Genomic DNA, 108,580 nt, shown 5'->3' with positions numbered 1-108,580 from the left:
GCCAGGCATTCGGACACCGTGAGGCCGCCGGGCTTGGTCACCACCAGGTCGGACGCGGCCATCATCTTGTGCATTTCGTTGGTGAAGCCGATGGCCACCACGCGGCCCGGATAGCGCCTGGCCAGCGCTTCGAGCTTGCCGTGCGCTTCCACGTTGCGGCCCGCCACGGAAATCACCTGGAAGTTGCCTTCCTTGCCGTCATGGCCACCCAGGCCGAGCACGCGCTCGACCATGCTCGGCAGGTCGCCGACGCCGGCACCGCCCGACGCCATCAGCAGCACGGGGCGCGAAGGATCGAGGCCTAGTTCCGCCGCACAGGTATTGCGCGCCAGCGCCGGCACATCGGGCTCGGAAAAAGCCGGCATCACCGGAATGCCGGTGACGTGGATCCGCTCCGCCGGAATGCCCCGCGCCCGCAGGCGGAAAGCCACCTCTTCCGTCGCAGCAAGGTAGCCCGCCATGCCCGGCACCAGCCACATGTTGTGCAGGTCGTAGTCGGTGATCTGCAGCCACACGGGATATTCGATGCGGCCGCGATTGCGTTCGCGCATCAGCAGTTCGGCCGGCAGGAAGTGCGTGCAGACCACGGCATCGGGTTTTTCGCGGCGGATTTCGCGCACCAGTGCGCCGGTGCTCAGCCGCTCGATGCCGCGGCGCAGGCGCTGCGAGGGCGCGTGGTGCGGCGTGGTGTCGGTGCGCTGATGCAGGTACGACCACAGCTCGGGGGCGCGGTTCACGAGCTGGATGTACCAGTCGGTGTAGACCTTGCGGAAGCCGCTGGCCACGTGGGCCATCGCGTCGATGTGGACCGCCGTGCAGGGCGGGACTAGGTTCTGGGCGGTGGCGGCAAGCGCCTGTGCTGCACGCACGTGGCCGTTGCCGGCGCTCACGCTGAGGATCAGGAGTTTGGTCATGGATTCGGCGGTCTGGGCGGATTATGGCTATGCCATGTGGCACAGGCCCTTGGGGAGCCTGAGGCGCGATCACGCCGACGGTGTGCTCGTTCAGCACAGCGGTTGATCGGCCGGCACAAGCGCTGCGCTCATGTGCGAATGGCACCGGGTGCTCCCCGCAGCGAAATAAAGGAGGAGGCCGCAGGCCGGGGGACATTCGCGGAGGGGAGTACCCGGTGTCATTCGCACGCCCCCCGAAGGAGCGATTGGCACGTCAGAGCGGCGCGCGCGAGGTAACGAACTGGTTCACCCCGATGGCAGCCCGCTCGCGTATTGCATCGAACGTGGTGCTCTCGACAATGCGCCCGTTCTCGAACACCGTCTGCAGCAGGTCGGCCTGGCCTGCCGCAAGCGTCTCCTCACGCACGGTGTTCTCGACGCCGTTCGCATCGCGCACCAGCGCAAGCCGACCCTTCTTCGAGGCCTTGCTCACATCGCCCACCGGCGACTTGTACACGTCACGCCATTCGCCGTTCACCTGCATGGCCGAGCACTTCATCGCCCACTGCATCGTGTCGCGATTGACCTGCTGCAGCAGCCCGCCACCCATGCCGAAGGAGATGTTCTCCGTCGAGAAACCGTTGTGGAAGAAGTTCGACAGGCACAGCCGCAGCGAGTCGAGGTTCACGCCGTCGCCCTGGATGATGCGTACGTTGTTCAGCACCCGAAAGCCCTTGGCATTCGTCGTGGTGCCGAAGCGATCGGCCAGGATCTGCGCCACCTTCAGCGTGGTCTCGGCCGGGTCGCCCGAGTCGGGCCGCACCACCAGCGTCGCGCCCGAGGCCACCACCTTCGCCTTCAGCTCGCCGCCCCAGATGCGCGCGCAGGCATTGAAGATGTCGTAGCTGTCGCTCACCACCGCGAAGGTCGCGCCGGGCTTGCCGAACTGCTCGACCATGTTGCTGTACGCGTCGGCTTCATGCTCGCGGCCCCAGCCCGTGATGGTGCTGTGCTCGGCCGCGGGAATCGAGAAGCCCGCCACGTCGCAGTCGTAGTACCGGCGCGCGGCCACCAGCGCGGCCAGCGTGTCGGTGCCCATGAAGTTCACCAGGTGGGCCATGCCGCCGAGCGCGGCCGATTCGAGACTCGACACCCCACGCGCGCCGAAGTCGTGCAGCCTGAAGGCGATCTGCCCTTGCGGGTCGTCGCAGGTCGCTTCGAGGTACCGCAGCAGCGTTGTGCGCGCGGCAGCCGAGAGCGTGGCGACCGTGGTGGGGTACCAGATCGCGCGCAGCAACTCGGTTTCGAGAAAACTCGTAACCCAGAAGAACTCGGGGTCCGTGTTCTCGATGGTGGCCAGCACGTTGTGCACCGGCAGCACGCTGCCTTCAGGCACCGCGCGGATGCGCACCGGCATCAGCCCGCCATGCTTCTCGATCAGGCGCAGCCAGCCTTCGCGGTTGAAGGGCTCGCCGTGCGCGGCCATGAGCAGGGCGGCTTCTTCCACGTCGTCGCGCGTCACCGGCGTCTGCAGGTATTCGCGCAGATAGGCCTGCAGGCCGAAGAACAGCGAGTGGCTGAAGATGCCGCCGCGCGACTCGATGTAGCTGTACACCGTCTGCGTGCCGGGTGGATATTGCATCCAGTGCGACACCTTGTAGGAGTCGGTGCGAAGCAGCAGGTTGTTGCCCAGGGGCGAGGAGGTGAGATTGCGGTTCATGTGAAAGCTCCTTTCACGATGGCACCCGTCAACCAGGTGCCGTTCTTGCTGACAAAGCCTGGTCGTTCAGTTCTTGCCCAGGCCACCCAAAAAATGATTCGCGATGAAGAAGTGGTCTTCGTAGACGTGGTCCTGCATGTCGAGGAACTCGGCGATCGGCACCCATCGCACCTCGGCCGCATCGTCGTCGGCACGCACGTCTGAAAGGCCCGTCCACTGGTTGTGCGCCAGCTCGAAGAAGAAGCCGTGCGTGATCGTGCGGCCGCGCTGCGAGCGGTCGGGCGCGTCGAACACGTGGCTGGCCTTCATGCTGCCGTTGAGCACGGGCACGGGCACCTTGAGGCGGGTTTCTTCCTTCAGCTCGCGGATGGCCGCGTCCTGCAGGCGCTCGTGCTGACCGACGAAGCCGCCGGGCAGCGCCCAGGTGCCCTTGCCGGGATGGAACTTGCGCTGCACCAGCAGGATGTGGCCGGCCTCGACCACGATGGCGTCGACGGTGGTGTAGATCGGCGGAAAGTCGCTGCCCGCATAGCGGTACTTGTCGCGGTAGTCGACGAGGAAGGCACGCTCTTCGCAGAGATCGGCGTAGTCGGCGGTGGTGGTGAACTGCTCGAGAAAGGCGGCGGTGCCGTCAGGCAGGTCGGCGCGTGCGAGCTGGCCGCGGTTCTCGGGGTCGAAGTAGAGGCCGCGCACGTCGGTGGCGTTGAGGCTTTCCACGCTGTTCTGGCCGACGAACTCCCAGTGCGGGAAGAGCTTGAGGTAGTAGCTCGATGCGTCCTTCAGGTGCCCCACCAGCGCGACCTTGGCCTTGGCGGGTGCATGGCCGTCCTGCACGATGAGCCGTTCGACCGCCGACTGGATCGACGCGATCCAGATCTGGTCGTTGTAGGGCGAGTCGCCCACGCCGACCACGCTCACGCGCATCTGCTCGGTGCCGCGCAGGCAGGCGCGCACCATGCGTTCGCGTTCGTCGAAGGTAAAGGGGTTCTTGACGCTGCGTGGCTTGCGGTCGGAGCCGACCACCACGATGACCCGATCGGCGGCGCGAAGGCCTTCTTCGATGAGTCGTTGATGTCCGAAATGAACGGGCTGGAAACGCCCGATGACGATGGCGTATTGAAACTTGCGTGTGCTCACTTGGGAATCCCCCAAAAAGGGCGCGATCAACTCGCGCTTGCGTTCAGGATAGCATCGGTGCCGCACATTGATCAAGCCTCCGATGACCGAGCCCTCTTCTTCCCCTACCGATGCCGTTCGCCTCAACAAGCGCATGGCCGAGCTCAAGATGTGCTCGCGCCGCGAGGCCGACGAGTGGATCGCCAACGGCTGGGTGAAGGTCAACGGCAAGCCGGCCGAGATGGGCGTGAAGGTCACGCCGTCCGACCGCATCGAGATCGACAAGGCCGCCAAGGGCCAGCAGGCGAACCAGGTCACCATCCTCATCAACAAGCCCATCGGCTACGTGAGCGGGCAGGCCGAGGACGGCCACGAGCCGGCGGTCACGCTCTTCACACCGCAGAACCGCTGGGCGGAAGACAACGCGCGCTTCTTCTTCAGTCCCCAGCAGCTGCGCGGCCTGGCGCCGTGCGGGCGGCTCGACATCGACTCCATCGGCCTGCTGGTCATGACGCAGGACGGCCGCATCGCGCGCCAGCTCATCGGCGAAGACTCCGTGATGGAGAAGGAATACCTGGTGCGCGTGGCCTACCACGGCCTGGGCCAGCCCGCGCCTACCGGCCAGCTGGTGCGCATGGACGACGACGACCCCGTCACCACCAACGTGCAGGCGGTCTTTCCGCCGGCCATGCTGGCCAGGCTGCGACACGGCCTGAGCCTCGATGGCCAGCCGCTCAAGCCGGCGCGCGTCGAATGGCAGAACCCCGAGCAACTGCGCTTCGTGCTCACCGAGGGCAAGAAGCGGCAGATCCGCCGCATGTGCGAGCTGGTCGGCCTGAAGGTGGTGGGCCTGAAGCGCGTGCGCATCGGCAAGGTGATGCTCGGCAACCTGCCGGTGGGCCAATGGCGCTACCTCGGGCCGCACGAGAAGTTCTGAGCCTGCGCGCGCTGAACCGCGCCACGCTGGCGCGGCAGATGCTGCTGGCACGGCGCAGGCTGACGGTGACGCAGGCCGTCGAACGCCTGGCCGGCCTGCAGGCGCAGGCGCCCAACCCACCCTACATCGGCCTCTGGAGCCGGCTCGAAGGTTTCCGGCGCGAGCAGCTGACCGAAGCACTGCAGAAGCGCCGCATCGTGCGCATGTCGACGATGCGCGCGACCCTGCACCTGATGACCGCGAGCGATGCGCTGGCGTGGCGTCCGCTGCTGGAGCCCGTGCACCAGCGAGGCCTGCTGGGCAATCACAAGAAGGCGCTCGACGGCATTGACCGCGCGGCGGTGGTCGAGGCGGGGCGTGCGCTGCTCGCCGAACGGCCGCACACCAGTGCCGAACTCGGGCAGGCCCTCGGTCTGCGATGGAGGGGCCGCGAGACGGCCTCACTGGCCGGCCTGATCCGCAACAACGTACCGCTGGTGCACCTGCCGCCGGCCGGCACCTGGAACTCGCACCAGAGTGCGCTGCTGCAGCCCCTCGGCGATTGGCTGGGGGAGGCCGTCGACGCAACCCCGGCCACGCAAGACGACCTGCTGCTGCGCTACCTTGCCGCCTTCGGCCCCGCCACGCTGGCCGACGCCGGCGCCTGGTCGGACCTCACCGGCTGGAAGGCCGTGGCCGAGCGCCTGCGGCCGCAGTTGCGCGTGTTCACGGGCGAAGACGGCCAGGAACTGTTCGACCTGCCCCGCGCGCCGCGCCCTGACGCCGACACGCCCGCGCCGCCGCGCCTCGTGGCCGAGTGGGACAACCTGCTGCTCTCGCACGCCGACCGCAGCCGCGTGCTGAGCGAGGCGCACCGTGCCCGCGTGTTCACCGTCAACGGCATCGTGCGTGGCACGGTGCTGCTCGACGGCTTCGTGGCGGGCGTCTGGAAGATCGAGCGTGCGAAGAACACCGCCACCGTGGTGCTGGAACCGCTCACGCGATGGTCGAAGGCCGATCGCATCGGCGTCGAGCAAGAAGCCCTCGACCTGCTGGCCTTCACTTCGGACGGCGAAGGCGAACGCCATGCCGTGCATCTGCCTTGAACGGGCCATGACCCCGTGGCGCACCCGCCGTCTAAGCGTGCCCTAAGTATTCGTTTCTACGCTGCGCCACGGCGCAGACACTTCCGATCATCCCGGTCGCGTGCTACCTTGCGGCCGAAGGAGTCGCCGCGATGCGCGTTCTACTGGTGGAAGACGATGAAATGATCGGGCGCAGCCTGAAGCAGGCGCTCGAGGGCGCGGGCTGGTCCGCGGACTGGGTGCGCGACGGCGAACTGGCGCAAAGCGCGCTGGGTGACGGTGGCTACACCTGCGTGCTGCTCGACCTTGGCCTGCCCAGGCAGGACGGCACCGAAGTGCTGCGCCGCGCGCGCGAGCGCGGCGATGCCACCCCGGTGCTGGTACTCACCGCGCGCGACGGCCTCGACGACCGCATCCACAGCCTCGACCTCGGCGCCGACGACTACCTGCTCAAGCCTTTCGAATTCCGCGAGCTGCTCGCGCGCATGCGCGCCGTGGTGCGCCGCCGCGACGGCGCCGCGCATTCGCTGGTCGGCAGCGGCTCGTTGCAGCTCGACCTCACCACGCGCGAAGTGGTGGTCAACGGCGCGCGCGAGGCGCTCACCGCGCGCGAGTTCGCGCTGCTGCATGCGCTGCTGGAGCGGCCCGGCGCCATTCTTTCGCGCGAGCAGCTCGAAAACCGCATCTACGGCTGGGGCGAGGAAGTCACCAGCAACGCAATCGACGTGCTGATCCACGGCATGCGCCGCAAGCTCGGTGCGGACGCGATCCGCAACGTACGCGGCCTGGGCTGGCGCGTAGCTGCATGACCGGAGTTCCGCGCAGCGGCGGCCGCTGGTGGCGGCCACGTTCGCTGCGCACGCAACTGCTGCTGTGGCTCATCACGCTGCACCTGGGCGCGGCCGTGCTCACGGCGTGGTTCTCCTTCGAGGCCTACGGCAACCTCGTGCACAACGCGCTGGACGACCAGATGCGCCTGGTGGCCGAGTCGTACGAAGGCAGCGATCCGCAGAAGCTGCCGCACCCGATGGACGGCGAGGCCGCCTTCTCGCGCGGCGCTTTCATCGTGCAGATCTGGAGTGCCGACGGCCAGACGCTGCGCGCCACCTCGTGGCCCGTGCTGACGGTGCCCTTGCAACCCCAGCCCGGCTTCAGCGACGTGAACACGGGCGCGCATGCGGGCTCCGACTGGCGCGTGTTCACCGCCAAGCCCGGCACGCGCGCCGACCAGCCGCGCGTGCAGGTGCTGCAGAACGAGGACTACCGCCGCCGCCGCGCCCTGCGCCGCGCAATGTTCGAAGGCCTGCCGATCGCGCTGCTGCTGCCGCTGGCGCTGCTGATCCTGTGGATCATCGTGTCGGCGGCTTCGCGCTCGCTGCGCGCGGTGGCGCGCGACGTGGCCTCGCAGGACGAGCGCAGCCCCACCGAGCTGTCGCTCGCGCGCGTGCCCGACGAGATCGCGCCGCTGGTGGGCGCCTTCAACAACCTGCTGACACGCGTGCGCAATGCCTTCGCCACGCAGCGGCGCTTCGTGCAGGACGCGGCCCACGAGCTGCGCACGCCGATGGCCGCCATCGGCCTGCAGATCGAGAACCTGCGCGCGCACGTGCCGGCAGGCGAGGCCACCGAGCGCTTCAACCAGCTCGAGGCCGGCGTCACGCGCGCGCAGCATCTGATCGAGCAATTGCTGCATCTCTCGCGGCAGGACGCGCCGCAGAGCGTCGGCAATGCGCGCGAGCGCGTCGACATCGAAGTGCTGCTGCGCGAGAGCGTGAGCCAGCTGATGGTGCTGGCCGATGCGCGGCGCGTGGACATCGGCTTTGAGGGCAGCATTGCCGCGGTGGTGTTCGCGCCCGCGGCCGAACTGCGCAGCGTGTTCGACAACCTGATCGACAACGCGCTGCGCTACGCGCCCGAAGGCGGCGTGGTCGACGTGAAGCTGCACGAGGTCGATGGCCACGCGGTGGTCGATGTGCTCGACAACGGCCCCGGCATTCCGCAGGCCGTCATCGGCCGCGTGTTCGATCGCTTCTTCCGCGTGCCCGGCGCTGTGGCGGGCGGCAGCGGGCTGGGGCTGGCGATTGCGCGTACGGCGGCCGAGCGGCACGGCCTGCGCATCGAGCTGCGCAATCGCACCGGTGGGCCGGGGCTGATGGCGCGCGTGCATCTGCCCGTGCTGCCGGTGTAGCGAAGGCCTGCCGGCACGCGAGGCACCTGCGGTCCAAAGTTTCAGGAAAAAGCGTGCTGCTCACGCGTGCGTAACTCTTCCCTCACATTCACCTCAGTCTGCGTGCCTAGAGTGCACTCAGGTCCTGCCACGCGCAGTTCGCGCGATGGCACGTGACCGGGGACAACCTGCAATCAGGAGAACACGTCATGCGCACTTCCTTCAAGCTTCTCGCCGTCGGTTCCTTTGCTGCGCTGGCAGCCATGGGCGCCGTCACCGCATCGGCCGAAACCACCGATGGTTCGGATTTCCATCCGCTGCAGATGAATTCGCCCGCGAACCCGGACGTCCAGGCCGGCGCGATGGCCGCGGCCCGTCCGAGCGGCACCGAGCCAATGGGCCAGTCGACCAGCGCACCCGCGATGAGCTCGACGATGCCGGTGGCCGACATCCAGGCCGGCGCCTATGGGGCGTCGCACCCGACCGGCACCGAGCCGATCGGGCAATCGACTTCGCTGCCGATGGTGAAGTCGGGCAGCGGCAGCTGAACTGAAGCTGCGCTGCCGGTGATGACGACGATCAGCGATCAGTCGTCGTTGCCGTTGCTGAGTAGCGCGCGGTAGATCACCGCGCCGATGATGGCCCCCGCAATGGGCGCCGCCCAGAACAGCCACAGTTCCGACACCGCATAGGACGGCCCGAACAGGGCCGGGCCCGTGCTGCGCGCGGGGTTCACCGAAGTGTTGGTCACAGGGATCGAGATCAGGTGGATCAGCGTGAGGCACAGGCCGATCGCAAGACCCGCGAAGCCGCCGGCCGCGCGCTTGGCGGTGGAGCCGAGGATCACGATCAGGAACACGGCAGTCATCACCACTTCGCACAGCAATGCGGCCGTCATGCCGTACTTGCCGGGTGAGTGCTCGCCGTAGCCGTTGGTGGCGAAGCCGCCGATGTCAGCGCCCGGCTTGCCCGTGGCGATGAGGTACAGCACACCGGCCGCTGCGATGGCGCCGAGCACCTGCGCCACGATGTAGCCCGCGAGCTGCGAGGCCTTGAAGCGGCCCGCGGCCGCAAGGCCGATCGACACGGCCGGGTTGAAGTGCCCGCCCGAGATCGGGCCCAGTGCATAGGCGCCCGTCACCACCGTGAGACCGAAGGCCAGCGAGACCCCGAGCAGGCCGATGCCGACACCCGGAAAGGCCGCTGCCAGAACTGCGCTTCCGCAGCCTCCGAGCGTGAGCCAGAAAGTACCAATGAACTCGGCCGACCATTTTTTGTAGGTACTGTGTTCCATAACTCTCCATCCTGAAGTTGAGAAAGCGCGCAATGCACGAGGCTGTGCGCGGGCGGATTCTAGGAACGCCAGGAGGGGGCGTCGAGCGTGTAATTCGTACTAACGGAACCTGTTCACGGATGGCGCGGCTTTTGTGCAGCGCCGCAACTGCGTTGCGTCTTCGTTCAGAGCGTCACGACGATCTTTCCGAACGCACCGCGCTCGAGATGATCGAGCGCGGCGGGCAGCGCATCGAAGCCGTACTGCGCGGCAATCACCGGCTTGAGCGCATTCGCATCGACGGCGCGCACCAGGTCTTCGAGCGCGCGACGGTGGCCCACGCCGATGCCCTGCACCGTCACGCGGCCCAGCACCATCGCGTAGAACGACGCGCTCAGCGTCTCGCCGCCGAGCATGCCGATGATCGACACGCGCCCGCCCTGCTTCACGGCCTGCAGTGAGCGATCGAGGTTGGGGCCGCTCGCGAGTTCGAGCACGTGGTCGGCGCCGCGGCCTTGCGTGAGCCTGCGCACTTCGGCGGGCCAGTCGCCGTCGCGCGCCAGCACGTGCGTGGCGCCGAGTGCGAGCGCCTGTGCGCGCTTGTCTTCGCTGCCCGTGACGACGATGGCCTGCGCGCCATGCAGCCGCGCGATCTGCAGGCCGAACAGCGCGACGCCGCCGGTGCCGTGGATCAGCACCGTCCCGCCCGCGCGCAGCGCACCGGTCTCGGCGAGCGCGAACCACGCGGTGAGGCCTGCGCACGGCAGCGTGCTGGCTTCGGCCAGGCTCAGCGTCGTGGCCGCCGCCACGGCCCAGGCGGCGTCGAGCAGCACATGCGAGGCGAGCATGCCGGGGCCGGGTCCGCCGAGCAGCGTGGCCTCCGCGTGCCAGTGGCTGTCGATCCAGCCGCCCCAGAAGGTGTTGACGACCCGGTCGCCGACGGCGAAGCGCGTCACGCCGGGGCCGATGGCCGCCACGGTGCCCGCCATGTCGGAGCCGGGTGTGAAGGGCAGGTCGAGCGCCATGCCCATGCCGTCGCGAATCATCAGCAGGTCGCGGTAGTTGAGCGACACCGCGCCGACCTTCACGAGGATCTGGTTGGCGCCCGGCACGGGCAGCGGCACTTCGGCCTGTTCGAGGTGGGCGCGGCCGAGCGTGGGGAGCTGCCAGCGGCGCAGCGTTCGAGGTTCCTGCATGAAAAGACTCCGCGGAAGGAAAAAGAAAAAAGAGGAGCCTTCATGCTATTGACGATGTCAGGTACCCGGTGGCGGATAATTTTCCTTTCACTGGTGCTTGAAAGTCTCCAATGGGTCAACGTCTGCAAGGCATCGAGGAATTCGTCGCGGCGGCGGAGGCGGGCAGCTTCGCGCTGGCCGCGCAGCGCCTGCATGTCACGCGCTCGGCCGTCGCCAAGAGCATCGCGCGGCTCGAAGCGCGCCTGAACACGCGGCTCTTTTTGCGCACCACGCGCAGCCAGAGCCTCACCGAGGAAGGCCACGGCTACTACGAGCGCTGCCGTCGCGTGCTGGCCGAACTCGAGGCGGCCGAAGCCGTGACCGACGCCGCGCGCAGCACCGCCTCGGGCCTCGTGCGCCTGAGCATGCCGGCGATGCTGGGCCGGCTGAAGGTCGGGCCGCTGCTGCTGGCGCTGGCGCGCCGGCATCCGCAGCTGTCGCTCGAACTCTCGTTCAACGACCGGCGCGTGGATCTCGTGGAAGAGGGGCTCGACCTGGCCATCCGCAGCGGCGAACTCGCCGACAGCGCGGAACTGGCTGCCCGGCCGGTCGGCATGCAGTGGATGGCGCTGTGCGCCTCGCCCGCCTACCTGGCCGAACATGGGCATCCCGCGAACATCGACGACCTGAAGGAGCCGCACGAGGCCGTGCTCTATGCGCGCGACGGCCAGATCTCGTCCTGGCGCTTCCACGACACCGAAGGCCGTCTTGTCGACGTGACGCTGCCTTCAAGGCTGCGCTGCGACAGCGCCGAGGTGCTGCTCGAAGCAGCCATCGGCGGCATGGGCCTCGCGCGCCTGCCGGCCTGGCTCGCGGCCGATGCGCTCGCGGCAGGCACACTGGTGCGCGTGTTCGACGAGCCGCGGCCCTTCGGCTTCGCGCTGCACGTGATCCGCCCGCGCAGCCGCTACCTGCCGCTGAAGACGCGGGTGGTGATCGACTGGCTCGCCGAGCACCTGCCGCCGCTGCTGGCCGCGCGCTGAAGCGGACGCTATCCTGCGCATTCAAACAACGAACGAGGAGATCCGCGCATGCATCCTTTTGCCGTCCGACACATCGCCACCGCCGCATGCATTGCCACGGCGGCCCTGCTGGGGGTGTCGAACACCGCGGCGCAGGGCACCGTCAACGCGCTGTGCAGCACCGACGCGGGCTGGTGCGAGGCGGCGGCCACCGCATTCACGCGCGAGACCGGCATCAAGGTGCAGCAGGCCCACAAGGGCACAGGTGAAATCGGCGCGCAGCTGCGCGCGGAAGCCGCCAACCCCAAGACCGACATCTGGTGGGGTGGCACCGGCGACCCGTTCCTGCAGGCCGCCGAGCAGGGCCTGCTCGAACCCTACCGCCCGGCCTACATCAACGACCTGCACGACTGGGCGGTGCGCCAGTACGCGCTGTCGCAGAACATGGTGGGCGGCTTCTACACCAGTGCCATCGGCTTCGGCTTCAACACCGACCTGCTCAAGAAAAAGAAGCTGCACGAGCCCAGGTGCTGGGCCGATCTCGTCAAGCCTGAATACAAGGGCGAGATCGAGATCTCGCACCCGGCATCCAGCGGCACGGCCTACACCATCATCGCGGGCCTGGTGCAGCAGATGGGTGAAGAAGCGGCCTTCGAGTACCTGAAGAAGCTGCACCGGAACGTCACCAGCTACACCCGCAGCGGCCAGGCCCAGGCGCCCAACGTGGCCAAGGGCGAAGTGGCCATCGGCGTGAGCTTCATCTTCGGCTTCGAGCGCTGGCGCTACGACAAATTTCCCGTGAAGACGGCCGCGCCTTGCGAAGGCACGGGCTACGAGATCGGCGGCATCGCCCTCGTGAAAGGCGCGCGCAACAAGGAGAACGCCAGGCGCTACTACGACTGGCTCATGAGCCCCGCGGGCCAGACCATCGGCGGGCAGTCGGGCAGCCTGCAGTCGCCGGCCAACAAGACCTTCAAACCCGACCCGCGCATCCCGTCGATGGCCGACGTGAAGCTCATCAAGTACGACTTCGAGAAGTACGGCAAGGCGGCCGAGCGCAAGCGCCTGATCGACCGCTGGACGCGAGAAGTGGAGTCACAGCCGAGGTAGGGCTCGCCCCCAGGCTTCGCGCACGCCTTCAGGACGTGCAGGCCTTGTTGTGAGACGCGTGCATGCCCTTGGCCTTGGCATCGGCCTCGCTCAGGTACTCGCCCTTCTTGGTCTTGCCGTAGTAGCGGTCGCCCATGCAGTGATAGACCTTGGTCTCGTCGTTCGCCCACACCTTGCCTGCGCCGCCACCGGGCGCGGCCGCCATCTTCGTGAGGTCGGGCGAGCCCGGCGTCCTGGTGGCCGTGCCGGTGCTCGGCGCCACACCGGTCTTGTCGACCTTCGCCGACTGGGTCTCGACCGCGGGTGCGGGTGTGGGCGCAGCCGCTGCGGCCGGCGCAGTTGCCGCCGCAGCACCGGCAGCAGCCGGCGCGGCCTTGCCGAACCAGGTCTTGATGCCCTTGTGACCACGGCAGGCGCCGGACTTGGTGTCGGGCGATGCGTAGCTGCCGTCCTTGCATTGCACGGTGGTGCCGGCGGGCGCATCGGCCGGAACCTGTGCCTGCGCGCCGAGCGAGGCGAGCCCGAGGAAGGCTGCGACGCACAGCACGCGGGATTTCTTGTTGTTCATGCAAAGCTCCTGGAGGGGTGAAGGAAAAGATCCACCGCGCAGCTTTGGCGAGCGATCCCAGCGCCAGCTGACTTGCACGCCGGAAAGAGCCAATCAGGGCGAACTGGCCGTGAAGGTGACTTGCCCGGTGTAGGTGCCGGCGGTGCGGCTGGCCAGGTTTGCGTACGAGAAGGTCCAGGTCGCGGTGCGCTGGGTGACGAGGTTGGCGAAGCTGGTGCCCACGACATTGACCGTGGTGCCCGTGCCCGAGTTGGGAATCGGCGGCGCGGGCAGGTTGCTGTCGCTGCTGGCGATCGTGATCTCCGACAGCGGGATCGTGTTTGCCCCGCTCGTGAGCGGCGCGGTCGCGGCCGCCCGCAGCGTGACCTGCCCCGCATTGCTGCGCACCTCGACCGGCAGCGCGTTGCCGCTCGGCGTGACGCTGAAGGTCGGCGCCGCGCCGCTCCAGTTCACGGGCGTGTTGTTGCCCGCGACCGGCGTGGTGGGCCCGCCCGGGATCGACGGCGTCAGCACGAAGCTCACCGTGCTCGTGGTGCCGCCCGGCGTGGGCCACGCGCCGTCGCCGATGCGAAAGAAGATGAACTTGTCGATGGCGATCGTGAAGTCGAGGTTCACCAACCCGGTGGTCAGCGGCACCGAGGCGCTCGGGCCGACGGTGCTCGATGCGGCGTGCGTGGCCCCCATCGGCGCCATGCCGACGGCCGTGGCGAGCAGGCCCGAGAACGTGCCTGCCAGGGGGCCTATACGGTGCGTCACTTGAGCTCCATGTCCACCTTGAAGCTGCCCTTGTCCCAGTCCAGCGTACCGCTGGCCTTGACCGGGTAGGCAGGCTGCGGCGCGGGCTGCCCGCTCTCGCCCTTGGGCACCAGTGCCAGCGTGCGCGTCTGGCCCGGCAGGATGGGGGTGCCCTCGGGCACCAGTTCGAACGCGCGGCCCTTGCTGTCGGTGGCGTCCAGGCTGCCTTCGAGCCGGCCGTGCGCGTCGCCCGTGTTGCTCACGGTCACCAGCGTGCGGCGTGCGCCGTTTGTTTCTCCGCTGGCGATCTGCTTGATTTCGAGCTTGGGCTCGGCGCCGTTGAGCATGACGTACACCGCCACCGCGATGCGGCCCGTGACCGGCAGGCTCAGGCTGGCGCCGCCGCTCTGGATGACGGTCTGCTGCGCGGGCTCCGTGCCCTCGATGGCGATCATGAAGCGGCACTCGCCGCGTGGCGCGTCGGCTGGCGGATCGACCTGGAAGCGGAACGCCTTCTTGCTGCGCGCCGGCACCGAAACGCTGCGCCGCTCCAGCACCACCCACGGCCTGCAGCTGCCGGGCAGCAGCTCGTCGTGGTAGCCGATGTTGCCTTCGGCCGAATAGCTCCAGTCGATGGTGCGCATCGTCACCTCGGTGGCGGTCGGCGCCAGGTTGTGGATGTCGAGCGACTGCCCCAGGCGCGCGCCGGCCTTGCCCGAGAGTTCGAAGCGCGACGGCGTGACGGCCAGCTCGAAGGGCGCGGCTGTTGCGGCGCCGGCCACTGCCAGCAGCAGGAGGACGAGAGAAGAGGGAGAGAGAAAAACGTTCATGGCAGGGTTTCGATTTCGAAGAACGATTCGAAGCTCAGCGCCGAGCCCGAAGGCATGCGCAGCTCGCGGGGGTCGACGCGCAGCGTCAACTCGAAGGTCTCGTTCATCCAGGGCGCCTGGACCACGCCGTTCCACACCTGCACCCGGTCGCCGGGCCGGCCGCTGCCGCTTGCGAAGGCGCCGTTGCCGCGCCATTGCACCTGCATTCCGGCCGGCGAGCGCAGGCCCGCGACCATCGACGGAATCACATAGAAGATGCGCGCGCGCCGGCCCACATGGGGGGCGGTGGCCAGCCGGTACTCGATGCGCCCGAGGGGCAGCACGACCATGTTGCCGTCCATCCCCTGGGCGTTGCTGAAATCGCTGCGCACCTGCGCGCGCGGGGAGGCCGAATCGTCGAGCCGGGCGACCGCCGCCCACGCGGGGGCGAGCGCTGCACCGCAGAGCAGCAGTGCAGCGGCTGGCCATCGGCGAAGGCGCGGGGAGGTCATTCCATCGAGGCCGTGAAGCGCACGGTGCCCTTGTAGTTGCCGCCCGGGTACACCACGTCGTTGTCGTAGGAGAACTGCAGCCGCGTGGCAGTCACGTTGCGCGACAGGTAGGTCCAGGTGCCGACGCCCAGGACGCAGGGCAGGCCGAGCGGGCCGACGCAGAAGGTGGCGTTCGCGTCGTAGCTCGCGATCGACTGGTTGGCGGCGGCGGTGAAGCGGCCGTTCTGGATGTCGCCCGAGGCGGCGTTGCTGTTGTTCGTGGCCACCCAGCTGATCTTGCTGAAGGGAATGGTCGTGGCGCCGCAGCCGCCCGACTGGCAGGTCAGCGCGATGGAGGAATCGACGCGCAGCGTCACCGGCCGTGCCACCGTGGTGTTGGCTATGGGGCGCACCGGCATCACCCAGACGTCGATGGTCGGCGTGCCGGTCACTGCCGTGGGGGTCAGCCCGGCGTTGGCGCCGGTCACGCTGAAGGCCACCGTGTCGATGGTCGCGCCGGGCGATCCCACGCGCAGGGTCAGGCCGTAGCTGCTGCCCGTGTCGGTCACCGTGGTGATGACGGCGTGGGCGGGCGGGGCGAGGCTCGCCGCCGCCACGAGCGCCGTCGTGGCGATCGCCTGGCATCGGCGGCTGCGCGTCATCAGATGCCCTGGGCTGTGTACGTGATGGTGTTCGTGTACGTGTTCGCAGCCCAGCCGGCGGGCGTGCCACCCAGCGAGTAGGCCCAGGTGCCGGTGGCGACCGCGTTCGAGGGGAACGAGGTCGAGGCGCAGGCGCCGAGGTTGGCGCCCGGATGAGGCAGCGTGCCCGTTGCGGTGACGGTGAAGTCCGCGTTCGTCGGGCCGCCCGTGAGGGGCGCCCAGGCGCCCATGGCGCAGTTGATGGTGCCGGCGCCGGCGTTGGTCCAGGCGTACACGGTGAGCGTGCTCGCGGCGGACGTAGTCGTGACGGTGGGCGCCGCGCCGTTCCAGTCCACGTTGGTGTTGTTGCCCACCACCGGCGTGGTGGGCACGCCCGGAATGCTGAGGGCTGAAGTCCAGGTCACCGTGTCGACCGTGGTGTTGGTCGAGCCGACGCGCAGCAGGATCAGCTTGGGCACCGTCACGCTCAGGTTCACCTTGGCCTGCGCCGTGATCGTGCCCGTGCCGGAGCCGTACTGGCTCTCGGCCATGGCGGGTCCTCCGGCAAGGGCGAGGCCTGTGAGCGAGGCGGCCAGCGCGAGGCGGGCAATGGGTTTTCGGGTCATGAAGTCTCCTTGGGGTTGTGTATGCGGGGAAAAAAAGAAATCGAAAGGTCGGTGTCGTGGCTCATTCGCCCACCTTGACCACGGGAATCGCAGCAGTGGCCTGGCCACGCAGCGGCACGTTCACGCTCGTTCCGGTGTCGCCGGCCGCGCCCCAGGGCAGCGGCACGCTTTCGAGCGTGAGCGTCAGTTGATGCCGGCCGGTGGTCACCAGCGGAAATTCGAAGCGCCCGTCGCGGTCGGTGATGGCGCGGTAGCGGCCGTCGAGCAGCACCTCGACGCCGGCCACGCCGCCTTCGCCCGACTGCTGCTCGCCGTCGCGGTTGGCGTCATAGAACACGCGGCCCGACACGCTGCCGCCGCCCGCACCCTCGCCGCGCATGCCCGCCGCCCGGTGGGCCGTGCCGGCGCTGCCCTCCCAGCGCAGGTAGACGTAGGCGGTCTTCTCATTGCTGCGATAGAGATTGGGTGCGGAGTAAGAGGTCGGCAGCAGCGAGGCGCGCGCCTGGTTGAAGTTGGCCATGAAGCCCACGCGCCAGCCCGCGCCCAGCTCCTTCTCGGCCATGAGCGAGCCCGACAGGCCGCGGCTGGTGTAGAGCCCGCCGCTTTGCGAGGTGTAGCGCAGGTTGCCGCCGACGTTGAAGCCGCTGTCGATCCAGTAGCGGAATTGCAGGCCCGCCGTCGGGTAGCTGCGGGTGGTGCCGCCGCTGCTGTCGCGCGCATGGCCGAGGGTGGTGGTGAGCTCGGGGCGCATCGTCTCGTAGCGCCCGCCGATCCAGTCCTGCTCCCACTGCACTTCCTGGCCGGTGGCGGCGCTGTCGCCGAGCACGATCAGCTCGTTGCGCCGCACCGTCAGCGTGAAGCGGCTGCGCGGCCAGTCGAAGAAGCGGGTCTGGTAGAAGGCGCTGCCGTAGAGGCTGCGCCCGTCGCCGCTCGCTATGGCGTTGGCGGTGCCGCCGTCCGGCAGCCCGTCGTAGCGCGTGCGGTACGCGCTCAGGCTGCCGCCGACGGAGTTGTAGCGGTCGAACAGGTACTGGAAATTGCCGCTCGCGCCGAAGCGCCGGTAGCCCGAGAGATGGAAGTTGGTGTCCGGCGCCGCGCGCTCGTAGTCCAGGCCGGCGCCCCAGCTCATGCGGCTGGTGTTGCGGTCCACGCGCCAGTACGCGCCGCGCGTGCCGGTCGCCAGTGCGTAGTCGCCGAAGTACAGGTTGGGCCGCGCGGTGTAGATGCCGAATTCATGGCGGTACAGGCCGGTGCGCGCGCTCGCCTCGATGAAGAGGCCCTGCGAATTGCCGGTTGCCACGCCCGGCGTGGGCGAGTTCACGCGGCTGCCCACCAGCGTGGCGCGCGCCTTGAAGTCGCCGTCTCGCACCACCTCGCGGCCGTAGCCGATCGACGTTGCCCAGCTCGTGACGTCCTTGCGGCCGATTCCTATCGCCGTGATGGGGTCGATGTAATAGGCCGGAATGTCGCGCGCCTGGTCGAGCTGGAACGAGGCGAACCATGGATCGCCCAGACGCAGCGTGGCCCCGAGCCAGCCGAGCGTGCCCTGGCTCTTCTCGAAGCCGGGGTACGGCCCGCCAGTGAGGTTGCCGCGCTGGCCGATGCCGGCGCGCACGTCGAGATCCGTGCTGAAGATGCGCGTCGAAGCGCCGCGCACCGTGGACGAGCCCAGCGTGAGCCTGTAGTTGCGCGCCAGGCCATCGGTGACTTCGCTGTAGATGTCGCCCACGGCGGTGTCGGCGAAGGTCTGCGTGGTCAGCGGAAAGCCGAGGTTGCGCAGCGTGAAGCGGCCGCTGGTGGCCTCGCGCGCGTAGCCCAGCGAGCCGATGCCGATGCCGCTCGCGCTGTTGTCGCCGCCCAGGTGGCGGCCGTCGGCCTGCAGCACGAACTCGCCGTAGTTGAGGGTCTCGCGCCGGTACTCGAAGCGCTGGCCGAACTCGGTCGCGCGCTGGCGGCCGTAACCGGTGGTCGTGGCGTCGCCGAAGCCGATGCGGCTTTCCACCAGCCAGGCGCGGTAGCCTTGCGGCTGCTCGGCTTCGGGCGTTGCGTCGGCCGCCGCGGTATCGGCATCGAGAGTCTCGAAGCGATCTTCGTAGGCCTTGGGCGCGGAGTCGACGAGCGCCTTCAGCCGCGCCTGCTCTGCCTGTGCACGGTCGAGGGTCTCGATGCGTGCGTCAGCCACGGCCTGGGGTTTCTGGGGCTCGGCCTGCGCCTGCGCGCAGGACAGCCATGCCAGGGCGGTCGTGCATTCGAGCCACGCGAGCACGCCCCTCGGATGCCACAGGGCTCCGACGGGACCAGGTACGGTCCACGGCGTTGTTCGAATCATCTGGCGACATCCCTGTTTTGTCTCCCGGGTGTTGCGGCCCTGTTCCGGATCAGCGCAGGATATTTCAGAAGTGCTGACGACCGTTAATATTTCGTGACCCGGAAGGCTTCCCCGGGCGAGAACGTTGGTCTTACGTCTTCAGGGGTGCGCAAAATGGAGCCTTTCGACCCCATTTGCCTCTTGATGAGGTCGAAAGACCACCCATTTGAAGAAGTTGGCACAGCGTCACCGCATGGACGCCGTGCCCGGCATAGAATTTTTTGGCTTCGATATTTCTCTTTCCATGGCTGATTCCTCCAAAACCAAACTCCCCTTCCAGGCTGAAGTCGCGCAACTGCTGCACCTCGTCACGCATGCGCTGTATTCGAACAAGGAAATCTTCCTGCGCGAGCTGATCTCGAACGCATCGGACGCGTGCGACAAGCTGCGCTTCGAGGCGCTCGACCACCCCGAGCTGTATGAAGACCAGCCAGAGCTCGACGTGCGCCTGAGCTTCGACAAGGCCGCGCGCACCATCACCATCACCGACAAGGGCATCGGCCTGTCGCGCCAGGAGGCCATCGACAACCTCGGCACCATCGCCAAGAGCGGCACAAAAGACTTCATGAGCAAGCTCAGCGGCGACCAGAAGGCCGACGCACAGCTCATCGGCCAGTTCGGCGTTGGCTTCTATTCGGGCTTCATCGTGGCCGACAAGATCACCGTCGAATCGCGCCGCGCGGGCCTGCCTGCCGACCAAGGCGTGCGCTGGGCCAGCGGCGGCGCCGGCGACTTCGAGGTGGCCGACATCACGCGCGCAGAGCGCGGCACCAGCATCACGCTGCACCTGCGCGACGACGCTGACGAATACCTCAACGCCTGGAAGATCAAGCAGATCGTCGGCAAGTACTCCGACCACATCTCCCTGCCCATCCTGATGGAAAAGGAAGAGTGGAAGGACGGCGAGAACGACCAGCCCGGCGACATGGTGAAGACCGGCGAGTGGGAAACCGTCAACAAGGCCAACGCCCTATGGAGCCGCCCCAAGAAGGACATCACCACCGATCAGTACGAAGAGTTCTACAAGAGCATCAGCCACGACTATGAGGCCCCGCTCGCCTGGAGCCACAACCGCGTGGAAGGCAGCACCGAGTACACGCAGCTGCTGTACATCCCGGCCAAGGCCCCGTTCGACCTGTGGAACCGCGACAAGAGCGCGGGCGTGAAGCTCTACGTGAAGCGCGTCTTCATCATGGACGATGCCGAGGCGCTGATGCCCAGCTACCTGCGCTTCGTCAAGGGCGTGATCGACTCGGCCGACCTGCCGCTGAACGTGAGCCGCGAGCTGCTGCAGGAAAGCCGCGACGTGAAGGCGATCCGCGAAGGCAGCACCAAGCGCGTGCTCGGCATGCTGGAAGACCTGGCGAAGAAGCAGAAGACCGCGCCCGAGAGCGGCGAAGGCAAGATCGACGTGGGCTCGGGCGAATCGGTGCCTGCACCCGATCCGACCGAAGGCGTGACCGATGTCGTCGACAAGAACACGCCCACTGCGGCCGAAACTGCTGCCGCGGCTGCCGATGAATCCGGCAAGTACGCCAAGTTCTACGCCGAGTTCGGCGCGGTGCTGAAAGAAGGCCTGGGCGAAGACATGGGCAACCGTGACCGCATCGCCAAGCTGCTGCGCTATGCCTCCACCACCACCGACGCGGTGGGCGTGAGCTTTGCCGATTACAAGGCGCGCATGAAGGAAGGCCAGGACGCGATCTACTACATCACGGCCGACACGCTCGCCGCCGCCAAGAACAGCCCGCAGCTCGAAGTCTTCAAGAAGAAGGGCATCGAGGTGCTGCTCATGACCGACCGTGTCGACGAGTGGGCGCTGAACTACCTGAACGAGTTCGACGGCACCCCGCTGCAGAGCGTGGCCAAGGGCGCAGTCGATCTCGGCAAGCTGCAGGACGAGTCCGAGAAGAAGGCCGCCGAGGAAGCCGCCGAGTCGTTCAAGCCCATGCTCGAGAAGCTCAAGGAAGCCCTGAAGGACAAGGCCGAAGACGTGCGCGTGACCACCCGCCTGGTCGACTCGCCCGCCTGCCTCGTGGTGCAGGACGGCGGCATGAGCACGCAGCTCGCGCGCATGCTCAAGCAGGCCGGCCAGCCCGCGCCCGAACTGAAGCCGGTGCTCGAAGTGAACGCCGAGCATCCGCTGGTGAAGAAGCTCGAAGGCTCGTCGCATTTCGACGATCTCGCGAACATCCTGTTCGACCAGGCGCTGCTCGCCGAAGGCGGGCTGCCGGCCGACCCGGCCGCCTACGTGAGGCGCGTCAACGCGCTGCTGGTGTGAACGACCGGCCGCGCGTCCCTCGTGCAGCAGCCGTCGTTCCGGCGGCGCTGCTGTTGCTTCTGACGGGCGGCTGTTCTCACTATCACGTCGGTATTCCGCTGGTGCCTGGACTCTCGCTGGGGCTGGGCGCCACCAAGGACGGCAATTTCTCGGTGGGGCTCAACACCGGCTTCGGTCCGCTCGGCGCGGGCGTGGCCGTGAACAACGGCGGGCAGGTGTCGGGCTCGGCCGGCGTGGGTGTCGGCGTAGGGCCGGTGGCCACGGGGGTCAGCAAGGGCGCTGTGCTCTACGACCCGAAGGCCGCGCCTGCGGCTCCCGCTGCTGCGGCGGTCGCTCCGGCCGGTGCGGTGGCATCGGCGACACCCGCTGCACCTGTGGCACCAGCAACGTCGGCATCGACCGCTGCGGGAACGCCGGCGACGGTTGTCCCCGTGCGCTATTCGACACCTGCCGATCCGTTCACGCCCATCGCCACTCCTGCTGCTGCGGCCCAGGCACCCGCCGCCTCTTCGGTGGCACGCACCGCGGCACCGGCCCGGCCGCCCCTCGTCAAGATCACGCGTCCGCCACCGGAGCCTCCGGCGCCCGCCGTGAACATCAAGTACCGCACCCCGGCCGTGGCTGCCGCTGCGGCCTCGGCCCGCGAAACCGGCACGCCCGGAAACCCCGTCGCGCCCTGATCGACGCGCCTTTCACACGAACACGCGACCCGGCCTAACATCGCGGCTGGTATCTCCTCCGGAGACAGTCGTCCATGACCCGTCGACCGCTGCTGCTGCACCTCCTGGACCTCCTGGCCATAGCCGCCCTTGCGGCCACGGGACTGCCCCGCGCAGCGAAGGCGCAGGCCGCGTACCCCGCCAAACCCATCCGCTGGATCGTGCCGTACCCGGCCGGAGCCGGCGCCGACATCGTCGCGCGAACCATCGGCACGCAACTCGCCATCGACGCGGGGCAGCCGGTGATCATCGAGAACCGCGCAGGCGGCAACACCGCGCTCGGCGCCATCGAGGCCGCGCGCGCCCCGGCCGACGGCTACACGCTGCTGTCGGCCGACAACGGCACGCTGGTGTTCAACCCCGCGCTGTATCGCAACCTCAGCTACAACCCCTCGCGCGACTTCGCGCCCGTCACCCTGCTGGGCCGGCTGCCTATGGTGCTGCTGGTAGGCCCTTCCAGCGGTGTGAGGGACGCGCGCGCCTTCATCGACGATGCGCGCGCCTTTCCCGGCAAGGTCAGCTTTGCCTCGGCCGGCACCGGCAGCCCGCAGCACCTGGCGATGGAGCTGCTCGAACGCGAAGCCGGGCTGGAGATGGTGCACGTGCCCTACCGCGGCGCCGCGCCCGCGCTGGCCGACGTGGCGGGTGGCCAGTTGCCGGTGCTGATGTGCGACCTGGCCGCGTCGCGCCGCTTCATCCAGGGTGGCAAGCTGCGCGCGCTGGCGGTGGCGCACCCGCAGCGGCTGAAGGAACTGCCCAACGTACCCACCTTTGCCGAGCTAGGCATGCCGCGCGTCGAAGCTGCCGCGTTCATGGGCCTGGTGGTGCCCGCCAACACCCCGGGCGAGATCGTGACGCGGCTGCAGCAGTCGGTGGCCAGCGCCATCCACAACCCCGCCGTGCTGCGCAAGCTTGCCGAGTTCGGTGTCGAGCCGGTGGGCGATGCGCCTTCGCAGTTCGCGGCGCTGCTGCAGGGCGAGTCGGCGCGCTGGCATCCGCTGATCCGCGATCTCAATCTCTCGCTCGACTGAGCCGGTCCTTTACGGCAACTTTGCGCATGTGCCGAGCCTTCCTCACTTTGAACTAAGAGTCGCTGCCTAGATTGGCGCATCGCACAGAAAAGGTCGGCGAGGCGGGTTGCAAGGGGCAGGCCGGTCCTCCCGAGACCCATGACCACGAGCCGGTTCCACCACGTCATTTTTGCGGACGACTTCTTCCGCTCTCCAGCCAACGGGCTGCTGTATCACGCCGCCAACCGGCGCTTCCTCCGGGGCTTCTTCGACACCGCGCTGGGACGCCTGGGCCTGCCGGTGCGCGAGATCACGCCGCTGTCGGAAGGCGGCCGCATCGACGTCGAGCGCCTGATGGTCCGGCTGGAGCTGCCCTGCACCCCGGCCGGCTGGGCACGCGCCTGCATCGCCAACCTGTTGCCGCTGGCCGGGCGCGAGGGCCTGCCAATGTTCGACCCCGGCTGCCTCGTGATCGGCTGGGGCCTCACGCCCGCGCTGCAACAGTGCATAGACCGCAGCGGCGCGAGCTACCTCGACATCGAGATCGATCCGCGCCGCTTCACCGAGCATCTGCACTTCTGCGCGCGCACCAATGACCCCGTGATCGAAGCCGCGCTGCTGGCGCGCCGCGTGGACGAAGAGCTGTTCTGGAACCACGCGAGCGCGCTCAAGGGCCGCTTCGCGCGCCACGGCGCGGCCTCGCTGTTCGATCCGCGGCTGCGCGTAGGCCTGTTCTTCGGGCAGAGCCTGGTCGACCTGTCGCTGGTCAGCGGTGGGCGCACCATGCACCCGGCCAGCGTGATCGCGCCACTTCGCGAGCTGGCCAACAGCGTCGACTTGCTGGTCATCAAGCCGCACCCCTATGAGAGCGCGCTGCACGACCTGGCGCCCATCGCGCGCGCCATTCCCAATGTGGCGTGGACGGGGGAGAACACGTACGCGCTGCTGTCGGCGGCCAACGTGCATTTCGCTGCCAGCCTGTCGTCGAGTGTGCTGACCGAGGCGCGCTACTTTCGCAAGCCCGCGCACGCGCTGATCCGTGCCGACCGCAATGCGGCCGGGTTGCTGCCCGAGACCTGCTCAGACTGGATCCCAGTGGGCGCCGCGCTGGGCGCGATGGATTTCATGGCCGCGGCCTGCGGCGCCGACGACAACAACAATGCCAGGCCGAGCCTCACGGCCTGGCCCGAAGCGGCGATCGACCGCGCCTTCCTCACGCGCTGGGGCCTCGACGATCAGACGCAGGGCCTGCCCGAGGTGGCCGAGCTGCAGATGGGGCGCTCCTACCTGTTCCATCCCGGCAGCCCCGCGATGAGCTGGCTCAGCCATGGCTGGGCAGGCTTCGACGGCGATGGCGCGCGCAGTGAGGGCGAACTGGCCTGCCTTGTCATTCCCTTGCCTTCGCTGGCGCAGTCACCTGTGCTGTCGCACCAGCGGCCGTACCGGCTCGAGGTGAGCATCGACTACCGCAGCAACGCCAAGGCCACCAGCGTGCTCGCCATATTCGACGGCACGGTGCTGCCGGGTCAGCGCGGCACCGGCGCACGGCGGCGCAGCCTGGTGTTCGAGATCGAACCGACGGCGGGACGCAAGTGCCTGGTGCTGCAGTTCGTCGTGGCCGCCGGCACGGGGCGCCGCATGGCCCAACCGGCCTTCACCATCAGGAAGCTGCAGGTGTCACTGCGCATGGGCCGGGGAGTGATCTCCGCGCCGCCGAAGACGACAGCGAAGCAGTGGTCCGAGATGCATCCGGTGCGTGCGATGACGCGGGCGTTTCGCGCGTTGATCGATACGGCGCGTGGGGTTATCGGGTAGCTGTCGAGGCAAGGGCGTACAGCAGCGTAGTCCAGTGCCGGAGCCGTTCGATGGCCCCCTGTCGCCCCGCAGTGGCATCCGCCGCGCTAGCCGGCAACGCAAGCAATTCGCCGGCCGCGGCGGCAACCGCCCGCGCAAACTTCGGCGCATCATCGCGCCACACCACCACGCGGTGCGCCAGACCAAGCTGTGCCGCGCGCCCCGCGTTGATCGCCTGCTCCGGCTGGTCGGTCAGCAGCAGCAGGATCGGTTTGCGATAGACCGCTGCGATAGACAGCGCTGCCATGCCCGGCGCTGAAACGATGAACGCGCTGTGCGCCGCGGCCTCTATCCAGTGCTCGTCGCGCGCATGCCAATGCGGCCGATGGGCATAGCCCTCGCCGACGAGATGTACCGGCACGCCCGCGTCGGCAAGACCCTGTTCGAGGCCGTCCGCAAGCGCCGGCTCCTGGAAATGCGGGTTGAGGTACACGGCAGCCGCGCGCTGTGCCGCATCGCTGTGGTCCACCGCGTCGACTACCGCGACCGGCGTGGCCAGCCGGTGGCGGCCGTGGCCGTCGTGCTGCGGCTCGCCATAAGCGAAGTCGTGCTCGATGCGCGCGAGGCTGCGGTCGATCTGCCACGCCACGATGCCGCCGAACAGCTTTGCAATCGCGCCGGGCATCCGTCCCTTGAAATTGGTTTCGAGCGCGCGGCGCAGGCTGGCGCCGTACACGTGCACGACCTTGCGCCGCCAGAACGGCAGCCAGCCCATCAGCAGCAGCGCGGGGTGGAACGAGTCGTTCACCACCAGGTCGGCTTCACGAAAGCGTGCGCGCAGCCGCCACACGTCGCGCAGCATGCGTTCGGGGCGGAACATGTAGTGCGCCACGTTGCGGTCGGTCTCGCGGCGCAGCATGTTCTGCTGCGTGTCGAACTGCACGGCGTAATGGCGCGAGAGCACTGGCGCATCGATGCCGAAGCCGGCGAGAAAGCGCGCGCCTTCGTCCGAGGTGGTAAGCACCTGCACCTGCGCGCCGGCTGCGCGCAGCGCGTGCGCGAGCAGCTGTGCGCGCATCAGGTGGCCGCGCGCGTCCGCGGTCGCGAGGTAGAGGATGCGCGGCGGCATCGCTCAGGCGTGGTGCTGCTGAACCGGCCGCGCTGCGCCGGGGCGCAGCCGCAGCGCCACGCCGGCGATCCACATGCCTAGCGCGCCTGTGACGCCGAAGCCGCGCTCGGTGTCGCGCACCTCGCGCATCAGCTGTGCGAGCCGCGCCTGTTCGTGCGTCGCCACGCAGCGCTGCAAGGTGTGGCTGCACAGACGGATGTGGCGGTCTTCATCAATCAGCACGCGCGACAGCAGCGGGTGCAGCGCATGTTGCGGGCCGATCAGCGCGCAATGGCGCTGCAGGATGCGCGAGGCCATCTGCTCCGCCGAGAGGCCGATGGCATAGGCCGGCACCAGCCCGCCGTGCGCGAAGTGCGGCGCATGGCGGCGAATGAGCGCCTGCCAGCGCGCGAGCTTGCGGCGGCTGAACCAGTCGGGCTGCGGCGCCTCTTCGGGTGAAGCTGCCGCCTGCGCGTTGCCGCCGCGCTCGACGATGGCCTGCGCGAACAGCCGCGCATGGTGTTGCTCGTCGGCCAGGTGCTGGTCGAGCTGGCGCGCCAGCCACTCGGGCGGGGCAATGCGCAGTTCGCGCTGCAGCGCCTGCTCGGATGATTCCTCGCCCACCAGATAGAAGCGCAGCAACAGCATCTCGCCCGCATTGCTCGCATGCAGCTGGCGCAGTGCGGCGCGCTTGACGTGGTGCACGAGGCGGGCCTGCAGGGCCGGCCAGCCGCGCAAGGTGGGCGCAGAGAGGCAGTCGAAACCGGCTGCGATGTCGTCGGCTGGCTCAGCGGCCATCGGCCTTGGCCTTCGTGGTCTGTGGTGTCTGCTGCTGCCAGCCCAGCACCAGCCCGATGAAGCTGTCCTGCAGGAATGCGCGCGCGGCGGCATCGGCACCCGCGAATTCGCGTTGCTGGCCGTCGTAGCGCACATAGCCCTTGCCGTTGGCGGCGCCGAGCACGAGCTTCTCGTTCTTGCGGAAGCCGCGCTGCAGCAACGGCTGCAGCAGCGACTGCGATTCGAGCCCGTACAGGAACATGTCGCGCTGCACCACCTGGTGCGGGATCTGGCCGCTCAGCGCCTGCAGCTCCAGCGTCCAGTTGCCCTGCTGCATGGCCTCGGCCAGTTGCATCCCCCTGGCGGCCGGCGCATGAAAGCGCGCGCGCGCCACCGACTTCGAGGCCTTGCTCAGGCCGAGGCCGATGGTGATGTCGGCGTCCCTTGCGCCATTCGTGCGGTTGTCTTCCACCTGCACCAGCACGTTGGCCAGGCGCGCGGTCAGCGAAGGCTTGGCCAGCGCCTCGACGACCTGGTCGGCTGTGAGCAGCACATGGTCGGTGGTCGCCTCGTTCACCGCCACGATCTGGTACGGGTCGATGCGGATGTCGCTGAACTCGCCGCCCATGGGCGAGTGGGCGTGGCTGCTCACCGACCATTCGCTGCCCGAACGGCTCACCAGCGCATGAAAGGTCAGCGGCACGCGCTGGCCGCTGCGCGCCCGGCCGGAACCTTGCAACAGCACGTCGCCGACGATGGTTTTCTCGTTGTAGCTGCGCGTGTTGACGAAGCGGATGGTGTGCGCGGCGCTGTCGAGTGCGGCGCGCGTGTCGGGGTCGTCGAGGGCGAGGCGGTTGCAGTCGTTGCCGGGGCCCGCGAGCGCGGCGAAGGGGCAGCCGGCGTCGGACTTGAAGTTGAAGACGCCGCGGCCGACAAAGTCGGCTGCACTCGCCAGCGTGAAGGCGCCTGCGAGCGCGAGGCCGAGCGTCAGCTGGCGAGCGATGAATGAAGAGCGAATTGGCATGTTCTTGTCTTGTTGTTCTTCTGGAAGAGAAGGAAGGCGCGAAAGGCGTTCAGGGCCGGTGATACGAAAGCGCCTGCGCGTCGGCGTTGGTGCTGCCCGTGGTGTGCCACCCGATGCCGCGCGCGAACGCACCCAGCATGTCGACCGCCGAGAAGCCGAGGATCAGCGCCACGCCCGCGAGCCAGCGCAGCCCGCGCAGCGGCGGCAGGTCTTGATGATTGAGCGCCTTCACGCTGAACCCCAGCCGGGTGAACAGCACGGCCAGCGGCCCGATCGGCCCGCTCTTCGCGAGCCACTGCCAGCGCGGCGATACGTAGCTGCGCAGCAGGTGCGGCGTGAGCGAGTACGTGTCCTGCCCGCGCATCCAGCGCAGCTTGAGCGCCTCGGCGCGCGTGTCGGGCAGGCGGTGTTCGGTGTGGGCCCGTGCCGCGTAGTGGATCGGCACGCCCGCCGCCTTCAGCCGCATGCCCAGCACCTGGCAGTGCGCGCGGTACACGCCGTCGAGCGCCTGGTAGCTGTGCTGCTCGAACACGTCGCGGCGGAAGGCCACGTTGTTCGCGTAGAAGTTGCTCGTGGCGCCGGCATGGTCGGCGTTGGGGAAGTACATGAAGTCGATGGTCGTGAGCGCTGTGCCGACCACGTTGGCCGCGTAGCTGGTGCGGCCAGCCACCACGGCGGGCGCGTCGCTCCACGTGAACGGCAGCAGCATCTGCAGCAGCCAGTCGTCGTCGGGCAGGCAGTCGGCGTCGGCGAACACCACGTGCGTGCAGCGTTGCGCATCGGTGGCCTCGAAGCCGACATTCTTGGCGTCGTAGTAGCCGGTGGCGGCGTCGATGCGCACGAAGTCGACCGGGCGGCCTGCAAGCTTGCTCACGGCCTCGCAGGTGGCCGGGCTCAGCCCGTCGTGCGTGACGACCACCTGTGCGAGCGCGGTGAGCGGCAGTTTCTGCTTCGCCAGCAGGGCGACGAGGCGCTGCAGGCTGGTGCCCGCCTTGGCCTCGGCATCGGCTCCGCCGCGCAGGTTGTTGGTCTCCAGGACCAGCGCGCAACGCGCGGCAACTTGATCGGGCATCATCGAATTTTCCTGTCCGGACATTGTTTTGAAGGCTTGCATCCTGCTTTTATCGCACAACCGCGCCCGCCACCAGTGCCGTGCGCCATGAGTTCGCCCATGAAAGTCAGCATCTTCGGCGCCGGCTACGTGGGCCTGAGCTTTGCCGCCTGCCTGGCCGAAGCGGGCCACGAAGTGCTGTGCGCGGACGCGGATTTGGCGCGCATCGAAGGGCTGCAGCGCGGCCTGATGCCCTTGCATGAACCGGACCTGGAGGCGCTGGTGGCCGCTGGCCTGGCCGCCGGAACGCTGCAGTTCACCGCCGACGAGCGCACGGCCTGCCTGCATGGCGACGTGCTCTTCATCGTGGTGAACACGCCGGCCGATGCCGAAGGCCGCGTCGACCTGCGCCATGTGATGGCCGTGGCCGCCGGCATCGGGCGGCACCGCGACCGCGGGGCGGTGGTCGTGTGCAAGTCGACCGCGCCGGTGGGCACTGCTGACCAGGTCGAAGCAGTATTGAGCGGCGAGCTTTCGCAACGCGGCGCGCGGCTTCGCATCGCGGTGGCGGCGAACCCCGAGTTCCTGCGCGAAGGCTCGGCCGTGCGCGACTGCCGGCGGCCCGACCGCGTGGTGATCGGCAGCGAAAACCCGTGGGCCGTCGACCTGCTGACCCGGCTCTACGAACCCTTCATCGAGGACCCGACAAGGCAGTTGCTGGTGATGGACCGCCGCTCGGCCGAGCTCACCAAGTACGCGGCCAACGCCATGCTCGCCACCCGCATCAGCTTCATGAACGAGATGGCCCGCCTGGCCGAGCATGCGGGCGCCGACATCGAGATGGTGCGACGCGGCATCGGCGCTGACCGGCGCATCGGGCCCGACTTTCTGCAGGCGGGCGCGGGCTATGGCGGCTCGTGCCTCGCGAAGGATGTGCGGGCGCTGAGGTACGCGGCCGACCGCGACGGCCATGCGCTTCGCATCCTCTCGGCTGTCGAGGCCACGAACCACGAGCAGAAGAGCCGGCTGTTCGACCTGATGACGCACCACTTCGAAGGCCGCATCGCGGGCAAGACCATCGCCGTGTGGGGCCTGGCCTTCAAGCCAGATACCGACGACATGCGCGATGCGCCAAGCCTCGTGCTGCTGGGGCGGCTGTGGGCCGCCGGTGCGCGCATGCAGGTCTACGACCCGGCGGCAATGCCGAACGCGCGCAGCCTTGTCGGCGAGCGCGATGACGTGCGCTGGTGCGACACAGCGCAAGAGGCGCTGCAGGGCGCCGATGTTCTGGTACTCGTTACCGAGTGGGCGGAGTTCCGGCGGCCCGATTTCGCGGGCATCGCGAAGGCACTGCGCACGCCGGCGATCTTCGATGGCCGCAATGTCTACGACGCCGCGGAGGTCGAGTCCGCGGGCATCGCGTACTACGGCATCGGCCGCGGCCGATCATCACTGCTCCATTGAGTCGTCCAGCGGCAGGAAGGCATCGCCCGGCGTGAGTGGCGCATGCCGGTAGCTTGCTGGCGTGCGACTCAGCTTCACCGGCGCGCCGATGCCGCGATAGCCACCGGGCATCTCCACCACCATCTCGCGGTGCAGCGTGTGCGGATGCTGCAGCGCGGCATCGACCGGCAGCACTGGCGCGGCGGGCACGCCAGCCGCCATCAGTTGCTCGACCAGCGCGCGGCCATCGAAGGCCGCCATCGCCGCCTCGAGTTGCTGCTTGAGTCCGTCGCGATGCACCGAGCGCGCGCCGGCCGTGCGGTAGAGCGGATCGTCCACCAGATCGGGCAGCCCGATGCAGCGGCACAGGCTGGCGAACTGCCGGTCGTTGCCCACGGCCACGAACACCGGGTCGGTGCCGGTGGCCAGCGCGTCGTACGGATAGATGTTCGGATGCGCATTGCCGGTGCGGCGCGGCTCGGTGCCGTCCATGAACCAGTTGGCCGCGTGCGGATGCAGCAGCGACAGGCCGCTGTCGTACAGCGCTGCCTCCACGAACTGCCCACGCCCGCTGCGCTGGCGCTCCTGCAGAGCGAGCAGCACGCCGATGACCGCGTTCAGCCCGGTCACCATGTCGACCACCGGCAGGCCCACGCGCAGCGGTCCGCCGTCGGCTTCGCCGTTGATGCTCATGATGCCGGTCATGGCCTGCACGGCGGCGTCATAGCCCGGCAGTGCACCTAGCGGACCATCGGCGCCGAAGCCCGACACGCGGCACCACACCAGGCGCGGAAAGCGCTGCGACAGCGTCTCGTAGCCGATGCCCCAGCGTTCCATCGTGCCGGTCTTGAAGTTCTCGATCAGCACGTCGGCTTCGGCCACCAGCGCGAGCAGTGCAGTGCGGCCTTCTTCCGTCGAGAAGTCGAGGTGCTGCACGCGCTTGTTGCGGTTGAGCCCGTGGTAGTACGAGGCCACGCCTTCCCTGAAGGGCGGGCCCCATGTGCGCGTGTCGTCGCCCTGTGGCGGCTCGACCTTGAGCACGTCGGCTCCGTGATCGCCGAGGATCTGGCCGCAGTAGGGGCCGCCGAGGATGCGGGAGATGTCGAGGACGCGGATGCCTGCGAGGGCGCCTTGGGCTTGTGTCATTTCTGGTCCTTGGATTTGTTTTGTTCGTTCGTTCGGGGTGCGTGCGAATGACACCGGGTACTCCCCTCCGCGAATGTCCCCCGCCTTCGGCTCCTCCTTTATTTCGCTGCGGGGAGCACCCGGTGCCATTCGCACATGGACGCGGCTGTTGTGCTGGCCGATCAACCAGTGCGCTGAACGATCACGTCGATGGGGTGCCTTGCGCAGCGAAATAAAGGAGGAGGCCGCAGGCCGGGGGACATTCGCGGAGCAAGGTACCCCGTCGGCGTGAGCGCGCCCCGGACAACGCAGCTGCATCAATCCAGCTGCGCCCCCGACTTCTTCACCACGTCCTTCCACTTCACAGACTCGCTACCAATGAACTGCCCCAGCTTCTGCGGCGAAGTGTCGGCCGAAGCTTCGAGGCCTTGCGCCGCGAACATCTGCTTCACCTTGGGCGAGTTCAGCACTTCGGCGAAGGCATGGTTGAGCTTGCTCACGCGGTCGGCTGGCGTGCCGGCCGGCGCGACGATGCCGAAGAACACGCTCACGTCGTAGCCCTTGTAGCCCTGCTCCGAAATCGTCGGTACGTCGGGCAGCGCCTGCGAGCGCGCGACGGTGGCCACGCCCAGTGCGCGCAGCTTGCCGGCCTTGACGTAAGGCAGCGCGGTGAGGATGTCGGTGAAGGTCATGCTGACCTGGTTGCCCAGCAGGTCGTTGAGCGCGGGGCCGGTGCCCTTGTAGGGAATGTGCTGCAGGTCGGTGCCGGCCACCGAGTTGAAGAGCACGCCCGCGAGGTGCGACGACGCGCCGTTGCCCGACGATGCATAGCTGAGCTTGCCGGGGTTGGCCTTGGCGTAGGCCACGAACTCCGGCACGGTCTTCACGGGCAGGGCGGGGTTCACCACCAGGATGTTGGGCAGGTAGCCGACCTGGATCACCGGCGCGAAGCTCTTCACCGCGTCGTAGTTGATCTTGCGGTACAGGCTCGCGTTGATGGCCAGCGGCCCCGAAGTGCCGAACAGCAGCGTGTGGCCGTCGGCCTCGGCGCGCGCCACGTATTCGGCGCCGATGTTGCCGCCGGCGCCTGCGCGGTTCTCCACGATCATGGGCTGGCCGAGGCGGTCCTTCATCTCGGCGGCCAGCGTGCGGGCCATCGCGTCGGTGGGGCCGCCGGGCGGGAAGGGAACGACCAGCATCAGGGGCTTGGTGGGGAAGGCGTCGGCGGCTTGCGCTGCGGGCATTGCTGTCAGCAGCGTGGCGCAGGCGGCCAGCAGGAAGGGGAAGCGTTTCAAGGGATGTCTCCGTTTTTGTATGAGGGGAAAAGAAGCTCAGGCCGGCACTGTCGCGGATTGACCGGTGGCGGCATTCCAGTCCGCGGGCATGGCATCGGGCGAGAGCGGATCGCGCGGCAGCACGCGATGCAGCAGCACCAGTTGCGCCCAGCGCATGCGCGGTGCGGAGCCGCTGTGTGCGGCCTCCCAGGCCATCGCGATGGCGCTGGTGCAGTGATAAAGCGCCGATGCGGCCTGCCGCGCGAGCACGTCGCCGCCTTCGCGCGCGGCGGTTTCGGTCAGCGCGGCGGCGCGGTCGAGCGCATCGCGCAAGGCCTTCGCGAAGCCAGGAGCGAGCGCCGCATCGCCCAGCAGCTTCGCGCAGTGCGCGCGCAGCACCGGCAGCGAGCCTTCGCGCTTCACCGCGCGAATCACGTCCAGCGCCACGATGTTGCTCGTGCCTTCCCAGATCGAGCCCAGGTGCGCGTCGCGCACGAGGCGCGCGTCGCTCCATTCCTCGATGTAGCCGCAGCCGCCGCGCACTTCCATCGCGTCGCCCGTGACCTTGCGCGCATCGCGGCAGGCGCGGAACTTGATGAGCGGCGTGAGGATGCGCAGCAGCGCATACGCGTCGGGCTCGGCTGCGTCGGAGCGGGCCAGCGCCAGCGCCGTCTGGCACACCATCGTGCGCGCCTGTTCGGCCGGCAGGCGCAGCTTGTCTAGCTGGCGCTGCATCAGCGGCATCTGGTCGAGCGTGCGGCCGAAGGCGCGGCGCTCGGATGCGATGAACTCGGCCTCGGCCACCGCACGGCGCATCAGGCCGGCAGCGCGCACGCCGTTCGACAGGCGCGAGTTGTTGACCATGTCTGCCATCTGCACGAAGCCGCGGCCTGCTTCACCCACGAGGTACGCGACCGCGCCTTCGAGGCGGATCTCGCCGCTGGCCATCGAGCGCGTGCCCAGCTTGTCCTTCAGCCGGATGATTCGGTAGTGGTTGAGGCTGCCATCTTCGAGCCGGCGCGGCAGCAGGAACAGCGACACGCCCTTCATGCCGGGCAAGCCGTCGTCGGCGCGTGCCAGCACCATCGCGAAGTCGGCATCGGGGTTGGAGCAGAACCACTTGTCGCCGGCAAGGCGCCAGCTGCCGTCGGCTTCCTGGTGCGCCATCGTGGCGGTGGCGGCAATGTCGGAGCCGGCGGCTTGCTCGGTCATGAACATCGCACCTTGCGCCAGCTCGTCGAAGTCGAGCGAGCTCAGGCGCGGCAGGTACTTTGCGAGCAGCTCCGGGCTGCCGAACTTCTTCAGCGTGCGCGTGAGGGAGTCGGTCATGGACACCGGGCAGCACAGGCCGAACTCGGCCTGCACGAACAGGTAGGTCAGCACGTACTTGACCAGCGGCGGCATCTTGCCCTTCCAGCCCAGTGTGTCGTCGCGATGAGAGATGGCGGCCAGGCCGAATTCGCTGAGCGCGAGGCGTTCCATTTCGACGTAGGCGGGGTGCTTCACGACCTTCTGCTCGTCGAGGCCGGTGCGCGTGCGTTGCTTCAGCACGGGCGGGTTGCGGTCGGCGGTGCCAGCCAACTCGTCGAGCAGGCCGCCCGCGAGGCCGCCCAGGCGCTCGAAGTGCGGCTGCATGTGGTGGCGCAGGTCGTCGGGCAGGTAGAGCGCGAGCAGCGCGTGCAGCTCGGCGTCGGTGGTGAACAGGTTCTGGCCGTGGCGATCGGGGATCGGATGGGCGTGCTCTGCAGACATGCGCTTTGTCTCCATGGTTTCCTTGGTTTGGCGCATTGTTGAAGCCGCGACGATCCGTGTCTAATATCGATTTGGTCTTGTTCGATTCGATCTGACTATCCATGGAACTGCGGCACCTGCGCTACTTCTCCGTGCTCGCCGAAGAACTGCACTTCGGGCGGGCAGCGCGGCGCCTGTCGATCTCGCAGCCGCCGCTGTCGGTGGCGATCCGGCAGCTGGAAGACAACGTGGGCGCGCGGCTGTTCGAGCGCAACAGCAAGGAGGTGCGGCTCACGCCCGCCGGCGAGGCGCTGCGCATTTCGGCGCGGCGCGTGCTGCTGCAGGCGGAAGAAGCCGCCATCGAGGCGCGCGACGTGGCGCTGGGCTCGGCCGGGCGGCTGCGCATCGGCTTCGTGGGCGCGATGCTGTACCGGGGCCTGCCGCAGGCGCTGCGTGCCTTCCAGGCGAAGCACCCGGCGGTGCGCATCACGCTGAGCGAACTCAACTCCGGCGTGCAGATCACCGAGCTGCTGAACGACCGGCTGGACATCGGCTTTGCCCACACGCGCCGCGTGCCGCTCGAACTGCAGCACCGGCTGCTGCTGTCCGAACCCTTCGTGGCCTGCCTGCCTGCTGGGCATGCGCTGGCGCGCAAGCGGGTGCTGGCGCCGGCCGACCTGCGCGAGCAGCCCTTCGTGCTGTTCTCGCGCGAGGCTTCACCCGACTATCACGAGCGCATCCTGTCGATCTGCGCCGACGCGGGCTTTCTGCCCGAGGTGCGCCACGAGGTGCGCCATTGGCTGGCCGTGGTCTCGCTGGTGTCGCAGGGCATGGGCGTGGCGCTGGTGCCGCAGGCGATGCGGCATTCGGCCCTGCGCGGCGCGGTGTTCAGGCCGCTCGACCGGGTGGTGGCGCAGTCGGAGGCCTATGGCATCTGGCGCAACGGACCGGCCAATGTGCTGGTCGAGCGGCTGCTGCAGGGCGTGGTCGACGCGCAGCCGGCCGCCGCCGGGCCGCCCCAAGGCGGCCGGGCCTCCCCCTTGGGGGGTGGAGAATTACACGCAGCGAAGCGGAGTGAAAAGCCGGGGGGCCGACATTTCTAGGCGTAAAGGGGCTCTTCGGCCATCTGCTCGCACTGGTCTTCCAGCACGAGGATCTGCCCCTTCCAGTAGTCGCTGGAGCCGAACCACGGAAAGTTGATCGGGAAGATCGGGTCTTCCCAGCGCCGCGCCAGCCAGGCGCTGTAGTGGATGAGCCGCAGCGTGCGCAGCGGTTCGATCAGCGCCAGCTCGCGGCGGTCGAATTCGCGGAACTGCTCGTAGCCGTCGAGCAGGCCCGACAGTTGCGACGTGCGCTGTGCGCGGTCGCCCGACAGCAGCATCCACAGGTCTTGCACCGCGAAGCCGGTGCGCGCGTCGTCGAGGTCGACGAAGTGCGGGCCGCCGCCGGGGCGGTCGGTGGGCGTCCACAGGATGTTGCCGGGATGCACGTCGCCATGCAGGCGCAGCTTGCGCGGCTTGAAGTCGGAGTCCGGTGGCTGCAGCGCGAGGGCGGTCGCGCGAACCATGTCCAGCGCCTCGTTGCAGATCTTTTCCCAGTCGCGCTGCATGTCGAGCGGAATCTTGTCGTTCTCCAACAGCCAGTCGCGCGAGTCGAGGCCGAAGGTCTGCAGGTCGAGCGCGGGGCGGGCCTCGAAAGGCTTGGTGCTGCCCACGGTATGGATGCGCGCCAGAAAGCGGCCCACCCATTCGAGCACCTCGAAATTGTCGAGCTCTGGTGCGCGGCCGCCGCGGTAGGGGCTCACGCTGAAGGCGAAGCCGGCGTGGTGATGCAGCGTCTTGCCGTCGAAAGCCAGCGGCGGCACGGCCGGCACTTCGCCGGCGGCCAGTTCGAGCGAGAAGCCGTGCTCTTCGAGGATCTCTGCTTCGCTCCAGCGGCCGGGGCGGTAGAACTTGACCACCACGGCACTGCGATCCTCCAGGTAGACCTGGTAGACCCGGTTTTCATAGGAGTTCAGGCCTGTGAGCCGGCCGTCGCCGTACAGGCCGAGCGTCGCGAGCGCGTCGAGCACCACGTCTGGCGTGAGGCTCTCGTAAGGATGTGTGTTCGCGGGCGCCGCGGAAGAAAGGGTCATGCGGCGATTGTCGCCACACGGCGCCCCGCGGGCTCACGCGCTTGCAGGTTGTTTGTAAAGAGAAAGGATATGGCCCGTGCGCGGGTCGCCCTTGCCCGCGAGCACCTGCGCGTAGGCGGCCTGCACTGCCTCGCCGCCATCGTGGTGTTCGGCGTGCAGCCAGGGGGCCTTCGCATCGGTGACGGTGGCCAGGAAGTTGTGCCAGGCCGCGACCATGCGGCGCCCGAATTCGTCGGGGCCCCATTCGGTGGTGCGCTTCTTGATCTGCGCCGGCGCGAAGAACAGCGTGGCACGCGGGCCCGACAGGTCCTTGCCCGCGCCCTTGGTCGCAAGCTGCTCGACGTGCGTGCCGCCGATGGAGCTGCTGTACGCGAGGTTCGCGAAGCGCTCGTGGATGGCGTTGCGCAGCGCGCCGTTGCCGGCGAAGTCGACGTACACGCAGGGCGTGTCGGCCGCGATGGTGTCGAGTGCTTCGTAGGTCACCACGCGGTCGTAGCAGCCCAGGCTTTCGCAGAAGGCCACGTTGGAGGGCGAGGTCAGGCCGATCACCTCGATGCCCTCGCGCTGGTGCAGCTGGAAGGCGGTGCCGTAGGCCGTCTTGCTCGATGCGCTCGACAGCAGCATGGTCTTCGCGCCGAAGAAATCGTTGTCGGCCATGAAGTCGTCGATCAGCCACGAGGTGATGAACAGCGGGCGCAGCAGGGCCTGGGTGTCTTCGGTGTCGGCCGTATAGAGCGCATCGCTCGCGCAGCGGAAGTACTGGTTGTAGACGGCGGGCAGCTCTGCGCGGTGCGGCGCCACGTCGGTGAAGCGCTCGGGCGAAAGCCGCCCGGGGCTCAGCACCGCGGCTGAAGCCATCGGCCAGTAGCCGTAGAGCCGTTCGCCCACCGCCACGCCCGGGTGCAGCGACTGCACGACGCTCGCAAAGCCCCACACGGGAATGCTGCCCCAGCCCTCTTCGCCGCTCGGGAAGAACTGCCAGTAGCTCATCGCGTCACCGAAGGCGGCATACGTGATGTTGTTGGAAGTGAGCGCAAAGCTGTCGATGCGCACGCGCACCTGGCCGTCGGCGAGCGCTTCGTCGGTGGCGGTGTGCAGGCGCGTGGTGGCGAGCTGGTCTTTGCGGATGAGGAAGCTGGTGGTGCTCATGAGCGAGGCTCCTGGCAGTTGGTGTCCAGCTACGTTAGCCAAGCTTGATGAAAGGCGCTATCTCGCGCCGCGTTTTGGCGTCACCCGTGAGACATCGGCGGGCATGAAAAAAGCGGCCCGGCTTGTGGCCGGACCGCTTGTTCGCGCGCGCAACGAGCTTTTAGGCGATCGTCAGTTCGACGTCGATGTTGCCGCGGGTGGCGTTCGAGTAGGGGCAAACCTGGTGAGCGGTGTCGACCAGCTTCTGCTTGGCATCTGCATCCAGGCCGGGCAGCGTGATCGCCAGCTTCACGGCGATGCCGTAAGCCGCGCCGCCGTTCGTCGGGCCAAGGGAAACGCTGGAGTCGATGGCGACGTCTTCAGGCACCTTCACGCCGATCTTCGGGCCGACGGCCTTCATCGCGCCGATGAAGCAGGCGGCATAGCCGACCGCGAACAGCTGCTCGGGGTTGGTGCCGGGCTTGCCGGAACCGGGCGAGCTCAGCTTGACGTCGATGGCGCCATCGCTGGACTTGCCTGCGCCGTCACGGCCGCCGACGGTGTGAGCTTCTGCGGTGTAGAGAACTTTGTCGAGCTTGGTGGTCATGGTGATTCCTTTGGTGATGATGAAGTGGAGGGAGGGTGGTGAAACGCTTCGTTCTCTCTTGATGGGATCGACCGAAGCGGGAGAAAAATGTTGCGCTGCGTCAGGCTGCCTTCTTGATGCGGTCGCGCAGGGTCTGGATCTGCTGGGTGAGCGAAATCAGTTCGGGCACCGAGCATTCGGTGGCGGCCATCAGGCAGGCCGGCACGTTCGATGCGCGGCTCTTGAGCCTGCGGCCGGCGGCTGTCAGCGTGATGTGCACGCGGCGCTCGTCGGCCACGTCGCGCACACGGGCCACGTAGCCGTTGGCTTCCAGGCGCTTGAGCAGCGGCGTGAGCGTGCCCGAGTCGAGCGAGAGCTTCTCGCCGAGCTCGGAGACCATGAGGCCGTCTTGCTCCCAGAGGGCGAGCATCACGAGGTATTGGGGGTAGGTGAGCTGCAGCTTTTCCAGCACCGGCTTGTAGAGCCGCGTCATGGCCAGGGAGGCGGAGTACACGGCGAAACACAGCTGGTTGTCCAGCTTGAGCATTTCGTCGGCGGGGACTGGGGTGGAGCGCATGAGCTGAATTTTAGCGAGCAATTAGATTGTGTGCAATCTAATTTGCAAGCGTTGGTTTCAACGGAGGCTACAGTCTGCCGGGAACGGGCATTCTGAACCTGCAAGGCCAGTGAATCCAACTTTCATGTCCGCCTGTTGACCCGGCCCCTGGGGCAGCCCTTAAAAAGGGAAGAACGTCGAAAAAGGTTCTCTTCATGCAATCCACCGCTCGCTCTTTCAGTCCATCCGAAGCCGCGAGGCGGCTCGGTGTTTCGGCCAAGGCCTTGCGGCTCTATGAGCAGCGCGGGTTGGTGGAGCCTGGTCGTACTGCGGCAGGGTGGCGGGAGTATGGCCAGAAGGAGATGGCCCGGGCCGCCGAGATCGTCGCGCTTCGCGCGCTCGGCTTCAGCCTTGCGCAGGTGGAGCGGGCGCTGGAAGGCAATTCCCAGGGACTGGAGCCAACGCTGGCGGCGCACCAGACAGCGCTGGAAGCGCAGCTTCGCCAGCTTGCTCGCACGGTCGACAAGGTCCGTGGCTTGCGAAGCGAACTTGCGCAAGGCCGGACGCCGAGCATCGGCGAACTCACAGGCCTGCTGGCACCTGCTGCAGAGGTCCGCATCGCATTCGAACTGCCGTGGCCATGGGGCGGGGAGCTCTTCGAGCTTCGCGACATCCGCGCCCTGAACTACATCATTGGTCCGCTAGGCAGTGGCAAGACCCGGCTGGCGCAGTGCCTCGCCAATGCACTGCCCAACGCCGCCATGCTGGGCCTGGAGAGGCTTGAAGATGACGAGGTGGCAGCAGCAAAGTCGCGGCTGGATGGCGATCCCCTGCTGAAGTCCCGCGTCGACGAAGCCCTGGCCTGGCTCGTGGAAGACGGCGCCACGCCGTCGGATGCCTTGATCGCATTGCTCGCGGGGCTGCAGGCCGATGGGCCGGATGCTTTGGTCATCGACATGATCGAACAAGGCCTCGACCACGCAACCCAGGAGGCATTGATTGCCTGGCTGCGCCGCCGCGGGCCCGGCGTGCGGCCCCTCTTCATGCTCACCCGCTCCTGCGCCATCCTCGACCTGACTGCCGTCGGCCCGGACGAAACCATCCTCCTCTGCCCCGCCAACCACAGCCCGCCGACCCAGGTGGCGCCTTATCCCGGCGCGCCCGGCTACGAGGCGGTTGCCACTTGCCTGGCTTCGCCTGAAGTGCGGGCCCGGACCGCGGGAGTCATGCAGCTGCAGGTGATGAAGAGACCCAGCCTCACCCCTTGAACCGCTTGCGCGTCAACGCCAACGCAATCCAGAACGCCACCACCGCATACACAGCCAGCACCGCCGCATGCAGCCACCAGTCGGTCGGCCACTGGTCCATGAAAAGCGGCCGCACCAGTGCCACCGCATTCGTCAGCGGCAGCCACGCCGCCACGGCCTTGACGGCGGAGGGCAGTTGCTCGAGCGGAAAGAAGACTCCGCTCAGGAACATCATCGGCGTCATGAAGAGCGTGAAGTAGTACGTGAAGAAGTCATAGCCCTTCGCCAGCGCATTGAAGATCAGCGCGATCGACGAGAAGGTGATGCCCGCTCCGATCAGCACCATCCACGCAACGATGAGCTTCGGGCTGTGGCTGATGCCCAGCCCGAGCATCACGAACAAGATGGCCGTCACGGTGAAGATCGACTTGAACGCCGCCCACAGCATTTCGGCCATCACGATGTCGTCGAGCCCGACGGGCGCGTTCATGATGCCGTCCCAGGTCTTCTGCACGTGCATGCGCGAGAACGCCGAATACAGCGCCTCGAAGCTCGCCGCGTTCATCGCGCTCATGCAGATCGACCCGCTCGCCAGGAACAGGATGTAGGGCACCTTCACGCCGTCGACCGACACCTGCCCCACCAGCGCGCCCATGCCGTAGCCGAAGGCCACGAGCCAGATCAGCGGTTCGGCGATGTTTCCGATCAGGCTGGGGATGGCGAGCTTGCGCCACACCAGCAGGTTGCGCAAAAACACGGGCCACCAGCGCAGCGAGATTTCGGGCGGGCGCCACACTGAAGGCGAAGGAGGCGCGGTCGCCGCAATCGGTGCGGTCGTCGTTGTCGTCGTGTTCATGATCTAGCCGTCCTCGCGAATCTGGCGGCCGGTGAGCTTGAGGAAGAGGTCCTCCAGATTCGCCGGTCGATGAAAGGTGCGCAGGCCGCTGTGCTGCGTCAGCGCATCGAGCAGCCGCCGCGCGTCCTGCGTGTAGAAGAACACTGTCTCACCGCTGACTTCCACGCGTGCCGCCATCGCCTTCAGCTCGGGCGATTCCGCCAGCGACAGTGCGCCGTTGCCATACACCTCGACCACGTCGGGCTCCAGGTGCTCGGCGATCAGATCGCGCGGGCGGCCTTCGGCGATCTTGCGGCCATGGTCGAGCACCAGCAGGCGCGAGCACAGGCGCTCGGCCTCGTCCATGAAGTGCGTGGTCAGCAAGATCGACTTGCCCTGCTGCAGCAGCACCTGCAGCCGTTCCCACATCAGGTGCCGCGCCTGCGGGTCGAGCCCGGTGGTCGGTTCGTCGAGCAGCAGCAGCTTCGGGTCGTTGACCAGCGCACGCGCCAGCGACAGCCGCCGCCGCATGCCGCCCGAGAGCTCGCCCGGCTTCGCATCGGCCTTGTGCGACAGCGCCGCGAACTCCAGCAGCTGCGGCACGCGTGCGCGCACATGCGCCTTGCTGAAGCCGAAGTAGCGGCCGTACACCACGAGGTTCTCGGCGCAGCTGAAATCCGGGTCGAGCGTGTCGAACTGCGTGACCACGCCCAGCTGCGCCTTGATGGCCAGTGCATCGCGCGGCATCTGCAGCCCGAGTGCCGAGATGTCACCACCGTCGGGCGCGGTGAGGCCCAGGCACATGCGGATGGTGGTGGTCTTGCCTGCACCGTTCGGGCCGATCACGCCCAGGCATTCGCCGGGCGCGATCTCGAATGACAGGTCGTCGACGACCGTGGTGTCGCCATAGCGCTTGCGCAAGTGGCTGGCGTGAAAGAGAGGTGCGGGGGAAGGGGAAGAAGATGTGGGCGGCACACAACCATTCTGACGCAGTCACCTGAAAATCACGGGCGCTCCAAGCCCTCGATAACCCGAGTCGAACCACGCCCCGGCGGCCTCACAATCGACGCCCAGTTGCATTGCGCGGTGGGAGGCCCAAGGATGCTGCGTTTCTGGTTGGTGCTGTCGGCTGCGCTGCTGCTCGGCGCCTGCGCACCTTTTCATCGGCCCCTGGCGGCTGCGGACCGCAACAAGGTCCAGGAAGTCGACGTACGCGTCGTCGTCGCGCAGGAGAGCTTCATGTTCTCCGCGCAGCCCCCGGGCGTGAGCGCGGCCACCGGCGGCGGGCTGATCGGCGCGCTGATCGACTCGTCGGTGCAGCAAACGCGCCAGAAGGAGATGAGCGCCGAAGTGCAGGCCATCGTCGGCCCGCTGCTCGACTACGACTACCGCGTGGAGGCGGGCAAGGCGCTGACCACGCTGCTTGCCGAGCCGAGCTCGTTCCCGCTGAAGATCCGCTCCTCGCAGGTGCTCGCGGCGATGCCGCTGAAGGCCGAGCAGGAGGCCCGCATCGCTGCCACGAAAACTGGCCCCGCCTACATGGTGCTGTTGCTGCAATACGCGCTGGAGCCAGGCCTCGGTGCCTTCACCACGCGCACCTCGGCCCTGCTCTGGCAGGACGGCCGCAGCGAGCCGAGCTACCGCGCCTCGGCCATCTTCCAGACGCCCATCGGCGGCACCGCGCGCGCCGCCGTGCTGCGCAGGCTCACCGCGAACGACGGGCAGGTGCTGCGCGGCGTGATGCGCGAGTCGATGGCACAGACCCTGCATGCGGTCGCGCTGGACATTGCCGGCGCTCGTTCAGGTGGCGTTAAGACTGCGCGATTCAACGTCAACGGTTCGTGGGTGACACTGGCCGGCCAGAGCTTCGACGAGCAGCCCGGCCGCGTGCTGTTCCGCGACCAGGACGGCGCCATGTATTCGGTCAGGAACACCGCCCCATGAGGCCACGCCAAGGACTTGCCATCGCCACCACTCTGGCCGTACTCTGCGCCATGCCCACTCTCTCGCATGCCGTCACCGAGAGCGAGCCGCTCCCCATGGTTTTCGAGCCCGCGCCCGAGCCGGCCGAACGCCCCAACAGCGTGCCGGCCGTGTCGCTGCGACTCGCGCGCGGCTGCACGCTGTACCTGCCATCGATCGAAGATGCGCGCAGCAACAAGGCCAACGCCGGCAACCTCACCGTGATGCTGCCGACGGTGCATGCCACGCCCCGGTCCGTGCAGTCACTGCGCAGCGGCGATGCCACCGGGTGGACGCGCGGCGCGCTGCAGTCGACGAGCCGCTACGGGTTCCAGACAGTGCTGGGCGCACCGCCCGCGAGCGCCGGTGCCAGGCAGGTGACTGCGGACGTGGCCCTGCGCCTGGCCCACGCGTGGTCGGTCGATCTGAACCTGGTTTCGCACGTCGTGCTCAAGGTGAACTACCGCCTGCCCGGCGGCGAGACTGTCTTGCGCCAGTACCACGGCATGGGGACGCGCACCAACTGGGCCAGCGCCAATGGCGAGTTCATGTCGGTGCTGAATCTCGGCCTCGAAGAGGCGGTGCGCGGCATGGCGAGCGATGCCGCCGCGCTCTGCGATGGCCTGCCTTTGCCTGCGCCGGTGGTCGTGCCATGAAGAGCAGGCTGGAACTTCACCTGACCTGCGATGTGCCGCACGAATCGCAGATCCCGTTCTTCGTCGCGGTGTGCGAGCAGATCGGGCTGCGGCCGCTGCTGATCGACCATCACCGCGACAACGGCGGCGAGCGAAATCGGCAGCTCTCGGCTACCGCCTGGTTGCGCGCCGATCTCGAAGAAGCCAAGGCCGAAGCGATGGCGCTGGCGCAATGGCTGGCGCGGGCGGGCATGGCCGTGCTGGGCGTGAAGGTCGATGCGCCTGTGCAGGACGCCGACCAGCTCGACTGCGACGGCCAGTATTTCGAGTGGCGCGGCAAGCTGCGCCAGCAGCAGTGCGACATGTCTGCGCTGCAGCAGCTGTGCGAGGCGCACGGCGCGCAGTTGTCGCGAGACAGCCTGCGTGAGGAAGCCTGCACCTGCTTCGTGACGCTGCGCAGCTGCGAATCCCTGGAGGAATTCACGTCGCGCGTATCGGCCGTGACCGGACAGCTCGAGCGCGACGGCTGGCCGGTGCTGAAGCAGGACTCGGAAATCTGCCTGCTCGACAGTCGCGAATTGCCCCGCAACTGCAGCTGCAATGGCAACTGCACCTAGAGCCTGAGCCCGCTGAACTCCATCTTCATCCACTCGATGAACGCCCGCGTGCGCGCGGGCAGCAGCCGCGCATTGGGATAGATCACGCTCACCGGCCGCGGCGGTGGCTCGAAGTCTTCCAGCACCAGCTTCAGCCGTCCCTGCGCCACGTGCGGCATCACCTGGTACGAGAAGAAGGTGCCGAAGCCCATGCCCGCTGCGCACGACTCGATGGCCGGCGCGAGGTGATTGAACTCCAGGCGGTTGTTCGGCGTGACGCTGATCGTCTTGCCGCCTTCGTGGAACAGCCACTGCGCCGGCGCGTCGACGCGGCCTCGCACGCAGGGCGCGCCGTTCAGGTCGCGCGGATGCGTTGGCGTGCCGTGCCGCGCCAGGTAGTCGGGGCTCACGGCCACCACGCGGCGGATGGTGCCCAGCGTCTGCGCCACCAGCGACGAATCTTCCAGCGGGCTGATGCGAATGCCCACGTCGATGCCTTCTTCGAGCAGGTTCACGGTGCGGTCGTACAGCCGCACGCTGCAGCGCACTTTTTCGTAGCGCTGCATGAAGCGCACGATGGCGGGCGCCACGTACATGTGGCCGAAGAGCACCGGCGCGGTGATGGTGAGCTGGCCCGCCGGCTCGCGCGCCTCTGCCTTCAGCGCGAGGTCGGCGGCATCGGCCGCGAGCAGCACCTCGCGTGCGCTCGACAGGTAGTGGCGGCCTTCCTCGGTGAGCGAAAGGCGGCGCGTGGTGCGGTGGAACAGGCGCACGCCCAGGTGTGCCTCCAGCGCGGCGAGCGAGCGCACTACCGCGGGCAGCGAGGTGCCGAGCGCCTCGGCGGCGCGGGTCAGGCTGCCCTGGTCGGCAATCTGCACGAAGGTCTGCATGGCCTTGAAACGATCCATGGGGAGATTAAACCGGAAAACGCAGCAGTCAAATACAGGAATGGCTATTCATTCATTTGCCGCAAGAGAGAAGAATCGGGGCACTGTCCCAGCCATCTCGAAAAAGGAACGCCTCCATGAACGCCGCAGCCGCCAATCGCCCCGCCCAGCCCATCAAGCTCTACGGCACCACGCTCTCCGGCCACGTGCATCGCGTGCGGCTGTTCCTCACGATGCTCGGCCTGCCCTTCGAGAACGTCGAGATCGACATGCGCAAGCGCGACAACCGCGCGCCGGAGTTCCTGGCGCGCAACCCCTTCGGCCAGGTGCCGGTGATCGAGGACGGCGACCTTACGCTGGCCGACTCCAACGCCATCCTGGTCTACCTTAACGAGCGCTATGCGTCCGACCCCGCGCGCTGGATGCCGCGCGATGCCGTCGGTGCGGCGCGTGTGCAGCGCTGGTTCTCGGTGGCGGCGGGGCCGCTGGCGTACGGCCCGGCGGCCGCGCGGATCATGGCGCTGTTCGGCCACACCACCGACCCGACGGAGACCGTCAAGCGCTCGCATGCGTTGCTCTCGGTGATGGAGATGCACCTGCAGCAGCAGCCCTTCCTTGCCGGTCCCGCCGCCACGCTGGCCGACATCGCGAACTACGCCTATGTGGCGCATGCGCCCGAAGGCAGCGTGGCGCTCGATACCTACCCGAACGTGCGCGGCTGGCTTGAGCGCGTGGAAGCCTTGCCGGGCTTCGTACCAATGGTGCGCACGCCCATCGGGCTTGCGGCGGTCGCATGATCGCCGCGCCCTTCCACGCGGGCGAGCGGGCGTTGCAGGCCCTGGCGGGCTCGCGCGAGCAGATGGAGGTGGCCGGGCCTCGCGTCATTCGCGACTACATGCCCGATCAGCACCGCGAGTTCTTCGGGCTGCTGCCGTTCCTCGTGGTCGGCAGCCTCGATGCGGAGCTGCAGCCCTGGGCCAGCGTGCTCGCGGCACCTGCCGGCTTCGCGCATTCACCAGATGCCACGCACCTGCGCGTCGATGCGCTGCCCGCGTCGGGCGATCCGCTCGTTGGCCAGTTGAAGCAGGGCGCCACGCTGGGCCTGCTCGGCATCCAGCCGCATACGCGGCGGCGCAATCGCATGAACGGTACGGTCGAGGCGCTCGATGACGCGGGTTTCATGGTCGCTGTGCAGCAGAGCTTCGGCAACTGCCCGCGCTACATCCAGGCGCGCGAACCGGTGTTCGTTGCGCCGCGTGCCGATGCAGCGCCGCAGGCGCAATGGCTCGACAAGCTCGACCTTGCGGCGCATCGCCTTATCGGCAGTGCCGACACGTTGTTCATCGCTACCGCCTATCCGAACGAGGTTGCGGCGGGCGACCAGGCCGATGCGAGTTCGCACGGCGTCGATGTGTCGCACCGCGGCGGTCGCCCTGGCTTCGTGCGCCTCGACGGTGATGACGTGCTCACCGTGCCGGACTTCAACGGCAACCGCTTCTTCAACACGCTCGGCAACCTGGCGGCGCATCCGCGCGCGGGGCTGCTGTTCGTCGACTTCGACAGCGGCGATTTGCTGCACGTAGCAGTCACGGCAGAGATCGTTTGGGACGGGACCGAGGTGGCTGAATTCGAAGGCGCGGAGCGGCTGATGCGTTTCCATGTCACGCATGCACTGCGCCGTCCGGCGGCGTTGCCGCTGCGCTGGGGCGACGCGCAACTGTCGCCCCACCTGGCGGGCACGGGTCAGTGGAACACGGGAATGCGCCCGTTGACCGACGGCCGGTAGCTCCAGCCGCGCAGGCGCTGAGCATCGAGGTCGGGCGCGCGGCGCAGCAGGGCGTCGAGGCCGGCCGCGGCCAGCGTGCATGCCAATGCCTGGCCGGGACACGCATGCATGCCGTGGCCGAAGCCGAGCATGCGGCGACGGGCGCGCACGAGTATGAAGCTGTCGGGGTCGGGGTTGAACGCCGCGTCGCGATTGGCCGACGCCAGCAGCACCAGCACCGCATCGCCTGAGGCCAGCGGTGTGCCGGCGATGGTGACGGCTTCGGCAGCAAAGCGCCGTGTGTTGTGCACTGACGGATCATGCCGCGCGGTCTCCTCGACGATGGCCTGCAGGCCGTCGCGCGTGCGAGTCGACGTGCGCAGCGAAGGCTCGCGCATCAACGCGATCAGGCTGTTGCCGACCAGGCCTGCCGTTGCATCGCAGGTCTGGGACAGCAGGCCAGCCACGTTCGCCAGCAGCGAGCGTGACAGCGTTGCGTCGCCCGCACTTTCGGCGAGCACGGCGGCGAGCAGCGTGCCGTGCCGTGGCGGCTCGCCTGCCACCAGAACTTCAAAGCGCGTCATCAATTCGCCCGCCGCGGCGCTCGCACGCTGCAACTGCTCGGGCGTGGACAACGGCGACAGGCAGGCCACGAAGTCGCGCATCCACCGGTCCACCTGCGGCAGCGCGTTGTCGGCAAAACCGAGCAGGTGCGCGATTGCCTGCACGGGCATCGAGAACAGCGTGTCGGACAGCGGCTGCTGCTGCGGAACCCGCAGCGCTATCTGCAGGGCTGCCGCGTGCACCGCGTTCAGGTCGAGCCCGGCCAGTGCGCGTTGCAGAGCGGGCCGGTGCGCCTGGTGCGCCACGCCGTCGTTCATGCGCACCAGATGGCCGAAAACCTCGCCGGCCGCACTGCCCACGATGGCGCGGGGCACCGGCTCGGCGGTCGGCCGTACACGCAACGCACCGTGCGCGAGCAGCACCTCTTCGATCACGTCTGCGCGGCTCGCGACCCAGAGGCGCAGCTTCTCGTTCCAAGCGAGCGGTGGCCCGTCGCGAAGGGCGGCGTAGTACGGATAGGGATCGGCATGCGTGACGGCCGCGACCGGGTCGGCGGGCATGTCGGCAAGAGTGGGGCTGTTGCTTTCGTTCATGGCGTCAGTGTGCGATCGAAGCCGCCGCCACACTTCGTCCGCGAACGAAGTGTCGGATGCGGCGCCGTCTTACGATGGGCGCATGGACACCACCGCTTCATCCGCCGATTTCCAGCTGGCCCGCCTGGCCGGCGCCATCGCCGAACCGGCGCGCGCCCGCATGCTGAGCTGCCTGATGGACGGCCACGCGCGCACTGCCACCGAGCTCGCCACCGTCGCCGAGGTGGCCGCATCGACCGCCAGCGCGCACCTCGCGCGTCTGAAGGACGAACGGCTGGTTGATCTGCTGGTGCAGGGCAAGCACCGCTACTTCCGCCTCGCCAACGACGACGTCGCCGCCGCGCTCGAAAGCCTGATGGTGGTGGCCGGCGCGCCGCGCACGCCAGAGTTCAAGCCGAACACGCCGAGCCGCCTGCGCAGCGCGCGCACCTGCTACGACCACATGGCGGGCACGGCGGGTGTCGCGCTGCACGACAGGCTGCATGCGCAGGGCTGGCTCAGCGGCCTGCAGAGCGGCTCGTACGAACTCACGTCCGAAGGCGCGATCGCGCTGGAGAGCCTGGGCGTGGAGGTCGATGCGGTGCGGCGCTCGCGCCGCCGCTTCGCCTGCGCCTGCCTCGACTGGAGCGAGCGCCGTCCGCACCTGGGCGGTGCGCTGGGCGCTGCATGGCTGCAGCTGTCGTTGCGCCGCGGATGGGTGAGGCAGGAGCTCGACGGGCGGGCGCTCACGCTCACGCCGAAGGCGCAGCGCGAAATGCCCGAGCTTTTCGCGTGATGCTTCGAGCGATCAGGCCTTCAGCTTGAGCAGATAGATCAGCGGCCCGGCCATCGCCGTATCGAGATCGAGGAAGCTCTCGAAGTCCTTGCCCGCCATCCAGTACGCGTCCCAGTTGTTGCGCTTGATGGTCTTCTGCCAGACATCGGCCGTGGTGGCGCGGCGCACGGCTTCGAGCAGCACGGCCTTGCGCTCGGCCGGGACTTTCTTGCCGGTGAGCACGCCGCGCCAGTTGGCGAGGTCGGCGTCCACGCCCTGTTCACGCACCGACGGAATGCCCAGGAATGGCCGCTTCGATGACACGCCGATGGCGCGCAGCTTGCCGCTGGCGAGGTGATCGCTGAATTCGCTGTAGCCCGAGATGCCGGCGGCCGCCTTGCCCGTTTCGAGCGCCTCGACCACCTGTGCGCCGCCGGGGTGCGGCAGGTAGACCAGAGCCCCCGCGTTGCCGGCCACACGCGCCAGCATGCCGGCGTACATGTGATCCACGCCGCCGGCCGAGCCGCCGGCGATGACCGTCTTTGCAGCATCGGCGCGCAGCTGCGCAATCAGGTCCTTCGGGGTCTTGATGGGCGAGTCGGTCTTCACCGCCACCACTTCGTAGTCGCTGGTGAGCCGTGCCACCGGCGCGACCTGCGCCATCGTGACGGCGGGCTTCTGCAGCGCCACCGCGCCGACCATGACCATGCCGCTCATCAGCAGCGTGTCGGGGTCGGCGTCGTATTTCTCGACGTACTTCGCCAGGCCGATGGTGCCGCCCTTGCCGCCGATGTTCTCGTAGCTGATGTCGCCCACCGCGCCCGACGCGATCATCGCGGCGCCGAGCGCGCGGCCGGTCTGGTCCCAGCCGCCGCCTTCGTTGGCGGGAATGACGATGCGCAGCTTGGTGGCGAGCTGCGGTTCGGCCGCGCCGGCCATCGTGGGCCAGAGCGCTGCGGGCATTGCGCCCGCGGCAGCGGTCGATGCGATCCATGCCGCAAGGCTGCGGCGAGAGAGGCCGGTCGGCACGAAATGCGGCATTTTGTTTCCAGTTGTCTTTAGAAGTAACTGGATGATGTCCGAAAAACGTGTCAACCCCACGCTTCATGGGCCTAGGGAAAACCCGAGGAGGCGGGCCGCTCTCAAGCTTTCAGCTTGAGCAGATAGATCAGCGGGCCGGCCATTGCGGTGTCGGTTTCGAGGAAATTCTCGAAATCCTTGCCCTCCATCCAGAAGGGGTCCCAGTTGTTCTGTTTGATGGCTTTTTGCCACACATCGGTGGCGGTGGCGCGCCGCACCACCGTCAGCAGCGCCGCCTTGCGGTACGGCGGCACCTTGCGGCCGGTGAGCACGCCGCGCCAGTTGGCAAGGTCGGCTTCCACGCCCTGCTCACGCACCGAGGCGATGCCCTGGAACGGCCGCTTCGACGACACGCCGATGGCGCGCAGCTTGCCGCTGGCCAGGCCCTCGCTGAACTCGCTGTAGCCGGAGATGCCGGCTGCGGCCTTGCCGGTTGCCAGCGCCTCGACCACTTCGGCGCCGCCGGGGTGCGCCTGGTAGACCAGCGACTGCGAAGCGTCGGCCACGCGCGCCAGCATGCCTGCGTACATGTGGTCCACGCCGCCGGCCGAGCCGCCCGCGATGACGGTGTTGGCTGCATCGGCGCGCAGCTGTGCGATCAAATCCTTCGGCGTCTTGATGGGCGAATCGGCCTTCACCGCCACCACCTCGTAGTCGCTGGTGAGGCGTGCGATCGGCGCCATGTTGGCCATCGTCACGGCGGGCTTCTGCAGCGCGACCGCGCCGACCATGACCATGCCGCTCATCAGCAGGGTGTCGGGGTCCGCATCGTATTTCTCGACGTACTTCGCCAGTCCGATGGTGCCGCCCTTGCCGCCGATGTTCTCGTACACCACGCTGCCGACCGCGCCGGACGCCAGCATCGCGGCGCCGAGCGCGCGACCCGTCTGGTCCCAGCCGCCGCCTTCATTGGCGGGAATCACGATGCGCAGCTTGCTGCTCACGGGTGCGTCGGCGGCGGAGGCGGTGCGCGGCCACAGTGCGGCATGTCCTGCGCCAGCGGCTGCGGCCGAGGCCGCGATCCATGCAGAGAAGCTGCGGCGGGAGAGGGGAACGGAACGCGACTGGGTCATCTTCTTTCCGGTTGCTGTGGGGTAAACCGGATGATGTCCGCGAAACGGCGCAATCCCGCGCGATGGCGGGCAGGACAAACCCTGAGGGCCCGACCTCTGTCGGGGCCCTCCGGAAGCCCTTCTTCTTACTGGAACGCCACCTCGGCAAAGCTGCGCAGCTTGCGGCTGTGCAGCCGCGTCGAGCCCTCTTCGCGCAGGATCTCGATGGCCCGCATGCCGATGCGCAGGTGCTGCTCCACGCGCTCGCGGTAGAAGTGGTTGGCCATGCCGGGCAGCTTGATCTCGCCGTGCAGCGGCTTGTCGCTCACGCACAGCAGGGTGCCGTAGGGCACGCGAAACCGGAAGCCGTTGGCCGCGATGGTCGCGCTTTCCATGTCGAGCGCCACGGCGCGGCTCTGGCTGAAGCGGCGCTGCGGCTGGTTGCCGGGCAGCAGTTCCCAGTTGCGGTTGTCGGTGCTGGCCACGGTGCCTGTGCGCATGATCTTCTTCAGGTCGGGCCCCTCGTAGCGCGTGACGTCGGCCACGGCCTTCTCCAGCGCGAGCTGGATTTCCGACAGCGCCGGAATCGGCACCCACAGCGGCAGCTCTTCGTCGAGCACGTGGTCTTCGCGCACGTAGGCGTGGGCCAGCACGTAGTCGCCAAGCTGCTGCGTGTTGCGCAGGCCGGCGCAGTGGCCCAGCATCATCCACGCATGCGGGCGCAGCACCGCGACGTGGTCGGTGATGGTCTTGGCATTGGCCGGGCCGACGCCGATGTTGACCATGGTGGTGCCGCTGCAATCCTCGCGCACCAGGTGGTAGGCCGGCATCTGCGGCAGGCGCGGTGGAGCGGTGCCCTGGCTGCCGTCGAGCAGGTGGCCGTAGGTGGCGCTCGAACCTGCAGCAAGCCCGCGCCGGCGCGTGACCACGTTGCCGGGCTCGATGAAGGCGACGTACTCGCTGTTCTCGTCGGCCATGGCCTCGTGGCCCAGGCGCACGAACTCGTCGATGTAGAACTGGTAGTTGGTGAACAGCACGAAGTTCTGGAACCACTCGGGCGCGGTGCCCGAGTAGTGGCGCAGGCGGTGCAGCGAGTAGTCCACCCGCGCGGCCGTGAAGAGCGACAGCGGCTGCGCCTCGCCGTCGCGCGCCTCGTAGGTGCCGTTGGCGATGCCGTCGTCCATCACGCCCAGGTCGGGCAGGTCGAACACGTCGCGCATGAGGGCGCGGCGCTCGGCGCTCATGGTGCCTTCGATGTGGTCGTTCTCGGCAAAGGAGAAGTGGATCGGAATGGGCTGCGTGCTGGTGCCCACCTCGAGTTCGACCTGGTGGTTTTCGAGCAGCAGGCGGAACTGGTCGAGGTAATAGCGCGAGAACAGGTCGGGCCGCGTCAGCGTGGTCTCGTAGCGGCCCGGGCCGGCAACGAAGCCGTAGCTCAGGCCGGCGTTGGCCGGCGGCGTGTGGCGCGAGACGGTGTGCGTGTGCACCCGCACGAAGGGGTAGCAGGCCCGCACCCGGCCCGGCAGCGCCTCGCCGGCAACGAAGCGCAGCATCGATTCGCGCAGATGGGCGAGGCCGCCCTGGTAGATGGCCTTGACCTGTTCGAGTGCAGCGGCGGCATCGGTGAAGCGGGCGGGAGCGACAAAGGTGGGCATGTAGGGCATGACGGCATTGTGCAATGCGGCCGCCGCTTCAGCCGGGGGCAGTCATGCCAGCAGGCAGGCGAGCACTTTCGTGAGCATGTCTTCCACATCGGTGGCCTGCACCGCGCCGGGCAATGCCACATCGCCATGCATCACGAACACCGGCTTGCCCCACTTGAGCCCCAGCGCCATTTCCGACAGCGTGCCCATGTTGCCGCCGATGGCGACCAGGCACACGCCGCTGCGCGCGACGATGCCGTTGCGCATCTCGCCCATGCCCGTGGGGATGGCCACACTGAGCCATTCGTTGGCGTTGCGGTCGTCGTCCTCGGGCAGGATGCCCACGACGATGCCGCCGGCCTCCACGGCTCCGCGCGAGGCCGCGGCCATCACGCCGCCGCGCCCGCCGCAGACCACGGACATGCCCGCGCCGGCCAGCGCATGCGCCACCGCGTGGGCGGCCTCGCATTCGGCCGGGCCGCCGTCGCCCGGGCCGATGATGGCCACGGGCTGGCGGTAGCGCTCGGGCCCCCGCTGCTTTTGCGCGAGGCGCGTCAGCGCCTCAGTGACCGGCGCCGACAGCACCACGCTCGCGCCTTCGCGTAAAGACATCGCCCACTCCCATCACGATCACACACACAACCATCAGCACCAGCGACAAGGCCGCCGCCACCGCGAAATCGGAACCGCCGTCGCCCACCTGCGCGAGCAGCATCAGCGGCAGGATGTTGAGCTGAGTGCCCACCAATGCCAGCGCCGTGCCGTAGGTGCCCATCGCGATCGCGGCCACCATGCAGGCGTTCGACAGCACCGAGGGCATCACCTCGGGCACCACCGTGTCCCAGAAGGCACGCGCTTTCGAAGCGCCCAAGGTGCGCGCCGCCTGCGCCGGGCGCAGGTCGAGGTTGGCGAACACCGGGTACAGCGACAGCGCCACGCGCGGGATCAGGTAGTAGGCATAGGCAAAGCCCAGGCCCGACACGCTGTAGATCCAGCTGCCGATGGCGGCCGGGTCACCGCCGAGGCCCGCGAGCAGCTGCGTCACGAAGCCCGCGCGGCCGAAGGCCAGGATGAAGCCGTAGGCAATCACCAGCCCCGAGAAGGCCAGCGGCAAGCCCAGCAGGGTCATCATCCATTGGCGTCGGCCTTCGGGCTGGCGTGCCAGTTCGATGGCGATGCAGGTGCCCACCAGCGCCGAGATCGCGCCCGCCGCGAGGCCGAGGCCCAACGTATTGCGCAGCGCGCCCAGGAACAGCGGGTTGCCGAACAGCCGCCCGAAGGCGCTGCCGCCCTCGGCGAAGGCTTCGGGCAGCAGCGCCGCGAGCGGCACCGCGAAGAAAAGCGCCATGAAGGCCCACGCGGGCCAGGCGCCAAAGCGTCGCATCACGGCCTGCTTACTTGCCCAGCGCGGCCTGCGCCCAGAGCTTGTCGACTTCGGCCTTGCGCTCCGAGGCCTTCACCACGTCGAGCGGCTTGATCTGCGGCGCGGCCGGCATCTTGGCCGCCACGTCGGCACTCAGCGGCGTGCCCGGCACAGCCGGACGCACGAAGCCCTGCGCGAACAGCGACTGGCCTGCCTCGCTCATGATGAAGTTGAGCCACAGCTTGCCGGCGTTCGGGTTCGGGCCGTTCTTCACGAGGCTGATGGCGTACGGTGCGGCCACGCTGGCTTCCTTGGGAATCACGACTTCCACCGCGTCGCCCATGCCATCGACGTGCTTGGCCTTGAGGCCGTCGTTCTCGTAGCTGATCCACACCGGGATCTCGCCTTTCAGGAACTTGGCGTACGGCGTCGTGCCTTCCACGCGCAGCACATTGCCGGCCGAATGCAGCTTGCCGAGGTAGTCGGTGCCGGGCTGCACGTTGTCGACGCTGCCGCCGTTGGCGTAGGCCGCTGCAAAGGTCAGAACCTGGCCGATGCCGGTGGAGCGAGGGTCGAGGTAAACCACCGTGCTCTTGAATTCGGGCTTCAGCAGGTCGGCCCAGCCGGTGGGCACGGTCTTCACCAGCTTCTTGTTGACCAGGAAAGCGATGTTGAGCGTGTGGATGGTGAACCAGCGGCCCTCGGCCTCGCGGAACACGGGCGGCAGCTTGTCGAAGTTGACAGGCTTGAAGGGCGCGACCACGTCCTTCTTCGCGGCGTCGACGGCCGAGGCGGCGAAGTAGTAGGCGGTGTCGGCCTGCGGGCGGCGCTTGGTCTTTTCGAGTGCGACCACGGTGGCGGCGGAGCCGATGTCGTTGTAGGTCAGCTCGATCTCGGGGTAGCGCTTCTTGAAGTCGCGGAACAGCGATTTCCAGTTGGCCCATTCGGGGCCGGTGTCGAAGGAGACGCACAGGCCTTCCTTCTGCGCCTCGGCGTACAGCGCCTTCTCGCCTGCGTAGAGCTCGGGGCCGTCGAAGGCGAAGGCGGTGCGGGCCGCGAGGGTGGCCAATGACAGTGCGGGCAGTGCGCCGGCGGCCTGGATCAGATGTCTGCGTTGCATGGTGGCTCCTTGAAGGAAAGGGTCAGTGGTCAAGTAAACGAAGGTGTTCGGGCGCGATGGCGATGGCTTCTGCAGCCGGCGCTGCCGACTCGGCAAGGAATGGCTTGCCCGCACCCGGCACCTCGAAGTCGTAGCGCGTGAGCGCACCCAGGTAGCGCTGCGCGCCGGTGCGGCCCGCGAGGCGGTTCACGGCGTCGGGCGCCGGGTCGGCTCGGATGTGTTCGGGGCGCACCAGCACATGCAGCGCGGTGCCGAAGGGGCGGTGGCCGGTGTCGGCGAAGACTTCGGCAAAGCCCAGGTCCAGCCGGCCCGGCGACGCCACCTTCGCGGGCAGGATCGTCGAGAGCCCGACGAACTCGGCCACTGCGCGGCTCGCGGGGTTCTCGTAGATCTCGCGCGGCGTGGCGATCTGCAGCAGCCGGCCGTCTTTCAGCATGGCCACGCGGTCGGCCATCACCAGCGCTTCTTCCTGGTCGTGCGTGACCAGCAGCGTGGTGGCGTTGAAGCGTTGCTGTATCGAGCGGATCTGGTCGCGCAGATGGCCGCGCACGCTGGCGTCGAGGGCCGACAGGGGCTCGTCGAGCAGCAGGGCGCGCGGGTCGATGGCCAGCGCGCGGGCAAGGGCCACACGCTGCTGCTGCCCGCCCGAGAGCTGTGCCACGGCGCGCTGCGAGAAGTCGCCCAGCCCCACGATGTCGAGCAGCTCCTGCGCGCGCTTGCGCCGCTCGGCCGTTGCCAGCTTGCGCAGCTTGAGCCCGTAGGCCACGTTGTCGAGCACGCTCAGGTGCGGAAAGAGCGCATAGCTCTGGAACACCATGCCGATGTGGCGCTGGTGCACCGGCGTGCGCGACATGTCTTCGCCGCCGAGCATGATGCGGCCGGTGTGGCCCGTCTCCAGGCCCGCCACCAGCTTGAGCAGCGTCGACTTGCCCGAGCCGCTCGGCCCGATCACCGCCACGAGCTCGCCCGTGCGTACGTCGAGCGACACGTCGTGCAGGCCGTGCGTGCTGCCGGGGTAGTTGTAGCTGACGTTGTCGAACAGAAGACTCATGTGCGCTGCTTTACAAGGGAAGAAGAAAGAAGCGCCGACGCACTGGCCAGCACAAGAAGGATCACCGTGGCCGCGCAGGCAAAGCCCGTGGCGCCGTAGAAGGCCTGTAGCAGCACCACCGGGTAGGTGCGGTTCTGGAAACTCGTGAGCAGGTTCGACACGCCGAACTCGCCCACCGAAATGGCAGCGACCATCACCAGCCCGCTGATCAGGCTCTGCCGCAGGCTCGGCAGCACGATGCCGGTGAACTGCTGCCAGCCCGAGGCGCCGAGCGTGGCGGCCGCCTGTTCGAGCCGGCCGAGGTCGAGGTGGCGCAGGTCGGTGAGCAGCGTGTTGGTGAGGTAGGGCAGGGTGAGGATCGCGTGCGCCGCGATCAGCAGCGGCATCGAACCCAGCCAGGGCGCGAGGTCGGTGTTGAACACGATCATGTAGCCGAAGGCCAGCGTAATGGCCGGCACCGCCACCGGCGTGGCGCTCACGATGCGCGCCGCCAGGCTGCCGCCGCGCCGCGCGCCGTGATACAGCGCATAGGCCAGCGGCAGCGCCAGCACGGTGTTGATGGCGCAGGCAGCCATTGCCACCACGAGGCTGCTCACGAAGGCCTTGCGAAAGGAGGTGTCGAGCCAGAGGTCGACATACCACTGCCCCGTGATGCCCGTGGGCAGCAGCGTGTTGGTCCAGTTGCCGCCCACGCTGCCTACCAGCAGCAGGGCGATGGGCAGCAGCAGGTACAGGCCGTAGATGAGCGAGATGCCGCGGATCAAGGTTGTCTCCAATGTCATGGACACCCGGCATACTTTCCGGATGCGCTACTGTCCGCGCCGAGCATGCCGCCGCGTTGCCTCGAATTCTAGGAACCGCATGCGTACTTATGCATGCGTACTTATGGGTGAAAGTTGGATGACGACACTTGAGCAATCGGAAAGCGTTTTTCATGCAGCTTTCACGAAGCGGAGCCATGCATGAAGCGCGACTGCCCCACCATTCAGGAACTGCTGGCCTTCGACGCCGTGGCGCGCCACCAGAGCATCACGCTGGCGGCCGGCGCCCTGTGCATCACCGTGAGCGCTGTCAGCAAGCAGATCGCGGGGCTGGAGGCCTTCCTCGGCCGCGAGCTGCTGCAAAAGAATGGGCGTGGCGTGCAACTTACGCCGCAGGGGCGCGTGTACTGGCAGAAGATCTCGGGCGGCCTGCGCGCCATAGAAACCGCGACTTTCGAGGCGCGCTCGGGCGACGCGGGCGCCGGGCTGCTCACGCTGGCGAGCGTGCCCACCTTCCTTACCAAGTGGCTGATCCCGCGCCTGCCCGCCTTCAGCCAGAAGAGCCGCCACGTGATGCTGAGCTTCAGCCGTCACCTGGAGCCGAGCGACGGCATTCCGGCGGGCGTGGACGCCGCGATCCGATACGGCCCCGACGGCTGGCCCGGCGTGGTGTCCGAATACATCGCGGGGCGCGAGTTCGTGCTGATCGTGGCGCGCTCGCTGGTCGAGGGGCGGCACCGCATCGCGCAGCCCGCCGACATCGTCGGCCACACGCTGCTGCATCACGAGGGCGCGCCCAGCGCCTGGCGCCAATGGGCCGCGCAGCACGGCGTGCCCGAAGTGCAGATCGTGGCCGGCCCGCGCTTCGCGCAGTATTCGGCGCTGATACAGGCGGCACTCAACGGCTTGGGCATCGGCCTAGTGCCGAAGCTGCTGGTGCAGGAAGAACTCGCCGAAGGCTCGCTGCTGAGCCCCTGCGGCACGCCGGTGAGCGTGAACCAGGGGCACTACCTCTGCTACCGGCCCGACCGGCTCGACCTGCCGGCCTTCGCGGCGTTTCGCGAATGGCTGCTGGACGAAGGTCTGAAATCGCGCGGCGTGGAGACCGAGGCATGATCGCCGCGACAACCAAGGAATCGAACCGATGAAAGTCGCAGTCATGGGCGCCGGCGCAGTCGGCTGCTACTACGGAGCCATGCTGGCGCGTGCCGGGCATGAGGTGGTGCTGGTCGGTCGGCCTTCGCACGTAGAGGCCGTCAACGCCAAGGGGCTCCGGCTGGAGACCAAGGCCTTCGACGAATTCGTGAAGGTGGCTGCGAGCACCGAAGCCGATGCGGTGCAGGGCGCGGACCTCGTGCTGTTCTGCGTGAAGTCGACCGACAGCGAAGCGGCCGCCGCGCAGATCAAGCCGCATCTCGCGCCCGGCGCACTGGTGCTCACCTTGCAGAACGGCGTCGACAACGACGAGCGCGTGCGCTCGGTGCTGCCGGCGAACGAGGTTGCCGCGGCGGTCGTCTACGTGGCGACCGAGATGGCGGGGCCGGGTCATGTGAGGCACCACGGGCGCGGCGAACTGGTGATCGCGCCCTCGCGCATGAGCGAGCAGGTCGCGCAGCACCTCGTTGCCGCCGGCGTGCCTACGCAGATCTCGGGCAACGTGCGCGGCTCGCTGTGGGCCAAGCTGATCCTCAACTGCGCCTACAACGCGCTCTCGGCCATCACGCAGCTGCCCTACGGTGTGCTCGTGAAGGGCACAGGCGTGACCGACATGATTCGCGACGTGGTGGCCGAGTGCCTCGCGGTTGCAAAGGCCGAAGGCGTCGAAGTGCCCGGCGATACCGACGCCGCCGTGCGCGGCATCGCGCAGAGCATGCCCTCGCAATACTCGTCGACCGCGCAAGACCTCGCGCGCGGCAAGCTCAGCGAGATCGACCATCTCAACGGGCTGGTCGTGCGGCGCGGCGAGGCACTGGGCGTGCCCACGCCGGCCAATCGCGTGCTGTTCGTGATGGTGAAGCTGCTCGAGGGCAAGCAGCAGGCGGTGCGCGCCTAGCCGGGCATCGGTTCGCGCATCGTCACGAACTCTTCAGCGGCCGTCGGGTGAATGCCCACGGTGCTGTCGAAGATCGCTTTCGTCGCACCCGCACGCATCGCCACCGCAAAGCCCTGCACCACTTCGCCCGCGTCCGCGCCCACCATGTGCAGGCCCACCACGCGGTCGCTCGCCTTGTCCACGATCAGCTTCATGAATGTGCGCTCGCTGCGGCCCGACAGCGTGTGGCGCAGCGACTTGAATTCGCTCGAGAACACCGTCACCTCGCCGAACTTCGCACGCGCGTCGAGTTCGCTGTAGCCACAGGTGCCGATGTTCGGGTGCGTGAACACGGCAGTGGGAATGAATTCGTAGTCGAGCCGACGCTTGCCTTTGCCGAAGAGCTCGTCGACCACCACCATCGCCTCGGCCAGTGCCACCGGCGTGAGCTGCACGCGCGTGGACACGTCGCCCACCGCGTAGATCGACGGCACCGAGCTGCGGTAGTGCGCATCGACTGCGATCGCGCCACGCTCGTCGAGCTTCACGCCCGCTGCTTCGAGGCCGAGCCCCTGCGTGTTGGGCACGCGGCCGGTGGCAAAGAGCACCGTGTCGGCCTCGATCTGCTGGCCGCGCGCCAGCGTGACCGTGAGTCCGTGCGGCCCGCGCGTGACCGAGGCGGCTTCGCAGTTCAGCCGGATGTCGACGCCGGCCTTGCCCATCTCGTTCGCCAGGAACTGCCGCACGTCGTCGTCGAAGCCGGTGAGCAGGTGCGCGCGGCGGTGCAGCTGCGTGACCTTGGCGCCCAGCCCGTTGAAGATCGATGCGAATTCGCAGGCGATGTAGCCGCCGCCCACCACCAGCAGGCGCTTGGGGAACGGGTCGAGGTCGAACATTGCGTCGGAGGTCACGATGTGCTCGCGGCCTGGAATGTCGGGCACGAAGGGCGTGCCGCCGGTGGCCACCAGCAGGTGGCGCGCGGTGTGGCGCCGGCCGTCGATTTCCACCGTGTGGGCATCGACCAGCTGCGCCCATCCGGTGACGAGCGTGACGCCCGAGTTCTTCAGCAGCGAGGCATAGATGCCGTTGAGCCGCGTGATCTCTTTTGCGCGCTGCGCCTTCAGGTGCGCCCAGTCGAACTGCGGCGCCCCGTGCAGCTTCCAGCCGTAGCCCGCGGCTTCCTCGAAGGACTCGGCATAACCGGCCGCGTAGCTATAGAGCTTCTTGGGAATGCAGCCCACGTTGACGCAGGTGCCGCCGAGTTCGGCGGCCTCTGCGATGGCGATGCGGGCGCCGGTGTGCGCCGCCATGCGAGCGGCGCGAACGCCCCCGCTGCCGCCGCCGATGACGAAGAGATCGAAGTCGAATGTGGGCATGAAAGGCTTGCTCCTTGGCCGCCGACTGTAGCGGCGGGGCGAAGGCAGCGCTTTCAGCGGGGCTTGCGGTGGGGCGTTCTCAGCGCGAGTCCGGCGAGGTCCAGAGCTTGCGCGGATCGTCGCTGCGCTGGCCTTGCGGCTGCGGTTGGGGTGCGATGCCGCGCTGCTGCTGGAGCGCGCGCAGCTGGGCCTCCTGCGCCTGGCGCATCGCGTTCTGCTGGGCCTGCTGTTGGGCCTGCACCTGCTGCTGCGCCTGCGCGGCGCGCAACTGCATTTCCTGTTGCTGGCGGAGCATCTGTTGCTGGGCCAAGGCCTGCTGCTGGGCCGCGCGCTGTTGCTGGAGCTGCATCTGCTGCATTTGCTGTTGTTGAAGCAACTGTTGCTGCTGCTGGGCTTGGGCTTGTGCGGCGCGCTGCTGCATTTCCTGCTGTTGACGCAGCGCCTGTTGCTGCTGGACCTGCAGTTGTTGTTGCTGCTGTTGCTGTTGCCAGCGCTCCTGCTCGCCGCGCTGGCGCCAGTCTTGTTGCGCCCGCCAATCCTGCTGTTGGCGCCATTCCTGTTGCTGACGCCCGCCCTGCTGGCGCTGCCATTCCATCTGCTGTTGTTGCTGCAGTTGCTGCTGTTGTTGAATCTGTGCGGCCTGCGCCGCGCGCTGCTGCATCAACTGCTGCTGTTGCGCCTGCTGGAACTGGACCTGCTGCTGCTGCCGCGCCATCAGCGCCGCCGCCGGCGGCATCACCGCGGCGGGCCGGCCGAAGCCGCCGCCGAAGCCGTTGATGGCGATGCCCGGCGTGGGCGCCACCGGCCCGCGCGAGAAGCGGTCGTCCGGCAGCCGCACCAGGTCACGCCGCCCGAAGCTGCCGCGGCCGAAGCGGTCGGCGGGCAGCACGGTCACGGCGCCCGGCATCTGCTGGTTGGCATAGAAGTCGTTGCGGGCCTGCCGGTTGTAGATGGCCATGCGGTTCACCTGGTCCACATAGCGCTGGCTCGCATGGTAGCCAGGGCGCCATTGCTCGCCCGGGGCCAGCGGGAACCAGCCCACGCCGTTGCGGCCGTTGCCGATCTGCACGCCAGCATTGGCACCGCCACCCACGAAGCCCACCAGCGCGGGCGAATACACCGGCCGCCCGTTCGGACGCCCCGGCACCCAGCCCCAGCGCGGACCCACGCGCGCCCAACGGCCGTAGTGGAAGGGCGCGAAGCCCCACGGCGCGGCGTCGACCCAGGTCAGCCCCCAAGGCGCGACATTGACCCACTGGCCGTCGCGGTACGGCGCCCAGTCGGCATCGACATTGCGCGGGAACCAGACGTCGCCATACGTGGCGTCGCTTTGCCAGTCGCCGTAGTTGTCGAGCTGCTGGTAGCCGACCACCTCGCGCGACACATAGCGCGCGGAGACCGACTGGTCTTCGAGGCGGTTGCGCTCGGCCACCCAGGCTTCAAAACCGCCGGTCTGCTGCGGCGCCCCGCCCACGGCCGAAAGGTCGCGGCCCGACACGGTGAGCTGCTGCCGCGCGCCCAGCGATTGAGATTGGCCGTTGTCGCCGTAGAGCGTGACGCGGCCCGAGGCCACGGCCACCCAGGTGGTGCCGGCGGCTGGATCGGATGCGATGCGGTATTCGCCCGGCTCGTCGATCACCACCGCGAGATTGCCGGTGTCGACCTCGACGCGCTGGCCCGCCAGATCGTCGCGCACGCGCAGCTGGAGGTTGCCCTGGTTCGAGGTGATGCGCGCCGTGTCGTCGTCGAGTTCGGAGAACTCCACATGCGTCTGCCCGTCGAGCCGCAGCGCCGCCGAGCCGATGTACAGCTCGGCCCGCGCGTTGCGGTCGGTCCAGAGGCGGTCACCGGTGGTGATGGGGCGGTTGGGCTGCGCGTCGTACCAGCTGTCTTCGCCGGCAGGCGCGAAGCTCACCGTGCCCTGCTGGAAGTTGAGGCGGGCGACGCGGCCCGGCGGGTCTTGCTGCGCGCCGGCCGCGAGGCCGACGCACAGCAGCGCCAGGCCGAGCAGCCATCGGCGCGGGGCGGAAAGCATGGAAAGGGCGGGTTGGCTCATGGCGTTGTTCTCTGATCCTCGGGACGATGCGAAAGCGCTGTGTTTGTAACGCGCGAGAATCCGCTGCCGCTGTCACCGCCTGCCCACTGCTTGGTGAAGCGCGCGTGCAATCGGCAACCGGCTGTAAGGAGGGATACCCATGAAAAACCAGAAAAACGCATGCCCCACGGGCGTCGCGCGCTCCCGAAACAATAGCGTGACTGCGCTGTGCCTGGTGGCTGCGGCAACCCTTGCGGCCATTCCCGCGACCGCCATTGCCCAGCTGGCGCGCAAGCCGTCTTACTACCAGCAGCAGAACCAGCCGCAGCCCGAAGGCCCGGCCGCGCAGCTCGTGCCGCGCCCTTCAGTGCCGTCGTCGCTGCCCGTGCTGCGCAGCCAGGGCGACTTCGACCAGATGGCGCGCGTCTATGACGCCGGCACGCCCATGCAGCTCGCGCACGTTCTGTTCGCCATCGACCGGCAGTCTAGGCCGGCGCGCATGTACTACATCGACACGCCGCGCTACCAACTGCACGTGCGCTTCCTTCGCGATACCCGGCTGGTGCCGAGCACCGCCAAGCGCGAGATCGACCGCAACTACCTCGTGCCCGACCGCCGCTTCCTGTTCGGCACGCTGAGCTGGCAGCAGAACATCGGCACCTTCACCTACGAGTTCTGGGAAGGCGACCGGCTCACCGCGCCGCTGCTGCGGCAGGCCGACGAGCAGGTCAAGGCCAGCTTCTTCGCGCCGGTGAAGTTCAAGACCAACTCCACGCTGCACGAGCGCGTGGCGAAGGAAGCCGGCATCGACTCCGTGAGCCAGGAGGCGCTGATCCGCGAGCAGCCTTTTCTGCCGCTGAACCTGGGCACCGCCACCGGCCGCGTGCGCATCGTGGATGATGAATCCGGCATCAACGCGCTGCTGCCCGACGACATCGCCGTGCTGCGGCAGGTGCCTATCAGCCTGCCGCCGGTGGCGGGCGTGCTGACCGAACGGCCCTCGACTGCGCTCTCGCACGTCAACCTGCTGGCCAAGGGCTGGGGCATTCCGAACGCCTATGTGCGCGACGCCGCCACGGTGCTGAAGGCGCACGCGGGCCAATGGGTCGCGTTGAAGGTGGCTGCCTCGGGCTACCAGGTGCGCCGCCTCACGCCTGAAGAGATCGCGGCGCTGCCACCGCGCGCCGTGCGCACAGCGTCCACCGGCGCCACGCCCGGCAGCGCGCGCGCCGTCAAGCCCGACCTGCGCGAAACCCGCCTGCTGCCGCTGGCGTCACTGCGTGCGCGCAACAACGCGCAGTGCGGCACCAAGGCCGCGAACCTCGGCGCCATGCTGGCCGCGCACATTCCGGGCACCTCGGTGCCCGACGGCTTCTGCGTTCCGTTCGCGCACTACGACCGCTTCATGCGCGCCAACGGCCTGGCCGAGCGCATCGCGCGCATGCAGCGACAGCCCGGCTTCGCGAGCGATCCGAAGATTCGCCAGAAGGCGCTGGCGCAGTTGCGCGACGAGATCGTGCAATGGCCCGTCGATGCCGCCACCGCGGCGGCATGGCGTGCCGCGTGGCAGTCGCAGCTGGGCGGTAGTGGCGTGTTCGTGCGCAGCTCGTCCAACTCCGAAGACCTGCCCGGCTTCAGCGGAGCGGGGCTCTACACCACGGTGCCCAACGTCAAGACCGGCGACGCGCTCGAAGTTGCGGTGAAGAAGGTCTGGGCCTCGGTCTTCAACCCCGAAGCCTGGGAAGCCCGCAGCGCCGCGGGCTTCGGCGCAGAGTCGGTACTGATGGGCGTGTTCGTGCAGACCGCCATCGACTCGACCAACGCCGGCGTGATGATCACGCGCGACCCCTTCGACGCGGGGCATCCGCACGTCACCTACATCTCGGCCAAGCGCGGCATCGGCATCCGCGTGGTCGAGGGGCAGCGCGTGGCGGAGCAGGTGATGTATTCGAGCTGGTCGAAGGCCATCCAGGTGCTGAGCCGATCGGCCGAGGAAACCTCGTTGCAGCTCGACAAGGAAGGCGGCGTGAAGGAAGTGCCGGTGGAAGCTGGACGCAACGTGCTGACGGATGAGCTGGTGGTGCGCCTGGCGAACGTGGGCGCTGCGGTGAAGCGCACGTTCAACGCGGTCGATCAGGACATCGAGTGGGCCACCGTGGGCGATCGCATCGTGCTGCTGCAGGCGCGGCCGTATGTGGAGCGGCGGCGCTGAGCCAGCGTTGCGCAGGCTCTGGTCGCCGCCCACCGGCGTCGGCCTTCAACCGTACAGATACTGCGGCAGCCACAACGTCAACCCCGGCCAGATGTACATGAACACCATGCACAGGATCACGATCAGCATGTACGGCATCATCCCCGCGAAGATCTGGTTGATCGTCACGTGCGGTGGCGACACTCCTTTCAGGTAGAAGGCCGACATCGCCACCGGCGGCGAGAGGAATGCCGCCTGCAGGTTCACGAACACCAGCACGCCGAACAGCAGCGGGTCGATCTGGAAGTGCGCGAGCAGCGGCAGGAAGATGGGCACGAAGATCACGATGATCTCGGTCCACTCCAGCGGCCAGCCCAGCACGAAGATGATCGCCTGCGACAGCAGCAGAAACTGCAGCGGTGTGAGGTTCATGCCCATCACCCACTCTTCGATGATGCGCTGGCCGCCCAGCAGCGCGAACACCGCCGAGAACAGCGCCGAGCCCACGAACAGCCAGCAGACCATCGAGGTGGTCTTGAGCGTGAGGAACACGGCCTCCTTGGTCTTCTTGAAGTCGAGCGTGCCGGCTTGCCATGCCATGAGAAAGGCGCCGGCCGCACCGACCGCGGCCGACTCCGTGGCGGTGGTGATGCCGAACAAGATCACGCCCAGCACCACCAGCGTCAGCGTGGCCAGCGGCATGACCGACGACACCAGCATGCGCAGGATCTCGAATTGCTCCGCGTTCATGCGCCAGTAGTACCAGGAGAGCAGTGCGAGCGTGAAGAGACTGGCCAGCAGGAAGCCTGTGTAGAAGGCTTCGGGCACTGCGGCGGTCTTCGGTGCATCGACGGCTTCGCCTAGTTGTTGCAGGCCACCTTCCGCAGCAGGCGGCGCTGAAGGGGCCTCGCTGCCGGGTGGTTCCTCGACGCCGCCGGGAGGCTCCTGCAGGCCGCCTTCCGATGCGGACTCTTTCGGCTCGTCGGACGTGGGTGGTTCAGCGAGCCCGGTACCGGAGGCCTCGGGCGATGCAGCAGCGGCCGGGGCTTCGGCCTTCTGCGTCGCCTGTTGCTCCGCGACCGTCGGTGCGTTGTTGTCCTTCTGCGAGTAAATAGTCACGTACCACCACACCGAGCCCAGCGTCGCAACTGCGAGCGCCAGCGGCACCAGCGCATTCAGCAGGCTGCGCAGCAGCAGCCACCAGGTGATGCGCACGCCTTCCGCCGCACCGCGCATGGCGCGCGCGGGCGACACCACGGCCGCGAACAGCGCCGGCAGCATGCGCGGCGAATAGCTCGCCGCAATGTGCGCAACCCACGGCGTGACCGGCGCGCGCTGCTGGTCGGGCGGCAGCTTGGGCGCCACTTTCGGCTGCAGCACGGCCCAGCCGATCACGTAGAGCAGGTAGAGAAATGCGAGGAAGAAGCCGGGGAACATGGCAGCCGCATAGAGCTTGACCACCGACTGCCCGGCCACTGCCGCATACACGATGATCATCACCGAGGGCGGAATGAGAATGCCGAGCGTGCCGCCCGCGGTGATCACGCCAGCCGCGAGCCGCGTGTCGTAGCCCGCGTTGAGCATCGGCCGCATCGCGATCACGCCCATCAGCACCACCACCGCGCCGACCAGGCCGCTGGCGATGCCCCAGAAGGTGCAGACGATCAGCGTGGTCACCGCGAGAGAGCCGGGTACGCGACGGAATGCGAGCTGCACGCTGTGGAACATCTTGTCGACCAGCGCGCCGCGCTCCATCACGTAGCCCATCAGCACGAACAGAGGTATCGAGAGCAGCGTCTCGTTGGTCATGGCGCCGAAGGCGCGCTGCACCATCAGGTCGAAGACCTTGTTGTCGAGCCAGGGCGAGGCAGGGTCGTAGAAGGCGATGAAGCCGAAGAACATGCCTAGCCCCATCAGCGTGAACGCCGTGGGAAAGCCGAGCATGATCACGACCACGATCAGCCCAAGCATCAGGAGGCCGAGTGCGGGTTCGCTCATGCCGCACCTCCAGTCGTGTCGCTCTTGCGCTGCTGCGCGGCCTGCTCGATGGCCTTGGCCTTGTCGATCACCTCGCGCTTGTCGGCTTCATCGACGTAGCTGCTGCCGGCGAGCTGCTCGCCGACCACGTCCATTTCTTCCGCGTCCTTCAGGCGCGGCGTCCACACGCCGGTCTTCAGGCACAGCGCGCAGCGCACCATCTCCGCGATGCCCTGCAGCAGCAGCACCGCGCCGGCCACGGGGATCACGAACTTGAACGGGTACACCGGGATCGGGTCGGCGTTGAAGGTCTGCTCATGCATTGCCAGCGATTCGCCGAAGTAGGTCCAGCCCGACCATGTGAGCGCCACCACGCCGGGCAGGAAGAAGAGCGCGAACAGCACGAGATCGAGCGCGGCCTGCGTGCGCGGCTTCATGCTGCCGTAGAAGAAGTCGCCGCGCACATGGCCGGCCTGTGAGAGCGTGTAGGCGCCGCCCATCATGAAGAGCGTGCCGTAGAGCATGTTGTTGGCGTCGAAGATCCAGGCGGTGGGCGCGTTGAGCGCATAGCGCTTGAACACCTCGCCGCACACCAGCAGCATCAGCGCCACGATGAGCCACGAGAAGGTCTTGCCCACGACCATGCTGAACCGGTCGACGGTGTGGAGGAAGCGTTGGATGGTCATGAAGGCACGGGAAAACAGCAAAGCACGCATCGGAAAGCCAGCCATCCGGAGCGTTCCGTATGGCCGGCGCGAACTGTCACCGAGAGATTCTTCAGGCCTTCTTTTTACTGAAGTAGTGGTTGTAGGCCATCTTGAAATCGACGCCGTAGTCGTTCTGCCACTGCAGCGCACGCTCTGCGAACACGCGCTGCGACTCCAGCACCTTCTTGAACAGCGGGTTCTCCTCGGCCTTCTTCGCCACAGTCTTGTCCCAGGCCGCGAGCTGCGCGCGCAGCACCGCGTCGGGCGTCTTGTAGAACTTGATGCCGGCCTTCTTCATGTCGGCATAGTCCTGCGAGTTGCGCTGCACCGCCTTCCAGCTCATGTCGGCGCTCGCGGCCTGCACCGCGTAGTCGATGATCGAGCGCAGCTCCTGCGACAGCGCGCTGTACTTGCCCTTGTTGAACAGCACTTCGAACTGCTCGCCCGACTGGTGGAAGCTCTGCAGCATGCAGTTCTTCACCACGTCGGGGAAGCCCAGCGTGCGGTCGCTCGACGCGTTGTTGAACTCGGCCGCGTCGATCAGCCCGCGGTCCAGCGCGGGCACGATCTCGCCGCCGGGCAGCGGGTTCACCGCCGTGCCCATCTCGGTGAACATGTCGACCGCCAACCCGACGGTGCGGAACTTCAGGCCCTTCATGTCCTCGACCTTGGCCACCGGCTTCTTGAACCAGCCCAGGGGCTGCGTGGGCATCGGGCCGTAGAGGTACGACACCACTTCCATGTTCAGGCTCTTGTAGATCTCGTCGAGCAGCGCCTTGCCGCCGCCGTAGTTGTGCCAGGCCAGCACGGTGTTGGCATCCATGCCGAAGCCCGGGCCCGAGCCCCACAGCGCGAGCGCCGAGTTCTTGCCGTAGTGGTAGGCCACCACGCCATGGCCGCCGTCGAGCGTGCCCTTGTTCACCGCCTCCAGCAGCTGGAAGGCGGGCACCACGGCGCCCGAGGGCAGCACTTCGATCTTGAGGCGCCCGCCAGCCATGTCATTGACCTTCTTGGCGAAGTCGTTGGCGTACTCGTGGAAGATGTCCTTGGCGGGCCAGGTGCTCTGGAAGCGCAAGGATGTGGTCTGAGCCACGCTGACCATCGGCACCGACATGGCGCCTGCGGCCACGGCTGCACCCTTGAGGAGGTTGCGGCGGCGGGGTGATTTGCTGTCTGTCATGTTGTCTCTCTCCAAAACAAGTTCTGATGACGAAGAAACCCTGCCCGCCCCTTGGAGTTATGTTTGGCAGGTCCAAGCCGCATCTTTGGCGCGCAGGAAAACGTGACAAACAGGGTTTTCACGAACTGGTGAAAAATTCCACCATCCGGCGAGGGCATCGGGCAACGTAAAGACGGCCGCTGCCTGGGAAGTAACCCTATTCATTTGAAGGACGCAAAGAGATGACTGAACCAGTTGGGGGAAAAGGCTATGCCGGCGACGTGACGCCCGAGCAGGCCGCGCAGTGGATGGCCAGCGGCGAGGCCGTGCTGGTCGACGTGCGCACCGACGCCGAACGCGAATGGGTCGGCTACGTGCCCGGCGCCGTGCCTCTGGCCTGGAAGCAATGGCCGGGCATGGCGATGAACGCCGCGTTCGACGACGGCATCCGCGCCGCCGCCGAAGGCAAGAAGAAGCTGGTGCTGCTGTGCCGCAGCGGCGTGCGCTCCATCTCCGCCGCCAAGCGCGCGACGGAACTGGGTGTTGAGGCCTACAACATCCTCGAAGGCTTCGAGGGGAACCCGGACGAGCAGGGGCATCGTGGGCAGATTGGCGGCTGGCGCAAGCGTGGGCTGCCTTGGAAGCAGAACTAGGGATTCCTGTTCAGGGCGCGTTCACGCCGACGGGGGACATTCGCACAAGGGAGTACCCGGTGTCATTCGCACGCACCCCGGAAAGAAACAAAAAAGGCCCACCGAAATCGGTAGGCCTTTTGCCGATCGAAGAACGAAAGATCAGCTCAGCGCAGGAATGCGCAACTTCTGCCCCGGATAGATCTTGTCCGGGTGCGTCAGCATCGGCTTGTTGGCCTCGAAGATCGCGTTGTATTTGTTGGCATCGCCGTAGTACTTCTTCGAGATGGCCGACAGCGTGTCGCCCCTCACCACGTCGTGGTACTGCGCGGGTGGCGCGGCCGGGGCGACGAGGTTGTTCTCGACGCTGGTCACGTTCGCCACGTTGCCCGCGGCCAGCGAAGCTTTTTCGCTGGCTTCCTGCGAGGGCGCCTGGCCGGCGAGGGTGACCACGCCGCTGCTGGCCGTGTAGGTCACCTCGAGGCCCGTGAGGCCGAGGTTCTGCGTCTCGATGTAGGTCTTGATGGCTGCTGCTGCCGCAGCATTGGCGTCGGGCGTGGCGGCCTGCGCCGACGATCCGCCGAACAGTTTCTCGCCCGCCTCCTTGATGAAACTCAGCAATCCCATGGCTTTCTCCTTGTGCGGTGGTGGATGGAATTGGCGAATGTAGCGGCGGAACACCGAGGGCCGGCGTAGGCCCATGCCGCGTGTGTCAGCGACGCGCCAGCAGGAATAGACACAAAGTCGCAATAATCCCGCGCATGTCATCCCCCTTCCTCGCCATCGACATCGGCAACACCCGCCTCAAATGGGCGCTCTACGACTCGGCCCGCCCCGGCGCCGCGTTGCAGGCGCAGGGCGCCGAATTCCTCGACCACATCGAACGGCTGGCCGACGGCCCCTGGGCCGACCTGCCTTCGCCCGGCTCCATGCTGGGCTGCGTGGTGGCTGGCGACGCGGTGCGGCGGCGCGCCGAAGAACAGATCGTCGAGCGCTTCGACTGCACTCCCCGCTGGGTGATGCCCAGCGCTGGCGAGGCCGGCATCGTCAACGGCTACGACCATCCCACGCGCCTGGGCGCCGACCGCTTCGTGGCGATGATCGGCGCGCGCCACCGCATGCTGGCCGAGAGACCGGGGCAGCCGCCGCGGCCGATGGTGGTGGTGCTGATCGGCACGGCCGTGACCGTCGAGGCGATCGACACCGAAGGCAAGTTCCTCGGCGGCCTGATCCTGCCGGGCCACGGCATCATGCTGCGCGCGCTGGAGTCGGGCACGGCGGGGCTGCACGTGCCCACCGGCGAAGTGCGCGAATTTCCCACCAACACCAGCGATGCGCTCACCAGCGGCGGCACCTACGCCATTGCCGGCGCGGTCGAACGCATGGTGCAGCACGTGCGCTCGCACTGCGGCATGGAGCCGGCCTGCTACATGACCGGCGGTGCGGGCTGGAAGATGGCGCCCGTCATGAACGGGCACTTCGAGCTGGTCGAGAGCCTGATCATGGACGGGCTCCTGGTCATTGCCCGCGAGCGGGCTGCCGCCTGAGGCTCAGGGGCGCATCAGCGCCTCGGCCATCGCCTGGAACGCGGGCAGCGTCAGCGGATCGTTCGCGCCGTTGGCCGCCACCGGGTGCGCCGCATAGCGAACGATCACCATCTCGGCCTTCGGGTCCACATAGATGCTCTGGCCGTGGATGCCGCGCGCCATGTATGCACCGTGCGGGTTGTGCGACACCCACCACATGTCGCGGTACGACCAGCCCTTGAGCAGCGGATAGCCGGCCTTCACGAACTTCGCCTGGTCGCCGCCGCGCTGGATGTCTTCCACCACCGCCTTTGGAATGGCCTGCTGCCCGTTGGGTGCACGGCCGCCGTTGCGCATGGTCTCGCCGAAGCGCGCGAGGTCGCGCAGCACGGTGTTGAGGCCACCGCCGCCCGACTCGCTGCCGATGCGGTCGACCATGAAGTAGGCGTCCTGCTCGGCGCCGATGCGGCGCCAGATCTTCTCGCTCAGCAGATCGGCCAGCGACTGGTTGCTGGCGCGGCGCACGATCCAGGCCAGCACTTCTGCGTTGACGGTCTTGTAGGCGAAGGCTTCGCCGTGCTCGCCCTCCTTCTTCAGCGTGACCAGGAATTCGTAGAACGACTTGGGGCCGGTGTAGTTCTGGCCCTGGGTGAGCATGCCGCCGGCACGGGCGTAGTCCCAGATCTCGGCCTTGGGGTCGGCGTAGTTCTCGGAGTAGTGCACGCCCACGGTCATGTCCATCACCTGGCGCACGGTGGCGTCGCCGTAGGCGGTGTCCTTGAGCTCAGGGATGTACTTGGTGACCGGCGCGGCCGGGTCCAGCTTGCCCTCGTCAGCGAGGATGGCCGCCAGCGTGCCCACGAAGGACTTGGTGACCGACATCGCGATGTGCGGGCGCTCGGGCGTGAGGGCGCCGAAGTACTTCTCGTAGACCACCTTGCCGCGGTGCAGCACCAGGATGCCGTCGGTGTAGGTGCCGGAGATCATCTGGGCGAAGTTGAGCGTTTGCTCACTGCCTGTACTCCCAAGAGGCTTGAACGTGACGGCCTCGATGTCGAAGCGCGGCGTTGCCGCCGGCAGCGGGCTGGCCGCGCCGCTGCCGCGCCACACGTTGGCGGTGGGCACCGTCTCGCGCACGTGCGAGAAGCTCCAGCGCGTGCGCGGAAACACGCCACCGGTCGGGTTGTCGAAGGTGATGAGCTTGTCGGGCGCGGGCGGGAAGCCCTTCATCCAGCCCAGCGCATCGACCGAGGTGGCCGCGGGGTCTGGCAGCGCGGGGGGCGTGGGCGTCTGGGCGGAGGTTGTGTTCACGGCGAGCAGGGTGAAGGCGGCGGCAAGCGCCGTGCGAATGAAGAGGGGCATGTTGTTGTTCTGGATGAAGAAGGGGATCAACGGCCGCTGAACCGCGCCGGGCGGCGCTCGATGAAGGAGCGCACGCCCTCGGCGGCGTCCTCGCTGTTCGACAGGCGCTTCTGCGTCTCGATGAACTCCGACACCGCTGCCAGCGGCCCCTGCTCGACCGCCTTGATCACATTGAGCCGCGTGGCCACCACCGCCAGCGGCGCCTGGGCTGCGATGCGCTGCGCAATGGCCAGCGCCGCATCGAGCTCTTGCCCGGCTGGCACCACCTTCTGCACGAAGTTGAGGCGATAGGCCTCGGCGCTGTCGAACTCGTCCGCCGTGAGCAGGTGCAGCATCGCGTTGCCCACGCCCGCGCGCTCGGCCATGCGCAGCGTGGCGCCGCCCGTGGCCATGATGCCGCGCTGCACTTCCATCTGCGAGAAGCGGCAGTTGTCGGCCGCCACCACGATGTCGGCGCCCAGCATCAGCTCGATGCCCACCGTGAAGCAGATGCCCTTCACCGCAACCACCATCGGCTTGGTGCGGCGGCGGTAGTCGGGCAGGCCGAAGTCGTGCGGCTCCACCAGGCCGGCCGGAATGGCCTTCTCGCCGCGCTTCATGTACTCGGTGACCGCCGGCAGGTCGAGGCCCGCCGTGAAGTGGTCGCCGAAGGCGTGCAGCACGCCCACGCGCAGGTTCGGGTCGTCGTCGAGCCGGGTGTAGGCCTCGGCCAGCTGCTTGAACATCGGCGGCGTCCAGCCGTTGCGCTTGGCGGGGCGGTTGATGCCGATCAGCAGCACGTGGTCGAGCACCTGGGTGTCGATGCAGCCTTCTGCCGGTGGGGTGGTGGGGGTCGCAGTCATCGGTCTTGTCTCCATGTTGTTGTTATGGCTGCGCGGCTCAGTACGTGTACACGCCGCGGCCGGTCTTGCGGCCGAGCTGGCCGGCTGCCACCATTTCCTTCAGCAGCGGGCAGGGGCGGTACTTGGAATCGCCGAACTGCTCCAGGTACACCTCCATCACGGCCAGGCACACGTCCAGGCCGATCATGTCGGCCAGCGCCAGCGGGCCGATGGGCTGGTTGCAGCCCAGCTTCATGCCGGCGTCGATGTCTTCCGCCGTGGCGATGCCCTCGGCCAGCACGAAGAAGGCCTCGTTGATCATCGGCACCAGGATGCGGTTGACCACGAAGCCCGGCGCGTTCTTCACCGTGATCGGCGACTTGCCGAGCGTTTCGGCCAGTGCCTTCACCGCGTCGTGCGTGGCGTCGCTCGTGAGGTAGCCGCGGATCAGCTCCACCAGCGCCATCATCGGCACCGGGTTGAAGAAGTGCATGCCGATGAAGCGGTCGGGGCGCGAGGTGGCGGCCGCCAGTTGCGTGATCGAGATCGACGAGGTGTTCGACGCGATGATCACCTCGGGCGCCAGCATGTCGTCGACCTGCTTGAGGATCTTGAGCTTGAGCGCGTGGTTCTCGGTGGCGGCCTCGATCACCAGCTGCGCGCTCTTCAGGTCTTCGTAGTTGGTCGAGCCCTTGATGAGCGCCAGCGCGGCGGTCTTCTGCTCGGTGGTGAGCTTTTCTTTCTTGATCAGGCGGTCGAGGCTGCCCGACACGGTGGCCAGGCCCTTGTCGACCGCCGCCTGGGCGATGTCGACCATCACCACCTTCACGCCGGCCACAGCGCAGGCTTGCGCGATGCCGTTGCCCATCGTTCCGGCACCGATGATGCCGACAGTCTGGATAGCCATGAGAGAACTCCTTGAAGAAAACAAAAAGGGGGTGCACGTAGCTGGCGCCACGGCAAAACATCGATTGTGAAGCAGCCCCGCGGCCGTGCCGTTGCCGCGTGCGACACCGGCGGCCCGCCGGTGGCTTACAGTGCGGCGGTTGCTTTTCCCTGCTCGTTTTCCCGCTCTTTTCGACCCTCCGACCATGACCACCCTCGGCACCCCCCTTTCCCCCTCTGCAACCCGCGTGATGCTCCTGGGCTCCGGCGAACTAGGCAAGGAGGTGCTGATCGCCCTGCAGCGCCTCGGCGCCGAGACCATTGCCGTCGACCGCTACGAGAACGCCCCCGGCCAGCAGGTGGCGCACCACGCGCGCACCATCACCATGAGCGACCCCGAGCAGCTGAAAGCGCTGATCGAGGCCGAGAAGCCCATGCTGGTGGTGCCGGAGATCGAGGCCATCGCCACGCCCATGCTGCAGCAGCTCGAAGACGCCGGCGTGGTGCGCGTGATTCCCACGGCCCGCGCTGCCCGCCTGACGATGGACCGAGAAGGCATCCGCCGCCTGGCCGCCGAAACGCTGGGTGTGCCGACCAGCCCCTACAAGTTCTGCGACTCGCTGGCCGAGCTGCAGGCGGCCATCGATGGCGCGGACGGGAAAGGTATTGGCTACCCCTGCATCGTCAAGCCCGTGATGAGCAGCTCCGGCAAGGGCCAGAGCAAGATCGACGGCCCCGCCGACGTGCAGAAGGCCTGGGACTACGCCATGGCCGGCGGCCGCGTGAGCCATGGCCGCGTGATCGTCGAGGGCTTCATCGACTTCGACTACGAGATCACGCTGCTCACCGTGCGCGCCAAGGATGCCGGCGGTGCTGTGCAGACGCAGTTCTGCGACCCCATCGGCCACGTGCAGGTGAGCGGCGACTATGTGGAAAGCTGGCAGCCGCATCCCATGGCGCCCGCCGCGCTGCAGAAGGCGCAGCAGATCGCACAGGCCGTGACGGCCGACCTCGGTGGCCAGGGCCTGTTCGGCGTCGAGCTGTTCGTGAAGGGCGACGAGGTCTGGTTCAGCGAAGTCAGCCCGCGCCCGCACGACACCGGCATGGTCACCATGGCCACGCAGTGGCAGAACGAGTTCGAGCTGCATGCGCGCGCCATCCTCGGCCTGCCGGTCGACACCTCCCTCAAGAGCCCGGGTGCCAGCGCGGTGATCTACGGCGGCGTGGACGCCACCGGCATCGCCTTCGACGGCGTGGCCGAGGCGCTGCAGGTGCCTGGCAGTGACATCCGCCTGTTCGGCAAGCCCGAGAGCTTCCTGAAGCGCCGCATGGGCGTGGCGCTGGTGCACGCGGCCGACATCGACACGGCCCGCAAGCTCGCCAAGGAAGCCGCCTCGCGCGTGAAGCCGCGCAAGGCATAGCCAGTTTTCGCAAGCCGCGCCGCAACGGCGCGGGCATGGTCGAGTGGTTCCACCGGAGACACCATGCTGCACCCCCAGGCTCGCGCCTTGCTCGACTTCATCGAGGCGCGCGGCATTCCGCCGACGCACACCCTGTCGCCCGCCGACGCGCGGACCTTCTACCGTGAGCGCCGCGTCGCCACGCAGCCGCTGCCGGCCGAAGTGGCCGAGGTGCGCGACCTGGCCGCCGACGGCCCGCACGGCACCATCCCGGTGCGGCTCTACCGGCCGCTCGGCTCTGGCGCAGGCCCGCTGCCGGTGCTGGTGTACTACCACGGCGGGGGCTGGGTCATCGGCGACCTCGACACGCACGACGTGCTGTGCCGCGAGCTGGCCAACGGTGCGGGCTGCGCTGTCGTCGCGGTTGACTACCGCATGGGCCCGGAGCACCGCTTTCCCGCCGCCGTCGACGACGTGCTGGCCGCTACCCGGTGGGTGCGCCGCGAGGCCGCGGCGCTGGGGCTCGATGCGAGCCGGCTCGCAGTCGGCGGCGACAGCGCCGGCGGCAACCTTGCGGCGGTGGTGTCGATCGCCGCGCGCGATGCTGGCGACCTGCCCATTGCCTTCCAGTTGCTGATCTACCCGGCCACCGACATGCGGCGCGGCCATGCCTCGCACCAGACGAACGGCCAGGGCTATCTGCTGACGGCAGACACCATCCGCTACTTCCACGACCACTACATCACCGACCCGGCGCACGACCTCGACTGGCGCGCCTCGCCGCTGTTGCATACCGACCTGTCGAAGCTGCCGCCCGCACTGGTGCTCACGGCCGGCTACGACCCGCTGCGCGACGAAGGGCTGGCCTATGCGGAGGCGCTCACGGCCGCGGGCAACCGCGCCATGTACGTGTGCTTCGAGCGCCAGATCCATGGCTTCGTGCCCATGGGCAAGGTGCTCGACGAGGCCAACACCGCAGTGGCGCTCTGCGCCGCCGAACTGCGCCGCGCACTGGCACCGGCCTAGGGAAAGTCCCCGCGCAAATCGATATCGCGCAGGTGGCTCGCGCCGCTACGATCCAGCCAACAAAGACGCCACCCCGCAGTGGCAGTCCACCGATGCAGGAGACAAACACCATGCAGCGAACGAGGACGACGCCGCCCGAGCGCGGCGCCGCACGGCAGGGGGAACGCCTGATGTGGCTCACGCCGCATCGCGTGTTCTATGCCGGCCTGCTCGGCGCCGCCGCCGAGCGCACGATGGGCGGGCACGGCGTGTACGTGTCGCCCGCCGGCGCGCCGCCGAACCGCATCCGCATCGGCGGCGGGGCGTGGATGACCGGTGAATTCATCGTGGTGCCGCCGCATGTGCTGCACCAGGTGGAGAGCACGCATCCGCTGATCTTCAACCTGCTGATCGAGTCGGAGTCGGTCGATCCCGCGCGCATGCCGGCCTTTTTGCAGCACTGCGGCCCCGTCGAGGCACCGGCCTTCGTGCAGCGCTTGCGAGAGGCCCATGCGCACCTGCTGGCGGCCTCGGCGCGCGGCATGAGCTTCGAGGGCTTCGACTTCGATGCGATGTTCTTCGGCGAAGCGCTGGCGCCGCGCGCGCTCGATGCGCGCATCCGCAAGGTGGCCGACGCCATCAACGCCGACCCCGCCACGCCGATGTCGGCCGAAGAGTGCGCTGCCTCGGTGCACCTGTCTTTCTCGCGCTTCCTGCACTTGTTCAAGCAGGAAACGGGCATGGCCTTTCGCGCCTTCCGCGCATGGAAGCGTGCGCGCAGCCTGCTGCGCTACGTGCAACAGGGCAGCACGCTGACCGACATCGCGCTCGACACCGGCTACCCCGACTCGACGCACTTCAGCCATTCGATCCGCCAGGTCTACGGCCTCAAGCCCAGCGACATCGTGGCCGGCTCGCGCCGCCTTGCGCTGCACGACGCGGCCGGCGGCTTCAGGCAGTAGGCGCGGCGCAGGGGCCCCATGCAGATCCTTCAACTCCTGCTGTCGGGCATTGCGCAAGGTTGCATCTACGGCCTGATCGCGCTGGGCTTCGTGCTGATCTACAAGGCCACCGAGACGGTGAGCTTCGCGCAGGGCGACCTGATGATGCTCGGTGCCTTCGGCGCGTTCGCCGGCATGTCGCTGTTCGGCATGCCGTTCTGGCTCGCGGCGATCTTCGCTGTGGTGGCGATGGCGGCCTTCGGTGTGCTGCTCGAACTGGTGGTGATACGGCCCATCCTCGGGCAGCCGCAGTTCTCCATCGTGATGCTGACCATCGGCATCGCCTACGTGGCGCGCGGGCTCATCACCATGGTGCCGGGCATCGGCACCGAAACCCACACGCTGGCCGTGCCCTACAAGGACCAGATCTGGAAGCTCGGCGAGCTGGTGGTCAACCTGGAGCAGCTGGCGATCATCATCGCCACGGCCATCCTGTGCGGGCTGCTGTTCGCGATGTTCCGCTACAGCAAGCTGGGCATCGCGATGCAGGCCTCGTCGCAGAACCAGCTGGCGGCCTACTACATGGGCATTCCGGTGAAGCGGCTCAACGGGCTGGTGTGGGGGCTCGCGGCAGCGGTCGCGGCCATTGCGGGCATGCTGCTGGCGCCCATCACCTTCGTGCACGCGAACATGGGCTTCATCGGGCTGAAGGCTTTTCCGGCGGCGGTGGTGGGGGGCTTCGGCAGCCTGCCGGGTGCCATCGTCGGCGGGCTGGTGATCGGCATCGTCGAGTCGTTCGCGGGCTTCTACCTGCCCGACGGTTTCAAGGACACGGCGCCGTACATCGTGGTGCTGCTGATGCTCATGATCAAGCCGAACGGGTTGTTCGGCGAGAAGCTGCGCAAGAAGGTCTGAACATCCCATGCGCTTCATCTTCAAGACCAGCTACGACCAGGACATCCGGCTCGCACGCCACGGTGGGCATGTGTTCTGGTATGGCTTGCTCATTGCGTTCCTCATCGTTGCGCCTTGGGTCATCGACGAGTACTGGCTGGCGCAGCTGACCTTCGTGCTGATCTACGGCATCGTCGGGTTGGGGCTGATGCTGCTGGCCGGCTTCACGGGGCAGTTTTCCATCGGGCATGCGGCGTTCCTCGGAACGGGTGCGTACACGCAGGGGGTGCTGACGAATCTCGGCGTGCCGTTTCCGCTGGCGCTGGTGGCGGCTGCTGCGTTGTCGGCGGCGGTGGGTGTGGTGGTCGCGCTGCCGGCGTTGCGCGTGAAGGGCATCTACCTCGGCATTGCGACGCTGTCGTTCGGCTTCATCGTCGAGGAGGTGTTCGCACGGTGGGAGAGCGTGACGGGCGGCAATGCGGGGCTGCACGTGAAGTCGCCGCAGCTCTTCGGCTGGTCGCTGGGATCGGGCGACGGGTTCTACTTTCTGTGCCTGGTGGTGGCGGTGCTGAGCACGCTGGGCATCCTGAACCTGCTGCGCTCGCCGACGGGGCGGGCCTTCGTCGCGATTCGTGATTCGGAAATTTCGGCGCAGAGCATGGGCATTCACCTCGCGCGCTACAAGACGATGTCGTTCGCGATCTCGGCCGCGCTCGCGGGGCTGGGCGGGGCGTTGTATGCGCACAAGCTCAGCTTCATCTCGCCGGACCAGTTCAGCATCCTGCAGTCCATCGACCTGCTGCTGATGGTGGTGATCGGCGGGCTCGGTTCGGTGCACGGCGCGTTCCTGGGGGCGATCTTCCTGATCGCGATGCCGCAGCTGATCTCCATTGGCAAGGACTGGCTGCCGGCGGTCATCGGCCAGGCGCCGGGGTTGCAGGGTCTGGTGTATGGCGTGGTGCTGATCGCCTTCGTGCTGTTCGAGCCGCTGGGGCTGTACGGACGCTGGCTGAAAATCCGCACCTGGCTGCAGCTCTTTCCGTTCTACCGCAGGGGGCTGTTCAAGCGGCAGAAGTCGTTCACCAAGTCGGATCGGTTGCGATGAACGGCGACATTCTTCTCTCCGCGAAAGAGCTGAGCGTGCGCTTCGGCGGTGTGCTGGCGGTCAACAAGGTGAGCTTCGACGTGCGGCGCGGCGAGGTGTTCACGCTGATCGGCCCGAACGGTGCGGGCAAGACGACGGTGTTCAACCTGATCAGCCGCATCTACACGCCGACCACGGGCGAGATCACGTGGCATGGAGAGGAGGGCGGTCCGATTGCGCTGACGCAGCAGGCGCCGCATGCGATTGCTGCGTTGGGCATCGCGCGTACTTTCCAGAACATCGAGTTGTTCGAGCATGCGACGGTGCTGCACAACCTGCTGATCGGTCGCCACACGCACCGGCAGACGGGGTTCTGGAGCGAGGTGTTCTTCACGCCCGCGACCCGGCGCGCGGAGATTGCTGCGCGCGAGAAGGCGGAGCAGGTGATCGAGCTGCTGGATCTTCAGCATCACCGTGATTCGATGGTGGCGGGGCTGCCCTACGGCGTTCGCAAGGTGGTGGAGCTGGCGCGTGCGTTGTGCACGGAGCCGAAGTTGCTGTTGCTCGATGAGCCGTCCTCCGGTCTGAATGTCGAAGAGACGGCGGACATGGCTTTCTGGATTCAGGACATTCAGCATGAGCTGGGGGTGTCTGTCTTGATGGTCGAGCATGACATGTCGCTTGTTTCCAAAGTTTCTGATCGCGTGCTGGCTATGAACATGGGCGAAGTGCTGGCTACTGGGTCGCCTCGCGAGGTGCAGGCGGATTCGCGTGTTGTCGAGGCTTATCTGGGGACCGTGGATGACGTGAGCAGTTTGAGGAGGGCGGCGGTATGAGTGCTTCGTTCGCTACCTCCTTGGGGGCGCCCGGTATGCGGTGCGGCGCGGTCGCCCCCACTATGCCGGCCCTTCGGGCTCCCTTGCGGTGCTCGCCTTCCGCGGGGTCCCGCCCAAACTCGCTTCGCTCAAACAAGGGCGGGCCCTTGTCCGCGGAAAGCTGCGCTCCTCAGCGGCACAGAGGGCGCGCCCACACCGCACCGCACACCGGGCTTCGGCAAGGAGCCCATGCATGAGCGACGCAGTACTCCAACTCCTGAACGTGGAAAGCGCCTACGGCCCCATCAAGGCGATAAGAGGCGTGAGCCTGAAAGTCCGTCAGGGCGAAATAGCAACCGTGCTTGGCTCCAACGGCGCGGGCAAGACAACGATCTTGAAGACCATCTCGGGAATCATCGACCCCCGCAAGGGCAGCATCGAATTCCAGGGCAAGGACATCACCGCCAAGGACCCGGCCTACATCGTCCAGCAGGGACTGAGCCATGTGCCCGAGGGGCGCGAGGTGTTTCCTCTGCTGTCGGTGAAAGACAACCTGCTGATGGGCGCCTACACCCGCAAGGACCGCGACGGCGTGGCGCGCGACATGGAGACGGTCTACACCTACTTCCCCATCCTGCGCGAACGGGCCACGCAGGACGCGGGCCTGCTGTCGGGTGGCCAGCAACAGATGCTGGCCATCTCGCGCGCGATCATGGCCGCGCCGCATCTCATTCTTCTGGACGAGCCCAGCCTCGGCCTGAGCCCGAAGCTGACGAAGGAGATCTTCGAGATCGTCGTGCGCATCAACCGCGAGCGTGGCACCACGATCTTGCTGGTCGAGCAGAACGCCAATATGGCGCTCAACGCGGCCGACCATGGCTACGTGCTCGAGAACGGCCGCATCGTGATGGAAGACTCCTGCGAGCGCCTGAGGGAGAAGGAAGACATCAAGGAGTTCTACCTCGGCGTGAAAGATGACGGCGTGCGCGGCGAGCGGCGCTGGAAGAAGAAAAAGACCTGGAGGTAGCCACCATGCAAGGACTCTGGGAACTCAACACATTCGAACCCCGGCTCGACATCGTCGTGCCCGGCGACACCATTCCCGCGATGTTCTGGAATGCCGTGAAGCAGCGCGGCGACAACATCTGGATGCGGCAGAAGGAGCTGGGCATCTGGCGCAGCTGGAGCTGGCACCAGACGGCCGACGCGGTGCGCGAGATCGCGGCCGGGCTGCAGGCCATTGGCTTTGCGCCGGGCGAGTGCGCGTCGATTTTGTCGAACACCGTCATCGAATGGGTGCTCGCCGACCTGGCCGTGCTCAGCTGCGGTGGTGTGTCCAACGGCATCTATCCGACCGACGCGGCTTCGCAGGTGCACTATCTTTGCGAAGACTCGCGCACCACCGTGCTCTTCGTTGAAGACGACGAGCAACTCGACAAGGCGCTCGAGGTGCGCGCCGGCCTGCCGGGCCTGCGCTGCGTGATCGTGTTCGACATGGAAGGCCTGCGCGACCTCGACGATGCGGCGGTGATGAGCCTCGACGCGCTGCGCACCCTCGGCCGCGCGCACCTGGCCGCAGATCCGCAGGCCGTCGAGCGCACGATGGCGGCGTGCCGGCCCGAAGACCTCGCCATCCTCGTCTACACCTCGGGCACGACCGGCAAGCCCAAGGGTGCGATGCACAGCCACGCCGGGCTGGTGTACACCGCGCGTGGCTACAACACGCTCATCGCGCAGGACGAGAGGGACGAGCGCATGTGCTTCCTGCCGCTGTGCCACATCGCCGAGCGCATGGGCGGCGAGTACTTCGCGATGTATACCGGCTCGATCCTCAACTTTGTCGAGAACCCCGAGACGGTGCCCGAGAACGTGCGCGAGATTGCGCCTACCGTATTCACAGCAGTGCCGCGCGTGTGGGAGAAGTTCTATTCGGGCGTGATGATCGCGCTGAAGGAGGCCAGCCCGCTGCAGCAGGCCGCCTACAAGTGGAGCATTGGCGTGGGCGAGGAGATCGCCAATCGCGTGCTGGCGGGCGAAGACGTCGGCCCGGTGCTGAAGTTCAAGTTCAGGCTGGCGCGTGTGCTTGCACTGGACAACGCGCGCAAGCTCATCGGCATTCACCGGTCGCGCTTCCTGGTGACGGGCGCGGCGCCCATTTCGCCCGAGCTGGTCAAGTGGTACCTCGCGCTTGGCGTGCCGATGCTGGAGGTGTGGGGCATGACGGAGTCGTGCGGCGCTTCTACCGCCGTGCCGGCCACGCGCATCAAGCCGGGCTCGATCGGGCCGGCCACGGGCTACAACGAGGTGCGCATCGACGCTGCCACCAGCGAAATCCTGGTGCGCGGCCCCAATGTCTTCATGGGTTACCTCAACCTGCCCGAGAAGACCGCCGAGACCATCGACGCCGAAGGCTGGCTGCACACCGGCGACGTGGGCGTGATGGACGAGGACGGGTATTTCCGCATCACCGACCGGATGAAAGACATCATCATCACGGCGGGTGGGAAGAACGTGACGCCGAGCGAGCTGGAGAACGAGCTCAAGTTCAGCCTCTACATCACCGATGCCGTGGTCATCGGCGACAAGAAGCCCTACCTCACGGTGATCGTCATGATCGACCAGGAGAACGTCGAGAAGTTTGCGCAGGACCACGACGTGCCGTTCAGCAACTACGAGAGCCTGACGCGCACGAAGGAAGTGCAGGATTTGATCCAGGGCGAGATCGATCGCGTCAACGCCAGGTTTGCGCGCGTCGAGCAGATCAAGAAGTTCTTTCTGCTCGAAACGCAGCTCAGCGCCGAGGACGAGGAGCTCACGCCCACGATGAAGCTCAAGCGCAAGCTGGTGCAGACCAAGTACGCCGAGCGCATAGAAGCCATGTACCGGTGATTCGTTTTTTTCGTCAACCCGAGGAGACAACCGCATGAAGCTCAAGACACTGACGACGCTGGCCGTGCTGGGCCTGATCGCGACGCTTGCGTCCGCTCAGCAGCAGGGCGTGAGCAAGGACGAGATCCGCATCGGCACCATCCAGGACCTGTCGGGTCCGCTCGCGGGCTTCGGCAAGCAGGCGCGCAACGGCATGCAGCTGCGGGTGGACGAGCTCAACGAGCAGGGCAGCCTCAACGGCCGCAAGCTCAAGCTGTTCGTCGAAGACTCGGGATACGACCCGAAGAAGGCGGTGCTGGCTGCACAGAAGCTGGTGAACCAGGAAAAGATCTTCATCATGGCCGGCCACATCGGCACCGCGCAGAACATGGCGGCGATGCCGGTGCAGTTCGACAAGAACGTCGTCAACTTCATGCCCATTACCGCGGCGCGCGAAATGTACGAGCCGCTGAACCGGCTGAAGTATTCGTTCGCGGCCACCTACTACGACCAGATCCGCCTGGCCCTGCCGAAGATGATCAAGGACAAGGGCGCCAAGAAGGTCTGCACCATCTACCAGGACGACGAGTTCGGGCTCGAGGTGCAGCGCGGCGCAGAGGCGGGCCTGAAGGCCGCGAACATGGAGCTGGCCGAGAAAACCTCGTTCAAGCGCGGCGCCACCGACTTCAGCTCGCAGGTCGCGAAGATGAAGGCAGCCAACTGCGACCTCGTGGTGCTCGGCACCATCATCCGCGAGACCATCGGCACCGTGGGCGAGTCGCGCAAGACCGGCTTCAACCCGACCTTCCTGGGCTCGAGCGCGTCCTACACCGACCTGATCCACAAGCTGGGCGGCAAGGCGATGGACGGCGTCTACGCCACCATGACGGTGCAGAACCCCTACACGGACGAGCAGTCGCAGCCGCTGCGCTTCTGGGCCAACAAGTACAAGACCAAGTTCAACGAAGACCCGACGGTGTTCTCGGTGTACGGCTACGTGATCATCGATTCGTTCATCAAGGCGGCGACCAAGGCCGGCCCGAACCTCACGACCGACAGCTTCATCAAGGCCATGGACAGCATGACCTTCGAGCCCGACATGTTCGGCAGCCCGAAGAGCAGCTATACGGCCACCAAGCGCCTGGGCAACGACCAGTCACGCCTGTCGCAGATCAAAGACGGCAAGTGGGTCGTGGTTTCGGACTATGTGACACCATGACGGGACCATGCCCAATTACTGGTTGATGAAATCCGAGCCCGACGAGGTCTCGATCGACGATGCGCTCGCCGCGCCCGGCGCCACTGTGGCGTGGACCGGCGTGCGCAACTATCAGGCACGCAACTTCATGCGCGACGGCATGAAGGTCGGCGACGGCGTGCTGTTCTATCACTCGAGCTGCCCGGAGCCGGGCATTGCCGGCATTGCGCGAGTGGCCTCGGGCATCAAGCCCGATCCGACGCAGTTCGACGCGAAGTCGCCCTACTTCGACGCAGGCTCTAAGAAGGACGACCCGCGCTGGCTGCTGGTGGACGTGCAGGCGGTGCGCAAGACGCGGCTGCTTGCACTGCCCGAGTTGCGCGCCAGGCCCGAATTGGCCGAGCTGATCGTGCTGCGCAAGGGCAACCGGCTGTCGATCACGCCGGTAGAGCCGGCGCACTGGAAGATCATCGAGAAGATGCTGGCCTGAGCCGGCTGGCTTGATGCTCAGCCGATCTTGTTCAGGATCGGGAACAGCTTGCCCAGGCCGTCGGCCATCACCTCGACCGCGAGCGCGGCGAGGATCAACCCCATCAGCCGCGTCATGATGTTGATGCCGGTCTTGCCGAGCACGCGCGCGATCGGCTGCGCGAGCGAGAAGGCCAGGGCGGTGGCCAGCGCCACCACCACGCCGTAGCCCACCAGAATTGCAAGCTCCCACAGGTGCTGCGCCTTGTCGGCGTAGATGACCACGGTGGAGATGGTGGCCGGGCCGGTGAGCAGCGGAATGGTGAGCGGCACCACCGCGATCGACGCGCCCATCGACGCCTTCACCTCGGTGGCGCGCAGCTCCTCGACGTTGGTCTTGCTCTCGGCCGGCTGGGCGTTGAGCATCGACAGAGAGCTCATGAGCAGCAGCAGGCCGCCACCGACCTGGAAGCTCGCGATGGAAATGCCGAAGAAGGACAACAGCTGCAGGCCCAGCAGCGCGCTCACCGCGATGACCACGAACGCGCTGAAGGCCGACATGCGCACCGTGTGGCGGCGCTGCGCGTCGCTGTAGCCCTGCGTGTAGTGGATGAAGAAGGGCACGATGGCCAGCGGGTTGACGATGGCCACCAGCGTCACCAGCGGCTTGATCAGGTCCATGGAGGTGCTCATGGTCAGCGACCTCCGGTGACGTCGAGCAGGGCCATGGTGGTGTAGCTGGCCTCCGGCGAGAGCAGCCACAGGATGGCGCCGGCAATCTCGTCGGCGCTGCCGGTGCGCTGCATGGGCACGGTGGGCGCGAGGTCGAAGGCGCGGTCGGGCATGCCGCCGGAGGCGTGGATCTCGGTGTCGATCAGGCCGGGGCGCACCGCGTTGACGCGGATGCCTTCGGCGGCCACTTCCTTGGCCAGGCCGATGGTGAAGGTGTCGATGGCGCCCTTGCTGGCGGCGTAGTCGACGTACTGGTCGGGCGAACCCAGCCGCGCGGCGCCGCTGGAAATGTTGACGATGGCGCCACCCGTGCCGCCGTACTTGGTGCTCATGCGTCGCACGGCCTCGCGCGCGCAGATGAAGCTGCCGATCACGTTGATGCGGAACATGCGCTCCAGCCGCGCCACGCTCATGTCGGCGACGCGCGCCTGCACGTCGACCACGCCGGCGTTGTTGACCAGCGCCGTGAGGCGGCCGAACCTCGCGTCGACCTTCTGGAACATGGCCAGCACCTGCGCCTCGTCGCCCACATCGGCCTGCACCGCCATGGCGGCGCCGCCGTTTGCGCGGATGGTGCGCACCACCTCGTCGGCGGCCAGCGAATTGCTGGCGTAGTTGACGGCCACCGCATAGCCGCGCTGCGCGGCGAGCAGGGCGGTGGCGGCGCCGATGCCGCGGCCGCCGCCCGTGATCAAGAGCACCTGGTCCAAAACCTACCTCCTGCAGAGAAACTGCGTGTCAGTTAAAACCGTCGGCTTGGATTACATCATTGGGGCACGCGCATGAGCACCAGCAAGACGATTGACTACTACTTTGCGCCACAGAGCCCGTGGACCTATCTGGGGCATTCCCGCTTTGCGGCGATTGCTGCGGTCGCGGGCGCTACGGTGCGCGTGCGGCCTATCGACATGGGCAGCGTGTTTCCTGTGTCCGGCGGGTTGCCGCTGGGCAAGCGCGCGCCGCAGCGGCAGGCCTACCGGCTGGTCGACCTCGCGCGCTATTCGAGCTATCTCGGCCTGCCGCTGAACGTCAAGCCGAAGTTTTTCCCGGTGGCCAGCGACGACGCGGCGCGGGTCATCATCGCGGTCGACATGCATGACGGCACCGAGGCTGCCATGCGCATGTGCGAGGCGGTGTTCGCGGCCGTGTGGGTGCAGGAGCGCAACATCGGCGACCCGAAGGTGCTCGATTCGCTGATCGTCGAGTGCGGGCTGTCGCCCAAGCGTGGCGAGCAGTCGCTGAGCCAGGCGGTCCAGGAGCGCTACGAGGCCTACACGCAGGAGGCCATCGACATCCAGGTGTTCGGTGCGCCCAGCTACGTGATCGACGGCGAAATTTTCTGGGGGCAGGACCGTCTCGACTTCGTCGAACGGGCGCTGCGCCCATAACCCGGCACTTACTTATTTGCCATCAAGGAGCAAGACAACATGGGTCAATTCATCGATCTCAAGGCCAAGGACGGCTTCACCTTCCCCGCCTACGTGGCCGAACCGGCGGGCAAGCCACGCGGCGCGGTGGTCGTGGTGCAGGAAATCTTTGGCGTGAACTCGCACATCCGCTCGGTGGCCGACGGCTATGCGGCCGAGGGCTACCTGGCCGTGGCGCCGTCGACCTTCCAGCGCGTCAAGCCGGACGTGGAACTGGGCTACTCGGACGACGACATGAAGAACGGCTTCGGCCTGAAGACCGCTGTCGAGGCGCTGCCGGCGCCGGGCGTGCTGCAGGACATCGAGGCGTCGATCGCCTACGCGTCGAAGGCTGGCAAGGTCGGCATCGTGGGCTACTGCTGGGGCGGCCTGCTGGTGTGGCGCTCGGCGGCGCTGCTGCCGGGCCTGGCTGCTGCCGCGCCTTACTACGGCGGCGGCATGACCTCGCCGGAAGAAACGGCGCGCCAGCCCAAGGTGCCGGTGCTCGCGCACTTCGGCAACCAGGATCACTGGATTCCGCTGGACACCATCGAGTCGTTCAAGAAGGCGCATCCGGAGGTGGAAGTGCATGTGTATCCGGTCGGCCACGGTTTCAACTGCGACCAGCGCGGCTCGTACAACGCCGACGCGGCCAAGCTGGCGCGCGAGCGCACGCTGGCCTTCTTTGCGAAGCACCTCGGCTGAGTCTGGCGCTCGCTCTTCAATGAAAAAACCCGGCACTGCCGGGTTTTTTCATTTCATGAATGGCTCGGCTTGCGTGCCGTGGCGCCCGGGCCGACTCGGGTCTGCAGGAAGTCGAGCAGCGCGCGCAATGCAGCGCTGTTGTGGCGCCGTTGCAGGTAGGCGGCCGAAAACCACACGTCCTTGCGCGCGTAATCCTGCAACACGGGCACCAGCTCGCCGTGGTCGAGGTGTGATTGCACGAGGATCGACGGCAGGTAGATCACGCCGAATCCATGCATGGCCACGCGGATCAGCGGCGCGCCTTCGGTGCAGTCCATGCGGCTTTTCACCGGTACGTCGATCGGCGTGCCGTTGTCGTCGAAGCGCCACGAGGGCTGCTGGCCCTGCGCCGAGAACGTGAGCGCGTCGTGGCCCGACAGGTCGCGCGGATGCTCGGGCTTGCCGTGCTTCTTCCAGTAGACCGGCGAGGCGCAGACCACCATGTTCATGAGCCGCAGCTTGCGCACGATCAGGTTCGCGTCCTCGATGGGGCCGCTGCGCAGTTCGACGTCGATGCCTTCCTCGGCGAGGTCGACGGCCCGGTTGGTCAGCTGCAGGCTGATCGTCACGTCGGGGTAGTAGCGCATGAAGTCGGCCAGCAGGTTCGGAAACTCGCCGCTGCCCATGCCGTGCGGGGCCGAGATGCGCAGCCGCCCGCCGGGCTGGCTGGCGCGGTCCTGCAGCTCGGATTGGGTCAGTTCGACCATCTCTAGCATCGGGGTGCTGCGGTCCAGCAGCAGCTGGCCGGCATCGGTGAGGCTCACGGAACGGGTGGAGCGGTTGAGAAGGCGCACGCCGAAGCGGGTTTCCAGCTCGGCCACATACTTGCTGACAGTGGCCTTCGACATGTCGAGCCTCTTGGCTGCCTGGGAAAAACTGCCGTGCGAGGCGACTTCCCGGAAGGTTCTGATCAGATCGAGACTGTCCATGTGAATGAGTCCATTGTTTCCGTTTTGGGAACGCGATGGTTCGATTCTCCCGGGTTTTTCCTAACCAGCTTGGGCGACACTTCGGTTACTCGCCGACGTCGCCAGCCCAGTTGGACCGTTGGAAGGAACTGAAATGAAGACCCCGAACATCATTGCCGCTGCCGTCCTGTTGCTGCTCGCCGCCTCCGGCGCGCAGGCGCAGGGTGCCCAACAGGGCTTCGAGCCGGTGCAGCCGCTCAGGGCCGTCACCAGTCGCAGCGATGTGGTGGCCGGTGCCGATGCTGCGGCGCGCGGTGGCAATGTCTACGGCGACGTCGTGGCGGCGCCGCTGGTCTCGCGGCCGAGTTCGCTCGACCGGGCGTCGGTCCGCGCCCAGGCCGTGGCTGCCGCCCACGCGCCGAACCAGAACCTGGACCGCCGCGCCTTCGTCAACAGCGAAGTGCCGCCGCAGTTCCAAGCCTCGCAGCGATAAGCCGGAAGTCTTCTCCTGCAAGGCCGGGCCGGTGCAAACCGGGCCCGGCTTTTTTCTGCTGGCATGCCTTGATGTCGGCATTGTTTCAATAGAGGAAACACCGTGTCTCTGAACAGAGTGTTTTGGCATGGCAGTTCGCCCGGAAACTCGCCGCACAGGCAAGCGAACCAGCAAGCCTGGTGGACGAACCATCCAACGAACATCCTAGGAGAACTGAATATGAAGACCTCGCAAATCCTCGCCGCTGCCGCCCTGACCCTGCTGGCTGCCGTTGGCGCCCAAGCCGAAACGTACCAAGGCGTGAACACCGCCGTCTCGACCAAGAGCCGTGATGAAGTCAACGCCGAAGCCGTGCGCGCCGCATCGGCTCCGAACCAGAACGTGACCCGCGGTTCGCGCGGCCCGGAAACGGTTGCCGTGTCGAAGGACCGCGCAATCGTCCAAGCCGAAGCCGTTCGCACCTCCTACGCTCCCGACCAGAACGTGACTGGCGGCTCGCGCGTCAACAGCCGCGTTATCTCGACCATGCAAAACCCGATGGACGCTCGCGTTCAGGCCGAGCAAGGTTCGGGCGCTGTCGCCAAGTAATTGAAGCGGTCCCTCGGGGCCGTCGAAATGCAAAAGGGCCACGCGAAAGCGTGGCCCTTTTTCTTTGGTTGGCGATTCCGGGATCAGCGCGTACGCGCGAGATAGCGCTTGCGCCAGAAGATCAGCACCAGCGCCACCGCAATGACCAGCATCGACGTCATCGCGATCCAGAAGCCGTCGGCCTTGTGCACCAGCGGGATGAATTCGAAGTTCATGCCGAAGATGCCCGCGATGAGGTTCAGCGGCAGGAACACGGCGGTGAGCACCGTCAGCACCCGCATGATGTCGTTGGCGCGGTGGCCCTGGACGCTGAAGTGCATCTGCACTGCAGTCTCGGCGTTCTGCTCCAGCCGGTGCACGTGGTGCACCACGCGCTCGATGTGCTCGAGCACGTCGCGGCTGCGGATCATGATGAGTTCGCGCTCGCGCTGCTCCGTCTCGCCCTTGGGCACGGGGAGCGTTTCGAGCGAGTCGATCCAGTCCTGCATGGCGGCGCGCTGGTCTTCGCAGATCTCGTCCAGGTGGTGCAGCGACTGGCGCGCCTCCATCAGCGCACCCCAGTTGGTGAAGCGGCTGCGCGGGTCGATCAGCTCGGTCTGCCAGTGATCGAGCTGCTTGGTGAGTTCGCGCCGCAGGTCGAGGTAGCCGTCGACGATCTGGTTGATGACGCGCAGCATCAGGTCCGAAGGGCTGGTCGGCAGGCGGGCCGAGGTGGCGCGCACGTCGAGCGCAGGGGCGCCGCGGTCGTCGGGCGAGGCGGCCGCCAGCAGGCGCGTGGCGAAGGCGTCGCGCACCGCGCCGTCTTCCGGGTGCACCGACAGCAGCACGCGGTCGAACACCGCAAAGCCCACCGGGCGGGTGTCGACTCGACGCAGCACGGGCGGGCCGCTGCGGGGCAGGGGCGGGGCCTCGCTGCCATTGCCCTTGCCGTTGCCCAGCGCCGCCTGGCCCTGTCCGTTGGCCAGCCGCCGGAACACCAGCACGTCGTACTGCGAGGTGTAGTCGTAGTGGGAGGGCAACTGGTCGTTGAGCAGGTCGGCCACGTGCAGGTCGACCAGTTGCGTGAGGCACAGCGTCTGCAGGATCTGCTGCACCTCAGTCAGCGAGGCCCGGAATTCCTCGCGTGTGAGCGAGATCCAGAGGTAGCCTCCGGTGCCGCACGCGCCCGGCACGGTAAGGGGGGCCAGCGCGGCGTGCTCGCTGACCTGCGAGCGGGTGATTTCGAAGATGCGCATGCCGTGCTGGTGCGCCGTTATTTCTGCAGCAGCCGCGCGGCGTCGAGCGCGAAATAGGTCAGCACGCCATCGGCGCCGGCGCGCTTGAAGGCCAGCAGGCTTTCGAGCACCACGGCGTCGTGGTCGAGCCAGCCGTTCTGGGCGGCGGCCTTGAGCATCGCGTACTCGCCGCTCACCTGGTAGGCGAAGGTCGGAACATGGAACTGGTCCTTCACGCGGCGCACGATGTCGAGGTAGGGCATGCCGGGCTTCACCATCACCATGTCGGCGCCTTCGGCGATGTCGATGGCGACTTCGCGCAGGGCCTCGTCGCTGTTGCCGGGGTCCATCTGGTAGACCTTCTTGTTGCTCTTGCCGAGCGTGGCGGCCGAGCCCACGGCGTCGCGGAAGGGGCCGTAGAAGGCGCTGGCGTACTTGGCGCTGTAGGCCATGATGCGCGTGTGAATGTCGCCGCGGGCTTCGAGCGCGGTGCGGATGGCGCCGATGCGGCCGTCCATCATGTCGCTCGGCGCCACAATGTCCACGCCGGCCTGCGATTGTGTGAGCGCCTGCTTCACAAGCACTTCGACGGTCGCGTCGTTGAGGATGTAGCCGGTGTCGTCGAGCAGGCCGTCCTGGCCGTGGCTGGTGTAGGGGTCGAGGGCAACGTCGGTCATCACGCCCAGCTCGGGGAAGCGCGTCTTGAGGGCGGCCACCACGCGGGGAATCAGCCCGTCGGGGTTGAAGGCTTCGCGGCCGTCGGGTGTCTTGAGGCTGGCGTCGATCACCGGGAACAGTGCCATCACCGGGATCCCGGCCGCCACGCACTGCTCGGCCACGGGCAGCAATAGGTCGAGGCTCAGGCGGTCCACGCCAGGCATCGAGGGGACGGCATCGCGACGTTTCTCGCCTTCCTGTACGAACACCGGGTAGATCAGGTCGTTGACCGTCAGTGCGTGTTCTCGTACCAGATTGCGGGTGAAAGCGTCGCGGCGCAGGCGTCGCGGCCGCCCGGCGGGGAACATGGCCAGAGGGGAAGATGATGACGTCATATATACAAAATTGTGCCTGAAGCGATCTTTCACAGACCTTCTCTCCGAGTGTCCAGTTGTCTGACAACTACGGAAATTCGTAGAACCAAGGTACTCAAATTTTTGCTTCAAATGTCAAAGAAAGTGCCTCAGTCGCTTGAAACCTTGTTTCGTCTTTGTTAAATTCTGAAGCGGGCGGCTTGCCGCTCCCCGCTTTTCCTCCCTGAGCGGGTGCCTTGATGTGTGACAGCAAAAGGGCTTCCCAGCCCGACGTGAAGACGTCGGGCTTTTTTTTGCCCGTCGTACAGGGGCATCGCCGCAAAAGAGGGGTCGGCGAGAGGGGCGCCACTAAACTGCCGCCATGCTCTGGGTCAAATCTCTTCACATCGTCTTCATTGCAAGCTGGTTCGCGGGGTTGTTCTACCTGCCCCGGATCTTTGTCAATCTGGCGATGGTGCCGCCCGAGTCGGTGGCCGAGCGGCAGCGGCTGCTGTTGATGGCACGCAAGCTCATGCGATTCACGACTTTCCTGGCGGTTCCCGCGCTCGGCTTCGGCCTGTGGCTCTGGCTGGGTTATGGCATCGGGCGCGGCCCGGGCAACGGGTGGATGCACGCCAAGCTGGCGCTGGTGCTGGTGGCCATCGGCTATCACCACGGCTGCGGCGTGCTGCTGCGCCGTTTCGTGGCGGGCGAGAACCGGCGCAACGACCGCTGGTTCCGCTGGTTCAACGAGCTGCCGGTGCTGCTGCTGCTGGGCATCGTGATCCTGGTGGTCGTCAAGCCGTTCTGAGCCCGGTGCACACGGTGGAGAGGCCGCACAAGTCCGCCGCGCTCCCCCTGGCGCTCGCGTACGCGGCGCTGATCGTCTACGCCAGTCTCTATCCGTTCGCCGACTGGCGCGACCAGGGGATCGCGCCGTGGGCCTACTTGTCGGCGCCCTGGCCCAAGTACTGGACGGGCTTCGATTTCGCCATCAATGTGGTGGGCTACGTGCCCTTCGGCTTCCTGTGCGCCCTGGCGGTGCTGCGCACGCGCCCGGCCACCAGCGTCTGGCATGCGGTGCTGCGCGCCACCGTGGCGGGAGCGGCAATCTCGTTCGCCATGGAGACGCTGCAGAGCTACCTGCCCGCGCGCATTCCTTCCAACGTGGACCTGGGGTTCAACACGACGGGTGCGGTCCTTGGTGCCGTGCTGGCAGCGGGACTGGAACGGCTGGGCGCGGTTGCCCACTGGAGCCGCGCGCGTTCGCAGTGGTTCACCGAGGACTCGCGCGGCGCGCTGGTGCTGCTCGCGCTGTGGCCTTTTGCGCTGCTGTTCCCGGCGGCCGTCACCTTCGGGCTGGGGCAGGTGTTCGAGCGGCTCGAAGTGGCGATCTCCGAGTGGCTGCTCGACACGCCCTTCATCGATTGGCTGCCGCTGCGGCAGTTCGAGCTCGAGCCGCTGGTGCCGGCGGTGGAACTGCTGTGCGTGATGCTCGGCGCGCTGGTGCCGTGCCTGCTGGGCTATCTGGTGGCGCGCTCCGTGGTCCAGCGCGCGGTGCTGCTGCCGCTGACGCTGCTGGCTGGCATCGCGGCCTCGGCGCTGTCGGCGGCATTGAGCTATGGGCCCGAGCACGCATGGGCGTGGCTGGGCCTGCCTGTGCAGGTCGGCATGGCCGCGGCGTTCTTTGCTGGCGTGCTGTTGCTGTTCGCGCCGCGCCGCTTGTGTGCGGCGCTGCTGCTGGTGGGGCTCGTGCTGCAGCTGAGCCTGCTGAACCAGGCGCCCGAGAGCGCGTACTTCGCGCAGACGCTGGCCACCTGGGAGCAGGGGCGCTTCATCCGCTTCCACGGGCTGGCGCAGTGGCTGGGCTGGACCTGGCCCTTCGCGGTGCTGGCGTATGTGGTGGTCGCTCTGTCGCGCCGGGGCCGGCCCAATGCCGCTGCGACGGTCTGAACGTTTGAAGGTATCGACACGGGCTAAGGGGCGGTCACTAAAATCTGCCGATGCCCAGCTCCTCCCCCGCCGCGCCGTCCGGCTATTACGGCCGCCACATCTTCTTCTGCCTCAACGAGCGCAAGAACGGCGAAGACTCCTGCTCCATGCACAACGCGCAGGAAGGCTTCGACCGCTGCAAGGCGAAGGTCAAGGAGGCGGGGCTATCCGGGCCCGGCAAGGTGCGCGTCAACAAGGCCGGCTGCCTCGACCGTTGCGCGGGCGGGCCGGTGGCTGTGGTGTACCCCGAGGCTGTCTGGTACACCTTCGTCGATGGCGATGACATCGACGAGATCGTCGAGTCGCACTTGAAGAACGGCCAGGTCGTCGAGCGGCTGCTGCTGCCTCCCGATGTCGGACGCTGAACTTTTCCGCCGACCCTCCGCTCGTACCTTGCGCCAATGAATTCCCAGACCGAAAAGATCAGCCTCCAGGGCGCCGCCGGCGCAATCGAGGTTCAACGCGACCAGCCTGCCGGCACCCCGCGCGGCATCGCAGTAATCGCCCATCCCCACCCGCTGTTCGGCGGCACGATGGACAACAAGGTGGTGCAGACGCTGGCACGCGCATTCGTCGCCAGCGGGTGGACCACGGTGCGCTTCAACTTCCGCGGCGTGGGCGCCAGCGAAGGCGTGCACGACGAAGGGCGTGGCGAGCTGGAAGACATGCTGAATGTCGTCGGCCAGCTCGCGTCCGAGGGGCCGCTGGCGATCGCCGGATTTTCCTTCGGCGCGTTCGTTGCGACCGGTGCCGCCGCAAAGCTCTGGACCGAACGCGACATCCGCCAGATCGTGCTGGTAGGTACGGCCGCCGCGCGCAACACCGTGGCCACGCTGCCGGCCGAGGCGCACGAGCGCATGCTGGTGGTTCATGGCGAAGCCGACGACACCGTGCCGCTGTCCGCCGTGATGGACTGGGCGCGGCCGCAGTCACTTCCTGTCACAGTCGTCCCCGGGGGCGGCCACTTCTTTCACGGACAATTGCCGCTGCTCAAAAGTCTCGTGGTCCGCCATCTGCACGCGGACATCGCTTGAAAGCCTCGCAGGCTTGTTTTCGTCTCTTTCCAAACTCCCCATGAATCGTTTTCTTGGCGCGCTCCGCGCGCTGGTCTTTACCGCCGCCGCATCCGTCAGCCTGATCGCCGCCGCCCAGGTGCCGGCTCCGCCTGAAATCGCCGCGCGCAGCTACCTGCTGCTCGACGTGACCGCGAACCAGATCCTGGCCCAGAAGGACATCGACAGCCCGGTCGAGCCGGCTTCGCTCACGAAGCTGATGTCCGCCTACCTGGTGTTCGATGCGCTGCGCACCAAGAAGATCACGCTGACCCAGACGCTGCCGGTCAGCCCGCGCGCCTGGAAGATGCCCGGTTCGCGCATGTTCATCGACCCCAAGATGCAGGTGCCGGTGGAAGACCTGATCAAGGGCCTGATCGTGCAGTCGGGCAACGACGCCACGGTGGCGCTGGCCGAAGGCGTGGGCGGCACGGTGGAGCACTTCGTCGAGATGATGAATGCCCAGGCCAAGGCGCTGGGCATGAAGAACACGAGCTACAAGAACCCCGAAGGCCTGACGGCGCCCGGCCACACCACCACGGCCCGTGACCTGAGCATTCTGGCGACCCGCCTGGTGCGCGACTTCCCCGAGGAAGCCAAGTACTACGCGATCAAGAAGTACCGCTACCCGGGCACCCCGTCGACCAACGACACCAATCGCAATCTGCTGCTGTTCCGCGACCCGACCGTCGACGGCCTGAAGACCGGGCACACCGAGGCGGCCGGCTACTGCATGATCGCCACCGCCAAGCGCGACTTCCCCAACCTGACCGGCGGCCGCCGCCTGCTGTCGATCGTGCTGGGAACCACGGGCGAGACCGTGCGCGCCAATGAGTCGCAGAAGCTGCTGAACTGGGGTTACACGGCCTACGACGCCGTTCGCCTGTTCGACGCCGGCCAGCCGGCCGCCACCCCGGCCGTCTGGAAGGGCAAGGCGAACACGCTGAAGCTGGGCCGCCCGGAAGCCATCGTGGTCGCGGTGCCCGCCGGCACCGCCAGCAAGATCAAGACGCAGGTGTCGCGCCCCGATCCGCTGGTGGCGCCGTTCACCAAGTACCAGGCCGTCGGTTCGCTCAAGGTCACCCTGGACGACCAGCCGGTCGCCGACGTGCCCCTGGTCGCCCTGGAAGCCGTCGAGCAGGCAGGGATATTCGGCCGCGCATGGGATGCCGTGCGGCTCTGGATCAAGTAAATCCGAAGGGGTGGCAAGGCGATTGGCAGCTCTCCGCTGCGGCTGACCTTGCCGTTTCAGACTCGTTTGCTATACTCGTGGGCTTTTCGGAAATTTCCGAAGGGTTTCACGTTTTCGTTATTCCCGGCTTCCTTGCCTTGCGTCACGTCAAGGACCAAGGGCGGTTTTGCAACCAGGGCCGGGTTGTTTTGGGACTAATTCATTCATGCCAACCATCAATCAACTGGTGCGTCAGGGTCGAACGGTCGAAAAGATCAATTCGAAGAGCCCTGCCATGCAGAACTCGCCGCAACGTCGCGGTGTCTGCACCCGCGTCTACACCACGACGCCCAAGAAGCCCAACTCGGCGCTTCGCAAAGTTGCCAAGGTCCGTCTGACCAATGGCTTCGAAGTCATCTCCTACATCGGCGGCGAAGGCCACAACCTGCAGGAACACAGCGTCGTGCTGGTTCGCGGCGGCCGTGTCAAGGACTTGCCCGGTGTGCGTTACCACATCGTGCGCGGTTCGCTCGACTTGCAAGGCGTGAAAGACCGCAAGCAGTCGCGTTCCAAGTACGGCGCGAAGCGTCCCAAGAAGGCTTAAGCCTTCCTGTCGTCAAAAAACAAACGGTGTTCGGTTGGCCTTGGCGGGCACATCGAACGAAGTGACCCACTGTCGGGTCGAGTAAGTGAGAGTCCTGACTGGCTCTCGCGGTGCCGGAAACGGTGCCAACTGAAGCAAAGAGGTTAGAAAAATGCCACGTCGTCGCGAAGTCCCCAAACGTGAAATCCTGCCGGATCCCAAGTACGGCAATGTCGAGCTGTCCAAATTCATGAACGTGATCATGGAAGGCGGCAAGAAGGCGATCGCCGAGCGCATCATTTACGGTGCTCTCGACTTCATCGAAAAGAAGAATCCGGACAAGGACCCCCTCGAAGCTTTCACCGTTGCCATCAACAACGTGAAGCCGATGGTCGAAGTGAAGTCGCGCCGCGTTGGCGGTGCGAACTATCAGGTGCCGGTCGAAGTCCGCCCTGTCCGTCGCCTCGCCCTGTCGATGCGCTGGATCAAGGAAGCTGCCCGCAAGCGCGGTGAAAAGTCGATGGCCCTGCGTCTGGCCAACGAACTCATGGAAGCTACGGAAGGCCGTGGCGGCGCCATGAAGAAGCGCGACGAAGTGCACCGCATGGCAGAAGCCAACCGGGCGTTCAGCCACTTCCGCTTCTAAAAATCAAACTTCGCTTGGGCGTTGGGTGCTGAGTGTCGGGCGTTGTGCCCGTGCTCGGGGCCCAGCGCTCAACGCATTTCAACCCGAAAGTAAATCATGTCCCGCAAGACCCCCATCGAGCGCTACCGCAACATCGGCATCTCCGCGCACATCGACGCTGGCAAGACCACGACGACCGAACGTATCCTGTTCTACACCGGTGTGAACCACAAGATCGGTGAAGTGCACGACGGCGCCGCCACGATGGACTGGATGGAGCAAGAGCAAGAGCGCGGTATCACGATCACGTCCGCTGCCACCACCTGCTTCTGGAAGGGCATGGCTGGCAAGTTCGACGAACACCGCATCAACATCATCGACACCCCCGGCCACGTGGACTTCACCATTGAAGTCGAGCGCTCGATGCGCGTGCTGGACGGCGCCGTCATGGTGTACGACGCCGTCGGCGGCGTGCAGCCCCAGTCGGAAACCGTCTGGCGCCAGGCCAACAAGTACAAGGTTCCGCGTCTCGCGTTCGTCAACAAGATGGACCGCACCGGCGCCGACTTCCTGCGCGTGCGCCAGATGATGGTGGACCGCCTGAAGGCCAACCCCGTCGTGATCCAGATCCCGATCGGTGCCGAAGAGCACTTCCAGGGCATCGTCGACCTCGTGAAGATGAAGGCGATCATCTGGGACGAAGACAAGGGCGTGACGTTCCAGTACGGCGAGATCCCCGCCAACCTGGTCGATGTCTGCAACGAATACCGCGAAAAGCTCGTCGAAGCGGCTGCCGAAGCCAGCGAAGAGCTGATGAACAAGTACCTCGAAGGCGGCGAGCTGAGCGAGGAAGAAATCAAGAAGGCCATTCGCCAGCGCACCATCGCCGGCGAAATCCAGCCGATGCTGTGCGGCTCGGCCTTCAAGAACAAGGGCGTGCAAGCCATGCTCGACGCCGTCGTCGAATACATGCCCGCACCGACCGACATTCCCCCGGTCAACGGCCTGGACGAAGACGAAGCGCCTGTCATCCGCAAGGCTGACGACAACGAGAAGTTCTCGGCCCTGGCATTCAAGCTGATGACCGACCCGTTCGTGGGCCAGTTGACCTTCGTGCGCGTCTACTCCGGCGTGCTGACCAAGGGCGACAGCGTCTACAACCCGGTTCGCGGCAAGAAGGAACGTATCGGCCGTATCGTGCAGATGCACGCCAACAACCGCGAAGAAGTCAACGAAATCCGCGCTGGCGACATCGCTGCCTGCGTGGGCCTGAAGGAAGTCACCACGGGCGAAACCCTGTGCGACCCGACGGCGATCGTGACGCTTGAGCGCATGGTGTTCCCGGAATCGGTGATCTCGCAGGCCGTCGAGCCGAAGACCAAGGCCGACCAGGAAAAGATGGGCATCGCCCTGCAACGCCTGGCTCAGGAAGACCCCTCGTTCCGCGTCAAGACCGACGAAGAATCGGGCCAGACCATCATCGCCGGCATGGGCGAGCTCCACCTTGAAATCATCGTGGACCGCATGAAGCGCGAATTCGGCGTGGAAGCCAACGTGGGCAAGCCGCAAGTGGCTTACCGCGAAACGATCCGCAAGACCGTCGAAGAAGCCGAAGGCAAGTTCGTTCGCCAGTCGGGCGGCAAGGGCCAGTACGGTCACGTCATCCTGAAGCTCGAGCCGCAGGAAGCCGGCAAGGGCTTCGAGTTCGTCGACGCCATCAAGGGCGGTGTGGTTCCTCGCGAATACATCCCCGCGGTGGAAAAGGGCGTCGTGGAAGCGCTGACGCAAGGCGTGCTGGCGGGCTATCCCGTCGTGGACGTCAAGGTCACGCTGCACTTCGGTTCGTACCACGACGTGGACTCGAATGAAATGGCGTTCAAGATGGCCGCGATCTTCGGCTTCAAGGAAGGCGCCCGCAAGGCCAACCCCGTGATCCTCGAGCCGATGATGGCCGTGGAAGTCGAAACGCCTGAAGACTACGCCGGCAACGTGATGGGCGACCTGTCGTCCCGCCGCGGCATGGTGCAGGGCATGGACGACATGGTCGGTGGCGGCAAGGCCATCAAGGCCGAAGTGCCGCTGTCGGAAATGTTCGGCTACTCGACCACGCTGCGCTCGATGTCGCAAGGCCGCGCCACGTACACGATGGAGTTCAAGCACTACGCCGAAGCTCCCCGTAACGTCGCCGAAGCCATCGTGGCCGCCCGCGCCAAGTAAGTATTCAATTTCGAATCTGTCTGCGACCGTGTGCCCCTCGCTGCCCGTGGCGAGGGAACCAGCAATGCGGTGCAGACATAAAACCCAATCACGGGCACTGCTCTTTCAAGGATTGAAAAAATGGCAAAAGGTAAATTCACCCGCACCAAGCCGCACGTGAACGTGGGCACGATCGGTCACGTTGACCACGGCAAGACGACGCTGACGGCTGCGATCGCGACGGTTCTGTCGGCCAAGTTCGGCGGCGAAGCCAAGGCCTACGACCAGATCGACGCTGCGCCTGAAGAAAAGGCCCGCGGCATCACGATCAACACCGCGCACGTCGAGTACGAAACGGCCAACCGCCACTACGCACACGTCGACTGCCCCGGCCACGCCGACTACGTGAAGAACATGATCACCGGCGCTGCCCAGATGGACGGCGCGATCCTGGTGTGCTCGGCCGCCGACGGCCCGATGCCCCAGACCCGTGAACACATCCTGCTGGCTCGCCAGGTGGGTGTGGGCTACATCATCGTGTTCCTGAACAAGTGCGACATGGTCGACGACAAGGAACTGCTCGAGCTGGTCGAAATGGAAGTTCGCGAACTCCTCGACAAGTACGAATTCCCCGGCGACGACACCCCGATCATCCACGGCTCGGCCAAGCTCGCCCTGGAAGGCGACAAGGGCGAGCTGGGCGAAGGCGCCATCATGAAGCTGGCCGAAGCCCTGGACACGTATATCCCGACGCCCGAGCGCGCCGTGGACGGCACGTTCCTGATGCCCGTGGAAGACGTGTTCTCGATCTCGGGTCGCGGCACGGTGGTGACCGGCGCTGTCGAGCGCGGCGTGATCAAGGTTGGTGAGGAAATCGAAATCGTGGGCATCCGCCCGACGGTCAAGACCACCTGCACCGGCGTGGAAATGTTCCGCAAGCTGCTGGACCAGGGCCAGGCTGGCGACAACGTCGGCGTGCTGCTGCGCGGCACGAAGCGCGAAGAAGTCGAGCGCGGCCAGGTGCTGTGCAAGCCCGGCTCGATCAAGCCGCACACGCACTTCACCGCCGAGGTGTACGTTCTGTCGAAGGACGAAGGCGGCCGTCACACGCCGTTCTTCAACAACTACCGTCCGCAGTTCTACTTCCGCACGACGGACGTGACTGGCGCGATCGAGCTGCCCAAGGACAAGGAAATGGTCATGCCTGGCGACAACGTCAGCATCACCGTCAAGCTGATCAACCCGATCGCGATGGAAGAAGGCCTGCGCTTCGCCATCCGTGAAGGCGGCCGTACCGTGGGTTCGGGCGTCGTGGCCAAGATCCTCGACATCTAAGCCGGACGCAAAGGAATCACCATGGCTACCAAGCAAAAAATCCGCATCCGCCTGAAGGCATTCGACTACAAGCTGATCGACCAGTCGGCAGCCGAGATCGTCGACACCGCCAAGCGCACCGGCGCGATCGTCAAGGGCCCCGTGCCCCTGCCGACCCGCATGAAGCGTTTCGACATCCTGCGTTCGCCGCACGTCAACAAGACGTCGCGCGACCAGCTGGAAATCCGCACGCACCAGCGCCTGATGGACATCGTCGACCCGACCGACAAGACCGTGGACGCGCTGATGAAGCTCGACCTGCCGGCCGGCGTGGACGTCGAGATCAAGCTGCAGTAATCCGTTCGACCTCGCGTCGCGGTTATTTGTGAAGCCCGCCTGCAGAAATGCAGGCGGGCTTTGTGCTTTATGTCGCGCAGATGTGGCATCCTCGCCGGACGACAGCCTCCCTCCATCGAGGCGTCGGACAGCTGAAACGAGGGCAGCACAGCTATGAGACAAAGCATCTCTTTTGCGTCGGGTTTGGTGGCTTGCATCGCGGCGGCGTTGCTGACCGCATGTGGCGGCGGTGGGGGAGGAGGCGGTGGCGGCATTCCCTTGCTGCCCGTGCTTCCGACGACGCCAGTTGCCCTGAGTGGCACGGCCACTTACGAGTCGGTGCCCAATCCCAGTGGCCGCCTCGTGTATTCCGATATCTCGATCAAACCGGTGCGTGGTGCTTTTGTCGAAGTACTCGACGCCACCAGTGGCAGCCAGCTGGCCACGACTTCCACCGATGACAACGGCGCCTACTCGGCGAGCGTTCCGTCAAACGCGAACGTCGTTGTCCGCGTGCGCGCTCAACTGACCCGCACTGGCGCGCTTCCGAGTTGGGACGTCACCGTGCGTGACAACACGCAGTCGAACGCGATCTATTCCATGCAGTCGTCGGCATTCTCCACCGGCACCGCGGCGCTCACCCGCGACCTGCGCGCCGGCAGTGGATGGGGCGGGTCGAGCTACACCAGCCAGCGTGTGTCCGGGCCGTTCGCCGTGATGGACACGGTCTACACCGCGATGCAGAAAGTGCTGTCGGTGGCTCCGGCGACTGCGTTTCCGTCGCTGAAGGTGTTCTGGAGTGTCAACAACACCAACTCCGGCGGCAGCATCGCGCTGGGCCAGATTGGCACCACGTTCTTCATTGGCAGAAGTTCGGGTGCCGAAATCTACGTGCTCGGCAAGGAAGATGTGGATACTGACGAATTCGACGCGCCCGTGATCGCGCACGAATGGGGCCACTACTACCAGGCCTCCTTCAGCCGCGACGATTCGCCGGGCGGCGCGCACTCCACGAGTGAACTCATCGACCGCCGCCTCGCTTTCTCCGAAGGATGGGGCAACGGCTGGTCGGGCATTGCGTTGGGGCGCAGCAACTATGTCGATTCGGGTGGCCCTGGCCAGGCCCAGGGCGGCAGCCTCGATCTCACGCAGGGGCCGGCGACCAACCGAGGATGGTTCCGCGAATCCTCGATTCAGTCGATCTTCTGGAATCTGAATCAGCAGGTCGGTTTCAAGCCGATCCACGACACGATGACGGGGGCGCTATTCAGGAGCGGTGCGCCGGTCACGTCGATTCATCCGTTCGCCGTGGCATTCAACGCGACAGCGCAGGGCAGTGCATCCACGCTGGCCGCGTTGCTCACGGGGCAGAGCATCACGGTCAATGATGCCTACGGCGCGGGGGAGGGCAATGATGGCGGCGTGTCGATCGCGTTGCCGATGTACAAGCAGGCAGTGGTCGGTACGGCCACTTCGGCCTGTGTGACGAACGCTGCGGATCCTCAGCGTGACGGAAACAAGCTCGGAAGCTTCGCGTACCTGCGTTTCACGGCGCCCACCAACCGTGGTTACCAGTTCACGATCTCCCCGCCGGGGGGCGCTAATCCCAACTACGCAATCTATCGAGGTGGCGTGGTAAGCCGAAACACCAGCTCGGTCAACCTGTCGGCTGGCGACTATGTTCTGGTTGTCAACGATCTCAACAATTCCGCCACCAGCACCTGCTTCGGCGTGATCATTCAGTAGCAGCGAGGAAGGCCGCCATGAACCTCCGTTCCAGTTCGACGATTGCCGCTGTGGCATGCTTGACGCTAGCCGCCGCGTCGGCGCCGGTCTTTGCAGATGGCGTGCCGGCGCCCCGCACCGCGAAGCACGCAGCCTCGTCCCGCAATGCTGCGCCTATGACGGTCGCAGCACGCAAGCCCAACGATTCCGGTGTCGTGATCCAGTTCAGGGTAGAGGGCACGCCCCAGGTTGGCCGGCCGATCTCTGTTGTTCTGCAGTTCGACGGCGTGAGCGATCCGGCGGGTGCCACCGCGCGCCTGACGACCGATGCCGGCCTGACCCTGACCACAAGCAGCAGCCTGGCCCTTCCCGCCGGCCAGCGTACGACCGCCACCGCCACGGTGACGAGCGACCGCGAAGGTCTCGCCTATCTGAACGTCTTTGTCACGCAGAACGGCGCCATGAGCATCGTCGCCATCCCCGTGCAGACCGGCTCGGCCGCCCCGGCCATGAAGGCTGCAGGCGAGATGAAGTCGTCCGCGGAAGGCGAAAAAATCATCTCGCTGCCGGCCAAAGAGCCGAAATAAGCCGCGAAAGACCCCGGAAACGGGGCTTCGGCGCCCTCAAAACGGCCACAACTGCAGTGCTTGCGCGGAGCCCGCATCGCGGGCTATAATCGCTGGCTCTGCCCTTGCTGCGTCTGCATTGGGTGTCGTTCTGGCAGAGATTTATCAACCTTCTTACGCTGTCGGGGAAGCCCGGCAAACGCTGTCGCCAATTGAAGTGGCAGCGGCGTAGGGAGTTTCCATTTTTGGAGAAAACAAATGAGTCTGAGCAACTCCCTCGGGTTGCTGGGCCGCAAGGTGGGGATGATGCGTCTCTTCACCGATGACGGGGACGCAGTTCCTGTCACGGTGGTGGATGTGTCCAACAACCGTGTGACCCAGATCAAGTCCCAAGAGACCGATGGCTACGTCGCCCTGCAGGTGACGTTCGGTTCGCGCAAAGCATCGCGCGTGACCAAGCCCGAAGCCGGCCACCTCGCCAAGGCAGGTGTCGAAGCAGGCGAAATCATCCAGGAATTCCGCGTTACCGCCGATACCGCTGGTCAGCACAAGGCTGGCGGCGTGATCGCAGTGACGAGCGTCTTCTCCGTGGGCCAGAAGGTGGACGTGCAAGGCACTTCCATCGGCAAGGGCTACGCTGGCACGATCAAGCGTCACAACATGAGCTCGCAACGCGCGTCGCACGGTAACAGCCGTTCGCACAACGTTCCCGGCTCGATCGGTATGGCACAAGACCCCGGTCGCGTGTTCCCCGGCAAGCGCATGACGGGCCACCTCGGCGACGTCACCCGCACGACGCAAAACCTCGACGTGTTCCGCATCGACGAAGCACGTCAACTGCTGCTCATCAAGGGCGCGATTCCGGGTTCGAAGGGTGGCTTCGTCACCGTGCGTCCCGCTGTCAAGGCCAAGCCGCAAGCGGCCCAAGGAGCGAAGTAATGGAACTCGAACTCCTGAACGAACAAGGCCAGGCCGCGTCGAAGTACGACGCCCCCGAGACCGTGTTCGGCCGTGACTACAACGAAGACCTGGTTCACCAGATCGTCGTTGCATTCCAGGCCAACGCACGCCAAGGCACGCGCGCCCAGAAGGACCGCGAACAGGTCAAGCACTCGACCAAGAAGCCTTTCAAGCAAAAGGGAACGGGCCGTGCCCGTGCCGGTATGACGTCCTCGCCGCTGTGGCGCGGGGGTGGCCGGATTTTCCCGAACATGCCTGACGAAAACTTCTCGCAGAAGATCAACAAGAAGATGTATCGCGCCGGCATGGCGTCCATCTTCTCGCAGCTGGCTCGCGAAGGCCGTCTGGCCGTGGTCGATTCGATCAAGGTCGACTCGCCCAAGACCAAGCCGCTGGCAGCCCGTTTCAAGGCGATGAATCTCGAGTCCGTGCTCGTGATCGCCGAAGAAGTCGACGAAAACCTGTACCTTGCCTCGCGCAATCTGGTCAACGTTCTCGTGGTCGAACCCCGCTACGCCGATCCGGTGTCGCTGGTTCACTACAAGAAGGTGCTGGTCACCAAGGGTGCCGTCGACAAGCTCAAGGAGATGTTCGCATGAGCCGCGTGAACCCTACCGCCGCTGAACGTACGTTCGAAGAAGGCCGCCTGATGGCGGTGCTGGTCGCCCCGATCGTGTCCGAAAAGGCAACGATGGTCGGCGAGAAGTCGAACGCTGTCACTTTCAAGGTGCTGCAAGACGCCACCAAGCCCGAGATCAAGGCCGCTGTCGAACTGATGTTCAAGGTCGAAGTCCAGGGCGTGTCGGTGCTCAACACCAAGGGCAAGACCAAGCGCTTTGGCAAGTCCATCGGCCGCCGCGACAACGTTCGCAAGGCCTATGTGACGCTGAAGGCCGGTCAAGAGCTCAACCTCGTTGGGGAAGGCGCTTAATCATGGCCGTCATCAAGATGAAACCCACTTCGCCGGGCCAACGCGGCGCGGTGAAGATCTCGCGTGACCACCTGTTCAAGGGTGCTCCTCACGCAGCCCTGCTGGAACCCCAGTTCCAGAAGGCCGGCCGTAACAACAACGGTCACATCACGATCCGTCACCGTGGCGGTGGTTCCAAGCACCACTACCGCGTTGTCGACTTCGTGCGCAACAAGGACGGCATCCCGGCCAAGGTCGAACGCATCGAGTACGACCCGAACCGCACCGCCCACATCGCTCTGGTCTGCTACGCCGACGGCGAGCGCCGCTACATCATCGCCCCGCGCGGTCTTGAAGCCGGTGCAACGCTGCTGTCGGGCGCCGAAGCCCCGATCCGCGCCGGCAACACCCTGCCGATCCGCAACATCCCGGTCGGCTCGACGATCCACTGCATCGAATTGCAACCCGGCAAGGGCGCGCAGATCGCACGTTCGGCTGGTACGTCGGCCACGCTGCTGGCCCGTGAAGGCGTTTACGCCCAGGTCCGCATGCGTTCGGGCGAAGTCCGCCGCATTCACATCGAATGCCGCGCGACGATCGGCGAAGTTGCCAACGAAGAGCACAGCCTGCGCCAGCTCGGCAAGGCAGGCGCCAAGCGCTGGAAGGGTATTCGCCCGACCGTTCGCGGCGTCGTGATGAACCCGGTCGACCACCCGCACGGTGGCGGCGAAGGCAAGACTGGCGAAGGCCGCCATCCTGTCGACCCATGGGGCAATCTGACCAAGGGCTATCGCACCCGTAACAACAAGCGCACGCAGGTCTTCATCGTGTCGCGTCGCAAGAAGTAAGGGATAGCCAATGACTCGCTCTCTCAAAAAGGGTCCTTTCGTCGACCACCACCTCGTGGCCAAGGCCGACAAGGCCGTGACGACCAAGGACAAGAAGCCGATCAAGACCTGGTCGCGCCGCTCGATGGTCCTGCCCGAATTCATCGGTCTGACCATCGCTGTGCACAACGGCAAGCAACACGTGCCCGTGTACATCACCGACCAGATGGTCGGCCACAAGCTCGGCGAATTTGCGCTCACGCGCACGTTCAAGGGGCACCCCGCGGACAAAAAAGTCCAGAAGAAGTAAGGAACGACCATGTCTGAAACACGTGCAGTCCTCCGCGGTGTCCGCCTGTCGGTCGACAAGGGCCGTCTGGTCGCGGATCTCATCCGCGGCAAGAAGGTCGATCAAGCGCTCAACGTTCTGCAGTTCACGCAGAAAAAGGCCGCTGTGATCATCAAGAAGGTGCTCGAGTCGGCAATTGCCAACGCCGAGCACAACGACGGTGCCGACATCGACGAGCTGAAGGTCAAGACCATCTACGTCGAGCAAGGTGCAACGCTCAAGCGCTTCACGGCGCGGGCCAAGGGTCGCGGCAATCGCATCAGCAAGCCCACGTGCCATGTGTACGTGACGGTTGGCAACTAAGAAGGCCTGGAAGAAATATGGGACAGAAAATCCACCCAACCGGGTTCCGCCTTGCGGTCACCCGTAACTGGTCCAGCCGTTGGTACGCAAGCGACCGCGATTTCGCGGGCATGCTGGCCGAAGACATCAAGGTTCGCGAATACCTGAAGAAGAAGCTGAAGAACGCTTCGGTCTCGCGCGTCATGATCGAGCGTCCCGCCAAGAACGCACGCATCACGATCTACTCGGCACGTCCGGGCGTCGTGATCGGCAAGAAGGGCGAAGACATCGAGAATCTCAAGCGCGAACTGGGCAAGCAGCTCGGCGTGCCGGTCGCGGTCAACATCGAAGAAGTGCGCAAGCCCGAAATCGATGCGCAGCTGATCGCCGACAGCATCACGCAGCAGCTCGAAAAGCGGATCATGTTCCGCCGCGCCATGAAGCGCGCCATGCAAAACGCCATGCGTTTGGGTGCCCTGGGCATCAAGATCATGTCGGCTGGCCGCCTGAACGGCATCGAAATCGCACGTACCGAGTGGTACCGCGAAGGCCGCGTGCCGCTTCACACCCTGCGCGCCGACATCGACTACGGCACCTCGGAAGCCAAGACCACCTACGGCGTCATCGGCGTCAAGGTCTGGGTCTACAAGGGCGACACGCTGGGTCGTAACGACCTGCCGGCCGTCGAAACGCCGCGTCCTGAAGAAGAACGTCGTCCGCGCGGTCCGCGCCGTGATGGCCGCCCTGGTGGCGACCGTCCGGGCAGCGACCGTCGTGGTCCCGGCCCGCGCGCCGGTGCCCGTGGCCCGATCGGTGGCAACACCGCCCCGGCCGATGGCAGCGACAAGCCCGCAGAAGCAACCGGCGGTGCCGGTGCAGACTCGAAACCCGCCGTTAAGCGCGTCCGCAAAGCCGCGCCCGCTGCAGCAGCGGACGGTGCCAAGACCGAGTAATCGGTCGCTCCCGGGCACGCAAGTGCCTGGGGCCCTCACGGAGTAACAAAACATGCTGCAACCTGCACGCAGAAAGTTCCGCAAGGAACAAAAGGGCCGCAACACCGGCATCGCAACCACGGGTAACTCGGTTGCGTTCGGTGACTTCGGTCTCAAATGCACCGACCGCGGCCGCCTCACGGCGCGCCAGATCGAAGCCGCTCGTCGCGCGATTTCGCGTCACGTGAAGCGCGGTGGCCGTATCTGGATCCGCGTGTTCCCGGACAAGCCAATCTCTACCAAGCCCGCTGAAGTGCGGATGGGTAACGGTAAGGGCAACCCCGAGTACTACGTCGCTGAAATCCAGCCTGGCAAGATCGTGTTCGAGATCGTCGGCGTGCCCGAAGAACTCGCCCGCGAAGCGTTCCGCCTGGCCGCCGCCAAGCTTCCGCTGCGTACGACGTTCGTCGCTCGCCAGCTCGGCGCCTGAGAGGAGAACATCCATGGCAACACGTAAGAAAAAAGAAACCGCGGCTCCGGCCAAGGTGACGAAGGCCGCAACCCTGCGCACGAAGGACGTCGCGGGCCTGCAAGCCGAAATCAAGGATCTGCAGAAGGCCCATTTCGGCCTGCGCATGCAGAAAGCCACGCAACAGCTGTCGAACACCTCGACGCTGCGCGTTACGCGTCGCGACATCGCACGCGCCAAGACCATTCTTGCTCAGAAGCAGCAAGAAACCCCCGCCGCCAAGTAAGGAGTGAACATGACGGAAGCTAAAAAATCCCTCAAGCGCACCTTGATCGGCAAGGTGGTCAGCGACAAGCGTGCCAAGACCGTGACCGTGCTGGTCGAGCGCCGTGTGAAGCACGAGCTCTACGGCAAGATCGTGGCCAAGACGAGCAAGTACCACGCCCATGACGAAAAGGGCGAGTACAAGCTGGGCGACACCATCGAGATCACGGAAAGCCGTCCGATCTCGAAGACCAAGAACTGGGTCGTGACCCGTCTGGTCGAAAAGGCCGTTCTGGTCTGATCATCCCCGGCTCGATACAGCCCATCTAGAAACGGCCCACAATGTGGGCCGTTTTTCTTTTTCAGGAGCACATTCAATGATCAAAGTCGGCGACACCCTTCCTTCGGCCACCCTGCAGGAATATTCCGAGGTCGAGGGCGAAGGCTGCAGCATCGGCCCGAACGCCGTGGACGTGAGCAAGGCTTCGGCGGGCAAGACCATCGCGCTGTTCGCGTTGCCCGGCGCCTTCACGCCCACCTGCTCGGCCAAGCACGTGCCGGGCTACGTGCAGCACTTCGACGACTTCAAGGCTGCCGGCGTGGACGAGATCTGGTGCGTGAGCGTGAACGACGCTTTCGTGATGGGCGCCTGGGCGCGCGACCAGAAGACCGGCGCCAAGGTGCGCATGCTGGCCGACGGCAGCGCCGATTTCGCCAAGGCTACCGGCCTCACGCTCGACCTGACCGGCCGTGGCATGGGCCTTCGCAGCAACCGCTATTCGATGCTCGTGAAGGACGGAAAGGTCGCGTCGCTGAACGTCGAGGCACCGGGCAAGTTCGAAGTCAGCGACGCCGACACCCTGCTGGCCCAGGCCCGCGGCTGATCAGCCGCTCCGGTCAGAGATCTCAGAGATCCACTTTGAGGTAGTGGGCCCCGGCGACGGGGTTGTGATAGTAGGGCGGCACCTCCGCGAAGCCCAGGTCTTCGTAGAGGGCCCGCGCCGACTCCATGTCGTCGAGCGTGTCGAGCAGCACGCAGCCGTATCCCGCGCTGCGTGCTGCATCGATGATCGCCTCGGCCAGTTGACGGCCCAGGCCAAGGCCGCGGAACCCGGGGCGTACGTACAGGCGTTTCATTTCCGCGGCGTTCGCGTAGTCCGCGCTGTCGAGCGGCCGCAGCGCGCAGCACCCC

Annotated in this window: 112 protein-coding genes (2 of these 112 only partly in view); 62 read left to right on the top strand and 50 right to left on the bottom strand. The window is 66.8% G+C overall.

What is annotated here, in order from left to right; all coding sequences use genetic code 11:
- The 3 genes from ACTG4X_RS32955 to ACTG4X_RS32945 all read right to left on the bottom strand — a co-directional run.
- Window positions 1–914, bottom strand: partial view of an MGDG synthase family glycosyltransferase gene (locus ACTG4X_RS32955; protein ID WP_440532912.1) — the 5' portion only. 241 nt of this gene lie to the left of the window's left edge; 914 of the gene's 1,155 nt are visible here — the first part of the coding sequence; the start codon lies at window positions 912–914; its stop codon lies off the left edge, out of view.
- 253 nt (window positions 915–1,167) lie between these two features.
- The gene (locus ACTG4X_RS32950; protein ID WP_440532911.1) at window positions 1,168–2,613 is read right to left on the bottom strand and encodes a nicotinate phosphoribosyltransferase; all 1,446 of its coding nucleotides are present in this window, start codon (window positions 2,611–2,613) and stop codon (window positions 1,168–1,170) included.
- A gap of 66 nt (window positions 2,614–2,679) precedes the next feature.
- Window positions 2,680–3,750, bottom strand: coding sequence for a bifunctional nicotinamide-nucleotide adenylyltransferase/Nudix hydroxylase (locus ACTG4X_RS32945; protein WP_093058647.1), 1,071 nt, complete (start codon window positions 3,748–3,750; stop codon window positions 2,680–2,682).
- A gap of 82 nt (window positions 3,751–3,832) precedes the next feature.
- Between ACTG4X_RS32945 and ACTG4X_RS32940 the strand changes: the two genes are divergently transcribed.
- From ACTG4X_RS32940 to ACTG4X_RS32920, 5 genes are all read left to right on the top strand, one after another.
- Window positions 3,833–4,666, top strand: a complete 834-nt coding sequence (locus tag ACTG4X_RS32940) for a pseudouridine synthase (RefSeq protein WP_440532910.1) — start codon at window positions 3,833–3,835, stop codon at window positions 4,664–4,666.
- Window positions 4,633–5,751 (top strand): winged helix DNA-binding domain-containing protein, encoded by a 1,119-nt coding sequence (locus ACTG4X_RS32935; RefSeq protein WP_440532909.1) that lies wholly within the window; start codon window positions 4,633–4,635, stop codon window positions 5,749–5,751. Before ACTG4X_RS32940 ends, ACTG4X_RS32935 begins: the two co-directional genes overlap by 34 nt.
- A gap of 131 nt (window positions 5,752–5,882) precedes the next feature.
- Window positions 5,883–6,539: a response regulator gene (locus ACTG4X_RS32930; RefSeq protein WP_093058650.1), complete on the top strand. Its 657-nt coding sequence runs from the start codon at window positions 5,883–5,885 to the stop codon at window positions 6,537–6,539.
- Entirely contained in the window at window positions 6,536–7,918 is a 1,383-nt protein-coding gene (locus tag ACTG4X_RS32925; RefSeq protein WP_440532908.1) for a sensor histidine kinase, read from the top strand. The genes ACTG4X_RS32930 and ACTG4X_RS32925 overlap by 4 nt, the downstream gene beginning before the upstream one ends.
- 188 nt (window positions 7,919–8,106) lie before the next feature.
- Entirely contained in the window at window positions 8,107–8,445 is a 339-nt protein-coding gene (locus ACTG4X_RS32920; protein WP_093080935.1) for a hypothetical protein, read from the top strand.
- A 38-nt stretch (window positions 8,446–8,483) separates the two neighbouring features.
- Here ACTG4X_RS32920 and aqpZ read toward each other — a convergent pair whose 3' ends face one another.
- On the bottom strand, window positions 8,484–9,191 hold the full coding sequence (gene aqpZ, locus ACTG4X_RS32915) for an aquaporin Z (RefSeq protein WP_093058653.1): 708 nt from the start codon (window positions 9,189–9,191) through the stop codon (window positions 8,484–8,486).
- Between the two features lie 164 nt (window positions 9,192–9,355).
- Window positions 9,356–10,366 carry a zinc-dependent alcohol dehydrogenase family protein gene (locus ACTG4X_RS32910; protein ID WP_440532907.1) on the bottom strand — a complete coding sequence of 337 codons (1,011 nt, stop codon included), beginning with the start codon at window positions 10,364–10,366 and terminating at the stop codon, window positions 9,356–9,358.
- Between the two features lie 110 nt (window positions 10,367–10,476).
- Between ACTG4X_RS32910 and ACTG4X_RS32905 the strand changes: the two genes are divergently transcribed.
- Both ACTG4X_RS32905 and ACTG4X_RS32900 read left to right on the top strand, forming a co-directional pair.
- The gene (locus ACTG4X_RS32905) at window positions 10,477–11,388 is read left to right on the top strand and encodes a LysR family transcriptional regulator (RefSeq protein WP_307616951.1); all 912 of its coding nucleotides are present in this window, start codon (window positions 10,477–10,479) and stop codon (window positions 11,386–11,388) included.
- A gap of 48 nt (window positions 11,389–11,436) precedes the next feature.
- Complete coding sequence (locus tag ACTG4X_RS32900; protein WP_440532906.1) at window positions 11,437–12,477, top strand: ABC transporter substrate-binding protein; 1,041 nt, start codon at window positions 11,437–11,439, stop codon at window positions 12,475–12,477.
- A 28-nt stretch (window positions 12,478–12,505) separates the two neighbouring features.
- On the opposite strand, the gene ACTG4X_RS32895 is transcribed toward ACTG4X_RS32900, so the two are convergent.
- The 7 genes from ACTG4X_RS32895 to ACTG4X_RS32865 all read right to left on the bottom strand — a co-directional run bounded on the left by ACTG4X_RS32895 (window position 12,506) and on the right by ACTG4X_RS32865 (window position 18,676).
- Window positions 12,506–13,045, bottom strand: coding sequence for a DUF3761 domain-containing protein (locus ACTG4X_RS32895; protein WP_093058657.1), 540 nt, complete (start codon window positions 13,043–13,045; stop codon window positions 12,506–12,508).
- Window positions 13,046–13,138: 93 nt separating this feature from the next.
- Window positions 13,139–13,801, bottom strand: coding sequence for a hypothetical protein (locus tag ACTG4X_RS32890; protein ID WP_256216966.1), 663 nt, complete (start codon window positions 13,799–13,801; stop codon window positions 13,139–13,141).
- Window positions 13,798–14,610, bottom strand: a complete 813-nt coding sequence (locus tag ACTG4X_RS32885; RefSeq protein WP_093179772.1) for a COG1470 family protein — start codon at window positions 14,608–14,610, stop codon at window positions 13,798–13,800. Before ACTG4X_RS32885 ends, ACTG4X_RS32890 begins: the two co-directional genes overlap by 4 nt.
- Complete coding sequence (locus ACTG4X_RS32880; RefSeq protein ID WP_097197738.1) at window positions 14,607–15,101, bottom strand: hypothetical protein; 495 nt, start codon at window positions 15,099–15,101, stop codon at window positions 14,607–14,609. Before ACTG4X_RS32880 ends, ACTG4X_RS32885 begins: the two co-directional genes overlap by 4 nt.
- Window positions 15,098–15,742 carry a hypothetical protein gene (locus ACTG4X_RS32875; protein ID WP_097197739.1) on the bottom strand — a complete coding sequence of 215 codons (645 nt, stop codon included), beginning with the start codon at window positions 15,740–15,742 and terminating at the stop codon, window positions 15,098–15,100. Before ACTG4X_RS32875 ends, ACTG4X_RS32880 begins: the two co-directional genes overlap by 4 nt.
- Entirely contained in the window at window positions 15,742–16,347 is a 606-nt protein-coding gene (locus ACTG4X_RS32870; RefSeq protein WP_097197740.1) for a hypothetical protein, read from the bottom strand. Before ACTG4X_RS32870 ends, ACTG4X_RS32875 begins: the two co-directional genes overlap by 1 nt.
- Window positions 16,348–16,408: 61 nt before the next feature.
- Window positions 16,409–18,676: an SdrD B-like domain-containing protein gene (locus tag ACTG4X_RS32865; protein ID WP_440532905.1), complete on the bottom strand. Its 2,268-nt coding sequence runs from the start codon at window positions 18,674–18,676 to the stop codon at window positions 16,409–16,411.
- A gap of 283 nt (window positions 18,677–18,959) precedes the next feature.
- Between ACTG4X_RS32865 and htpG the strand changes: the two genes are divergently transcribed.
- From htpG to ACTG4X_RS32845, 4 genes are all read left to right on the top strand, one after another.
- A complete protein-coding gene (htpG, locus tag ACTG4X_RS32860) occupies window positions 18,960–20,996 on the top strand; it encodes a molecular chaperone HtpG (protein WP_440532904.1) in 2,037 nt (678 codons plus the stop codon).
- The gene (locus ACTG4X_RS32855; RefSeq protein WP_440532903.1) at window positions 20,993–21,676 is read left to right on the top strand and encodes a hypothetical protein; all 684 of its coding nucleotides are present in this window, start codon (window positions 20,993–20,995) and stop codon (window positions 21,674–21,676) included. The genes htpG and ACTG4X_RS32855 overlap by 4 nt, the downstream gene beginning before the upstream one ends.
- Window positions 21,677–21,750: 74 nt before the next feature.
- A complete protein-coding gene (locus ACTG4X_RS32850) occupies window positions 21,751–22,746 on the top strand; it encodes a Bug family tripartite tricarboxylate transporter substrate binding protein (protein ID WP_440532902.1) in 996 nt (331 codons plus the stop codon).
- Window positions 22,747–22,884: 138 nt separating this feature from the next.
- Complete coding sequence (locus ACTG4X_RS32845) at window positions 22,885–24,540, top strand: hypothetical protein (RefSeq protein WP_440532901.1); 1,656 nt, start codon at window positions 22,885–22,887, stop codon at window positions 24,538–24,540.
- Here ACTG4X_RS32845 and ACTG4X_RS32840 read toward each other — a convergent pair.
- From ACTG4X_RS32840 to ACTG4X_RS32825, 4 genes are read right to left on the bottom strand one after another with little or no spacing between them, the layout of a single operon-like run.
- A complete protein-coding gene (locus tag ACTG4X_RS32840) occupies window positions 24,530–25,648 on the bottom strand; it encodes a hypothetical protein (protein WP_440532900.1) in 1,119 nt (372 codons plus the stop codon). The two genes, ACTG4X_RS32845 and ACTG4X_RS32840, sit on opposite strands and share 11 nt — an antisense overlap.
- Before the next feature lie 3 nt (window positions 25,649–25,651).
- On the bottom strand, window positions 25,652–26,425 hold the full coding sequence (locus ACTG4X_RS32835; protein ID WP_093058668.1) for a hypothetical protein: 774 nt from the start codon (window positions 26,423–26,425) through the stop codon (window positions 25,652–25,654).
- Window positions 26,415–27,428 carry a hypothetical protein gene (locus ACTG4X_RS32830; protein ID WP_093058669.1) on the bottom strand — a complete coding sequence of 338 codons (1,014 nt, stop codon included), beginning with the start codon at window positions 27,426–27,428 and terminating at the stop codon, window positions 26,415–26,417. Before ACTG4X_RS32830 ends, ACTG4X_RS32835 begins: the two co-directional genes overlap by 11 nt.
- A 49-nt stretch (window positions 27,429–27,477) precedes the next feature.
- The gene (locus ACTG4X_RS32825; RefSeq protein ID WP_440532899.1) at window positions 27,478–28,503 is read right to left on the bottom strand and encodes a glycosyltransferase; all 1,026 of its coding nucleotides are present in this window, start codon (window positions 28,501–28,503) and stop codon (window positions 27,478–27,480) included.
- 96 nt (window positions 28,504–28,599) lie between these two features.
- Between ACTG4X_RS32825 and ACTG4X_RS32820 the strand changes: the two genes are divergently transcribed.
- The gene (locus ACTG4X_RS32820; protein WP_440532898.1) at window positions 28,600–29,943 is read left to right on the top strand and encodes a UDP-glucose dehydrogenase family protein; all 1,344 of its coding nucleotides are present in this window, start codon (window positions 28,600–28,602) and stop codon (window positions 29,941–29,943) included.
- Here ACTG4X_RS32820 and ACTG4X_RS32815 read toward each other — a convergent pair.
- From ACTG4X_RS32815 to ACTG4X_RS32805, 3 genes are all read right to left on the bottom strand, one after another.
- On the bottom strand, window positions 29,929–31,068 hold the full coding sequence (locus ACTG4X_RS32815; protein ID WP_440532897.1) for a CaiB/BaiF CoA transferase family protein: 1,140 nt from the start codon (window positions 31,066–31,068) through the stop codon (window positions 29,929–29,931). The two genes, ACTG4X_RS32820 and ACTG4X_RS32815, sit on opposite strands and share 15 nt — an antisense overlap.
- Before the next feature lie 296 nt (window positions 31,069–31,364).
- Window positions 31,365–32,342 carry a Bug family tripartite tricarboxylate transporter substrate binding protein gene (locus tag ACTG4X_RS32810; protein ID WP_440532896.1) on the bottom strand — a complete coding sequence of 326 codons (978 nt, stop codon included), beginning with the start codon at window positions 32,340–32,342 and terminating at the stop codon, window positions 31,365–31,367.
- 36 nt (window positions 32,343–32,378) lie between these two features.
- The gene (locus ACTG4X_RS32805; protein ID WP_440532895.1) at window positions 32,379–34,073 is read right to left on the bottom strand and encodes an acyl-CoA dehydrogenase family protein; all 1,695 of its coding nucleotides are present in this window, start codon (window positions 34,071–34,073) and stop codon (window positions 32,379–32,381) included.
- A 101-nt stretch (window positions 34,074–34,174) separates the two neighbouring features.
- Between ACTG4X_RS32805 and ACTG4X_RS32800 the strand changes: the two genes are divergently transcribed.
- Window positions 34,175–35,155 (top strand): LysR family transcriptional regulator, encoded by a 981-nt coding sequence (locus tag ACTG4X_RS32800; RefSeq protein WP_440532894.1) that lies wholly within the window; start codon window positions 34,175–34,177, stop codon window positions 35,153–35,155.
- Here the strand turns inward: ACTG4X_RS32800 and ACTG4X_RS32795 are convergent.
- The 4 genes from ACTG4X_RS32795 to ACTG4X_RS32780 form a co-directional block, all read right to left on the bottom strand.
- Window positions 35,152–36,186 (bottom strand): serine/threonine protein kinase, encoded by a 1,035-nt coding sequence (locus tag ACTG4X_RS32795; protein WP_440532893.1) that lies wholly within the window; start codon window positions 36,184–36,186, stop codon window positions 35,152–35,154. The genes ACTG4X_RS32800 and ACTG4X_RS32795 overlap by 4 nt on opposite strands.
- Before the next feature lie 33 nt (window positions 36,187–36,219).
- Complete coding sequence (locus tag ACTG4X_RS32790; RefSeq protein WP_179830365.1) at window positions 36,220–37,335, bottom strand: DUF2855 family protein; 1,116 nt, start codon at window positions 37,333–37,335, stop codon at window positions 36,220–36,222.
- Between the two features lie 160 nt (window positions 37,336–37,495).
- Window positions 37,496–37,921 carry an organic hydroperoxide resistance protein gene (locus tag ACTG4X_RS32785; RefSeq protein ID WP_093058675.1) on the bottom strand — a complete coding sequence of 142 codons (426 nt, stop codon included), beginning with the start codon at window positions 37,919–37,921 and terminating at the stop codon, window positions 37,496–37,498.
- 100 nt (window positions 37,922–38,021) lie between these two features.
- The gene (locus ACTG4X_RS32780; RefSeq protein WP_093179792.1) at window positions 38,022–38,477 is read right to left on the bottom strand and encodes a MarR family winged helix-turn-helix transcriptional regulator; all 456 of its coding nucleotides are present in this window, start codon (window positions 38,475–38,477) and stop codon (window positions 38,022–38,024) included.
- 194 nt (window positions 38,478–38,671) lie between these two features.
- On the opposite strand from ACTG4X_RS32780, the gene ACTG4X_RS32775 reads away from it, so the two are divergent.
- Window positions 38,672–39,724 carry a MerR family transcriptional regulator gene (locus ACTG4X_RS32775; protein WP_440532892.1) on the top strand — a complete coding sequence of 351 codons (1,053 nt, stop codon included), beginning with the start codon at window positions 38,672–38,674 and terminating at the stop codon, window positions 39,722–39,724.
- On the opposite strand, the gene ACTG4X_RS32770 is transcribed toward ACTG4X_RS32775, so the two are convergent.
- On the bottom strand, window positions 39,714–40,559 hold the full coding sequence (locus ACTG4X_RS32770) for an ABC transporter permease (protein ID WP_093058678.1): 846 nt from the start codon (window positions 40,557–40,559) through the stop codon (window positions 39,714–39,716). The genes ACTG4X_RS32775 and ACTG4X_RS32770 overlap by 11 nt on opposite strands.
- Before the next feature lie 3 nt (window positions 40,560–40,562).
- Complete coding sequence (locus ACTG4X_RS32765) at window positions 40,563–41,513, bottom strand: ATP-binding cassette domain-containing protein (protein WP_307616927.1); 951 nt, start codon at window positions 41,511–41,513, stop codon at window positions 40,563–40,565.
- Between the two features lie 126 nt (window positions 41,514–41,639).
- Here ACTG4X_RS32765 and ACTG4X_RS32760 point away from each other — a divergent pair, with 126 nt between their 5' ends.
- The 3 genes from ACTG4X_RS32760 to ACTG4X_RS32750 are packed head-to-tail and all read left to right on the top strand — an operon-like array spanning window position 41,640 to window position 43,752.
- Window positions 41,640–42,482: a hypothetical protein gene (locus ACTG4X_RS32760; protein WP_440532891.1), complete on the top strand. Its 843-nt coding sequence runs from the start codon at window positions 41,640–41,642 to the stop codon at window positions 42,480–42,482.
- Window positions 42,479–43,156: a hypothetical protein gene (locus ACTG4X_RS32755; RefSeq protein WP_097197757.1), complete on the top strand. Its 678-nt coding sequence runs from the start codon at window positions 42,479–42,481 to the stop codon at window positions 43,154–43,156. Before ACTG4X_RS32760 ends, ACTG4X_RS32755 begins: the two co-directional genes overlap by 4 nt.
- The gene (locus ACTG4X_RS32750) at window positions 43,153–43,752 is read left to right on the top strand and encodes a hypothetical protein (RefSeq protein WP_256216968.1); all 600 of its coding nucleotides are present in this window, start codon (window positions 43,153–43,155) and stop codon (window positions 43,750–43,752) included. Before ACTG4X_RS32755 ends, ACTG4X_RS32750 begins: the two co-directional genes overlap by 4 nt.
- Here ACTG4X_RS32750 and ACTG4X_RS32745 read toward each other — a convergent pair.
- Window positions 43,749–44,639 carry a LysR family transcriptional regulator gene (locus ACTG4X_RS32745; protein WP_093058682.1) on the bottom strand — a complete coding sequence of 297 codons (891 nt, stop codon included), beginning with the start codon at window positions 44,637–44,639 and terminating at the stop codon, window positions 43,749–43,751. The genes ACTG4X_RS32750 and ACTG4X_RS32745 overlap by 4 nt on opposite strands.
- A gap of 116 nt (window positions 44,640–44,755) precedes the next feature.
- On the opposite strand from ACTG4X_RS32745, the gene ACTG4X_RS32740 reads away from it, so the two are divergent.
- The gene (locus tag ACTG4X_RS32740; protein ID WP_440532890.1) at window positions 44,756–45,415 is read left to right on the top strand and encodes a glutathione S-transferase family protein; all 660 of its coding nucleotides are present in this window, start codon (window positions 44,756–44,758) and stop codon (window positions 45,413–45,415) included.
- Window positions 45,412–46,404, top strand: a complete 993-nt coding sequence (locus ACTG4X_RS32735) for a flavin-nucleotide-binding protein (RefSeq protein ID WP_440532889.1) — start codon at window positions 45,412–45,414, stop codon at window positions 46,402–46,404. The genes ACTG4X_RS32740 and ACTG4X_RS32735 overlap by 4 nt, the downstream gene beginning before the upstream one ends.
- Here ACTG4X_RS32735 and ACTG4X_RS32730 read toward each other — a convergent pair.
- A complete protein-coding gene (locus ACTG4X_RS32730; protein WP_440532888.1) occupies window positions 46,362–47,540 on the bottom strand; it encodes a cytochrome P450 in 1,179 nt (392 codons plus the stop codon). The genes ACTG4X_RS32735 and ACTG4X_RS32730 overlap by 43 nt on opposite strands.
- Before the next feature lie 82 nt (window positions 47,541–47,622).
- Between ACTG4X_RS32730 and ACTG4X_RS32725 the strand changes: the two genes are divergently transcribed.
- Window positions 47,623–48,315 (top strand): ArsR/SmtB family transcription factor, encoded by a 693-nt coding sequence (locus tag ACTG4X_RS32725; RefSeq protein ID WP_093058685.1) that lies wholly within the window; start codon window positions 47,623–47,625, stop codon window positions 48,313–48,315.
- 12 nt (window positions 48,316–48,327) lie between these two features.
- Here ACTG4X_RS32725 and ACTG4X_RS32720 read toward each other — a convergent pair whose 3' ends face one another.
- The 8 genes from ACTG4X_RS32720 to ACTG4X_RS32685 all read right to left on the bottom strand — a co-directional run bounded on the left by ACTG4X_RS32720 (window position 48,328) and on the right by ACTG4X_RS32685 (window position 56,385).
- Window positions 48,328–49,335 (bottom strand): Bug family tripartite tricarboxylate transporter substrate binding protein, encoded by a 1,008-nt coding sequence (locus ACTG4X_RS32720; RefSeq protein WP_440532887.1) that lies wholly within the window; start codon window positions 49,333–49,335, stop codon window positions 48,328–48,330.
- A gap of 101 nt (window positions 49,336–49,436) precedes the next feature.
- The gene (locus ACTG4X_RS32715; RefSeq protein WP_176928987.1) at window positions 49,437–50,447 is read right to left on the bottom strand and encodes a Bug family tripartite tricarboxylate transporter substrate binding protein; all 1,011 of its coding nucleotides are present in this window, start codon (window positions 50,445–50,447) and stop codon (window positions 49,437–49,439) included.
- 125 nt (window positions 50,448–50,572) lie between these two features.
- Window positions 50,573–52,090: an AMP nucleosidase gene (locus tag ACTG4X_RS32710; protein ID WP_093058687.1), complete on the bottom strand. Its 1,518-nt coding sequence runs from the start codon at window positions 52,088–52,090 to the stop codon at window positions 50,573–50,575.
- A 42-nt stretch (window positions 52,091–52,132) separates the two neighbouring features.
- Complete coding sequence (locus ACTG4X_RS32705) at window positions 52,133–52,681, bottom strand: TIGR00725 family protein (RefSeq protein WP_093058688.1); 549 nt, start codon at window positions 52,679–52,681, stop codon at window positions 52,133–52,135.
- Window positions 52,632–53,453 (bottom strand): ABC transporter permease, encoded by an 822-nt coding sequence (locus ACTG4X_RS32700; RefSeq protein ID WP_093081013.1) that lies wholly within the window; start codon window positions 53,451–53,453, stop codon window positions 52,632–52,634. The genes ACTG4X_RS32705 and ACTG4X_RS32700 overlap by 50 nt, the downstream gene beginning before the upstream one ends.
- A gap of 10 nt (window positions 53,454–53,463) precedes the next feature.
- Window positions 53,464–54,552, bottom strand: a complete 1,089-nt coding sequence (locus ACTG4X_RS32695; protein WP_093179806.1) for an extracellular solute-binding protein — start codon at window positions 54,550–54,552, stop codon at window positions 53,464–53,466.
- A 22-nt stretch (window positions 54,553–54,574) separates the two neighbouring features.
- On the bottom strand, window positions 54,575–55,603 hold the full coding sequence (locus tag ACTG4X_RS32690) for an ABC transporter ATP-binding protein (protein WP_307616917.1): 1,029 nt from the start codon (window positions 55,601–55,603) through the stop codon (window positions 54,575–54,577).
- Entirely contained in the window at window positions 55,600–56,385 is a 786-nt protein-coding gene (locus tag ACTG4X_RS32685; RefSeq protein WP_093058692.1) for an ABC transporter permease, read from the bottom strand. Before ACTG4X_RS32685 ends, ACTG4X_RS32690 begins: the two co-directional genes overlap by 4 nt.
- A gap of 180 nt (window positions 56,386–56,565) precedes the next feature.
- On the opposite strand from ACTG4X_RS32685, the gene ACTG4X_RS32680 reads away from it, so the two are divergent.
- Both ACTG4X_RS32680 and ACTG4X_RS32675 read left to right on the top strand, forming a co-directional pair.
- Complete coding sequence (locus ACTG4X_RS32680; protein WP_093179812.1) at window positions 56,566–57,480, top strand: LysR substrate-binding domain-containing protein; 915 nt, start codon at window positions 56,566–56,568, stop codon at window positions 57,478–57,480.
- Between the two features lie 28 nt (window positions 57,481–57,508).
- A complete protein-coding gene (locus ACTG4X_RS32675; RefSeq protein WP_440532886.1) occupies window positions 57,509–58,417 on the top strand; it encodes a ketopantoate reductase family protein in 909 nt (302 codons plus the stop codon).
- On the opposite strand, the gene gorA is transcribed toward ACTG4X_RS32675, so the two are convergent.
- Both gorA and ACTG4X_RS32665 read right to left on the bottom strand, forming a co-directional pair.
- Window positions 58,414–59,772: a glutathione-disulfide reductase gene (gene gorA, locus ACTG4X_RS32670; RefSeq protein ID WP_440532885.1), complete on the bottom strand. Its 1,359-nt coding sequence runs from the start codon at window positions 59,770–59,772 to the stop codon at window positions 58,414–58,416. The genes ACTG4X_RS32675 and gorA overlap by 4 nt on opposite strands.
- Window positions 59,773–59,851: 79 nt before the next feature.
- On the bottom strand, window positions 59,852–61,828 hold the full coding sequence (locus ACTG4X_RS32665) for a DUF6600 domain-containing protein (RefSeq protein WP_440532884.1): 1,977 nt from the start codon (window positions 61,826–61,828) through the stop codon (window positions 59,852–59,854).
- Between the two features lie 139 nt (window positions 61,829–61,967).
- On the opposite strand from ACTG4X_RS32665, the gene ACTG4X_RS32660 reads away from it, so the two are divergent.
- Window positions 61,968–64,019 carry a PEP/pyruvate-binding domain-containing protein gene (locus ACTG4X_RS32660; RefSeq protein WP_097197766.1) on the top strand — a complete coding sequence of 684 codons (2,052 nt, stop codon included), beginning with the start codon at window positions 61,968–61,970 and terminating at the stop codon, window positions 64,017–64,019.
- Between the two features lie 45 nt (window positions 64,020–64,064).
- On the opposite strand, the gene ACTG4X_RS32655 is transcribed toward ACTG4X_RS32660, so the two are convergent.
- From ACTG4X_RS32655 to ACTG4X_RS32645, 3 genes are all read right to left on the bottom strand, one after another.
- On the bottom strand, window positions 64,065–65,996 hold the full coding sequence (locus tag ACTG4X_RS32655; RefSeq protein WP_097197767.1) for a TRAP transporter large permease: 1,932 nt from the start codon (window positions 65,994–65,996) through the stop codon (window positions 64,065–64,067).
- Window positions 65,993–66,661 (bottom strand): TRAP transporter small permease subunit, encoded by a 669-nt coding sequence (locus ACTG4X_RS32650; protein WP_093058735.1) that lies wholly within the window; start codon window positions 66,659–66,661, stop codon window positions 65,993–65,995. Before ACTG4X_RS32650 ends, ACTG4X_RS32655 begins: the two co-directional genes overlap by 4 nt.
- Before the next feature lie 91 nt (window positions 66,662–66,752).
- A complete protein-coding gene (locus tag ACTG4X_RS32645) occupies window positions 66,753–67,862 on the bottom strand; it encodes a TRAP transporter substrate-binding protein (protein ID WP_093058699.1) in 1,110 nt (369 codons plus the stop codon).
- A 221-nt stretch (window positions 67,863–68,083) separates the two neighbouring features.
- Between ACTG4X_RS32645 and ACTG4X_RS32640 the strand changes: the two genes are divergently transcribed.
- Window positions 68,084–68,494: a rhodanese-like domain-containing protein gene (locus ACTG4X_RS32640; RefSeq protein WP_440532883.1), complete on the top strand. Its 411-nt coding sequence runs from the start codon at window positions 68,084–68,086 to the stop codon at window positions 68,492–68,494.
- A gap of 141 nt (window positions 68,495–68,635) precedes the next feature.
- On the opposite strand, the gene lysM is transcribed toward ACTG4X_RS32640, so the two are convergent.
- Window positions 68,636–69,100 carry a peptidoglycan-binding protein LysM gene (gene lysM / locus ACTG4X_RS32635; protein ID WP_093058701.1) on the bottom strand — a complete coding sequence of 155 codons (465 nt, stop codon included), beginning with the start codon at window positions 69,098–69,100 and terminating at the stop codon, window positions 68,636–68,638.
- 134 nt (window positions 69,101–69,234) lie between these two features.
- On the opposite strand from lysM, the gene ACTG4X_RS32630 reads away from it, so the two are divergent.
- Window positions 69,235–70,020 (top strand): type III pantothenate kinase, encoded by a 786-nt coding sequence (locus ACTG4X_RS32630; RefSeq protein ID WP_093081040.1) that lies wholly within the window; start codon window positions 69,235–69,237, stop codon window positions 70,018–70,020.
- Window positions 70,021–70,023: 3 nt separating this feature from the next.
- On the opposite strand, the gene ACTG4X_RS32625 is transcribed toward ACTG4X_RS32630, so the two are convergent.
- From ACTG4X_RS32625 to ACTG4X_RS32615, 3 genes are read right to left on the bottom strand one after another with little or no spacing between them, the layout of a single operon-like run.
- Entirely contained in the window at window positions 70,024–71,361 is a 1,338-nt protein-coding gene (locus ACTG4X_RS32625; RefSeq protein WP_097200662.1) for a serine hydrolase domain-containing protein, read from the bottom strand.
- Window positions 71,362–71,387: 26 nt separating this feature from the next.
- Window positions 71,388–72,203 carry a crotonase/enoyl-CoA hydratase family protein gene (locus ACTG4X_RS32620; RefSeq protein WP_093208455.1) on the bottom strand — a complete coding sequence of 272 codons (816 nt, stop codon included), beginning with the start codon at window positions 72,201–72,203 and terminating at the stop codon, window positions 71,388–71,390.
- A 37-nt stretch (window positions 72,204–72,240) separates the two neighbouring features.
- Window positions 72,241–73,089, bottom strand: a complete 849-nt coding sequence (locus ACTG4X_RS32615; protein ID WP_097197769.1) for a 3-hydroxybutyryl-CoA dehydrogenase — start codon at window positions 73,087–73,089, stop codon at window positions 72,241–72,243.
- Between the two features lie 184 nt (window positions 73,090–73,273).
- Here ACTG4X_RS32615 and purT point away from each other — a divergent pair, with 184 nt between their 5' ends.
- From purT to ACTG4X_RS32565, 10 genes are all read left to right on the top strand, one after another.
- On the top strand, window positions 73,274–74,488 hold the full coding sequence (purT, locus tag ACTG4X_RS32610) for a formate-dependent phosphoribosylglycinamide formyltransferase (protein ID WP_440532882.1): 1,215 nt from the start codon (window positions 73,274–73,276) through the stop codon (window positions 74,486–74,488).
- Between the two features lie 63 nt (window positions 74,489–74,551).
- Window positions 74,552–75,493 carry an alpha/beta hydrolase gene (locus ACTG4X_RS32605; protein WP_093058706.1) on the top strand — a complete coding sequence of 314 codons (942 nt, stop codon included), beginning with the start codon at window positions 74,552–74,554 and terminating at the stop codon, window positions 75,491–75,493.
- Window positions 75,494–75,603: 110 nt separating this feature from the next.
- A complete protein-coding gene (locus ACTG4X_RS32600) occupies window positions 75,604–76,434 on the top strand; it encodes a helix-turn-helix domain-containing protein (protein WP_093180139.1) in 831 nt (276 codons plus the stop codon).
- 18 nt (window positions 76,435–76,452) lie between these two features.
- On the top strand, window positions 76,453–77,328 hold the full coding sequence (locus ACTG4X_RS32595) for a branched-chain amino acid ABC transporter permease (protein WP_093058707.1): 876 nt from the start codon (window positions 76,453–76,455) through the stop codon (window positions 77,326–77,328).
- Between the two features lie 7 nt (window positions 77,329–77,335).
- Window positions 77,336–78,412 carry a branched-chain amino acid ABC transporter permease gene (locus ACTG4X_RS32590; protein ID WP_093058708.1) on the top strand — a complete coding sequence of 359 codons (1,077 nt, stop codon included), beginning with the start codon at window positions 77,336–77,338 and terminating at the stop codon, window positions 78,410–78,412.
- On the top strand, window positions 78,409–79,227 hold the full coding sequence (locus tag ACTG4X_RS32585; RefSeq protein WP_440532881.1) for an ABC transporter ATP-binding protein: 819 nt from the start codon (window positions 78,409–78,411) through the stop codon (window positions 79,225–79,227). The genes ACTG4X_RS32590 and ACTG4X_RS32585 overlap by 4 nt, the downstream gene beginning before the upstream one ends.
- A gap of 232 nt (window positions 79,228–79,459) precedes the next feature.
- Complete coding sequence (locus tag ACTG4X_RS32580; RefSeq protein ID WP_093058710.1) at window positions 79,460–80,233, top strand: ABC transporter ATP-binding protein; 774 nt, start codon at window positions 79,460–79,462, stop codon at window positions 80,231–80,233.
- Window positions 80,234–80,238: 5 nt separating this feature from the next.
- The gene (locus ACTG4X_RS32575; RefSeq protein ID WP_440532880.1) at window positions 80,239–82,095 is read left to right on the top strand and encodes an AMP-dependent synthetase/ligase; all 1,857 of its coding nucleotides are present in this window, start codon (window positions 80,239–80,241) and stop codon (window positions 82,093–82,095) included.
- A gap of 34 nt (window positions 82,096–82,129) precedes the next feature.
- Window positions 82,130–83,293 carry an ABC transporter substrate-binding protein gene (locus ACTG4X_RS32570; RefSeq protein WP_426390650.1) on the top strand — a complete coding sequence of 388 codons (1,164 nt, stop codon included), beginning with the start codon at window positions 82,130–82,132 and terminating at the stop codon, window positions 83,291–83,293.
- 7 nt (window positions 83,294–83,300) lie between these two features.
- Entirely contained in the window at window positions 83,301–83,762 is a 462-nt protein-coding gene (locus ACTG4X_RS32565) for an EVE domain-containing protein (RefSeq protein WP_440532879.1), read from the top strand.
- Window positions 83,763–83,779: 17 nt separating this feature from the next.
- Here ACTG4X_RS32565 and ACTG4X_RS32560 read toward each other — a convergent pair whose 3' ends face one another.
- Together ACTG4X_RS32560 and ACTG4X_RS32555 are read right to left on the bottom strand one after the other, a co-directional pair.
- Window positions 83,780–84,433, bottom strand: a complete 654-nt coding sequence (locus tag ACTG4X_RS32560) for a MarC family protein (protein WP_093058714.1) — start codon at window positions 84,431–84,433, stop codon at window positions 83,780–83,782.
- A gap of 2 nt (window positions 84,434–84,435) precedes the next feature.
- Complete coding sequence (locus ACTG4X_RS32555; RefSeq protein WP_097197776.1) at window positions 84,436–85,182, bottom strand: SDR family oxidoreductase; 747 nt, start codon at window positions 85,180–85,182, stop codon at window positions 84,436–84,438.
- A 72-nt stretch (window positions 85,183–85,254) separates the two neighbouring features.
- Here ACTG4X_RS32555 and ACTG4X_RS32550 point away from each other — a divergent pair, with 72 nt between their 5' ends.
- Both ACTG4X_RS32550 and ACTG4X_RS32545 read left to right on the top strand, forming a co-directional pair.
- Window positions 85,255–85,860 (top strand): 2-hydroxychromene-2-carboxylate isomerase, encoded by a 606-nt coding sequence (locus ACTG4X_RS32550; protein ID WP_440532878.1) that lies wholly within the window; start codon window positions 85,255–85,257, stop codon window positions 85,858–85,860.
- Window positions 85,861–85,899: 39 nt separating this feature from the next.
- Window positions 85,900–86,583, top strand: coding sequence for a dienelactone hydrolase family protein (locus ACTG4X_RS32545; protein WP_426390649.1), 684 nt, complete (start codon window positions 85,900–85,902; stop codon window positions 86,581–86,583).
- A gap of 53 nt (window positions 86,584–86,636) precedes the next feature.
- Here the strand turns inward: ACTG4X_RS32545 and ACTG4X_RS32540 are convergent, their stop codons facing one another.
- Window positions 86,637–87,551 (bottom strand): LysR substrate-binding domain-containing protein, encoded by a 915-nt coding sequence (locus tag ACTG4X_RS32540; RefSeq protein ID WP_440532877.1) that lies wholly within the window; start codon window positions 87,549–87,551, stop codon window positions 86,637–86,639.
- Between the two features lie 133 nt (window positions 87,552–87,684).
- On the opposite strand from ACTG4X_RS32540, the gene ACTG4X_RS32535 reads away from it, so the two are divergent.
- Both ACTG4X_RS32535 and ACTG4X_RS32530 read left to right on the top strand, forming a co-directional pair.
- Window positions 87,685–88,023, top strand: a complete 339-nt coding sequence (locus tag ACTG4X_RS32535; RefSeq protein ID WP_093180128.1) for an alpha/beta hydrolase — start codon at window positions 87,685–87,687, stop codon at window positions 88,021–88,023.
- 219 nt (window positions 88,024–88,242) lie between these two features.
- Entirely contained in the window at window positions 88,243–88,611 is a 369-nt protein-coding gene (locus ACTG4X_RS32530) for a DUF4148 domain-containing protein (protein WP_093058720.1), read from the top strand.
- An 83-nt stretch (window positions 88,612–88,694) separates the two neighbouring features.
- Here ACTG4X_RS32530 and ACTG4X_RS32525 read toward each other — a convergent pair whose 3' ends face one another.
- Together ACTG4X_RS32525 and hemB are read right to left on the bottom strand one after the other, a co-directional pair.
- Window positions 88,695–89,846, bottom strand: coding sequence for a magnesium transporter CorA family protein (locus tag ACTG4X_RS32525; RefSeq protein ID WP_440532876.1), 1,152 nt, complete (start codon window positions 89,844–89,846; stop codon window positions 88,695–88,697).
- A gap of 17 nt (window positions 89,847–89,863) precedes the next feature.
- Window positions 89,864–90,850, bottom strand: a complete 987-nt coding sequence (gene hemB / locus ACTG4X_RS32520) for a porphobilinogen synthase (RefSeq protein ID WP_440532875.1) — start codon at window positions 90,848–90,850, stop codon at window positions 89,864–89,866.
- A 367-nt stretch (window positions 90,851–91,217) separates the two neighbouring features.
- On the opposite strand from hemB, the gene ACTG4X_RS32515 reads away from it, so the two are divergent.
- The 23 genes from ACTG4X_RS32515 to ACTG4X_RS32405 all read left to right on the top strand — a co-directional run bounded on the left by ACTG4X_RS32515 (window position 91,218) and on the right by ACTG4X_RS32405 (window position 108,272).
- On the top strand, window positions 91,218–91,646 hold the full coding sequence (locus tag ACTG4X_RS32515; protein ID WP_440532874.1) for a CopD family protein: 429 nt from the start codon (window positions 91,218–91,220) through the stop codon (window positions 91,644–91,646).
- A gap of 14 nt (window positions 91,647–91,660) precedes the next feature.
- Window positions 91,661–92,788 carry a VanZ family protein gene (locus tag ACTG4X_RS32510; RefSeq protein WP_093058738.1) on the top strand — a complete coding sequence of 376 codons (1,128 nt, stop codon included), beginning with the start codon at window positions 91,661–91,663 and terminating at the stop codon, window positions 92,786–92,788.
- Between the two features lie 50 nt (window positions 92,789–92,838).
- Window positions 92,839–93,192, top strand: coding sequence for a (2Fe-2S) ferredoxin domain-containing protein (locus tag ACTG4X_RS32505; RefSeq protein ID WP_093058724.1), 354 nt, complete (start codon window positions 92,839–92,841; stop codon window positions 93,190–93,192).
- A 36-nt stretch (window positions 93,193–93,228) separates the two neighbouring features.
- Window positions 93,229–93,861: an alpha/beta hydrolase gene (locus tag ACTG4X_RS32500; protein ID WP_440532873.1), complete on the top strand. Its 633-nt coding sequence runs from the start codon at window positions 93,229–93,231 to the stop codon at window positions 93,859–93,861.
- A gap of 40 nt (window positions 93,862–93,901) precedes the next feature.
- On the top strand, window positions 93,902–95,071 hold the full coding sequence (locus ACTG4X_RS32495) for a D-alanyl-D-alanine carboxypeptidase family protein (protein WP_093058726.1): 1,170 nt from the start codon (window positions 93,902–93,904) through the stop codon (window positions 95,069–95,071).
- Between the two features lie 205 nt (window positions 95,072–95,276).
- Entirely contained in the window at window positions 95,277–95,654 is a 378-nt protein-coding gene (gene rpsL, locus ACTG4X_RS32490; RefSeq protein ID WP_013543948.1) for a 30S ribosomal protein S12, read from the top strand.
- Between the two features lie 151 nt (window positions 95,655–95,805).
- Window positions 95,806–96,279 carry a 30S ribosomal protein S7 gene (gene rpsG, locus ACTG4X_RS32485; RefSeq protein WP_013543947.1) on the top strand — a complete coding sequence of 158 codons (474 nt, stop codon included), beginning with the start codon at window positions 95,806–95,808 and terminating at the stop codon, window positions 96,277–96,279.
- 96 nt (window positions 96,280–96,375) lie between these two features.
- On the top strand, window positions 96,376–98,475 hold the full coding sequence (gene fusA / locus ACTG4X_RS32480; RefSeq protein ID WP_093058727.1) for an elongation factor G: 2,100 nt from the start codon (window positions 96,376–96,378) through the stop codon (window positions 98,473–98,475).
- Window positions 98,476–98,595: 120 nt separating this feature from the next.
- On the top strand, window positions 98,596–99,789 hold the full coding sequence (tuf, locus tag ACTG4X_RS32475; RefSeq protein ID WP_093060175.1) for an elongation factor Tu: 1,194 nt from the start codon (window positions 98,596–98,598) through the stop codon (window positions 99,787–99,789).
- Window positions 99,790–99,810: 21 nt separating this feature from the next.
- The gene (rpsJ, locus tag ACTG4X_RS32470; RefSeq protein ID WP_007838118.1) at window positions 99,811–100,125 is read left to right on the top strand and encodes a 30S ribosomal protein S10; all 315 of its coding nucleotides are present in this window, start codon (window positions 99,811–99,813) and stop codon (window positions 100,123–100,125) included.
- A gap of 153 nt (window positions 100,126–100,278) precedes the next feature.
- Window positions 100,279–101,850: a hypothetical protein gene (locus tag ACTG4X_RS32465; RefSeq protein ID WP_097197783.1), complete on the top strand. Its 1,572-nt coding sequence runs from the start codon at window positions 100,279–100,281 to the stop codon at window positions 101,848–101,850.
- Window positions 101,851–101,867: 17 nt separating this feature from the next.
- Complete coding sequence (locus ACTG4X_RS32460) at window positions 101,868–102,416, top strand: hypothetical protein (RefSeq protein WP_440532872.1); 549 nt, start codon at window positions 101,868–101,870, stop codon at window positions 102,414–102,416.
- A gap of 237 nt (window positions 102,417–102,653) precedes the next feature.
- Window positions 102,654–103,334, top strand: a complete 681-nt coding sequence (gene rplC / locus ACTG4X_RS32455) for a 50S ribosomal protein L3 (RefSeq protein ID WP_093057774.1) — start codon at window positions 102,654–102,656, stop codon at window positions 103,332–103,334.
- Window positions 103,334–103,954: a 50S ribosomal protein L4 gene (gene rplD / locus ACTG4X_RS32450; protein WP_019657681.1), complete on the top strand. Its 621-nt coding sequence runs from the start codon at window positions 103,334–103,336 to the stop codon at window positions 103,952–103,954. Before rplC ends, rplD begins: the two co-directional genes overlap by 1 nt.
- Complete coding sequence (gene rplW / locus ACTG4X_RS32445) at window positions 103,951–104,286, top strand: 50S ribosomal protein L23 (RefSeq protein ID WP_093057773.1); 336 nt, start codon at window positions 103,951–103,953, stop codon at window positions 104,284–104,286. The genes rplD and rplW overlap by 4 nt, the downstream gene beginning before the upstream one ends.
- A 2-nt stretch (window positions 104,287–104,288) precedes the next feature.
- Complete coding sequence (gene rplB, locus ACTG4X_RS32440; protein ID WP_093057772.1) at window positions 104,289–105,113, top strand: 50S ribosomal protein L2; 825 nt, start codon at window positions 104,289–104,291, stop codon at window positions 105,111–105,113.
- A gap of 10 nt (window positions 105,114–105,123) precedes the next feature.
- Entirely contained in the window at window positions 105,124–105,402 is a 279-nt protein-coding gene (gene rpsS / locus ACTG4X_RS32435; protein ID WP_007838132.1) for a 30S ribosomal protein S19, read from the top strand.
- A gap of 9 nt (window positions 105,403–105,411) precedes the next feature.
- Window positions 105,412–105,744, top strand: a complete 333-nt coding sequence (gene rplV, locus ACTG4X_RS32430; protein WP_007838134.1) for a 50S ribosomal protein L22 — start codon at window positions 105,412–105,414, stop codon at window positions 105,742–105,744.
- A 17-nt stretch (window positions 105,745–105,761) separates the two neighbouring features.
- Window positions 105,762–106,676: a 30S ribosomal protein S3 gene (gene rpsC, locus ACTG4X_RS32425; protein ID WP_093057771.1), complete on the top strand. Its 915-nt coding sequence runs from the start codon at window positions 105,762–105,764 to the stop codon at window positions 106,674–106,676.
- 52 nt (window positions 106,677–106,728) lie between these two features.
- Complete coding sequence (gene rplP / locus ACTG4X_RS32420) at window positions 106,729–107,145, top strand: 50S ribosomal protein L16 (RefSeq protein ID WP_007838137.1); 417 nt, start codon at window positions 106,729–106,731, stop codon at window positions 107,143–107,145.
- A gap of 55 nt (window positions 107,146–107,200) precedes the next feature.
- Window positions 107,201–107,410 (top strand): 50S ribosomal protein L29, encoded by a 210-nt coding sequence (gene rpmC, locus ACTG4X_RS32415; RefSeq protein ID WP_056589463.1) that lies wholly within the window; start codon window positions 107,201–107,203, stop codon window positions 107,408–107,410.
- A gap of 9 nt (window positions 107,411–107,419) precedes the next feature.
- Complete coding sequence (gene rpsQ, locus ACTG4X_RS32410) at window positions 107,420–107,689, top strand: 30S ribosomal protein S17 (protein ID WP_015867662.1); 270 nt, start codon at window positions 107,420–107,422, stop codon at window positions 107,687–107,689.
- A gap of 76 nt (window positions 107,690–107,765) precedes the next feature.
- Window positions 107,766–108,272, top strand: coding sequence for a peroxiredoxin (locus tag ACTG4X_RS32405; protein WP_097197785.1), 507 nt, complete (start codon window positions 107,766–107,768; stop codon window positions 108,270–108,272).
- Window positions 108,273–108,294: 22 nt separating this feature from the next.
- Here ACTG4X_RS32405 and ACTG4X_RS32400 read toward each other — a convergent pair whose 3' ends face one another.
- Window positions 108,295–108,580 carry the end of a GNAT family N-acetyltransferase gene (locus ACTG4X_RS32400; protein WP_097197786.1) on the bottom strand. It continues 302 nt past the right edge of the window, so the window shows 286 of its 588 coding nt (coding positions 303–588); its start codon lies off the right edge, out of view; its stop codon occupies window positions 108,295–108,297.

The sequence above is a fragment of the Variovorax sp. YR566 genome, from assembly GCF_051992195.1.
GTDB lineage: Bacteria > Pseudomonadota > Gammaproteobacteria > Burkholderiales > Burkholderiaceae_C > Variovorax.
The sequence above is the reverse complement of the archived record's forward strand: the minus strand, read 5'-3'. Positions and strand labels throughout refer to the sequence as shown.

Coding starts and splice junctions, on each gene's coding strand:
- ACTG4X_RS32565 (WP_440532879.1), top strand. CDS start 83,301: ATGCCCAATTACTGGTTGATGAAATCCGAGCCCGACGAGGTCTCGATC.
- ACTG4X_RS32815 (WP_440532897.1), bottom strand. CDS start 31,068: ATGACACAAGCCCAAGGCGCCCTCGCAGGCATCCGCGTCCTCGACATC.
- hemB (WP_440532875.1), bottom strand. CDS start 90,850: ATGTTCCCCGCCGGGCGGCCGCGACGCCTGCGCCGCGACGCTTTCACC.
- ACTG4X_RS32690 (WP_307616917.1), bottom strand. CDS start 55,603: ATGAGTCTTCTGTTCGACAACGTCAGCTACAACTACCCCGGCAGCACG.
- ACTG4X_RS32570 (WP_426390650.1), top strand. CDS start 82,130: ATGAAGCTCAAGACACTGACGACGCTGGCCGTGCTGGGCCTGATCGCG.
- rpsC (WP_093057771.1), top strand. CDS start 105,762: ATGGGACAGAAAATCCACCCAACCGGGTTCCGCCTTGCGGTCACCCGT.
- ACTG4X_RS32590 (WP_093058708.1), top strand. CDS start 77,336: ATGCGCTTCATCTTCAAGACCAGCTACGACCAGGACATCCGGCTCGCA.
- ACTG4X_RS32830 (WP_093058669.1), bottom strand. CDS start 27,428: ATGCCAATTCGCTCTTCATTCATCGCTCGCCAGCTGACGCTCGGCCTC.
- ACTG4X_RS32775 (WP_440532892.1), top strand. CDS start 38,672: ATGCAATCCACCGCTCGCTCTTTCAGTCCATCCGAAGCCGCGAGGCGG.
- ACTG4X_RS32920 (WP_093080935.1), top strand. CDS start 8,107: ATGCGCACTTCCTTCAAGCTTCTCGCCGTCGGTTCCTTTGCTGCGCTG.
- ACTG4X_RS32925 (WP_440532908.1), top strand. CDS start 6,536: ATGACCGGAGTTCCGCGCAGCGGCGGCCGCTGGTGGCGGCCACGTTCG.
- ACTG4X_RS32675 (WP_440532886.1), top strand. CDS start 57,509: ATGAAAGTCGCAGTCATGGGCGCCGGCGCAGTCGGCTGCTACTACGGA.
- ACTG4X_RS32580 (WP_093058710.1), top strand. CDS start 79,460: ATGAGCGACGCAGTACTCCAACTCCTGAACGTGGAAAGCGCCTACGGC.
- ACTG4X_RS32840 (WP_440532900.1), bottom strand. CDS start 25,648: ATGCCGCCGCGCATCCTCTACCTCGCGACCGCGGACGCGCGCGGCCAC.
- ACTG4X_RS32910 (WP_440532907.1), bottom strand. CDS start 10,366: ATGCAGGAACCTCGAACGCTGCGCCGCTGGCAGCTCCCCACGCTCGGC.
- ACTG4X_RS32940 (WP_440532910.1), top strand. CDS start 3,833: ATGACCGAGCCCTCTTCTTCCCCTACCGATGCCGTTCGCCTCAACAAG.
- ACTG4X_RS32640 (WP_440532883.1), top strand. CDS start 68,084: ATGACTGAACCAGTTGGGGGAAAAGGCTATGCCGGCGACGTGACGCCC.
- ACTG4X_RS32780 (WP_093179792.1), bottom strand. CDS start 38,477: ATGCGCTCCACCCCAGTCCCCGCCGACGAAATGCTCAAGCTGGACAAC.
- ACTG4X_RS32600 (WP_093180139.1), top strand. CDS start 75,604: ATGCAGCGAACGAGGACGACGCCGCCCGAGCGCGGCGCCGCACGGCAG.
- rplV (WP_007838134.1), top strand. CDS start 105,412: ATGTCTGAAACACGTGCAGTCCTCCGCGGTGTCCGCCTGTCGGTCGAC.
- ACTG4X_RS32605 (WP_093058706.1), top strand. CDS start 74,552: ATGCTGCACCCCCAGGCTCGCGCCTTGCTCGACTTCATCGAGGCGCGC.
- ACTG4X_RS32880 (WP_097197738.1), bottom strand. CDS start 15,101: ATGACCTCCCCGCGCCTTCGCCGATGGCCAGCCGCTGCACTGCTGCTC.
- ACTG4X_RS32615 (WP_097197769.1), bottom strand. CDS start 73,089: ATGGCTATCCAGACTGTCGGCATCATCGGTGCCGGAACGATGGGCAAC.
- rplC (WP_093057774.1), top strand. CDS start 102,654: ATGAGTCTGAGCAACTCCCTCGGGTTGCTGGGCCGCAAGGTGGGGATG.
- ACTG4X_RS32535 (WP_093180128.1), top strand. CDS start 87,685: ATGAAGACCCCGAACATCATTGCCGCTGCCGTCCTGTTGCTGCTCGCC.
- ACTG4X_RS32710 (WP_093058687.1), bottom strand. CDS start 52,090: ATGCCCTACATGCCCACCTTTGTCGCTCCCGCCCGCTTCACCGATGCC.
- ACTG4X_RS32655 (WP_097197767.1), bottom strand. CDS start 65,996: ATGAGCGAACCCGCACTCGGCCTCCTGATGCTTGGGCTGATCGTGGTC.
- ACTG4X_RS32465 (WP_097197783.1), top strand. CDS start 100,279: ATGAGACAAAGCATCTCTTTTGCGTCGGGTTTGGTGGCTTGCATCGCG.
- ACTG4X_RS32505 (WP_093058724.1), top strand. CDS start 92,839: ATGCCCAGCTCCTCCCCCGCCGCGCCGTCCGGCTATTACGGCCGCCAC.
- ACTG4X_RS32585 (WP_440532881.1), top strand. CDS start 78,409: ATGAACGGCGACATTCTTCTCTCCGCGAAAGAGCTGAGCGTGCGCTTC.
- rplP (WP_007838137.1), top strand. CDS start 106,729: ATGCTGCAACCTGCACGCAGAAAGTTCCGCAAGGAACAAAAGGGCCGC.
- ACTG4X_RS32800 (WP_440532894.1), top strand. CDS start 34,175: ATGGAACTGCGGCACCTGCGCTACTTCTCCGTGCTCGCCGAAGAACTG.
- ACTG4X_RS32620 (WP_093208455.1), bottom strand. CDS start 72,203: ATGACTGCGACCCCCACCACCCCACCGGCAGAAGGCTGCATCGACACC.
- ACTG4X_RS32550 (WP_440532878.1), top strand. CDS start 85,255: ATGAGCACCAGCAAGACGATTGACTACTACTTTGCGCCACAGAGCCCG.
- ACTG4X_RS32895 (WP_093058657.1), bottom strand. CDS start 13,045: ATGAACAACAAGAAATCCCGCGTGCTGTGCGTCGCAGCCTTCCTCGGG.
- htpG (WP_440532904.1), top strand. CDS start 18,960: ATGGCTGATTCCTCCAAAACCAAACTCCCCTTCCAGGCTGAAGTCGCG.
- rplB (WP_093057772.1), top strand. CDS start 104,289: ATGGCCGTCATCAAGATGAAACCCACTTCGCCGGGCCAACGCGGCGCG.
- ACTG4X_RS32905 (WP_307616951.1), top strand. CDS start 10,477: ATGGGTCAACGTCTGCAAGGCATCGAGGAATTCGTCGCGGCGGCGGAG.
- tuf (WP_093060175.1), top strand. CDS start 98,596: ATGGCAAAAGGTAAATTCACCCGCACCAAGCCGCACGTGAACGTGGGC.
- ACTG4X_RS32715 (WP_176928987.1), bottom strand. CDS start 50,447: ATGACCCAGTCGCGTTCCGTTCCCCTCTCCCGCCGCAGCTTCTCTGCA.
- ACTG4X_RS32405 (WP_097197785.1), top strand. CDS start 107,766: ATGATCAAAGTCGGCGACACCCTTCCTTCGGCCACCCTGCAGGAATAT.
- ACTG4X_RS32530 (WP_093058720.1), top strand. CDS start 88,243: ATGAAGACCTCGCAAATCCTCGCCGCTGCCGCCCTGACCCTGCTGGCT.
- ACTG4X_RS32790 (WP_179830365.1), bottom strand. CDS start 37,335: ATGAGCACCACCAGCTTCCTCATCCGCAAAGACCAGCTCGCCACCACG.
- ACTG4X_RS32785 (WP_093058675.1), bottom strand. CDS start 37,921: ATGACCACCAAGCTCGACAAAGTTCTCTACACCGCAGAAGCTCACACC.
- ACTG4X_RS32560 (WP_093058714.1), bottom strand. CDS start 84,433: ATGAGCACCTCCATGGACCTGATCAAGCCGCTGGTGACGCTGGTGGCC.
- ACTG4X_RS32865 (WP_440532905.1), bottom strand. CDS start 18,676: ATGATTCGAACAACGCCGTGGACCGTACCTGGTCCCGTCGGAGCCCTG.
- ACTG4X_RS32645 (WP_093058699.1), bottom strand. CDS start 67,862: ATGACAGACAGCAAATCACCCCGCCGCCGCAACCTCCTCAAGGGTGCA.
- ACTG4X_RS32545 (WP_426390649.1), top strand. CDS start 85,900: ATGGGTCAATTCATCGATCTCAAGGCCAAGGACGGCTTCACCTTCCCC.
- rpsG (WP_013543947.1), top strand. CDS start 95,806: ATGCCACGTCGTCGCGAAGTCCCCAAACGTGAAATCCTGCCGGATCCC.
- ACTG4X_RS32695 (WP_093179806.1), bottom strand. CDS start 54,552: ATGCAACGCAGACATCTGATCCAGGCCGCCGGCGCACTGCCCGCACTG.
- ACTG4X_RS32650 (WP_093058735.1), bottom strand. CDS start 66,661: ATGACCATCCAACGCTTCCTCCACACCGTCGACCGGTTCAGCATGGTC.
- aqpZ (WP_093058653.1), bottom strand. CDS start 9,191: ATGGAACACAGTACCTACAAAAAATGGTCGGCCGAGTTCATTGGTACT.
- ACTG4X_RS32870 (WP_097197740.1), bottom strand. CDS start 16,347: ATGACCCGAAAACCCATTGCCCGCCTCGCGCTGGCCGCCTCGCTCACA.
- rpsL (WP_013543948.1), top strand. CDS start 95,277: ATGCCAACCATCAATCAACTGGTGCGTCAGGGTCGAACGGTCGAAAAG.
- ACTG4X_RS32575 (WP_440532880.1), top strand. CDS start 80,239: ATGCAAGGACTCTGGGAACTCAACACATTCGAACCCCGGCTCGACATC.
- ACTG4X_RS32460 (WP_440532872.1), top strand. CDS start 101,868: ATGAACCTCCGTTCCAGTTCGACGATTGCCGCTGTGGCATGCTTGACG.
- ACTG4X_RS32875 (WP_097197739.1), bottom strand. CDS start 15,742: ATGACGCGCAGCCGCCGATGCCAGGCGATCGCCACGACGGCGCTCGTG.
- ACTG4X_RS32835 (WP_093058668.1), bottom strand. CDS start 26,425: ATGGCCGCTGAGCCAGCCGACGACATCGCAGCCGGTTTCGACTGCCTC.
- ACTG4X_RS32540 (WP_440532877.1), bottom strand. CDS start 87,551: ATGGACAGTCTCGATCTGATCAGAACCTTCCGGGAAGTCGCCTCGCAC.
- rpsJ (WP_007838118.1), top strand. CDS start 99,811: ATGGCTACCAAGCAAAAAATCCGCATCCGCCTGAAGGCATTCGACTAC.
- ACTG4X_RS32770 (WP_093058678.1), bottom strand. CDS start 40,559: ATGAACACGACGACAACGACGACCGCACCGATTGCGGCGACCGCGCCT.
- rpsS (WP_007838132.1), top strand. CDS start 105,124: ATGACTCGCTCTCTCAAAAAGGGTCCTTTCGTCGACCACCACCTCGTG.
- ACTG4X_RS32730 (WP_440532888.1), bottom strand. CDS start 47,540: ATGAACGAAAGCAACAGCCCCACTCTTGCCGACATGCCCGCCGACCCG.
- ACTG4X_RS32735 (WP_440532889.1), top strand. CDS start 45,412: ATGATCGCCGCGCCCTTCCACGCGGGCGAGCGGGCGTTGCAGGCCCTG.
- fusA (WP_093058727.1), top strand. CDS start 96,376: ATGTCCCGCAAGACCCCCATCGAGCGCTACCGCAACATCGGCATCTCC.
- ACTG4X_RS32795 (WP_440532893.1), bottom strand. CDS start 36,186: ATGACCCTTTCTTCCGCGGCGCCCGCGAACACACATCCTTACGAGAGC.
- ACTG4X_RS32495 (WP_093058726.1), top strand. CDS start 93,902: ATGAATCGTTTTCTTGGCGCGCTCCGCGCGCTGGTCTTTACCGCCGCC.
- ACTG4X_RS32700 (WP_093081013.1), bottom strand. CDS start 53,453: ATGCGACGCTTTGGCGCCTGGCCCGCGTGGGCCTTCATGGCGCTTTTC.
- ACTG4X_RS32825 (WP_440532899.1), bottom strand. CDS start 28,503: ATGATGCCCGATCAAGTTGCCGCGCGTTGCGCGCTGGTCCTGGAGACC.
- ACTG4X_RS32665 (WP_440532884.1), bottom strand. CDS start 61,828: ATGAGCCAACCCGCCCTTTCCATGCTTTCCGCCCCGCGCCGATGGCTG.
- ACTG4X_RS32595 (WP_093058707.1), top strand. CDS start 76,453: ATGCAGATCCTTCAACTCCTGCTGTCGGGCATTGCGCAAGGTTGCATC.
- ACTG4X_RS32755 (WP_097197757.1), top strand. CDS start 42,479: ATGAGGCCACGCCAAGGACTTGCCATCGCCACCACTCTGGCCGTACTC.
- ACTG4X_RS32885 (WP_093179772.1), bottom strand. CDS start 14,610: ATGAACGTTTTTCTCTCTCCCTCTTCTCTCGTCCTCCTGCTGCTGGCA.
- ACTG4X_RS32500 (WP_440532873.1), top strand. CDS start 93,229: ATGAATTCCCAGACCGAAAAGATCAGCCTCCAGGGCGCCGCCGGCGCA.
- ACTG4X_RS32930 (WP_093058650.1), top strand. CDS start 5,883: ATGCGCGTTCTACTGGTGGAAGACGATGAAATGATCGGGCGCAGCCTG.
- ACTG4X_RS32740 (WP_440532890.1), top strand. CDS start 44,756: ATGAACGCCGCAGCCGCCAATCGCCCCGCCCAGCCCATCAAGCTCTAC.
- ACTG4X_RS32720 (WP_440532887.1), bottom strand. CDS start 49,335: ATGCCGCATTTCGTGCCGACCGGCCTCTCTCGCCGCAGCCTTGCGGCA.
- ACTG4X_RS32935 (WP_440532909.1), top strand. CDS start 4,633: ATGGCGCTACCTCGGGCCGCACGAGAAGTTCTGAGCCTGCGCGCGCTG.
- ACTG4X_RS32705 (WP_093058688.1), bottom strand. CDS start 52,681: ATGTCTTTACGCGAAGGCGCGAGCGTGGTGCTGTCGGCGCCGGTCACT.
- ACTG4X_RS32850 (WP_440532902.1), top strand. CDS start 21,751: ATGACCCGTCGACCGCTGCTGCTGCACCTCCTGGACCTCCTGGCCATA.
- ACTG4X_RS32525 (WP_440532876.1), bottom strand. CDS start 89,846: ATGCGCATCTTCGAAATCACCCGCTCGCAGGTCAGCGAGCACGCCGCG.
- ACTG4X_RS32660 (WP_097197766.1), top strand. CDS start 61,968: ATGAAAAACCAGAAAAACGCATGCCCCACGGGCGTCGCGCGCTCCCGA.
- ACTG4X_RS32625 (WP_097200662.1), bottom strand. CDS start 71,361: ATGCCCCTCTTCATTCGCACGGCGCTTGCCGCCGCCTTCACCCTGCTC.
- rplD (WP_019657681.1), top strand. CDS start 103,334: ATGGAACTCGAACTCCTGAACGAACAAGGCCAGGCCGCGTCGAAGTAC.
- gorA (WP_440532885.1), bottom strand. CDS start 59,772: ATGCCCACATTCGACTTCGATCTCTTCGTCATCGGCGGCGGCAGCGGG.
- ACTG4X_RS32950 (WP_440532911.1), bottom strand. CDS start 2,613: ATGAACCGCAATCTCACCTCCTCGCCCCTGGGCAACAACCTGCTGCTT.
- ACTG4X_RS32805 (WP_440532895.1), bottom strand. CDS start 34,073: ATGTCTGCAGAGCACGCCCATCCGATCCCCGATCGCCACGGCCAGAAC.
- lysM (WP_093058701.1), bottom strand. CDS start 69,100: ATGGGATTGCTGAGTTTCATCAAGGAGGCGGGCGAGAAACTGTTCGGC.
- ACTG4X_RS32845 (WP_440532901.1), top strand. CDS start 22,885: ATGACCACGAGCCGGTTCCACCACGTCATTTTTGCGGACGACTTCTTC.
- ACTG4X_RS32685 (WP_093058692.1), bottom strand. CDS start 56,385: ATGACATTGGAGACAACCTTGATCCGCGGCATCTCGCTCATCTACGGC.
- ACTG4X_RS32900 (WP_440532906.1), top strand. CDS start 11,437: ATGCATCCTTTTGCCGTCCGACACATCGCCACCGCCGCATGCATTGCC.
- rplW (WP_093057773.1), top strand. CDS start 103,951: ATGAGCCGCGTGAACCCTACCGCCGCTGAACGTACGTTCGAAGAAGGC.
- ACTG4X_RS32725 (WP_093058685.1), top strand. CDS start 47,623: ATGGACACCACCGCTTCATCCGCCGATTTCCAGCTGGCCCGCCTGGCC.
- ACTG4X_RS32750 (WP_256216968.1), top strand. CDS start 43,153: ATGAAGAGCAGGCTGGAACTTCACCTGACCTGCGATGTGCCGCACGAA.
- purT (WP_440532882.1), top strand. CDS start 73,274: ATGACCACCCTCGGCACCCCCCTTTCCCCCTCTGCAACCCGCGTGATG.
- rpsQ (WP_015867662.1), top strand. CDS start 107,420: ATGACGGAAGCTAAAAAATCCCTCAAGCGCACCTTGATCGGCAAGGTG.
- ACTG4X_RS32680 (WP_093179812.1), top strand. CDS start 56,566: ATGAAGCGCGACTGCCCCACCATTCAGGAACTGCTGGCCTTCGACGCC.
- ACTG4X_RS32760 (WP_440532891.1), top strand. CDS start 41,640: ATGCTGCGTTTCTGGTTGGTGCTGTCGGCTGCGCTGCTGCTCGGCGCC.
- ACTG4X_RS32515 (WP_440532874.1), top strand. CDS start 91,218: ATGCTCTGGGTCAAATCTCTTCACATCGTCTTCATTGCAAGCTGGTTC.
- ACTG4X_RS32630 (WP_093081040.1), top strand. CDS start 69,235: ATGTCATCCCCCTTCCTCGCCATCGACATCGGCAACACCCGCCTCAAA.
- ACTG4X_RS32820 (WP_440532898.1), top strand. CDS start 28,600: ATGAAAGTCAGCATCTTCGGCGCCGGCTACGTGGGCCTGAGCTTTGCC.
- ACTG4X_RS32745 (WP_093058682.1), bottom strand. CDS start 44,639: ATGGATCGTTTCAAGGCCATGCAGACCTTCGTGCAGATTGCCGACCAG.